The sequence below is a fragment of the Duganella sp. AC237 genome (genome assembly GCF_979254035.1).
On sequence record NZ_CEEDEW010000003.1, the window covers coordinates 6468405 to 6581786 of the forward strand.

The window sequence follows — 113382 nt, forward strand, 5'->3', positions numbered from 1 at the left end:
GCCAGCATCGCGCACTCCTCAGGTGGGTGTGAATGTGAATCATCGATTCCTTCGGAAGTATAGCAGTGGATCGGGTGACAAAAATCGCCTCCCACTGGCTTATCCAGCCGCCGCCGGGGCCACGCTGACCACGCGGTTGCGGCCGGCGTCCTTGGCAGCGTAAAGCAGGCTGTCGGCCCGGGCCACCCAGTCGCGCGCCACGGCCACCGGGTCGCCCTCGGTGTCGCCGGGGTTGAGGCAGGCCACGCCGATCGACACCGTCACCGACAGTTGCAGCGACGGCGACAGCGCGATCATCGTGCCGGCCACGCTCGAGCGGATGCGCTCGGCGACGAAGGCGGCGCTTTCCAGATTGGCGTCGATCAGCAGCACGACGAACTCCTCGCCGCCGAAGCGGGCCAGCGCGTCCGAGGCGCGCAGCTCGTTCTTGATGCGGGTGGCCACCTCGCGCAGCACCTCGTCGCCGCCGCCGTGGCCGACGGTGTCGTTGACGCGCTTGAAATGGTCGATGTCGATGTACATGAACGAGATCGGATACGACTGGCGCCGCGCGCGGGCGATCTCCTCGAGCAGCCGGCGGTCGATGTAGCGGCGGTTGTAGACGCCGGTCAGCGAGTCGGTCAGGCCGATGTACTTGAGCATCTCGTTACTGATGACGTTTTCCAGGCAGATGGCGATGATCGACGCCATATGCTCGATGAAGTCGGTGCCCAGGCTGGGCGTGAAGCGGGTCGGATCGCGGCTGCCAAGGTTGAGGCTGCCGATGACCCGTTTGTTGCGCAGCAGCGGCACCAGCGCCACGCTTTGCAGCCCGGCCGGCGCGTTGGGGAACGGCAGCGCGTGGCGCTGCGCGTCGTACATGCCCAACAGCGGCTTGGGTGGCGCCGCGCCCGGGCCGCGCTGGCCCAGGTCGAAACCGAGGCCGTCGAGCTCCTCGACGAAGATCAGGTCGGGAAAATCGGCGAACACCACATCGAGCTTGAGCATGACCTCGCGGATGTCGGCACCCTCGTCGACCAGGGTCAGGGTCACGCTGTCAAGCTCGGAGATCACTGGCAACACGCGGAAGATGGTGCCGACCAGCTCGGGGAAATTGGGGGCGCCCACGATGTTCAGGTCGAACGCCTGGTGGCGCGTCATGATCGAGTGGTTGCGTTCGGCCTGTTCCAGCAGATACGCCATGCGTGCCCGCAGAGCCTGGTTTTCGGCCGCCAGATCGTTCGCGCGCGTTGCGTGGTCGGTCGGCGTCGTTACTTTGCCAGTGGCGGTTTGCGTCATAATTGCCCTTACTGTTCACCCGGTTTCATGTCATTGCAACATTACGCCAAGTTGCGCCGCTTGGGAATGCCCTGGACGGCCCAAGTGCATTAAAACGCCAGTGTAACGACGATTTCCTGACCAACGCGCACGCGTTGGCCTTCGCCGGTGATCAGGATGCTGTTCATGCCGAAGCAGACGGCGCCGTCGAGTTCGGGCTTGGCGCGGTAGCCTTGCATCAGGTCGAGCGGGTTGGGGCCGAACACGCCGGTGGCCTGGTCGATCGACGGCATCGGGCAGCGCGGGCACGGTTTGACCGGTTTGAGCAGCGCGTCGCCCATCTGGAACGACTCGGCGTAGTCCTCCTCGAAGGCCTCGATGCCGCCGATGACGAGGTTGGGCCGGAAACGGTTCATCGGGATCGCCGCGCGGCCGGCGGCACGCAGCTTGTCGTTGAGGTCGTCCAAAGACGACTCGCCCACCACCAGGATCGGATAGCCGTCCGAAAACAAGGTGGTGGCCGGCACCCCCTTGGTCCAAGTCTCGCTGACGGCGCGGGTGGCGTTGGCGTGGAAGCGCGCCAGGCGGCACGGCACGCCGATGGCCTTGGTGAACCATTCGGCGGTCAGGTCGTCGCAGTCGTAGGCCAGGATGGTGTGGTCCCAGATTTGCGTAGACAGGGTCGGCGCCGAATCGGGGTCGGGCAGGCCGAGCGGAATCTCCAGGCGCAGCATGCCGGGCGCGCGCAACTCGAGCGTGTTGGCTTTCAGCGTGGGAGTGATGAGCGCCATGCGCGGGTGCTCGCGCTGCGTCATGACCACGGAGTCCTCGTCGACGACCATCCATTCGCGGTCGTAGATCTTCTCGGTCATCAGCCCCGCCGTGGTCAGCGTGGCGTCCTGCAACGCCACGCCGGCGCAGGATTTGATCGGATACAGCGTGAGGGCGGAAAGGATGGGCATGATGAGGCGACTACCTTAATGGGCGGCGTCCGCCGCACCGGTTAATAAGATCATAACATTGTCATTATACGATCCATAGCCGCCCCTTGCCGGGCCTTGCCGATTACTCGCCGATTACTCCCCGGACTCGGCGGCGGCCTTCGGGGCGCGTGGCTTGCGCGGCGCCCTTGGCTTGGCGGGCTTGGCCGGCGCGGCTTGCGTCGCTTCGGCCTCGACCACCACCGGCGCGACCGGCTCCACGGAGATCGCGGCCGGCTCGGCGGCGCCCGCCGTTGCGGCATTGCGACCCTTGCCGCCTTTGGCGCCCTTGGCCGGCTTGCCCTCTTCCGCTTGCGGTTTGGCCGCGGCCTTGACCTTGCGGGCGGGCGGCTTGGCGCCGCTTTTCTTTTTCGCCGGCGCGATCGCTTCGGCTGGCGCGTCCTGGACCGCATCAGCGTCGGCTTCGGCAACCGGCGGCTGGACCGGCTGATCGACCGCCATCTCCGTCATTTCGGTCACGACCGGCGCCTCGGCGGCGGCGACAGCGCCTTGGCCGCCATGGCGCTCGTTCTGCTTGCGGCCGCCGCGGTTGCCGCGTCCACGGCCGCGATTGCGGTCAGATTCCGGCTGGGCCGAAGGCTGCGCTTCCGGCGCGTTGTCGGACTGGTCGGACTGGTCGGAGGCTGCTTCCGGCGCGCTCTGCCACGCGGCATAGGCCTCCACCACCGGGGCACTGTCGTCCGCGTCGGCGTCGTCGGTGTTGCGATCGTCGGCGTCCGGGTGCGCGTGCGCCTGTTGCGCCAGGCGCTCGGCCTGGCGTTCGGCGAAGCGTTCGGCGGCGGTGCGGCCACGGCCACGGCTGCGGCGCGACTCCTGCTTGCCGCCTTCCTGCGCCTCGGCGCCGACATTGTCGGACGCCTGCGTCTCGCCGGCGCCCTGCAGCGCGCCGTTGGACGAGCCGCTGCTGCGGTACACATAGGCGCCGGATTTTTCATCGCGGCCGAATTCGAGCAGGCCGCGCGCCTTGCATTCCTCGATCAGGTTGCCGAAGGTGCGGAAACCATAATAGGATTCGCTGAAGTCCGGCTTGCGGCGCTTGATCGCCTCCTTCAGCACGGATGCCCAGATCTTGCCGCTGTCGCCGCGTTCGAGCACCAGCGCCTCGAAGGTGTTGACGGCGATTTCCACGGCCTGGTTGCGGCGCTTGTCCATCTCTTCGCGGCGGCCGCGCTCCTCTTCCGGCGAACGCTTGACGGCCGGCTTGCTGGCCTCGCCTGCATCGCGCTTGGCGCGGCGGCTCTCGCGCACCAGGTCATCGTAGAAAATGAATTCGTCGCAGTTGGCCACCAGCAAGTCGGAGGTCGACTGCTTGACGCCGACGCCGATCACCTTCTTGGCGTTCTCGCGCAGCTTCGACACCAGCGGCGAAAAATCGGAATCGCCCGAGATGATGACAAAGGTGTCGACATGCGACTTGGTGTAGCACAAGTCGAGCGCGTCGACGACCATGCGGATGTCGGCCGAGTTCTTGCCGGACTGGCGCACGTGCGGGATCTCGATCAGCTCGAAGTTGGCCTCGTGCATCGGCGCCTTGAACGCCTTGTAGCGGTCCCAGTCGCAATACGCCTTCTTGACCACGATGCTGCCCTTGAGCAGCAGACGCTCCAGCACCGGCTTGATGTCGAACTTGTCGTAATTGGCGTCGCGCACACCGAGCGCCACGTTTTCAAAATCGCAGAACAGCGCCATGCTGACGTTATCGTTGGAAGAAGCCATGAAGAGTAATTTTTTTCTAGTGAAGGAATGAGGCGGGCGTGAAAAGCGGACGCAGGCAATCCGACGATTATACCCAACAACTGCTTGCGCACGGCGAATAGCCGTGTGGGCCGCAGTGGCGATCAAAAGAAGTCGTCTTCGCGCTGGTGCCGCACCGCGAGCACTGTGACCGTCTGCGCGTTGTCTATTTCGAACAATGCGACGTATCCGGCGGAGCCGAATGGGATGACAAGCTCGCGCAGGAAGGGGTTATCAACCGTGGCTTTGCGGTAACTAAAAGGCGAACGCTCAAGGCTTTGAATGGCATTTCTAATAGCTTGCAAGGCCCGCTCACCCAGTGACCAGTCGGTCTGATCACGCTCGAGAATATACTCATACAAGCGAACCAAATCGCTCTCCGCCTGCGGCGTAAAGCGAACTGTGAAAGTCACTTCCCAGCCTTTGCTTTGTCAAGCATCGATTCTAACCGGTCAAGGACCGCATTCGAATCAATATATACGCCAGTCAGGGACGACTCATCGCGAGACGCCAGCCCGCGCGCGAGAAACTCTTTCTGCCGCTGACGTCGGCTAACGCTGTCTCGTACCGACTGCTCGACAAAACTCGATAGCGTTTCTCCTTTTTCCAAGCTTTCTTCTGCGGCTTGCCGCAATTCAGCATCCAAGCGCAACGATGCAAAAGTGGCCGTTTTCATGTGTATCTCCTGATTGAGTCCACATCATTCTGGCGAGCTTCCCATCGTCCCGCAAGCTGTTTCAGGAGAATCAGGTCAGCAGCAAGCGCACTCGAAAAAAAACCGCGAATTTCGCGGTTTTCGGAGGGCATCGCTGCCGTTTAAACGTTGAACAGGAAGTTCAGCACGTCGCCATCCTTGACCACGTATTCCTTGCCCTCGGCGCGCATCTTGCCCGCCTCCTTGGCGCCGCCCTCGCCCTTGTACTGGATGTAGTCGTCGTAGGCGATGGTTTGCGCGCGGATGAAGCCGCGTTCGAAGTCGGTGTGGATGACGCCGGCCGCCTGCGGCGCGGTGTCGCCGATGTGGATGGTCCAGGCGCGCACTTCCTTGACGCCGGCCGTGAAGTAGGTCTGCAGGCCCAGCAGGTTGTAGGCGGCGCGGATCAGGCGGTCCAGGCCCGGCTCTTCCATGCCCATGTCGTTGAGGAACTCGGTCTTGTCGGCATCGTCCAGGTCGGCGATCTCGGCTTCGATCGAGGCGCAGATGGCGACGATCGGCGCGTTCTGGGTGGCGGCGTAGGCGGTCAGCTGGTCGAGCAGCGGATTGTTGGTGAAGCCGGTGTCGGAGACGTTGGCGACGTACATGGCCGGCTTGGCGGTGATCAGGCACAGCGGCTTGATCAGGGCCATCTCGTCGGCGTCCAGGCCCATGGCGCGCACCGGCTTGGCTTCGTTCAGGTGCGGCACGATGCGCTCCATGATGGCCAGCAGCTTGGCCGCGTCCTTGTCGCCGGAGCGGGCTTTCTTGTTTTCGCGGTGGATAGCTTTTTCCACGGTGCCCAGGTCGGCCAGCGCCAGCTCGGTCTGGATGACTTCGATGTCGTCCAGCGGGCTGACCTTGCCGGACACGTGGATCACGTTGTCGTCCTCGAAGCAGCGCACGACGTTGACGATGGCGTCGGTTTCGCGGATGTGCGACAGGAACTGGTTGCCCAGGCCTTCGCCCTGCGACGCGCCGGCCACCAAGCCGGCGATGTCGACGAATTCGACGATGGCGTTGACCATGCGTTCCGGTTTGACGATTTCGGCCAGCGCGGCCATGCGCGGATCCGGCACTTCGACCACGCCGACGTTCGGCTCGATGGTGCAGAACGGATAGTTTTCAGCCGGGATGCCGGCTTTGGTCAGGGCGTTGAAGAGGGTGGACTTGCCGACGTTGGGCAGGCCGACGATGCCGCATTGGAGACTCATGGAAAACCTTTAATAATCAAATGTTGCCGGCGAGCGGCTGGTGAAAAACGGCCGACGCGGGCGTTTTCTGAATATTCCTGCTATTTAAAGCGTTCAAGGATCAATTGTACCTCCCCCGCCCCCAGTCATCAAAAAAACAGGCCCAAAGCCGGCCGCTTCATGCATTCCAGGAACAATTGCTTACATTTGATACGAAATCTGCGTCAGTCGGATTCGGGGCCAGCGCGTTAGTTGCTTGTAGTCAAACAAGCCACTCAACACATAAAAGGTAGAAAAATGAATAACACATCCAATTCCAAGCTGCACCCGATGATCATGGCCGCTGCGGCCGCCGTTGTGCTGGTGAGTGGCGTCGGCGTCGCCGCCATCATGGGCTGGCTGCCTTCCTCGAACTCCCAGAACCAGGATCCGTCGCTGGCGCCCAACGGCCAGCCGCTGGTGACGCAAACCGCGCCGGCCGCGCCAGGTCGCGAGCAGGTGCGCGAACCGGTGCGTGAACAAGTCCGCGAGCCGGTCCGGGAACGCGAGCCAGTGCGCGAAGTCGTGCGCGACAAGCCGGTCGTCAAACACACCCCGGTCAAGAGCGCGCCGGCGGTATGCAACAACTGCGGCGTGATCGAAGCCGTCAACGAAATCGAAACCCGTGCCGAGGGCAGCGGCGTGGGCGCGGTGGGCGGCGCGCTGGTGGGCGGCCTGCTGGGTAATCAGGTTGGCGGCGGCAACGGGCGCAAACTGGCCACCGTGGCCGGCGCCATCGGCGGTGCAGTCGCCGGCAACCAGATTGAAGGGCGCGTCAAAGCCAACAAGAGCTACGACATCGTGGTGCGCATGAACGACGGTTCGGTACGCAAGTTCCACCAGACTGAGCAACCATCGTGGCACCAGGGCGACGACGTGCGCGTGGTCGACGGCGGCCTGCGTGCAAACTAAACGTCCGGGCATGCGGGCGATGTCCCGGCGAATTGTTTAGTGCTAGACTTCCTGGCGAACGATTGTCCACGTCAAGATAAGCCGCCCGATGGCGGCTTATCTGCTTACCAGGAAATGTCTATGCCCCACACCCGTTGCCGCGCCTCGCTGCGGACTTCCGCGCTGATCGCCACCCTCCTTTGCGCCGGCGTCGGCATGTTGCCGGCCCAGGCCGCGCAAACATCCACTGAGCAAGCCAGCCAGGCGCAGAAACAGCTGGCCAAGCTGGCGGCGGCGTTCCACACCGCGCGCTGCAAATTCGATCCGCTGCTGTTTGCCACCGCCAACGGCGACAGCCGCTACAACGATCAAATCGGCCTGGCCATTTCTCCCGCCGTGCGCGCCGCCCAGTTCACGCAGTACCGCCAGATGCAAAAGCAGTTGATGGCCGTGCGGCGCGACCAGCTCGGCGAACCGGACCAGCTGACCTACGACCTGCTGTCCTACGAACTCAATAACGCGATGCAGCTGGAGTCCTTCCCGGAACATCTGCTGCCGCTCAACCAGTTCGACAACGTCCCCAGCACCTTGGCCAATTATGCCGACGGCACCGGCTCGCAGCCGCTGGGCACGGTCGCGCAGTACCAGGCCTACCTGAGCCGGCTGAAACAGTTGCCGGTCTGGATAGACCAGGCCATCGCCAACATGAAGCAAGGCATTCGCGCCGGCGTCGTGCAGCCGAAGGCGATTACGGTGGCGATGCTGCCGCAGTTCCAGAACCTGCGCGCGGCCACGCCGGAGACGAGCGTCTACTATTCGCCCATCACGCGCATGCCGGCGCAGTTCTCGGCCGCCGACAAGCAAAGGCTGACGACGGCCTACCTGAACACGGTCGATACCAGGATCGCCCCGGCGCTGACCCGCCTGGTGGATTTCCTGCAGAATGAATACCTGCCGGCCAGCCGCGCCAGCACCGGCTGGAACGCCCTGCCGAACGGCGCCGCGTGGTACGCCGCCCGCATCAAGGACAGCACCAACCTGCCGCTGACGCCGGACGCGGTGCACGCGCTGGGACTGAAGGAAGTGGCGCGCATCCAGCAGCAGTTGACGGCGCTGGGCCCCAAGCTGGGCTACGACGGCCCCGAAAAGCAGTTGCCGCAATGGATGGCGGCGCAACAGAAGTTCAAGATCTTCACCACCGACGAGCAGGTGCTGGACGCCTACCGCACGCTCTACGCGACGGTGCAGGCCAAGCTGCCGACCTACTTCAGCCTGATCCCGAAAGGGAAGATGGAATTGCATCTGGAACCGGAGTTGACGCGCGCGACCGCCTCCGACCACTACACCCCGCCAGCGGCGGACGGCTCGCATCCGGGCGTGTTCTGGCCGGTGGTCAACGATCCGAAGCAGTACAGCCGGGTCGACATGGTCAGCCTGTTCCTGCATGAGGGCGTGCCTGACCACCACCTGCACGGCGCGCTGTTGAAAGAGTTGGACCTGCCGGACTTCCGCAAGTTCAGCACCGAAAACCCCAACAGCGCGGCCTACACCGAAGGCTGGGCCTTGTATTCGGAGACCCTGGGCCGCGAGCTGGGCCTGTATGACGATCCGGTCGCCTACTACGGCCACTTGAACGCCGAGATGCTGCGCGCCGCGCGCCTGGTGGTCGACACCGGCATGCACGCCAAGGGCTGGACCCGCGAACAGGCGATCGCCTATCTGGCCGAGACGCTGGGCTGGAGCGAGGCGCGCGCCAAGAACCAGATCGAGCGCTACATGGTGTGGCCGGCGCAGGCGCTGAGCTACAAGATCGGCTCGCTGAAAATCCTGGAACTGCGCGCGCGGGCGCAGGCGGCGCTGGGCGACAAGTTCAGCTACCAGAAATTCCACCAGGTGGTGATCGGCGACGGCACCTTGCCGCTGCCGATCCTGGAGGCGCGTGTCGACAAATGGATCGCCGCCAGCAAATAAACAGGCGGCCCGGACTTATTTGGACATCACGTTCAGCACCGCCAGCGTCATCGCCTGCGCCGCCGTCTTGATCGACGGCTCCGGCACCGGCGCGTAGTACGGCGAGTGGTTGAAGGCGATCGGCTTGCCGCCCGGCTTGTCGGCCTCGGCCACCGCCTTCGGATCGTAGACGCCGGTGAAGAAGAACATCGACGGGATGCCTTCGTTGGCGTAGACCGAGAAGTCCTCGCTGGCCGTCATGGCCGGCATGCGCGCGACGTTGGCATCGCCGAAGGCTTGCTTGAGCACGCCCTCGGTGCGCGTGACCAGCGCGTCGTTGTTGACGATGGCCGCGCCGCCGGTGATCAACTCGACGTCGGGCGCCGGGGCGTCCGCCATCGCCGCCGAGGCGTTGGCGACGCGGCGCACGCCGGCCAGGATCTTGGCACGCACGGCCGGGTTGTAGGTGCGGATGGTGCCGCGCACCTTGACCGAGTCGGGGATGATGTTGCCGACGCTGCCGCCGTTGATGGCGCCGATCGTGACCACGCCGAACTCCTTCGGATCTTTTTCGCGGCTGATGACGGTTTGCACGTCGACCACGAAGCGGGCGGCGATGGTGATCGGATCGAGCGCCTTGTCCGGCGCCGAGCCGTGGCCGCCGCGTCCCTTGAAGGTGATCTCGATCGCGTCCGAGTTCGACGACACCGGTCCGCTGTTGTAGCCGATGGTGCCATAGGCAAGCGGCCACGAGTGCAACGCGAAGGCGTAGTCCGGTTTCGGGAAGCGCTTGAACAGGCCGTCGTCGAGCATGGCCTTGGCGCCGGCGACGATTTCCTCGGCCGGCTGGCCGATGAACATCAACGTGCCCTTCCACTGCGACTTCATCGCCACCAGCGTGCGCGCGGCGCCCAGCCAGGCCGTCATGTGGACGTCGTGGCCGCAGCTGTGGGCCACCATCGTATCCTTGCCGTCGAGCGTGGCGTGGGCCTTGCTGGAATAAGGGAAGCCGGACTTTTCCTCCATCGGCAAGCCGTCCATCTCGGTGCGCACCAGCACCGTCGGGCCGGCGCCATTTTTATAGATCGCGACGATGCCGGTCTTGCCGACCTTCTCGGTGACGTCGAAACCGATGGCGCGCATCTCGGCGGCCAGCTTGGCGGCCGTGCGCACTTCCTGGAAGGCCACTTCGGGATGCGCGTGCAAATCCTTGTAGATGACGTCCAGCTTGGGATACATGCCGTCGATCTGTTTGGCGACGGCGCCGGTGTCCTGGGCTTGCGCCTGCGTTTGAGCAGCGGCCAACAATAAAGATGTTACGAGTGCGGCGATCGGCAAGCGCTTCATTGATGGTGTCCTTGATCTTGAGGGCTGAGGGAAATAGTTCCCTCAGCATACCATCGACGCGCCCGCTTTAGACGGTATGCAGTTTCATCGTCGCGGCCTCGAACTTGCCTTCGACGATGGACGGCATGACCTGCAGCGATTTTTCGATTGCCCGCTCGATCAGGTCCTGGTCTTCGCGGCGCGGCCGGTGCAGCACGAAGTCGGCCACCTGCTGCTGCAGGCTGAGCGTGCGCGGATGGCCGATGCCCAGGCGCAGGCGCCAGTAATCCTGCGTGCCGAGCGCGGCGGTGATGTCCTTGAGACCGTTGTGGCCGCCCGACGAACCGCCCTTCTTCAGGCGCGCGATGCCGGGCATCAGGTCGAGCTCGTCGTGCACCACCAGCACTTCGTCCGGATTGATCTTGAAGAAGCGGCACAGGCCGCCGACCGATTGCCCGGAGCGGTTCATATACGTCTGCGGTTCCAGCAGATACACCTCATGGCCGGCCACGGAGGCCTTGGCCATCAGCGCGTTGTACTTGGTCTCGCGCTGCAGGCGCGCGCCGACGTCGTTGGCGAGGTTGTCGACCAGCCAGAAGCCGGCGTTGTGGCGGGTTTGTTCGTATTCGGCGCCGGGATTGCCGAGGCCGACGATGAGACGTATGGGCATGGGATGCTCAATTAAATAAACGATATTATCGGTCAAACGAAAAAAAACCCCCGACGGCCTTGGGCTAGCGGGGGTTCTTCATTGCCGCCGCATCGCTGCGGCGTTCAATATTACTTCTTGGCTTTAGCGGCTGGCTTGGCATCGGCTGCTGGAGCGGCTTCAGCGGCATCAGCTTCGGCCGACACGTGACCTGGCGGCACCGAAGCGGTGGCGATGGTCAGGTTGGTGCCGGCGGCAACAGCGGTAACACCTGCTGGCAGGGTCAGTTCGTCGATGTGCAGCGAGGTGCCGACGTCGATGTTGGTCAGGTCGACGGTGATGAACTCTGGCAGGTCTTTTGGCAGGCACGACACTTCGATTTCGTTGGCGACGTGGCTGATGGTCGCGCCGTGCAGCTTGACCGCTGGCGAGATCTCGGCGTTGGCGAAGTGCAGCGCGACTTTCATGTGCACTTTCTTGCCTGCGTCGACGCGCTGGAAGTCAGCGTGCAGAACCAGTTGCTTGAACGCGTGGACTTGGAAGTCGCGCAGCAGCACTTGCTGGGTCTTGCCGTCGATTTCCAGATCCAGGATCGACGAGTGGAAGGCTTCTTTTTTCAGCGCGTGGTACAGCGCGTTGTGATCCAGCGAGATGGTCACTGGCGCTTCGGTACCGCCGTAGATGATGCCTGGGGTTTGGCCCGAATTGCGCAGGCGGCGGCTCGCTCCGGAACCTTGCAATTCGCGTTTGAATGCAACAACTTTCATGTGTAACTCCAAAAATAACAAGGCTCGCGCCTCGTGTTATGAAGCCCCCGCGACCAGGGTGCTTCGAAAATGAGCTGACTGCGCTCATGAAACCGGGAAGTACAACGGCGCACCTGGCTGAAAACCAGGCGCGCCGCCGGAAAATCTGACTATTTTGTTTATCTAATTAATCGATAAACAGGGAGATCACGGAATCGCCCTTGATGATGCGTTTGAACGTCTCGGCCAGCAACGGTGCGCAGGTCAGCTGACGGATCTTGCCGCAGGCACGGGCCGCGTCGGACAGCGGAATCGTGTCGGTCACGACCAGCTCGTCCAGCGACGAATTGGCGATGCGCTCGATCGCAGGACCCGACAACACAGCGTGGGTGCAATACGCGACCACTTTGGTGGCGCCGCGCTCTTTCAGCACTTCGGCCGCCTTGACCAGCGTACCGGCTGTATCGACCATGTCATCCATGATGACGCAGTTACGGCCTTCGACTTCACCGATGATGTTCATCACTTCGGAAACGTTGGCTTTCGGACGGCGCTTGTCGATGATGGCCAGGTCGCAGCCCAGGCGTTTTGCCAGGGCGCGCGCACGCACCACACCGCCGACGTCCGGCGACACCACCAGCAGGTCCTGGTAGTTCTTTTTCTGCAGATCGCTCAGCAGGATTGGCGAAGCATAAATATTGTCGACCGGGATATCGAAGAAGCCCTGGATCTGGTCCGCGTGCAGGTCCATGATCAGGACGCGCTCGACGCCGGCGCTTTCCAGCATGTTGGCCACGACTTTGGCCGAGATCGCGACGCGCGCCGAACGCGGGCGGCGGTCTTGACGGGCGTAACCGAAGTAAGGGATGGCGGCGGTGATGCGGCCTGCCGAAGCACGTTTCAACGCGTCGACCATCAGGATCAACTCCATCAGGCTGTCGTTGGTTGGTGCGCAAGTCGATTGCAGAACGAAAACGTCTTTACCGCGAACGTTCTCGTTAATCTCGACCATCACTTCGCCGTCCGAGAATTTCGAAACGTTTGCCTTGCCGAGTGGAATGCCGAGATTTTTTGCGACTCCTTCTGCCAACGCAGGATTAGCGTTGCCGGTAAAAACCATCAGGTTTTCGTAAGCCATGGGAGTCCCAGAGATAGTCGATGAAATTTTTGATGTCGCCAGCGGAAGCCGCGTGGCGCTGTACTCAGAATGATCCGCGCCGGGCGCGGACATTGATGCTTGCCTTGGCCGGAGACTAGTGCCTCGACGGTGTCGCAAGGAAAACGAATGGCAGGGGAACAAGGATTCGAACCTTGGTATGCTGGAATCAAAATCCAGTGCCTTAACCAGCTTGGCGATTCCCCTACGCAACTTACTGCTTGTCGCTACAACGGCGAGTATTTTATCGCCAATTTCACGCTAAGCCAAATCTTTTTTTACCCGTCTACAACATTTTAGTGAGTGGATGCTGTGTGAGCGCTTGGGCTTTCCATGCTTTCCACTTGGCGGGCACTTGTTGAAGTACCGCGTCGGCTTCTGCCTGGGTTGCCACTGCACAAAATACACAAGCACCGGAACCAGTCATCCTGGCATCACCGTGAGCGCTGAGCCATTCTATCGCCTCTGCTACCGGCGGAAACAAACTCGTTGCCACTTGCTGTAAATCGTTCTTTCCGTACCCCTTCAAATCACTTTGATTTTCGTGGTAGCTGGAAAAGTCCGTTATTATGACGGGCGGTGTGTTCCTTGTCAAATGTTCCGAGCAAAAAATTGCTGCGGTCGGCACCGCGACGCCTGGTTCGATGACGACATACCAACAATCGGGCGCTTTCACCGGCTGCAGCGCCTCGCCCACGCCTTCGGCGAACGCGGTTTCGCCAAAGATAAAGAACGGGATGTCCGCACCCAGCGGCAGGCCCAGCACCATCAACTCCTCCTTGCTTAGACCGGCCTGCCACAAATGGTTCAATACCATCAAGGTGGTGGCCGCGTCCGACGAGCCGCCGCCCAGGCCGCCGCCCATGGGCAGGATCTTGTCGATGGCGATATCGGCGCCGCGCGGCAGAGCGCCGGTACGGCGCAGCACTTCGGCCTGCAGCAGCCTGGCGGCGCGGATGATCAGGTCACCCTCCTCCGGCACGCCTTCGATCTGCGTCACGCGGCGCAGCGCGTCGTCGTCGCGCAGCGTGAAATGCAGGGTATCGCCGTGGTCGACCAGCTGGAACACGGTTTGCAGCAGGTGATAGCCGTCGGCGCGGCGGCCGTTGACGTGCAGGAAAAGGTTCAGTTTGGCCGGAGCCGGGCAATTCTTCAGACTGGTCATCGGAGTATCAATTATTGTGCGGCAGGATCGATGACGATGCGGATCGACATGTCGTCGACCTGCTGGCCCAGCGCGATGCGCGTGACGTCGATGCGTTTCGGTTGCGGCACCGTCGCCGACTCATCCTGCCACGACACGTAGTCGAGCTTCCAGCCGTCGCGGGTAACCACGGTGTCGCTGGCCGGCGAGGCGCTGAAGCGGCTGCCGTCGGCGGCGACCGCATAGCCCTGCAGCCAGTCGCGCAGGCCGGAGACCGGCAAGGTCCAGCCGAGCGTCTGGCGGGTCAGGCTGTCGAGATCGGAGGCGGTGCGGGTCGGCTCGCCGCTGCGTTTCAACGTGGCCGAGGTCGGCGTGACGTTGATGACGGCGACCGTCTGTCCGGTTGGCGAGATCAAGTTGACGTCGGTGTTGGCTGCCGTCTGCCGCCACGTGAATTTGCCGCTCAGCGATTCCTGCTTGCCGTCCCTGCTGTAATTGATGGCGATGCGTCCGGCCAGGTCGAGGGTGTCGCGGTACGGCGCGACGGCGGTGGTCGAGCGTGGCGCGGAGGTGGTGGCGCAGCCGGCCAGCACACTTAGCACGCCTAGCGCGCCGGCCAATGCCAGCTTGCCTGCCGCGCGGCGGTAAATGGAAATCGTCATCGGTGGTGATTATTCAGGTGGTTACAGGTTTTGGTTCAGGCGCGCCAGCGTGTTCTTGAGCGCGTCGTTCTTGGGGTCTTTGCTCTTGGCTTCCTGCCACAGCTTTTGGGCGCCGGTGACGTCGCCTTTGACAAACAGCACCTCGCCCAGATGCACGGCGATTTCCGGATCGGCGCGCAGCGCGTAGGCGCGGCGCAGCAGCGATTCCGCCTCGTCCAGGTTACCCATGCGGAATTGTACCCAACCCATGCTGTCCATGATGAACGGATCGCCCGGCGCCATCTTCATCGCCTGGTCGACCAGCGCGTAGGCTTCCGGCAGGCGCTCGTTGCGCTCGGCCAGCGAGTAGCCCAGCGCGTTGTAGGCGTGCTGGTTGTCGGGCGCGGCGATCATCACCTGCCGCAGCGCTTTTTCCATCAGCTCCACGTTGCCCAGTTTTTCGGCCACCAGCGCGAAGTCGTACAGCAGGTCCGGATTGTCCGGATAGCGTTTGATGGCGTTCTCCAGCACGGTGTAGGCGGCGCGGGTATCGCCGGCGTCGCGCAGCAACTGGGCGTCGGTCTGGAAGATCTGCGCCTGGTCGGCGGGGTCGGCTGCCGTCAGGGTGGCCAACTGCTTGCGCGCGCCGTCGACATCGCCCTTGCGCGCCGTCAGGGTCGCCATTTTCATGCGCGCGGCCAGGTACAGCTTGGGATCGTCGCCTTCGATTTTCTCCAGCCATTTGATGGCGCCGTCGACGTCGCCGCGCTGTTCGGCGATCTGCGACAGGATCATCAGCACCTTGCCCGGGTCGCGCTCGTCGTCGGGATGGTCGTCCAGGACGCTGATGAACCGCGTGAAATACTTCTCCGCTTCGGGCAAATCGTTGGTCTGCATCGCCATCACGCCCAGGGCGTACAGGGTGGCGATATTGTCGGGCTGGTCCTTCAGCAAGGCCAGGAATTGCTCGCGGGCCGGCTCGAGTTGCTTGGCGTCGACCAGGATGCGTGCGTAGGCGGCACGCACCTCGCGCGCCTTCGGATATTTCTCCAGGAAATCGGTGAGCACCTTGCCGGCGGCGTCGATGTCGCCGGAGACTTGCGCCATTGTCAGCACCGCCAGCTCGGAGTCCGGCTTGATGGACTGAGCTTTTTGCGCCTCGGCGCGGGCGCGCCCGGTGTCGTTGACGGCAAACGCGCCCTGCGCCAGGATCAGGTGGCTTTCGAGCATGTCGCCGTAGGGCGCCAGCACGCGCTCCTGCAGCGCGAACGCGGCGGCCTTGTCCTTGGCACGCAGCATGAATTGCTGCATTTGCAACATCGCCATGCCGCGCTGGGCCGCCGGGGCCGCCTTCAGGCGCTGGGCGAAAATGGCCTCCGCCTCGCTCAGATCGTCGTTGACGACGGCAAACCCGAGGAAATACTGGGTCGCCTCGTCCGACTCGGGCGCCAGTTCGCGCCACAGGCGGATCGCGGCGAGCGCCTCCTGGCCTTGCTTGGCGGCCAGCGCCATCTCGGCGGCGCGGCGGGCCAGGCGCGGATCGCGGGTTTGCTGGGCCAGCGACAGCATCGTGATGTACGCGCCCTGCCATTGTCCCTGCTTGAATTCGAGCTCGGCCTTGGTGATGCGGAACAGCATGTCGCCGGTCAGGGCATTATTGGGCAGCATTTCCGGCACGGGCGCTGGCGCCTCCACCGCGGCGGCGGCGCTGTCGGGGGCGGCAGGCTCCGGTGCGGCGGTGGACTCGGCCTGTTTTTGCGGCGCCATGGCGCACGCCGACAGCAAGGCAGAGAGGGTTACAATGGCGAAAGCGTTTTTCAAGGGAAGATCCTGGTCGGCAATGGTCAGCTGATTTTACGCGCAACGCATGGCTTGCGTGTTTTGACTAGTGTAACCAAATATTTTGCCCCGGCCAGGTTGCGGCCGCTTCCAGCGCCCCGATATTCAACGATTAGCCCTCATTTGCCATCCACATGCCAGAATTACCAGAAGTTGAAGTGACCCGGCGCGGCGTCGCGCCCCATATCGAAGGCCGCACCGTGCACGACGTGGTGCTGCGCCGCGAGGGCCTGCGCTGGCCGTTTCCCGCCCAGCTGCAACAATTGCTGGCCGGGCGGCTGGTAGTGCGCACCGGGCGGCGCGGAAAATACCTGCTGGTCCACTTCGAGCACGGCACCCTGATCATCCACCTCGGCATGTCGGGCCACCTGCGCGTGATGGACACGGGCATCGAGCCGGAAAAGCACGACCATTTCGATCTGGTGGTCGAGGGGCCGCAAGGCAAACAGGTGCTGCGCATGAAGGACCCGCGCCGCTTCGGCGCCGTGCTGTGGCACGACGACGCCGACGGCCTGCTGGAACACCACGTGCTGCTGCGCGCACTGGGCGTGGAGCCGCTGGAAACCGGCTTCACCGGCAAATTGTTGTACGATCAGACCCGCCAGCGCAGCGCGCCCGTCAAGCAGGTGCTGCTGGCCGGCGATATCGTCGTAGGCGTCGGCAATATTTACGCCTCGGAAAGTTTATTCCGCGCGGGCATCAATCCCAAGACGCCGGCCAAGCGCATCAGCTTGGCGCGCTACGAGAAACTGGCGCAGGCGATCCGCGAGATCCTGGCCGAAGCCATCATCCAGGGCGGCAGCACCTTACGCGATTTTATTAGCGTCAACGGCCAGTCCGGTTATTTCCAGCAGACGTATTTCGTCTATGATCGTGCTGGCGTGCCTTGCAAGGTCTGCGCGGCGCCGGTGCGGCAGATCAAGCAAGGGCAGCGCTCCACTTTTTACTGTGTCAATTGCCAGAAGTGAACTATAAAACAAGGGCGGAAAGCATGATGGCCAGGGATTTCGAGCAGTACAGCGCCTGGCGGCAAGGCGTGGTGACGGCGCTGAAAAACTACCAGTCCTGGGTCGCGTCCGCGTCGCTGACCGACGCCGCCACCGACCAGCGCATCGCCCGCACCCTGGCGCGGCTGGCCGACGATAAATTGTCGGTGGCCTTCGTTGCCGAATTCTCGCGCGGCAAGTCCGAGCTGATCAACGCCATCTTCTTCGCCGACTACGGCCAGCGCATCCTGCCATCGGCCGCCGGCCGCACCACCATGTGCCCGACCGAGTTGATGTACGACCCCAGCTTCGCGCCGTCGATCCGCCTGCTGCCGATCGAAACGCGGGCCGACAACCTGTCGACCGGCGATTACCGCGATCAACCTTCGGCCTGGACCGTGCTGCCGCTGAACCTGGAGGTCGGCGCCGATATGCACGAAGTCTTCAAGCAGGTCAGCATGACCCGTTATGTCCCGGTCGAGGAAGCCAAGCGCTACGGCCTGTACGACGAGGACGATCCCGACATGCAGGTCACCCTGAGCGAGGATGGCAAGGTCGAGATCTCGCTGTGGCGCCACGCCATCATCAACTTTCCGCACCCGCTGCTCAAGCAGGGGCTGGTGATCCTCGATACGCCCGGGCTGAACGCCATCGGCACCGAGCCGGAACTGACCTTGAACCTGATCCCGAACGCGCACGCGGTGCTGTTCATCCTGGCCGCCGACACCGGCGTGACCAAAAGCGACATCGAGGTCTGGCGCAACCACATCGGCGCCGGCGCCGGCCGCCTCGTCGTCCTCAACAAGATCGACAGCATGTGGGACGAGCTGCGCAGCCAGGCCGAGGTCGACGTCGAGATCGAACGCCAGCAAGCCAACGTGGCGCACGTTCTGGCGCTCGAACCGCGCCAGGTGTTCCCGGTGTCGGCGCAAAAGGCATTGGTGGGCAAGATCACGCAGGACAAGTCCCTGCTCGCCCGCAGCCGCCTGCAGGCGCTCGAGGCGGCGCTGTTCGACGAGCTAATCCCGGCCAAGAAGGACATCGTGCGCAAGCAACTGCGCGAGGAATTGCAGGCGCTGAGCGTGGCGCAAATGGCCCTGGTCAACGCCCGCTCGCGCGGCATCGTCGAGCAGCTGCACGAACTGAAAAGCTTGCGCGGCAAGAACCAGACGGTGATCGCGCACATGATGCGCCGCATCGACGTCGAGAAAAAGGAATTCGACACCAGCCTGTTCAAGCTGCAGGCCACGCGCGCCGTGTTCACGCGGCTGTCGACCGAGCTCTACACCAGCATCGGCATGGACATCGTCCGCGACGATATCGACCTGGTGCGCGAGCAGATGCAGCGCAGCCGCTTTTTCACCGGCGTGCGCGAGGCGGTGCGCAACTACTTCGAGCGCATCCGCGCCAACCTCGACGCGTCAGAGCGCAAGACCGTCGAGATCAGCGAGATGATGGGCGTAATGTACCGCCGCTTCGCCAGCGAGCACGGCTTGACGCTGGCGCTGCCGATGCCGTTTTCGCTGCAAGCGTACCGCGACGAGATCGCGTCGATCGAGGCGATCTACTACAAGCAGTTCGGCACCGCGACCTTGATCACGACCAGCCGCGTGGTGCTGATGGAGAAGTTTTTCGACACCATCGCCTCGCGCGTGCGCGGCTGCTTCAAGTCGGCCAACAACGACGCCGAGGCGTGGCTGAAGGTGATCATGGCGCCCTTGGAGGCGCAGATCCGCCAGCACAAGGACCAGCTCAAGCACCGGTTGGCGTCGATCCAGCGCATCCACGACGCCACCGACAGCCTGGAGCAAAAGATCGAAGCGTTCGAAAGCAGCCAGCAGCAGCTGGAGGCGCAAAAGCTGCGGCTGACGGAACTGGCGGCCGCCATCGGCACCGCCATCAACGCGGAATTCGAGGCGCTCGACGCCGCCGCGTGATTATTCAAGAATTAATTTAGGATTCAAATGAAGGTTGAAGTTGTTGAGAATTTCGCCGATCCGAGTTTTTCCTCGGACCTGATCGGCTGGCAGAAACAGCACGGGCGCCACGCGCTGCCGTGGCAAAACACCACCGACGCGTATCTGATCTGGCTGTCCGAAATCATGCTGCAGCAGACGCAGGTGTCGGCGGTGCTGGGTTACTACGCGCGCTTCCTGGAGCGTTTTCCAACCTTGCGCGACTTGGCGGCGGCGCCGGTCGAGGATGTCATGGCGCAGTGGAGCGGCCTGGGCTATTACACCCGCGCGCGCAACCTGCACAAATGCGCGCAGCGCGTGGTGGCCGAGTACGACGGTGTGTTCCCCTCGGACCCGGCGCTGCTGGCCGAGCTGCCGGGCATCGGCCGCTCGACGGCGGCGGCGATTTCGGCGTTTTCCAGCGGCACGCGCGCGGCCATCATGGACGGCAACGTCAAGCGGGTATTCGCGCGCGTGTTCGGCATCGACGCCTATCCGGGCGAGCGCCGCACCGAGGAGATGATGTGGCGCCGCGCCGAGGCGCTGCTGCCGGAGCAAGGCATCGAGTCGTACACGCAGGGCTTGATGGACATGGGCGCGACCCTGTGCACGCGCAGCAGTCCGTCGTGCGAGCGCTGCCCGATGCAGCCGCGCTGCGTGGCCTTCGCCACCAACCGCACCAAGGATCTGCCGGTGCGCAAGCCGAAGAAAACCTCGCCCGAAAAGCACTCGGTGATGCTGGCGATTATCGACAACGGCCAGGTGCTGCTGGAGCAGCGGCCGCCGACCGGCATCTGGGGCGGGTTGCTGTCGCTGCCGGAGCTCGACGGCCATGTGCTGGCCGAGGACGACGACATCCCGGCGGCCGACGACGACGCGCTGATACTGGCGGTCGGCAAATTCGGCGAGATGGAATCGCACGAGCGGCTGTCGACGGTCACACATGTGTTCACGCACTACAAGCTGCACATCGCGCCGTACCGCGTGACGTTGGCGCGGCGCGTGCCGATGGCGGCCGAGGCCGGCCACGTCTGGTACGACGCCGCCAGGCTGGCCGACGCGGCGCTGCCGGCGCCGATCAAGAAGCTGCTGCTGGAGTTGATGGGCGACGCGCGCGATGCGCAGGCGCGGATGTTTTAGGAAAGAAGATTGAGAAATGCCCATGCGACCGCAGGTGCGGCGAAACATGTTACGACTAACCACCACCGCAAGCGATCACGCTCCTTTAGCAACAGCTTCAATTCCAGCTCCGAGAGCTCCAATTTCAGCTCTCTTTTTGCCTCAGCCGATGCAATGGCAATGCGTGTCTCCATTTGTATCAGTTCCACTTTCGTAGCGAATGTAGCCTGCCTGCGGGCTGCGATGTAGGCCTCTACAGAACTAAAACTTCTTTCCGGATCATAGATTTGATCGCTCATATCCACCTCACGGGAATGTTCGAACGATGGCAAGCACAACGCCTGCGACGGCGACGATGGCCCCAACAGTCCAGCGCAGATGCCGATTCCCCATGGCGAGAACTTTACTTTCCAAATCGGCTATTTTGATAGTCAGTCTCAGCTCCGCCGCACCTAATTCCGTGCGCAGTTCGGCCACATTCTCTTTGGTCGCGTAGTTGGACTGAATAACGGCGACGCGCCCCTCGAGGCGCACAGCATCCTCCTTAGTCGCGTAGTGATCGCGCGCAAAAGAAACCTCCGCACTCAGTGTCGCAGCGGCTTTCTCCACCGAAGTAAGGCGCTTATCGATTGGGGTGATTTGCTCGTCCATCACCCATGATCATCCTAACTACGTTGATGATCAAGAGTGTTCGATTGATTGGACTCAAAGCTCGTCGAGCGAGAACAAACGGCGGTGTTCGCGGATGGCGTAGCGGTCGGTCATGCCGGCGATGTAGTCGGCGATCTTGCGCGCCTGCTTGCCGACGTCGCCCGATTTGTCCTGGTAATCCGGCGGCAGCAAGACGGGCTCGGCCATGAACGATTCGTACAGTTCGCGCACGATGCGGCTGGCCTTCACGCGCATGCGGTTGACCTTGTAGTGGCGATACAGGTTCTCGCGCAGGAAGCGCTTGAGCTCGGTCGCGTCCTTGCGCATCGGATCGGAGAAGCGGATCAGCGGCGGCGCCGCGCGCACGTCGTCGATGCTCTTCGGCGCGGCGTCCGCCAACAAGGCGCCGGAGGTGACGATCAGGTCGTCGGCCAGCGCCGTGATCAGGCGCCGCAAGGTTTCATAGATCGCGCGCCGACCCGACAGCCCCGGGAAGGTCTGCTGCACGTCGCGCCACAGGCGCGCGAAAAAATCGACCTGCTCCAGCTGCTCGATGGTGATCAAGCCGGAGCGCAGGCCGTCGTCGATATCGTGGCTGTTGTAGGCGATCTCGTCGGCCAGATTGGTCAGTTGCGCCTCCAGCGACGGCTGGGTGCGGTCGATGAAGCGCACCGCCACCGGTCCCAGCAGGCGGGCGTTGGTCAGCGAGCAGTGCTTGAGGATGCCCTCGCGCGTCTCGAACATCAGGTTCAGGCCGTCGTAGGCGCCGTAATGCTCCTCGAGCTCGTCGACCACGCGCAGGCTTTGCAGGTTGTGCTCGAAGCCGCCGTGTTCCTTCATGCATTCGTTGAGCACGTCCTGGCCGACGTGGCCGAACGGCGTGTGGCCGAGGTCGTGCGCCAGCGAGATCGCCTCCACCAGATCCTCGTTCAGTCGCAGGTTGCGCGCCAGCGAGCGGCCCACCTGCGCCACCTCCAGGCTGTGCGTCAGCCGGGTGCGGAACAGGTCGCCCTCGTGGTTGAGGAACACCTGGGTTTTGTATTCGAGCCGGCGGAACGCCGACGAATGGATGATGCGGTCGCGGTCGCGCTGGAACTGGCTGCGCGACGAATGCGCCGTCTCCGGATGGCGGCGACCGGCGCCGCCGGCCGAATGGGCGGCGTAGGGTGCCAGGTACTCTTCGGGCAGCATTCGGCGCCTCCGCTTAAACGCTGGCGGCCAGGGTGGCCATCAGGAGCTCGCGCGGCGCATTGGTGATGCTTGGCGCGCCCAGCGGCTTGAGCAGGATGAACTTGATGGCGCCGCCCTCGTTCTTCTTGTCGACTTCCATCAACTCCAGCCAGCGCTCGGCGCCCAGGTCCGGCGCCTTGACCGGAAGGCCGGCCGCCACCACCAACGCGCGCACGCGCGCCACGGTGGCCTCGTCGACCAGCCCCATGCGCTGCGACAGATCGGCCGCCATCACCATGCCGCAGCCGACCGCCTCGCCGTGCAGCCATTGGCCGTAGCCCAGGCCGTTCTCGATCGCGTGGCCGAAGGTGTGGCCGAAGTTGAGGATGGCGCGCAGGCCGCCCTCGCGCTCGTCCTGGCGCACGACGTCGGCCTTGATCTCGCACGAGCGGGCGATGGCATACGCCAGCGCGCCCTTGTCGCGCGCCATCAGCTTGCCGATGTTGGCCTCGATCCAGTCGAAGAAGGCGGCGTCGATGATGGCGCCGTGCTTGATCACCTCGGCCAGGCCGGCCGACAGCTCGCGCGCAGGCAGGGTTTCCAGGGTCGAAGTGTCGGCGATCACCGCGCGCGGCTGGTAGAACGCGCCGATCATGTTCTTGCCCAGCGGGTGGTTGATGCCGGTCTTGCCGCCCACCGACGAATCGACCTGCGACAGCAAGGTGGTCGGCACCTGGATGAAGTCGATCCCGCGCATGTAGCTGGCCGCCGCATAGCCGGTCAGGTCGCCGATGACGCCGCCGCCGAGGGCGATCAGGGTGGTCTTGCGGTCGGCCTTGTTGGCCAGCAGCGCGTCGAAGATCTGCATCAGGCTGGCCCAGGTCTTGTATTCTTCACCGTCCGGCAGCACGACGGTCATGACTTGCTTGCCAGCACTACGCAGGCCGGCCTCGACGCGCTCCAGGTACAGCGGCGCGACGGTGGTGTTGGTGACGATGGCGACCTTGCCGCCGTGGACATGGCGCGCCAGCAGCGCGCCGTCGGCGAGCAGCGCCGGGCCGATGGAGATCGGGTAGCTGCGCTCGCCCAGATCGACATTCAACAGGATGGTGGATTCTTCGTTCATCGATGGTTCCGCTTGGGTGACGCAGTTGGGCGCGGCCTCGCAGGCCAGCCTCTCCAGCTGGGTCAAAATGGATTGGACCATCGATTGTACGTTAGGTCGGCCGGTATCGATGACCACGTCGGCGATCTCCATGTACAGCGGATCGCGCACGGCCATCAATTCCTCGAGCTTTTTGCGCGGGTCGGCCGTCTGCAGCAGCGGCCGGTTCTTGTCATGGGCGGTGCGCTGCAGGATGCTGTGCACGGTCGTGCGCAGGTAGATGACGGTGCCGCGCGCCTTGAGGTGGGCGCGGCTGTCCGGATCGAGCACGGCGCCGCCGCCGGTGGCCAGCACCAGGTCCTGTTGGCCGGTCAACTCGCGGATGACGTCCGCCTCGCGCCGGCGAAAGCTCGGTTCACCTTCGATTTCGAAGATCCACGGGATGGAGGCGCCGGTGCGCGCCTCGATCTCGTGGTCCGAATCCATGAACCGCAGGCCCAGTTTGCGGGCCAAAATGCGGCCGATGGTGGTCTTTCCCGCCCCCATCAAGCCGACTAAAAACACATTTTGCATGCACGATCCAACTAAATGCGGGCGGCGGCACCAGCGGCCCCGCCGGCGGATCGCAGCCGATGACGGCCGATCACTGCGGGTTGCTGCACGATGTCGCCACCCCGTAAGGGCTGACCACGCCTGGTGGCGTGATGGTTTGATCACTGTAATCAGAGCTCAAGCCCATCAAGTGTACCAGAGAGGTGTACGAGGACTCGCTGCCGGATGACGCCGCGCCGCGAATCGTCAGGTTGACGTCAAGCCACTGGACGAAGTTGCGCGGGTAGACCAGCGATACGATGGCGCGGCCGCTGGCGTCGGTGACGACGTTGGTGGTGACTGTCACCGGGATGCCCGGCTGCAAGGTGCCGTTGCCGTTCAAGTCTTCGCCCGGGTCGAGGATGCCGTTGGCGTTGACGTCCTCGTTGGCGCAGACGGCGGTCTGCACCCGTTCCCACGGCCCCTGGGGCGCCTTGAAGGTCAGCACGCCCTTGTAATACCGCAACGGCAGCACCGAGGCGGTCAGCTTGACGCCCGGCACGGCGTTGCCGGCCGCGTCGGTGACGATGACGGCGTAGTCGGCCTGGTAGGTGGCGCTGTTCGGTATGCCGATGGTGTTGCCGGTGCCGGCGCTGATGAACAGCGATTTTTGCGCCACGGTCAGGTTGACCGCCGCCGTGGCGCCGGAGCCGCCGATCACCCTGGCCTGGATGCGCACGCCGTTGGTGGCGGTGGCGGTGGTGCCGGCCACATAGCTGACGGTGGCCGAACCGTCGGCGGCGGTGAGCACTTCCGAAGGCTGGGTCAGGGTGCCGCCGCTCGGATCGGTGAGGATGGAGAACGCCACCGTGGCGTTCTTGACCGGGTTGTTTTGCGCCGGACCGTCCCGCACCACGGCGCGCAAGGTGGCCTGCTGGGTGGTGCTGCCGGCCGTGTTGGCGCCGATTACGGCCGGGTCGGCCTGCAGCGAGATGGTGGCCGCCCCGGTCAGCGGCGCGACGAATTCCAGTTCGGTCTGGGTGGTCAGGCCGGCCGCACTGGCCGTCAACGTGGCGACCCCGGGGCCGGTGGCGTTGAGGTAGGCGACCGCCGCGCCGCCGCTCAGCGGCAAGGTGCCGGCCAGCGGCGCGGCGCAAGCGGCGTCGCGGTAGACCGTGCCGCGCGAGCTGCTGATGGTGACCTCGCCGCTCGGCCCGCCGGTGACGGAGACCAGCTGGCAGCCGCCAATGGCGGCGCTGGCCTGGACGGCGCCGCCGGCGTTGAGCGAGCGGATCGCGAATGCCGACGAGTTGATGGTGATGCCGGCCGAGGCCGCCTCCCCCATCGCCCGCACGGTGACCACGTCGGCGCTGCCGCCGCTGGCCGTGTAGCTGAGGATGAGCTGGCCAGCGGCGTTGGTGACGGCCGCGCCGCCGCCCTTGACCACCAGGGTGTTGGCGTTCGAGCCGAACAGCACCGGCTTGCCGACCAGCGCATTGCCGGCCGAATCGACCAGTTTGACCGTGATGTCGGCGCTGGCGCCGACGTTGATGGTGCGCGCGGCGTTGATGGTCAAGCCGTTGCCGGCCACGTTGACGATGGTGGTGACCGGCACGGCGCCGGCCACCGAGGCGGTCACCTTGATCGCGCGCGAGGTGGCGTCGCCGCCGGTGCCGAGCTTCTCGGTGACGATGCCCTGGGCGTTGGTGGTGCGGGTGGTGCGGGTCAGGCTGCCCGAATCGGCGCGCAGGTCGACCGCCACGCCCGGCATGACGGTGTTGTTGGAATCGCGCACCAGCGCCACCACCGTCACCTCGTTGCCGGCGGTGCCAACCGAGGCCAGGGTGGCGGCGTCGGTGGTCAGCGACAAGGTCGGCACGGCGTTGACGACATCGATCGTGACCGGACTCGAGCTCCTGCCGCCGGCGCTGGCCGTCACGGTGATCTTGCGCAGCGAGCTGTCGCCCTTGACGCTGAGCTTTTCAACCACCTCGCCGGCGGCGTTGGTGATCCGGTTGGTGCTGGTGACGGTGCCCGAGCTGGTGGAAAAACTGACCGTTTCGCCGGCCAGCGCGTTGCCGCCGCCGTCCTTGACGATGGCCGTCAACGTCACCTCGGTGCCGTCCAGGCCGGACGAGGCGATGGTCGCCGCGCTGGCCGTCAGCACCACGCTGGCCGCCTTCGACGGCGCCACGCCGTTGCTGTTGGTCCCCGGCGAACCACCGCCGCCGCCGCAGGCCGACAGCACCCCGGCACACACCACCATCGCCAGCCATCCCGTGAATTTTTTCATGACCGTGTTTCCTATCATTTACCTGAAATAAAGTGGATCGGTAACTACGTACCTCAAACGCGCCGTCAGCGCGTCGACAGGCGCTCTGCGACGATCTTCGGCGTGATAAACACCAGCAACTCGGTTTTGTCGTTGGTGCGCGAATTGGTGCGGAACAAATAGCCGAGCACCGGCACGTCGCCCAGCAGCGGCACCTTGCTGGTGGTGTTGCGCTCGGTTTGCTGGTAGATGCCGCCCAGCACCACCGTACCGCCGTTCTCGACCATCACCTGCGTCTTGACGTGCTTGGTGTCGATGGCGAAGCCGGCGCGCGTCTCCTGGCCCACGCTGTCCTTGTTGACGTCGACGTCGATGACGACGTTGCCGTCCGGCGTGATCTGCGGCGTCACCTCCAGCCGCAGGTTGGCCTTGCGGAACTGGATCGACGTCGCACCGCTGCTGGTGGCGACTTGGTACGGCAGCTCGATGCCCTGCTCGATCAGCGCGATGGCCTTGTCGGCGGTGATCACGCGCGGGCTGGAGATGATCTTGCCGGTGCCGTCGGCCTCCAGCGCCGACAGTTCCAGGTTGAGGAAGCGGTTCGCCGCCGACGAGAACAGGCTGACCGCCAGGCTGCCGGCCGGGACGCCGTTGATATTGGCCGCCGGCAGGTTGACGAACTGGGTGTTGTTGTAGGTGCTGTCGGTGAGCCGGACCTGGCCGGTGGTTTCGCCCACGCCGGTCAGGTTGCCGCCAATGCCGATGCGGGTGTTGCCGTTGCCGATCTGGTAGCCGGCGTCGCCGCCGCGGATGGTGCGCAGGTCGGCAAAGCCAAGCTTGGCGCCGAGGTTGCGCGTGAAGGTGTCGCTGGCCTCGACGATGCGCGCCTCGATCAGCACCTGCTTGGTGGCGATGTCGGTCTTGGCGATGAGTCGGCGCACGTCCTCGAGCTTGGCGGCGATGTCGGTGACGAACAGCTGGTTGGTGCGCGGCTCGATGATGGCGCTGCCGCGCTTGGACAGGATGCGGTTCTTGGCGTCGCCGCCCTCGAGCCCGAAGACGGTCTTGAAGGCCTCGGCCTTCTGGTAGTTGAGCTGGAAGATCTCCGACTTGAGCGGCTCGAGGTCGGCGATCTGGGCGCGCTGCTCCAGTTCCAGCTTTTCCTTGGTCAGCAACTCCTCCTTGGGCGCGATCCACAGCACGTTGCCGTTCTTGCGCATGTCCAGGCCCTTGGCCTGCAGCACCACGTCAAGCGCCTGGTCCCACGGCACCTCCTTCAGGCGCAACGTCAGGTTGCCGCTGACGCTGTCGCTGGTGATGATGTTCAGGCCGGAGATGTCGGCGATCGCCTGCAGCGCGGCGCGCACCTCGACGTTCTGGAAGTTGAACGAGAGCTTTTCTCCACGGTAGCCCTGCGAGCCCTGGGTCAGCTTGTTCGGATCTTCCTTGATCGGCTTGATGTCGATCACCAGCTGGGTGTCGCTCTGGTACACGGTCTGCTCCCACAGCCCGCGCGCCTCGACCGTCAGGCGCGTGTTGTCGCCTTGCGGCACGCTGGTGACCAGCGACACCGGCGTGCCGAAGTCGCCGACGTCGAGCCGGCGGCGCAAGGTCTCCGGCAACCCCGTCTTGAGGAAGTCCACCACCACGCCGGTCGGCGTCTGGCGCACATCGACCGCCACCTGGTTGTTGGGCAGGTCGACCACCACGCGGCCCTCGCCGTTGGCGCCGCGGCGGAAATCGAGGTCGCGCAGCATCTGGCGGGCCGGTGGCGCCGCCGGGCCGGCGGGGGCGGCCGCCGCGACCGGCAGGCCGCGCGCGTCGACCGCCGTGGCCACGCCGCCGGAACCGTCGATGGTCAGGATGATGGCCTTGCCGTCGATCGCGGTGGCGTAGTTCAGGCTGCGTTTGAGGTTGAACACCAGGCGCGAGCGCCCGCCCGCCTGCACCACGTTGACGCTGCGCAGGTCGCCCACGTTGAATTCCTGCGTGGTCATGCCGGTGTCGTTGACGGTGGCGCCAAGATCGAGCGCGAGGCGGGGGGGATTGGTGATGGCGAAGCCGATGGGGAGTTTGTCGGGCGGGGTTTTGAGCGCGATCTTGACAATTACATTGGCGCCCTGCTGGTTGGCGCTGATCGACTCGATGGCGTTGGCGGAGGCGGAGGCGCTGGTGGTGGTTGCGGGGGCTGCGGGCTGGGCGGCGGCGCCTTGCGGCTGCGGCGCCATGGCCAGGGTGAGCAGCAGGGCCCATAGCGGTGCCCGGCAGGCGGCCGGCGCGTGGCGGGCCGTGGTTCGAGCGGTCATTTGATATTCTCCTTGCTTTCCTGCAGTTCCAGCTTCGACATGCGTTCGACCCAATCGCCGGTCGCATCCTGGACGATTTCCCTGATGCTGACCGCGTCCTCGGTGATGCCGGTGATCCGGCCGTAGTTCTGTCCGATATGCTGGCCCTTGACGACCTGGTGCACCGAACGGTCGATCTGCAGCACGGCATGGATCACGCCGCCCTTCTCGATGGTGCCGACCATCTTGACGGTGTCGAGCGGATAGCTCTCCAACAACTCCTTGCGCCGCTCGACGTCCGGGCGCAGGCCGCCGCCGCCGGCGCGCGCGTCCAGCTTGGCCAGCTCGGCCAACAGCTTGTTCGGATTGAACGGATCGACCGCGTCCTTCTGGTTGTAAGCAAACGGGATGAAGGTCTTCGGCTCGACCAGCGGCGGCACTTTCACCTTGGCCTGGGCGTCGACTTCGCGCATCCAGTCGCGCACCTGCTGGGCGTCGTCGTCGCCACAGGCCGACAACAGCGGCAGCGCCGCCGCCAACAGCCACAACGGGAGCGATTTCAGTGGACTCATGACTTTTTCGCCGCCTTCTTCTTGTCGGCCGCCGCCTTGCGCTGCGCCTGCACCTCTTCCGGATCGAGGTAGCGGAAGGTCTTGGCGACCGCCTCCAGGGTCAGCACGCCGTCCTTGCCCGTGCCCAGCGCCATGTTGTTGAGCGTGACGATGCGCGACAGGTTGGCCATGTCGCCGGCGAAGGCGCCGATGTCATGGTAGCTGCCGGTGACCTTGATATCGATCGGCAACTCCGCGTAGTAATCCTTGACCACCACCTGGGCCGGCTTGAACAGCTCGAACTGCAGGCCGCGTCCGGCGCCGGCCTGGTTGATGTCGGTCAGCAAGGCGGCCATCTCGGCCTTGCTGGGCAGCTGCTTTTGCAGCCGCTCGACATACTGGTCGACCTGCACCTTTTGCGCCCGCAGCGCCTCGAGGTTGATCGCTAGGCCGGTCTTGAGGCGGTATTCGTCGCGCAACTTGAGCTCGGTTTGGGCGCCCGCCTCCTGCTCGTCGAACTGCGAACTCCAGTAACCGAAGTAGCCGGCCACCATCACCGCCGCCGCCACGCCGACCGCGCACAGCAGGCGCGGCGCCAGCGGCCACTGGCCCGGATGGCGGTCGTTGAGGTTGCGGAACTGGCCGGCCAGGCGGGCGCCCAGCCGGTTCAGGTCGAGGTTCGCTGTCGCCATCGCCATCGCTCCTCAGGGCTGGGCCGGCGGCAAGCCGGGCGGTGGACTGGACGCGGACATGGCGGCCGTAGCGGCGGCAGCGCCATCCTTGTCGCGCGGCCGCTTGATATGAACCATCAGGTTGAATTCCACCACCTTCTTGCTGGTCTTGCCCTGGCCGAGGGCGGTTGACTTGACTTCGATCAAATCGGGACGCTCCAGCCACGGCGACACCCCGGCCAGGTTGCGCAGCAGTTCGGACACGCGCTCCTGCGACTGCGCGTAGCCGAGCACCGACACCTTCTGCCCCTCCTGCTTGAAACTCTTCAGATAGACGCCGGCCGGGGTCTGCCTGACCAGCTCGTCGAGCAGGTAGACCGGCTGGTTGCGGTCGCCCTGCAAATCCTCGACCGCCTGCTGGCGCGCCTTGAGCGCCTCGATCTCCTGCTTCAGCGTGGCGATCTCGGCGATCTTCTTGTCGAGTCCGCTAATGGCGGTCTTCAGCACCTGGTTGCGCTCGCCCTGGATCGACAGCGCGCGGGCGTTGTAGGCGCCCACCAGCAGCACCACGCCGACGCCGATGACGCCGCCCAGCGCCAGCAGCGCGAAGAAGGCGGACTTCTTCTGCTTGCGCTTTTCCTCGCGGTGGGGCAGCAGGTTGATGCGTATCATCAGCCGAACCTCCGCAGCGCCAGGCCGCAGGCGACCAGGTAGGCCGGGGCGTCGGCGCGCAGCTGCGCCTCGCGCACCGACGCCCCCAGCTGCATGCCCTTGAACGGCGAGACCACGGCGCTGGCGATGCGGGTGCGGCCGGCGACCAGTTCGAGCAGGCCCGGGATGACGGCGCAGCCGCCGGCCAGGAACAACTGGTCGACCCGGGTGTAGGGGGTGGACGTGTAGAAGAACTGGATCGCCCGCGTGACTTCCATCGCCGCGCTCTCGAGGAAGGGCGTGAGCAGCTCGGGCACGTAGTTGTCGGGCAGGTCGCCGCTCTTCTTGCGCGCCTCGGCCTCGTCGAAGGCCATGCCGTAGGCGCGCACGATGTCCTGGGTCAGCGAATTGCCGCCGAAGGGCTGCTCGCGCTCGTAGACGGTGGCGCCGTCGAGCATGACGGAGATATGGGTGACCTGGGCGCCGATCTGGAACAGCGCCACCACCTGGCCGGCGCCGGCCTCGGGCAGCTGCGCGGTGATGCGGTCGAGCGCGGCGCGGGCGGCGTACGATTCGATGTCCATCACGGTCGCCTTCAGGCCGGACGCCTCGGCGATGGCGACCCGGTCCTCGACCTTTTCGCGGCGCGAGGCGGCCAGCATGACCTCGATGTCCTCGGGCGAGTTGGCGGCCGCGCCGATGACGTCGAAATCGAGGCTGACCTCGTCGAGCGCGAACGGGATGTACTGGCTGGCCTCGGATTCCACCTGCACCTCGAGCTGGTCCTCCGACAGGCCGGCCGGCAGGATGATTTTCTTGGTGATGACCGACGCCGGCGGCATGCCCAGCGCGGCCAGCTTGGCGCGGCTGCCGCTTTTCTTCCAGACGCGCCGCACCACCTCGACCACCTGGTCCATGTTCTCGATGTTGCCGTCGACGACGGCGCCGCGCGGCAGCGGCTCGGCGGCGTAGCGTTCGAGCCGGACCTCGCCCTTGGCACCCTGGGCCAGCTCCACCACGCGCACGCTCGAGGTGCTGATGTCCAGGCCCATCAGCGGCGGACTGCCCTGCCCGAACAGCATCTTGAAGTCGATCATGCGAGTGTCTCCGGCGCCTGGATGGGAGGCGGTGCTAAAAAGCCCCTGCCGAGGCGGAATCCGCCCAAGTCCAGCTCAGGCCTGCCCCCACATTAAATCGAGCCTATATAAGTGTAAAGATATTTCTGCTGTGCACGATTGTGGCAGTGTGAGGGTTTCGCCACACTTATTCTTGACCCCGTGGCAGCAAAAACAACTCCGTTGTTTTGTTGGTTACTGGAAAGTATTTCTGATTCGAGGCACAACAGCACAGCGCGCCGCAGGGGTTGGCGCTCGCTTATAATGCTTCGCACTCAACACAGAAAGAACGCACTGCATGGCTTCCTCCAATTCGGCACCGCCACCCTCCTCCGACAAGTCCGCGAAGGGCGCGGGTAAAAACACGGGCAAAAAACCGGGCAAATCGCCGTCGCGCTGGCTGTTGATGGCCGGCCTGTCGGTGCTCGGCCTGGGCGTGGGCGCCGTGCTGCTGGTCGTGTTCGGCCTGGCGATGGCCTACCCCAACCTGCCGGAATTGGACACGCTGACCGACTACCGCCCCAAAATGCCGCTGCGCATCTTCTCGGCCGACAATGTCCTGATCGGCGAGTTCGGCGAGGAGCGCCGCAACCTGGTGCGCATCAAGGACATCCCGGACGTGATGAAAAAGGCCGTGCTGGCGATCGAGGACGACCGCTTCTACCAGCACGGCGGCATCGACTACACCGGCATCCTGCGCGCGGCCGTGCACAACGCCACCGGCGGCGCCAAACAGGGCGCATCGACCATCACCCAGCAGGTGGCCCGCAACTTCTTCCTGTCGAGCGAACAGACGCTCAAGCGCAAGGCCTACGAGGTGCTGCTGGCGTGGAAGATCGAAAAGAACCTCACCAAGGACCAGATCCTCGAGGTCTACATGAACCAGATCTACCTGGGCCAGCGCGCCTACGGCTTCTCGTCGGCCGCACAAATCTACTTCGGCAAGAACCTGCGCGACATCACCGTTGCCGAGGCCGCCATGCTGGCCGGCCTGCCGAAGGCGCCTTCTGCCTACAACCCCGTGGTCAACCCCAAGCGCGCAAAAACCCGCCAACAGTACATCCTGCAGCGCATGCACGTGTTGGGCTATATCACGGATACGCAGTTCGAGACCGCCAAGGCCGAGCCGCTCAAGGTCAAGACCGACAGCAGCGAGTTCGGCGTGCACGCGGAGTACGTTGCCGAAATGGCACGCCAGCTGGTCTATGAACAGTTCAAGGAAGACACCTACACGCGCGGCCTGAACGTGTTCACCACCATCACCAAGGCCGACCAGGACGCCGCCTACCTGGCGCTGCGCAAGGGCGTCATGGACTACGAGCGCCGCCACGCCTACCGCGGCCCGGAGGCGTATGTCGACATCCCGGCCAGCAAGGAAGAGGCCGACGACGTCATCGAGACCGAGCTGGCCGACCACCCGGACAGCGACGACATCGTCGCCGCCATGGTGCTCAAGGCAACGCCGCAGCAGATCGTCGCCGTCACCGCCTCGGGCGAGGAGATCAAGATCGCCGGCGCCGGCCTGGAGATGGGCCGCTCGTGGCTGTCCGAAAAGGCGCCGCCGAACAAGCGCATCCGCCGTGGCGCGGTGATCCGCGTCATGCAGGAGGGTAAGGATTGGGAAGTGACGCAGATGCCGCAGATCGAGTCGGCCTTTGTTGCGGCCAGCACCGAGGATGGCGCCATCAAGGCCATGGTGGGCGGCTTCGACTACAACCGCAACAAGTTCAACCACGTCACCCAGGCCTGGCGCCAGCCGGGCTCGTCGTTCAAGCCGTTCATCTATTCGGCCTCGCTCGAGCGCGGCCTGTCGCCGTCGACCATCATCAACGACGCGCCGATCTCGTTCGACGCCGGCCAGACCGGCGGCCAGGCGTGGGAGCCGAAGAACTACGACGGCAAGTACGAGGGCCCGATGACGATGCGGCGCGGCCTGACCAAGTCCAAGAACATGATCTCGATCCGCATCCTGCACAAGATCGGCGCCAAGTATGGCCAGGAATACACCACCCGCTTCGGCTTCGACGCCGACAAGAACCCGCCATACCTGACCCTGGCGCTGGGCGCGGGCAACGTCACGCCGCTGCAGATGGCCGGCGCCTACTCGGTGTTCGCCAACGGCGGCTACAAGGTCAGCCCCTACCTGATCTCCAAGGTGACCGACGCCGACGGCAAGATCCTGTCGCAGGCCAATCCCGACAAGGCCGGCGACGAGAAGAACCGCGTCATCGACGAGCGCAACGCCTTCCTGATGGACAGCATGCTCAAGGACGTGGTGCGCTTCGGCACGGCAACCAAGGCGCTGTCGCTCAAGCGGCCCGACATCTCCGGCAAGACCGGCACCACCAACGATTCGATCGACGCCTGGTTCGCCGGCTACCAGCCCAAGCTGGTGGGCATCGCCTGGATCGGCTACGACCAGCCGAAGAACCTGGGCAACCGCGAGACCGGCGGCGGCCTGGCGCTGCCGATCTGGATCAATTTCATGCAAAAGGCGTTGAAGAACATCCCGATCGAGGAACGGGCGGTGCCTGAAGGGGTGATGCTGGTGGGCGACGAGTACTACTACGCGGAGAATCCGCCGGGGACCGGCGTGCACAACATCGACGGCGCCGCCCAGGGCACGCCGGCGGAAGAGAAAGCCAAGGACGCCGTCAAGAACGAGTTGTTCTAAACATGCATGCGTCGCTGGCGGCTCATGGCGGATTACGGCGTTCCGCCTAATCCGCCCTACGGGTTCCTGGCTGTCAGGCTTTTGGCGCCACCACCACCGGGGCGCCGCCCTGGGCGCTGACGATTTCCGACAACGCCGCGAACAGCTCCGAGCCGTCGCGGGTATTGAGCCACAGGCCGTCCTTCTGGCGGTAGTGGAAGCCGCCCGAGCGGGCCGCCACCCACAATTCCTGCATCGCCGCCTGGCTGTTGACGATGACCTTGGAACCGTTGTCGATGAACTCGATTTCCAGCACATTGCCACTGCGGCTGCATTCGACGTCGACCATGTCGTCGTCGTTCAATTGGTCCAAGGCCGCCTCGATCGCGTCGAGGGTGGCTTCGGCCTGCGCCAGGAATTCCGATTCGCCCATGCTACACTCCAATATCTATAGTCAATCCATGATTTTATCGTGAAGTCCACTTTCCGTTTGTTTATCGGCGCCACCACCCTGGGTCTGACCGTATTATTGGGCGGCTGCGGCCAAACCGGCCCGCTGTACCTGCCCAAACCGACCGCCAAGCCCGCCAAGAGCGGCGAAGCCAAAGTAACGCCCGCCGGCACCCCGGCCACCGCACCCACCGACACTGTGCCCGGCGCGCCGGCCACGCCGGTTCCCGTGACGCCGTCGCCGGTTCCGTCCACTCTCCCAGTACCCCAACAATAATTACTATGTCGCAATTTACGTATCAAGACGGCGTGCTGCACGCCGAAGGCGTGGCGCTGAGCGCCATCGCCGAACAATTCGGCACGCCGACCTATGTGTACTCGAAGGCGGCGCTGCTGGCCAACTTCGCCTCGTACGCCGACGCCTGCGCCGGCCGCGACGCGCTGGTCTGCTACGCCATGAAAGCCAATTCCAACCTGGCCATCCTGGACTTGCTGGCGCGCCAGGGCGCCGGCTTCGACATCGTCTCCGGCGGCGAACTGCTGCGCGTGCTGGCCGCCGGCGGCGACCCGCGCAAGGTGATCTTCTCCGGCGTGGGCAAGAGCGCCGACGAGATGCGCCTGGCGCTGTCGCACGACATCCTGTGCTTCAACGTTGAATCGATCCCCGAGCTGCACCGCCTCAACGAAGTGGCCGGCGCCATGGGCAAGACCGCGCGCATCTCGCTGCGCGTGAACCCGAACGTCGACGCCAAGACCCATCCGTACATCGCCACCGGCCTGAAGGCGAGCAAGTTCGGCGTCGCCTTCGACGACGCGCTGGCCACCTACCGCACCGCCGCCACCTTGCCGCACCTGGAAGTGGCCGGCATCGACTGCCACATCGGCTCGCAGCTGCTGGACGACGCGCCGCTGCTGGAGGCGCTCGACCGCTTGATCGAGCTGATCGATCAACTGGGCGACGAGGGCATCGTGCTGCACCACGTCGACATCGGCGGCGGCATCGGCATCGACTACCGCGAAGCGGGCGAGGCCGCGCCGGTGCCGGTGGGCGACTACCTGGGCCGCCTGTTCGCCAAGATCGACGCCTGGCGCGCCGCGCGCCACGCCGGCCAGGCCATCAAGGTGATCTTCGAGCCGGGCCGCTCCATCGTCGGCGACACCGGCGTGCTGCTGACCCGCGTGGAATTCCTCAAGCACGGCGAAGAGAAGAACTTCTGCGTGGTCGACGCGGCCATGAACGACATGGCCCGTCCTGCGCTGTACCAGGCCTGGATGGACATGCAGCCGGTGGCGATCGGCAACGCCGAGGCACTGACATACGACGTGGTCGGCCCGATCTGCGAGTCCGGCGACTGGCTGGCGCGCGACCGCCAACTGGCGGTGGCCGCCGGCGACCTGCTGGTGATGCACACGGCCGGCGCCTACGGCATGACGATGGCGTCGAACTACAACACCCGCGGCCGCGCCGCCGAGATCATCGTCGACGGCACCGTCTGCCACGAGGTGCGCCGGCGCGAACAGGCTGCCGACCTGTTCGCGCTCGAGTCGCTGATCAAGTAAGCCGAGTGCTCCAACGGAAGCCGCCCGCCGCGAGGCCGGCGGCTTCCTGATCTCTCAATCCGCTGATTAATCCGCGCCCGGCCATCGATGCAGGAATTCTATAAAAAGACGCTGTACGGTTTCCTTGCGCTGCTGGCGGCGAGCGCGCTGGCCGGCTACGTCTGCATCAGCCTGAGCTATCTGAGCGCCCCGTTGCTGCCGTTGCGCGACAGTGCCCTGCCCTGGCGCGTCAAGCCCGACTCCGACCTGCCGCAAACGCTGGCCCGTATCGACGGCGACAGCCAGCGCTTGGGTTTCAACTTCAAGCTCTCGCCGGCCAGCCCCTATCCCTTCGCCGCCGTCGGCCTGTTCTTCACCGACCGCGACGGCACGCCGGCCCATGTGGATTTGTCGCGCTACACGTCGGTGACCCTGGTGGCGAAGTGTACGCCGGCAAATACTTTAAGCCTCACCGCCTCCACGCTGGAGAAAAAAGTCTCCCGGCGCGGCGACTGGCTGACGTACCGGGCGCCGTCGGCGTTTTTCTCCTGCGGCCAAACCGGCTCCTCGGTCGAGCTGGACCTGACGCGCCTTGAAACACCGCAATGGTGGTTCGACATGTTCAAGCTGGACCTGTCGCATCAGGCCTATAAGCTCGACCAGGTGCCGAAGATCTCCATTGGCAGCACTTTCCAAAGCCCGAAAAATATCGAGTCCCGGGTCGAGATCGACAGCCTGGTGCTCACCGGCCGCGACTACCGCTACCTGATGGCGCTGGCGGCCCTGCTGGGCGTCTCGTGGGTGGGCTTCGGCCTGTGGACGTTCCGCCGCCACACCCGCGCGCTGATCGCCGACGTCAAGGAAAAGCTGCGCAAGGATTTGCCCCTGGTGGCGTATCAGCAATTGTCGATCGAACCGCACCGGGATAAGGAAAAGGCGACGATATTGCGGTTTATCGCCAACGGCTATGCGAATGCCGACCTCGATCTGGAAAAGATCGTCACCGAAACCGGTGTCAACCGCAATAAAATCAACGACATTTTAAAATCCGAATTCGGCCACACCTTCAGCGGTTATTTAAATAAACTGCGGCTCACCGAAGCGGCCCGCCTGCTGGCGGAAAAAGAAACGGCGACAGTGGCCGAAATCGCCTATTCGGTCGGTTATAGCAACGTCTCGTATTTCAACAAGCTGTTCAAAGAGGAATACGGCTGCACGCCGAAAGCCTTCCGCACGGTGTGCGAGCGCCCGCCCGGGAGCTAGCCAGCTGGCGCGGATAGCGCTAACACCAACTCTGAAATTCGTAGCAAAATCTGCATTGTCATAGCAAATCCCCCTAACAGCGCTAGCGCTACGCGCTCACCAGCGCTACGCTCGGTGGTCCTGCCGCGTTGCCGACTGCGCGGCATTCGTCCACCTTTCGAAAGCCGAAACGAATGAATCCACTCGCAGCGATGCTGCTCAGCGCAGCCCTGGCATTGCCACTTCACGGAAACGCCCAAGATCGCGTCGTCGATCTGAATGTTAAACAGCTCCAGGGAAAACTAAATAAGACATTTAATTTCGCGATCGGCGCCGGCCGCGCCAACGAGGGGCTGCGGGCGGACTGGCAGCAACAACTGGCCGAAATAAAACGTGACGCCGGCTTTAAATATATCCGGATGCATGGTTTGCTGAGCGACGACATGGGGGTCTATAAAACCGACGCCAAGGGCAACGACGAATATAACTTCCAATATATCGACGCGCTGTTCGATTATCTGATCAGCATCGATGTCAAACCGTTTGTCGAGCTCGGCTTCATGCCGTCGCCCATGGCCAGCGGCGACAAAACCATCTTCTGGTGGAAGGGCAACGTCACCCCGCCGCGCAGCTACGAGCGCTGGGAAAAACTGATACAAGCGCTGACCAAACACTGGACCGAGCGCTACGGCCGCGCCGAAGTGGCGAGCTGGTACTTCGAAGTCTGGAACGAGCCCAACCTGGACGGCTTCTGGGCCGGCACGCAAGCCGAGTATTTCAAGCTGTACGCGCACGCCGCGCGCGGGGTCAAGAGCGTCGATCCAAGCTACAAGGTCGGCGGTCCAGCCACGGCCGGCGCGGCCTGGATACCGGAAATGATCGCATACTGCAAGGAAAACAACGTCCCGCTGGACTTCGTCAGCACGCACACCTACGGCGTCGGCGAGGGCTTCCTGGACGAATACGGCACCAAGGGCACCGTGCTGATCAAGGACGAAGCGGCAATCAGCGGCGACGTGCTGCGCAACCGCAAGGAAATCGGCGCCTCCGCGATGCCGAAGCTGGAACTGCACTACACCGAATGGAGCTCGTCGTACACGCCGGCCGACCCCACGCACGACAGCTACCACCAGGCCGCCTACATCCTGCAAAAGCTCAAGCAGGTCGGCAACGCCGCGCAATCGATGTCGTACTGGGTCTTCACCGACATCTTCGAAGAACCGGGTCCGCGCTTCGAAGCCTTCCACGGCGGTTTCGGCCTGATGAACACGCAAGGCATCAAAAAGCCGGCCTATTTCGCCTACCAGTTCCTCAACCAACTGTCCGACACCGAGCTGAAGAACAACGACGCCCAATCGCTGGCGACGGTCAACGCCAAGGGCGAGGTGCAGGTGCTGCTGTGGGACTACACGCACACGCTGCCGGAAGGCACCAACAACCAACAATACTTCGTCAAGGACCTGCCGCCTAAAGCCAAGGGCAAGGTCGACGTCAAACTGCAAGGCTTGAAGCAAGGCGTCTACAACGTCAGCATCGCCCAGGTCGGCTATAAGCACAACGACGCCTATACCGCCTTCATCGGCATGGGTTCGCCGAAGCAGCTGACCCGGCCGCAAGTCGACACGCTGAAGTCGCAGGCGACCGGCAAGCCATCCGAGCGCCGCACGGTGCGGGTGGGCGCCGACGGCCGCGCCAGCCTCTCGCTGCCGCTGCGCGAAAACGACGTCTACCTGCTCAAGCTGACCGCCGGCAAATAACCCCAACTCCGGGGTCAGGTCCACTTTTTCTACACGGGCGCGGCCGTAAGGCCCTCGCCCGCCTGTTTATTTTCACTGGAGACACCACGTGACCAATCAATCGCGCAGAGACGCGTTCAAAACCTTGTTGGCCGGCGCCGGCCTCGGCATCGCGCCGGGTATCGCATCGGCGGCCGAGTGCGCCGCCGGCCCCGCCAACGCCCCGCCCCACCAGTGGCGCCGGGGCATCGAAGGCCAACGCCAGGCCGACCAGGGTGATGGTACTTATCTCAATCCGATCATCTCGGGCGACCATCCCGACCCGACCATCCTCAAGGACGGCAAGGATTACTATCTCACCTACTCGTCGTTCTATTCGTATCCGGGACTGGTGATCTGGCATTCGACCGACCTGGTGAACTGGCGGCCGGTCGGTCCCTCCCTGTCCAAACCGCTGGGGACGATCTGGGCCGTCGACCTGTGCAAGCACAACGGCAAATATTTCATCTACATCCCGGCCGCGCCCGATGGCAGCGCCTGGTCGATCTATGCCATCTGGGCCGACCGCATCGAAGGTCCGTGGAGCGAGCCGGTCGATCTCAAGATCAGCGGCTGCATCGACCCCGGCCACATCGTCGGCGAGGACGGCAAGCGCTACCTGTTCGTCAACGGCATCCGCAAAATCCGCCTGACCGACGACGGCCTGGCGACCGACGGCAAGCTGGAACAGGCGTACCAGCCGTGGCGTTACCCGGACGATTGGGTGGTGGAGAATTTTGCGCCGGAAGGCCCCAAGCTGCTTAAACGCGGCAAATGGTTCTACCTGGTGACCGCCGTCGGCGGCACGTCCGGACCGGTGACCGGCCACATGGTGATCGCCGCGCGCTCGCGCTCGATACACGGGCCGTGGGAGCATTGCCCCCACAACCCGCTGGTGCGCAGCCTCGGCACGGCCGAGCCATGGTGGTCGCGCGGCCACGCGACCCTGGTCGAGGGCCCGGCCGGCGACTGGTGGATGGTGTACCACGGCTACGAAAACGGCTACCGCACCTTGGGCCGCCAGACCCTGCTCGAGCCGATGGAGTGGACCGACGACGGCTGGTTCCGCGCGCTGGGCGGCGACCTGTCCAAGCCGCTGGCCAAACCGAAGGGCGGCAAGGCGGGACCGGCGGGCCAGGCCTTGTCCGACGATTTCAAACGCAACCGCTTCGGCGTGCAGTGGACCTTCCACGATCCGGCGCCGGACGAGGCGCAGCGGGCGACGTACACGGCGCAGGGATTGCGGATCGCCGGCCGTGGCGCGTCGCCGGTGGACAGCCGGCCGCTCACCTGCGGCGTTGGCGACCGCAGCTACGAGGTGGAGCTGACCCTGGAGCTCAATGGCCAAGCCGAGGGCGGACTGCTGCTGTTCTACAACCACAAGGCGTTCGTCGGGCTGGGCTTCACGCCGGAGCTGATCAAGACGTTCCAGCATGCGGAAGAGCAATCTTGGATGCGCGCCAACCGAGCGACATCGTCGGTGCGGGTACGCATGACCAACGACGATCATGTCGTCACGTTCCGCTACTCGCACGACAACGGCAAGACGTGGGTGCTGCACGGCATGCGCATGGAAGTGTCCGGCATCCACCACAATGTGTTCGGCGGATTCCTGAGCTTGAAGGTGGGGATATACAGCGCGGGCAGCGGCAGTGTGCTGCTGCGTGATTTCAAGTATCGGGCGTTGGCGTAAAACCGGCGGCGGCTCTGCGGCTTGGCGGATTACGCTTCGCTAATCCGCCCTACGTGATCCTAGAGGTAAGCCCCCGCTGGTTGGCATTGGTTTACGCCAGCTTGGCCTTGGCCTTGGCGCGCGCCCAGTACACGCGCATCAACAGCAGTACGCCGAGGATCGTGCCGTAGATAATCGGCTCGGTGAAGTTGTGCTTGCCCGCCTTCATCCACCAGAAGTGCAGGATCGCCAGCGGCGCGATCACGTAGATCAAGCGATGCAGCCATTGCCAGCGCTTTCCGCCCAGCCGCTTGACCATGGCGTTGGTGCTGGTCACCGCCAACGGGATCAGCAGCATGAAGGCGATGAAGCCGACCGTGATGAATGGCCGCTTGAGCACGTCCTTCCACATCTCCGCGAAGTCGAAGAAGTGATCGAACCACAGGAAGGTCAAGAAGTGCAACAAGCCATAGAAGAACATGTACAGCCCCAGCATGCGCCGCAGCTTGATCAGCCAGTTCCACTTGGTCAGCCGACGCAGCGGCGTCACCGCCAGGGTGAAGCACAGGAAGTACAAGGTCCAGTCACCGGTGCCGCGCGTGATGAACTCGAGCGGCTCGACCAGCTGCCCGGTCACCGTCAGGTACACCATGCGCAACAAAGGCACCAGCGCCAGCACGAAGACGGCGGCCTTGATCAGGCTTGCCTGCCGCGCGGTAGGATTAAAAGCCATGTTTAGAAAAACTTCTTCAGATCCATGCCGGCATACAGTGGCGCGACATCGTTATAGCCGTTGAACATCAAGGTCTTGCGCTTGCGGGCCAGGAAGCCGTCCTCGCCGATGCGGCGCTCGGACGCCTGCGACCAGCGCGGGTGGTCGACTTCCGGATTGACGTTGGAGTAGAAACCATATTCGCGCGGCGCCGAGATATTCCACGACGTGCGCGGCTGGTCCTTGACGAAGCGGATCTTGACGATCGACTTGCCGGATTTGAAGCCGTACTTCCACGGCAGCACCATGCGCACCGGAGCGCCGTTCTGGTTGGTCAGGTTCTCGCCGTACATGCCCAGGGTCAGCAGCGCCAGCGGGTGGTTGGCCTCGTCGATGCGCAGGCCTTCCGTGTACGGCCAGTCGAGCACGCGGCTGCCGACGCCGGGCATCTGCTTTTTGTCGGCCAGGGTGATGAACTCGACGTACTTGGCGTTGCCGGTCGGCTCGACCTTTTTGATGATTTCGGAAAACGAGTAGCCGATCCAAGGGATCACCATAGACCAGCCTTCCACGCAGCGCAGGCGGTACACGCGCTCTTCCAAAGGCGCCAGCTTCATCAGCGCATCGATATCGAGCGTCATCGGCTTCTTGACTTCGCCTTCGATGGTGACGGTCCACGGGCGGGTCTTCAAGGTGCCGGCGTTTTGCGCCGGGTCGCTCTTGTCGGTGCCGAACTCGTAGAAGTTGTTGTAGGTGGTGGCATCCTTGTACGGCGTCTGCTTGTCGAGCGCCGAGTAGGCCGGATTGAGCTTGGCGGCCAGCTTGGGATTGGCGCCCTGCGCGAACGCTTCGCGGTTGGCCATTTCCAGCAGCGCGGCGCTGCCGACCGCGCCGAGGGCGATCTGCTTCATGAAGCTGCGGCGCGACTCGTACAGTTCGCGCGGCGTGATTTCCGACGAAAACGGCAGGTCGATGCCGTTGGGGCTACGCTTGATCAGCATGTTGACTCCAGAAAGGTGCAATGGGTTACCAATAACCTGAACATTACACCAATCGAAGCAACACGCTGATTACATTGCGATTACATTTTATTGCCAGGCATGCAATCCTGACCGAATGCTACAGCTTTCCGTACGAGTGCAGCCCGGAGAGGAACATATTGACGCCCAGGAAGGCGAACGTGGTCACCAGCAGGCCCACCAGCGCCCACCACGCCGCCGGCCGGCCGCGCAGGCCCGTCATCAGGCGCATGTGCAGCCAGGCCGCGTAGTTGAGCCAGACGATCAGGGCCCAGGTCTCCTTCGGATCCCACGACCAGTAGCCGCCCCATGCCTCGGCCGCCCACAGCGCGCCGAGGATGGTGGCGATCGTGAAGAAGGCGAAGCCGGCCGAGATGGCCTTGTACATGACGTCGTCGAGCACCTCCTCCGACGGCAGGCGGTCCTTCAGGTAGCCGGAGGTCTTCAGCAGGTATGCCGACGCGACCATCGCCGCCAGCGCGAAGTTGCCGTAGCCGATGAAGTTGGCCGGGACGTGGATTTTCATCCACCAGCTTTGCAGCGCGGGCAGCAGCGGCTGGATCTCGGCGGCGTCGCGCGAGGTGGTGTACCAGAACAGGAAGCCGATGGCGGCGCTGATGATCAGCAGCACGAACGGTCCCATCTGGCGGGTGGCGTAGCGCTGCTCGAAATACAGGTAGAACATCGCCGTGATCAGCGAGAACAGGATGAACACTTCATACAGGTTCGACACCGGGATGTGGCCGACGTCGGCGCCGATCAGGTAGGACTCGTACCAGCGCACCATCATGCCGGTCCAGCCGAGCACGACGGCGGCCCAACTCAGCTTCGAGCCCAGGCTGGAGATGGAATCGGAGCGGCCGGCAAAGCCGATCCAGTAGAACAAGGTGGACAGGCAGAACATCACGCTCATCCACAGGATCGCCGACTGGCTCGACAGCATGTAGCGCAGCCAGAACTTGGTGCTTCCCATGTCGAGCTGGCCGCCGTACATCGAGATCGCCCACAGCGACAGCAGCGCCACCAGCGGCATCAGCCAGCGCACCGGCTTCCAGTGCCAGCCGAGCGCGGCGAAAGTGGGCGCGGCCAGCAGCAGGATCGCCTTCTCGTAGATGTCCATGAAGTGGCCGTAGCGGTTCAGCCCGAACAGCGAGCCGGCCAGCAGCGCCGCCGCGAAAATCCAGTCGATGGTCGTCAATCGCTTGAAATAGCCTGGCGCCTGAATATAGGTTTGCTGAGTTTTGGTAAGTTCCATCGTGTTCTCCTGTGCCGCAATTTTGCCGCTACGCCGATTGTGGCAGCTTTTCTTTCAAAGTTTCATATTCGCGTTCGAAATCGAGCGTCTTGCGCTGCGTGCTCATGGCCATCAGGGCCTCCGCGCCGTCTTCCCCGTCCTTGATCCACACCCACAGCCGGCGCTCGCGGATGTAGAACATCGAAAACACGCCCAGCACCAGCAGCGCGCAGCCAAGGTAGACCACGTTCTTGCCCGGCGAGCGCGTCACCTGGAACACCGACGCCTTGACCTCGACGAACTCGTCGAGCTGCAAATACACCGGCGCGCCGTAGAAGAAGGCGTCCGACAGCGCATTGGTGGCCAGCAGCAGCCAGCGGCCGTGGTTCTCGTCGGCGCTCACCTCCGGCAGGCCGGACTTGGCGCGCGCGGCCTGCCACAACTCCCACAGGCTGCCGTTGAGGATCTTCATGAACACCTCGGCGGTCTTCTCGCGGCCGGCTTCCGGCACCTTTTCCAGGAACTGCGAAATGGACAGGAAACCGGCGGCCTTGCTGTCGCCGGCGAACAAGGCCAGGCTCTTCTGTGCCGACGCCTCGATCTGCTCGCGCAGCGTTTCCGCGTTCGGCCCCTTTGGCGCGGCGCGCTCGGCGTAGCGTTTGGCGGCGGCGTCGCGCAGTGCCGGATCGGTCAGCGCCGCGCGCAGGCGCATCCACTCGTTGACGGTATGGGCGTCGTCCGACGGAATGCGCAGGAAGCTGAAAGGGTCCGACGGATTCGAGCGCACGCCGGCCAGGAACACCGTGGCGCCGTCGACCGTGACAGGCTGCATGTAGTTCTGGAATTCGCGCGCCTGGCCGGTCTTGTCGCGCAGCTTGTATTGCACGCTCGGGCCGACGTTCTTCAAATCCTTGTTGTTGGCGTTGCGCCCGGCCGAGCCGGTGTGCTTGTCGAGGCCCTGCGCGAACTGCTCCTGCAAGCTCTTGCCCTGCTTGACGGCGCGCGCGTCCTGGCTGGCCAGGTTCTCAACGTTGAATGGACGGAAGCCCGACCACTCGACCGAGTACTCCTTGCCCAGCGGCGTGTTGCCGCCGACCTCGCCGGCGATGGCGAACGGCGTGGTGTCGCCGCCGGTCATCGGGAAGCCCGTCAGTTTGAGCTTGCTGCCGCCATCCTCAAAGCTGGACTGGTAGATCGCCAGGCCTTTGTACAGCAAGGGCTTGTTGACTTCGATGACGGCCTTGACCACCTCGCCGCTGGCGTGGTCCTTGACCTCGACCTCGCTGGCGAACAGCTTGGGCATGCCGGTGCTGTAGAAATCGATGGTGAATTTTTTCAGCTTGATCGTCACCGGCAGTTCCTGGATCAGCACGCCGTCGGCGCGCTGCAGCAGCGCGCTGTCGCTCGAGGCGCCCTCGGGGATCAGGGTGTTGCCGCGGAAGGTGGGATTGGCCGTGCTCAAACGGTGCTGCTGGGGCACCGCCGAGATCAAACCGCTGCCGGCGAACGGCGTCTTGCCGAGGAACCATTCCTGGAAGCGGATCGGCATGTCCGAATCGAACAGCGCGCCGACGCAGATGATGACGATGGCCGAGTGCGCGAAGATGTAGCCGAACTTGTTGGCCGCGCCCTGCTTGGCCGCCAGCAAGGTGCCGTTGTCCTTCTCGACCAGCTTGACCTTGTAGCCGGCGTCGGCCAGGCGGGCGGCGGTCTGCTGCGCCAGCGCCGCGCGGGCCAGCGGCGCGCGCCACTGCATCTTATGGTGGAAGTTCAGCAGCGACTGCTCGCGCACGTTCTCGCGCCAGCTGCGCATGTCCTTGATCATCTTCGGCGAATTGCGCGCGATGCACAGCGAGGTCGACGTCACCAGCATCCCCATCAGCAGCAGGAACCACCACGCCGAGTACACGGAATACAGGCCGGCCTTGTCGAACACCTCATACCAGAACTGTCCGAACTGGTTGATGTAGTTCGAGGTCGCCTCGTTCTGCTTCATCACGGTGCCGATGACGGCGGCGATGGCGATCATCGCCAGCAACGCGATGGCGAAGCGCATGGAGGAAATCAGTTCAACGATCTCGCCGACGATGGGGCGGCGTGTCTTCAGTTCGATACCGGTGGTGCTGGGGCTACTCATGCGTGGGACGTTTCAATAAAAGATGCAGCTAACAAGTGTATCACCCGATACCAACAAAAAAGGCAGCCCGCTTGCGCTGCTGCCCTTGGTCTGTTCGCGGCGCCTTCCCCTCGCGGGGCCGGCGGTCACGCGCTTACTTCAAGCCGGCGACGTAATCGGCGACGGCTTTCATTTCCTCGTCGGACATGCGCTGCGCGATCGTGCTCATCTGCGCGCTGTTCTTGCGGCCGCCGGTCTTGAACAAGCCAAGCTGGGCGACGGTGTAATCCTGGTGCTGGCCGGCGATGCGCGGATATTGCACCGGGATGCCGCCGCCGCTGGCGCCGTGACAGCTGGCACAGGCCGGCACGTTCTTGTCGGCGATGCCGCCACGGTAGATCTTCTTGCCCAGTTCGATCGTGTCCTTGTTCTTGGCCGCACCCGGCTTGGCGGCCTGGGTGCTCAGCCAGGCCGCGACGTTGTGCTTTTCCTCGTCCGTCAGCATCTTGGCGTAGGTCGTCATCACCGGTTGATTCCGCTCCGGCGTCGTAAAGTTCACCAGCTGCTTATAAATATAGCCCTCGTGCTGGGCCGACAGTTTCGGATTGATGGCGATGGTCGAGTTGCCGTTGGCGCCGTGGCAGGAAACGCACGCCGGCAGGCCGCGCGCGTTGTCGCCGTCGGTGTACAGGGCGCCGCCTTTGGCCGCGTCGACTTTCGGTACGGGGGCGGCGGGCGCGGGCTTTTTCTCTTCGGCGGAGGCGGAGGCAGAGACTGCCAGCAGAGCGATGAGCAAGGATTTTACAAATGGTGAAAACACACGATTCATTCAAGCACCCTGAGACGAGTCTAAAAAGATTTTTTTGAAACTGTCGCCCACGCTAGCACGAAATATGCATGGCAACACTTCGTAACCACTCATTGTACAATAGCTTTCCAGCATATTTGCTCCCTTTTGTTGCATTTTTCCCCATCCCATGTCCAAACTCTGGCAAGCCCGCTTCTTTACGACCGTCAACCAATTGCGTGATCTGCCCGATACCACGGTGCCTGAGATCGCCTTTGCAGGTCGCTCCAACGCCGGCAAATCGACCGCCATCAACATCCTGTGCAACCAGAAAGGTCTTGCGTTCGCCTCCAAGACCCCTGGCCGCACCCAGCACATTAACTACTTTTCGATCGGCGGCGCGCACGTCGCGCAGCACCGCAAGGACCCGACCATCGTCGCGGAGATCGAATGCCTGCTGGTCGACTTGCCCGGCTACGGCTACGCGGAAGTGTCCGGCTCGGCCAAGCTGCACTGGCAGCGCCTGCTGGGCGACTACGTGCAGCGCCGCGAACAGCTGGCCGCGCTAATCCTGATCATGGACTCGCGCCGCCCGTTCACCGACCTGGACATCCAGATGCTCGAATGGTTTGCCCCGACCGGCAAGCCGATCCATTGCATTCTGACCAAGGTTGACAAGTTGAACCGCAACGAATCGGTCAACGTGCTGCGCCAGGCCAAAGCCAAGCTCGACAGCTATGTCGACGAGGACGGCGAAGGCTTCCCTTTCACGGTGCAACTGTTCTCCGCGCTCAAGCGTATCGGCATCGACGAAGCCAACGACAAGATTCTGGAACTGGCCGGCGTCACCGACGAGGAAGCGGCGGCCCAGGTCGAGCTGATCGAGATGGAAGACGACGTCGAACCGGACGACAAAAAATAATCCTGCTTTAGAAAGTTTTCACGATGCACACGCCCCACGCCCCCGCCCAATTCCCCGGCATCCGCATGCGCCGCATGCGCCGCGACCCGTTCTCCCGCGCACTGATGCGCGAGAACGCGGTCACGGCGTCGGACCTGATCTATCCGGTGTTCATCCTCGAAGGCACGCACCAGCGCGAGCCGGTGCTGTCGATGCCGGGCGTGGAGCGGGTCTCGGTCGACCTGCTGCTGAAGGTGGCCGAGGAATGCGTGAGCCTGGGCGTGCCTGTGATGGCGTTGTTCCCGGTGATCGACGTCTCGAAAAAGACGCCGGACGGTGTCGAAGCGGCCAATCCGGAAGGCCTGGTGCCGCGCGCCGTGCGGGCGCTCAAGCAGGCGTTCCCGGACCTGGGCATCCTGACCGACATCGCGCTCGACCCGTACACCAGCCACGGCCAGGACGGCCTGATCGACGACAACGGCTACGTCATCAACGACATCACCACCGACATGCTGATCCGCCAGGCGCTGTGCCACGCGGACGCCGGCGTCGACGTGGTGGCGCCGTCGGACATGATGGACGGGCGCATCGGCGCGATCCGTGCCGCGCTGGAGGAAAAGGGCCACATCCACACGCGCATCATGGCGTACTCGGCCAAGTACGCGTCGGCCTTCTACGGCCCGTTCCGCGACGCGGTCGGCTCGGCCGCCAATCTGGGCAAGGGCGACAAGAACACCTATCAGATGGACCCGGCCAATTCCGACGAGGCCCTGCGCGAAGTGGGACTGGACCTGGCCGAGGGCGCCGACATGGTGATGGTCAAGCCGGGCATGCCGTACCTGGACATCGTGCGCCGCGTGAAAGATGAATTCAAGGTGCCGACCTTCGCCTATCAGGTCAGCGGCGAATACGCGATGATCAAGGCGGCCGCGCAAAACGGCTGGCTCGACCACGACAAGGTGATGATGGAATCGATGCTGGCGTTCAAGCGCGCCGGCGCCGACGCCGTGCTGACCTATTTCGCCCTGGACGTGGCGCGCCTGCTCAAGGCAGGCAAGTGAACTGATCTACGTTGGCGAAAAAAATGGCCGGGTGCGAACCCGGCCATTTTTGTTTTCACGCGCAGAGTTCCCCGCCGCTTACTCCTGCGGCGTCAAGGCCAGCGCCGCGCTGAAGTCGCCCATCGGCTTGGCGCCGTTGTCGGCCAGCGCCTTGTCGCGCACCGTCAAGCCGTTGAGCACCGGCAGGTTGAAGCGGTGGGTGATGGCGCGCAGGATCGACGCCGAGTCGTACTGCGTATGGTCGACCGACCCCTTCTTCACGAACGGCGACACGATGATCGCCGGCACGCGCGTGCCCGGACCCCAGCGGTCGCCCTTCGGCGGCGCGGCGTGGTCGTAGAAGCCGCCATTCTCGTCGTACGTGACGATGACCAGCATGTTCTTCCACTGCGGACTTTGCTTGAGCTTGGCAATGACATCGGCGATGTGGGCGTCGCCGTCAGCCACCGACGCGTAGCCGGCGTGCTGATTCAGGTTGCCCTGCGGCTTGTAGAAGGCCACCGGCGGCAAGGTGCCGGCGGCGACGTCGGCCACGAACTGGGTATCGTAATCCTTCAGGTGCGCCGCGCGGTAGGCCGGGTTGGTCACCGGGTCCATCTCGGCGTAGTAGTTGAACGGCTGGTGGTGGAACTGGAAGTTGGGCGGATTGGCGAACGAGCCGCGCGTGGCCGAGGTGGCGTTGGCGGTGGTGCTGTTCCAGGCGCCGGCGTACCAGGCCCAGTCGATGTTTTTACTGGTCAGCATGTCGCCAATGTTTTTCTGCGTCTGCGGCGGCAAGGTGTTGGCCTTGGCCGGATCGGCGTGCAGGTGGCTGCCGTCGGCGCCGGCCGGGGCGTTGCTGCTCGGCTGGAACGGCGGCTGCATGGTGTTGACCGCGTAGAACATGCCGCTGGCGTCGGCCGGGGTCAAGGTGCTGTCGTTGGCGTAGGTCTGCGCGCCGTTCAGCACGCTGCTGGGCGAGGTGGCCGACGGCGTCAGGCGCACGAAGTTGCCCTTGGCATCGACATCGATCTTCGAGATCGACGCGGCCGCCACCGACTTGTCGGCGTTCGGGTATTGCGGCGCGCAAGCGCAGATCAGGTACTGGTGCGTCAGGAACGAGCCGCCGAAGGCGCCGATGAACAGGTTGTCGGCCAGCGCATACTGCTTGGCGATGTCCCACATCTTCATCTTGCTGCCGTCGTAGTAGCCCATGGTCAGGCCGCCGGCGTCCGAATACAGGGCGAACTTGTCGTTGGCGCCGCCGTTGATCTGCATCTGGTTGTTGTAGTAGCGGTGCACCAGGTCGCGCGTGATGACCGACTGCGGTATCGCAATCGGGCTGTTGACGTCGTCGATCTGGAACGGCTTGTTCGGCAAGTTGGCCGACTGCGCCTGCGTGATCACAAGGCTCTGGCCGGCGGCGGTCATGCCGCCCCAGGTCGGCGGCAGCACCGGCAAGGTGCTGTTGTCGACATCCTTCTGCGCCACGTAGCCGCCGGTCGAAGTCGGGTTGACACCGGGTACGCCGTTCGCGCCCGGGAACAGGCCGTACAGATTGTCGAAGCCGCGGTTCTCCGCGTAGATGACGACGATATTCTTGATATTGCCCAGCGCGGCGCCGGCGCTGATGGCGCTGGCCACGTCGGCGCTGGCGCTCTGGGTGCCGGCGGCGGCGATGACGGCGGTGAAGTTGTCGTTTTCGGCCTTCAGCTTGGCTTGGTCGTCGCCGGAGACCTTGTTGACGTCGGCCAGCAGATTGTTTTCGGCCACGCCGATGCGCGCAGCCAGCTGGGCACTGGCCTTGGCGAAGTCGCCGCCGTTGGCGTCCATGATGGCGCTCAGCTCGGTGCTGATGGCATCGATGATGCCGGTGTGGCCGTTCGGCGCGCGAAACACCAGCTTCTGCGTGACCTTGGTGCCGGCGTCGCCCGGCGCGTCGTGGCGGATGGCGTCGGTGCCGACGGTGACGAGCAACGGGCCGCTGCTGGTGCCGGTCACCTTGAAGCTGCCATCGGCGCCGGTGCGCACGCTGCCGGAATTGCTGTCGCAGGTCAGTTTGGCGCTGGTGCTTTCCAGGCAGACCGAGGCGTTTTCGTAATAGCTGCCAACCACCTGGCCGGACAGGGTCGGCACGTCGCCGTCGGAGGAACTGCCGCAGGCGATCAGGCCGGCGCCGGCACCGGCCGCCAACAGCAGCAACGGCAGCGGGCGCAGGACCGTTTTCAATTTGGATGTCATGTTCTTGCCTTGTGGGTGGGATGAAAGCGGCTCATGCTAGGCGGCGAATATGTCAGGACGATGAAATGGAAGGGCCGGAAACGTATCGTTTTGTATCGTTTTCTAACAGTCATGTAGTCGTCATGTCATATTGGTAGGCTGTGCGCATGAAAATTATTTATGCAATTTTGCTGGCCGCACTGCTGGGCGCCTGCCAACGCGGGACACCAACCGCACCCGCCACTCCCGCCGCCGCTCCTGCCATGGCTGCCGTGGCAGCCGCCGATACCGCGCGCGCCGCCTATGCGCCGCCGGCCGGAAGGCGGCCGACGGTGCCGGAGTTGACCGAACTCGGACGCGCCATGTTCAACGACGCCAGCCTGTCGGCGTCGGGCAAGCTGGCCTGCGCCAGCTGCCACAGTCCCGACAACGCCTACAGCCCCAACAACACACTGGCGGCGCAGCTGGGCGGCGCCGACGGCAAGACCGAGGGCGCGCGCGCGACGCCTTCGCTGCGTTACATCCAGAACGCGCCCGCCTTCAGCGAGCATTACCACGACGACGACGGCGACGACAGCACCGACGCCGGCCCCACCGGCGGCCACGACTGGGACGGCCGCGCGCGGTCGGCGCACGAGCAGGCGCTGGGGCCGCTCCTATCGGCGCGCGAGATGGGCAACAAGGACGAGGCGGCAGTGCTGGCGCGCTTGCAGGCTAGTCCGCTGGCGGCGAAGTTCAAGGCGGTGTACGGCGCCGACATCTTCTCGCGGCCCAACGCGGCCTTGCGGGGCGCGCTGATGGCGCTGGAAGTGTTCCAGGAAAGTCCGGCCGATTTCTACCCTTACACCAGCAAGTACGACGCGTTCCTGCGCAAGCAAGCCACGCTGTCGGCGCCGGAGCGGCGCGGGCTACAAGTGTTCAACGATGAAACGAAGGGCAACTGCGCGTCCTGCCACATCAGCCGCATCTCGCCGGGCGGCGTGTTCCCGCAATTCACCGACTACGGCCTGATCAACATCGGCGTGCCGCGCAACCGCAAGCTGCTGGTCAACGCCGATCCGCGCTACTATGACCTCGGCCTGTGCGGCCCGGACCGCACCGATCTCAAGGACCACAAGGAATATTGCGGACGCTTCAAGACGCCGTCGCTGCGCAACGTCGCGCTGCGCAAGGCCTACTTCCACAACGGCAGCTTCAGCCGGCTGGAGGACGTGGTGCGCTTCTACGCCACGCGCGACACGACACCGATGAAGTGGTACCGGGACCGCAAGTTCGACGACCAGCCGGCCGGGCTGGAAGCCAACGTCAACATGGATGCGCCGTTTGGGGGACGCCCCGGCGGCCCATCGGCGCTGAGCGAGCGCGACATCGCCGACCTGGTGGCCTTCCTCAACACCTTAACCGACGGCTACCGCCAAGGCGCATCGGCATCGGTCCGCTCCGCCGTCAAATAGTTCTTGACCAGCCTACCTACTGGAAGGTAGTATCCGTCACATGAGTAAATTATCCAACACGGCTGAACAGATCGTCGCCTGCGCACGGGGCTTGATCGTCGCGGGCGGCTATAACGGCTTCAGCTACGCCGATATCGCCGAAGTGGTCGGTATCCGCAAGGCCAGCATCCACCATCATTTTCCCAACAAAGTGGATCTGGTCAAGGCGCTGGTGGTGCAACACCGCAGCGCCACCGAGGAAGGATTGGGCCATTTGCAGCAAGCCATTGCCGATCCGGTGGAGCAGCTGCGCGCATACATCCAGCACTGGTCGAAATGCATCGAGGATCTGAGCGCACCGTTTTGCGTCTGCGCCCTGCTGGCCGGGGAGTTGCCAATCTTGCCGGAAGAGGTGGCGATCGAAGTGCGTGCCTACTTCCGGTTCCTGTCGGATTGGCTGGCCTCGGTGCTCGACCAGGGAATGCGGCAAGGGACGCTTCACTCGGCCTACACACCGCAGGTCGAGGCGGAGATCTTCATGGCCACGGTGCACGGCGCGATGCTGTCGGCGCGCGCGTATGGCAACGGCGTGATGTTCGGCACCATCGCCAGCGCCCAGTTGGACAGGTATTTATCACGACCGTAGCGCCATTCGATCCCCAGCCGGCTTGCGCTTCGGGATCAGTTTTTTTTAACCACCAAACCTACCAACTAGTAGGTAGCATTTAACTGGAAAATATATGTCCCAACAAATCACCACCGCAGTCGAGCAGGAAAACTGGCTTCAACGCTATTACTATGTCCGCGCGGTTTTTTCGGCGCTATGGCTGATCGCGGCGATAACGATCGGCAAAAGTTCGGCCGCCGCCAGCGCGCTGCTGCTGATCGGCTACCCGGCCTGGGACGCCTTGGCCAACTTCATCGACAGCAAGCGCAGCGGCGGGCTGGCACGCAACCGCACCCAGATGATCAACGTCCTCGTCAGCCTTGCCGTCGCTTTGGCGATCGCGGTCAGCCTGCCCGACATGCACCGGGTATTGGTTGTGTTCGGCGCTTGGGCCATCGGGTCAGGATTGCTCCAGCTCGGCACCGCGCTGCGGCGTTGGAAAACCCACGGCGCGCAATGGGCGATGATACTGAGCGGCGCGCAATCGGCGCTTGCCGGCGCGTTCTTTATCTCGCAGGCGCAACTGCCGGCGGAGCCATCGATCGCCACCGTCGCCGGCTACGCGGGTTTCGGCGCGTTCTATTTCCTGGTCTCGGCGCTGTCGCTCAGCGTTGCCGCGCGGCGCCGCCAGCGCGGATGACGTTGTAACACGCAGGCTGCACAACAGCCGGGGGTCATAACAGCCGGGGGTCAGGTCCGACATTCGGACAAACATAACAGCCGGGGGTCAGGTCCGACATTCGGACAAAAGACGAAAATTTGGAACTTTCGGACGGAAGTAAAGTTCAAAAATGTCCGAATGTCGGACCTGACCCCGGTGCTTTAAAAATGTCCGAATGTCGGACCTGACCCCGGTGCTTTATCCATCGCTGCGCAGCGCGGCGATCGGGTCCAGCGCTGCCGCCTGGCGCGCGGGGAACACGCCGAACGCCAGTCCCACCGCCACGCACAGCAGCACGGCCGCGATCAGGCTGAACGGCGACCATGCCACCGACCAGCCAGCCAGGGCGGCGATGCTGTAGGCCGCCACCGCGCCCAGCACCACGCCCAGCAATGCGCCGCTGACGGCGATCACCAGGGCCTCGGCCAGGAACTGCTCGACCACGTCGCGCCGGCGCGCACCCAGCGCCCGCTTCAGGCCCACCTCGCGGCGGCGCTCCAGCACGTTGGCCAGCATGATGTTCATGATGCCGATGCCGCCGACCAGCAACGATACCGCCGCGATCGAACTCATGACGATGGCGAAGATCCGCTGCGTTTGCTGATTCTGGCGATACAAGCCCATCGGCACGATCAGGTTGGTGTCGTCGGCGCCGCCGTGTCGGCGAACGATCAGCGCCTGCAACACACGCGCGGCCTGGTCCGGCGCGACCTTGCCGTCGAGCCGCACGCTGATGCCGTCGACCTCGTCCTCGATGCGCTTGAAGTTGAAGCGCGCCCTGCCCGTCTCCCAGGCCACGAACAGGCGCTCGTCGTCGAGCCCCAGCTTGACGCCTTCGAAGTCGGACTTGCTTTGCGCGCGGTCCTCCAGCACGCCCACCACCTCCAGCCACACGTGGTTGAGCTTGAGGTGGCGGCCCAGCGCCGATTCATTGCCGAACAAGGTGCGCGCCAGACGGGCGCCGAGCACGCACACCGGCGCCAACGTGGCGCCGTCGGCCGGCGTCAGCCAACGGCCGGTGGCCAGGCGCAGGCCGCCATGCTCGGCGTAGGCCGGCGAGACGGCGTAGGCGCGCGCCGGCACCACGCGCTGGCCCAGCACCAGCTGGTCGACCTTGATTTCCTTTTTCATCGACACCGACACCGCACCCGGCACGACCGACAAGGCCGCCGCGCCGTCGGCGGCCGACAGTCCCAGCGAGCGGGTGCGGGTATCCTTGAGCTGCTCCGGATCGATGGCTTTACTTTCGATGAGCACGTTGTCCAGCCCCAGCTCGGCCACCAGGCGCAGCGCCTCGCGCTTGCTGCCCTCGCCCACGGCCAGCATGGCGACGATGGCGGCCACGCCGAACACCATGCCCAGCAAAGTCAGCCCGGTACGCAGCTTGCGGCGCTGCAGCTCGGTGACCGCTTCACGTATCAATGCCAGGTTCATGATTTCTCCGTCGGCGCCGGCGGCAGCAGCACGATGCGCGCGCCGGCTGCGACACCGCTTTTCAGTTCGCTGCGCACCGGGCCGCGTTGTCCCAGTTCGACCTTGCGCCGGACCTGCTTGCCGTCCTCTTCGGTATAGACGACGTAGCCGGCGCCTTCCTGCACCAGTGCGATGTTGGGCACCGTCAGCGCCGCCGGCTGGGCGACCAATTCCACCGTGCCGCGCAAGGCCTGGCCCGGCTTGAGGCCGAGCTTGCGCGCGGTGGCGGTGTCGATCGCCGCGTCGAAGTCGCTGTACTTGACCGGCGACTCCTGCGAGGTGGTGCTGGCGTTGCTGCCGACGCGCGTCACCTTGAGCGTGAGCTCGGTGCCGGTACCGGCCAGGCGCACCCGCACCGGCAGCCCGGTCTTCAGGCCGAAGACCTGCCCCTCGGCCACGCTGAAATGGGCCACCAGCTGGTTCAGGTCGGGCAGCGAGCCGAACTCCTGGTTCGCCACCTGGGTCGAGCCGATCTCCGCCTTCGTGCCGTCCCACTTGGCCGTCAGCAGGAACACGCCGTCGTGCGGCGCCACCAGTTCCAGCGCGGCCAGGCTGTCGCGCTGTTGCGCGGCGGTCCGCACCACGCTGTCGCGCTGCGAGTGCAGCACCGCGTCCTGCGCGGCCGTGCGCGCCTGCGCCTGCCCGCCCTTCCATTCGAGATAGGTGCGCTTGGTGGTCAGGAAGCCGACATCGGCCAGCGCGTCCAGAATGTCGTTGCGGGGAAAGATGCTCAGGTCGACACTGGCGTAGCGCCGGCTCAGGCCCAGATCGTCCTCGACCTTGGCGCGGTCGCCGGCCAGCTTGTCGCGCTCCACGCTGGCGGCGCTCGCGCTGGTTTGTTCGGCCAGGGTCTTGCGCAGCAGTTCCAGCTCGGCCTGCGACAATTCCATGCGCGATTGCGGCGAGTCGAAGCGCGCCACAACCTGGCCTTTTTCCACGCTGCTGCCGTCGGCCACCATGTCGATGAGCACGCGCCGGCTCCAGTTGTTGCCGGGTACGTTGAGCGGCGTGCTGGCGGCGGCCTTGATCTCGCCATCGACGGCCAATGTCTCCAGCCATGGACGTGGTGCCAGCGTCTCGGCGGCGGCGCCGGATGACGTCGTGTCGCCACCGCAGGCGGCCAGGAAGACGCTCATCGAGAAGGCCACCGCCAGGGTGATTGCCTGCGGCGTGCGTGCGTCGCGCCTCATCGTTTGTTCTCCGCTGGACGGGCCGCGTCGGCGACCAGCACCGCCTGCACCGCCGCGCCCGGTTTAAGTCCGCTGGTGCCGCCGTCGAACTGCAACTCGACATCGCGCACGATGCTCGGCTGGGCGGTCGACTTGCCGTGGAAGGCGCGGCCCAGCCCGACCACATGCGCGTTCAAGGTCTGGTTGCTGCCCGGTACCGTCACGCGCGCCGCCTGTCCCACGCGGACCCGCGACGACAGCGCCTCGGGCACGTTGGCGGCGATGTACAACTGTTCGGGGTCGGCCAGCGTGGCCACCGTCAGCCCCACCCACACCTGGCTGCCGGCGCTGAATTTCTGGCCGTCGAAGCCGACACGGTAGACCACCAGCCCCCTGCGCGGCGCCACCACCTTCAGGCCCGCCTGGCCTTTGACCATCGCTGCGATCTGGGTCTGCTGCTGCGCGATCTCGGCCTGCAGGCCGGCGCGCTCGGCGTGGCGGGCGCGCATTTGCGCCTGATGCTGGACCAGCGCCAGCTTGGCCAGCTGGTTTTTCTCGACCCGCTCGATCACCAGCTTGTCGTAGTCGACGCGCCGTATCAGTTCCTTCGGCATGGTGGCCTTGCGGTCTGCCTTGTCGGCATTGCTTTGGGCCTCGGCCACGGCCAGCTCGCCCGCGCGGTCGGCCTCGGTCTGGTCGAGCTTGAGCTTATCGAGCGCGCGCAGCTTTTCATTGAGCGCGCCCTGTTGCGTGCTCAGCCGGGTGGTGACGTCGTTCGATTCGAACTGCGCGATCTGCTGCCCGGCCTCGACCATGGAACCTTCGGGCGCGATCTGCGCCAGCTTATACTCCCACACGTTGGGAATGTTCGGCGGCGTTACCGGCAGCGCGCCACGCGAGGCGATTTCGCCCTCGACCGTGAGCGCCTCGTCCCCCGGCGCCGGCGCCGGCGGTGGCGCTTTGGCCGCGAGCGGTTCGATCAAGGCGCTCATGCCCGCCACCAGTGGCAGCCCGTGTCCGGCCGGCAGCGCGATCTTGATGCGGAAGTAGCGCCCCAAGCCCCAGCTCGCGCGCGCTTCCGGCGCGCTGGTGATGGACTTGATCTTGCCGGTGACGGCGGCGGTCGCAGTGGCCGGCAAGGCATCGAAGCGCAGGCTCACCGATTGTCCCTCGGACAGGTAGGGCCGGTCGGCCTCCAGCGCCCAGGCGGTGACGGCCATCTCGCCGTTGCCCAGCACCACGCCGGCGGCGTTGCCCGGCCAGGCCGACGACCCCTCTTCGAAGCGCTGTCCCATCCACGGGCTATAGCCGTGCACGACCACGCCGTCGCGCGCGGCGCGCACTTCCGATTGCGCCAGCTGGGCGATCTGGAACGCCAGGTTGATCTGCAGCTTCTTGACTTCCAGCTGGCCGTCTTCGCGGCGCCGGCCGACCGCCTCGCGCGCGCTGGCGTCGGCGTCGCGCTTGATCGCCAGGTCGCGTGTGGCGTTTCCGAACGCGGCCTGGTGGCGGTCGTAGTCCAGCACCGAAATCTGCGTCTTCGGCAGCGCCGCCTCGACCTTGGCCTTGGCCAGCGCGGCCTGCGCGGTGACCAGCGCCTTCTCGGCCTCGACGGCGGCCACTTCCAGGGTGGCGGTTTCCTTTTCGGCGCGCGCGCGTGCCTGCTCCAGCTCGGTTTCGAGCCGGTCGATGTTGGCGGCGCCGCCGGTCTCGATGCGCAGCACCACGTCGCCGGCTTTGACGTGGGTGCCCTCGGCAACGAAATTGCGCAGGGTCAGTGGCGCCGAGTGCGACGGCGGCACGGTGATGGTTTGCGAGTCCAGCGCCTCCACTTCGCCGGTGAGCAGAACGGGGCGGCGCCGCAGAGCGTTGGTGGCGGCGGCGTCGGCCTTGATGACGGTGTCGGCCTTGCCCGTGGCGGGCGCTGAAGCGACCGCAGGCCCGGCCCCGGCCGGGCCGGCATCGAGACCGAGCGCGGCCGCTACGACCAGCGCCAGCAACGCGACGGCCGACAGCGCCAGGGTGGCGCGCCTCACGCCCCGCCTTCGGCGATGCGGCCGTCGCGCAAATGGATGGTACGCTGCGCGCCGGCGGCGATGGCCGGATCGTGGGTGACCAGCACCAGCGTCTGGCCGCCGGCGTGCAGTTCGCGCAGCAGCTCGAGCACGTCGGCCGCGCTGCGCGAATCGAGGTTGCCGGTCGGCTCGTCGGCCAGCAGCAGGGCCGGCTGGTTCAACAGGGCGCGGGCGATGGCGGCGCGCTGCAACTGGCCGCCGGACAGCTGGCCGGGCAAGTGGCCGATGCGCTGGCCCAGGCCGATGCGTTCGAGCAGCGCCACGGCGCGCTCGGCGGCGCCGGTGTCGGCGTGGCGGGCATAGCGCTGCGGCAGCAGCACGTTTTCAAGCACGGTCAAGCGCGGCAGCAAATGGAAGGACTGGAACACGAAGCCGATGCGGCGGTTGCGCACGTCGGAGGCGGCGTCGTCGTCGAGGGCGCTGATCTCGTCCTGCGCCAGGCGATAGCGGCCGGCGTCCGGGCGGTCGAGCGCGCCGAGCACGTTGAGCAAGGTCGACTTGCCGGAACCGGACGGCCCCATGATGGCGACGAACTCGCCGGGCGCCACCCGCAAGTCGATGCCGTCCAGCGCGTGGATCTCGTTACCGCCCTGGCGGTAGGTCTTGCGAATATTGCTAAGCTCGATCATGCCGGGAAGTATCCCGGGACCGCGATATTTTGTCAATTCCTTAACTTGTCATATTTTGTAAGCTCCGGGGTCAGGTCCACCATTTCTACACGGGCCCGGCCGTCTAGCCGGAAATTTGCCCTGCACCACCGCTTCAATCGGCGTCGCGCGTCGCCAGCACCTTGTCGATCAGGCCGTATTCCGCACCCTGCGCGGCCGACATGAAGTGGTCGCGGTCCGAATCCTTCTCGATCCGCTCCAGCGTCTGTCCGGTGCGTTCGGCATAGATGGCGTTGAGGCGGTGGCGCAGGTACAGCACCTCGCGCGCCTGGATCTCGATGTCGGATGCCACGCCCTGCGATCCGCCATGCGGCTGGTGGATCATGATGCGGGCGTTGGGCAATGCGTAGCGCTTGCCGGGCGCGCCCGCCGCCAGCAGGAAGGAGCCCATGCTGGCGGCAAAGCCGGTGCACAAGGTGGACACGTCCGGCTTGATGAACTGCATGGTGTCGTAGACGGCCAGGCCGGCGTACACCGAGCCGCCGGGCGAATTGATGTACAGCGAAATATCCTTGTTGGGATCCTCCGACTCCAGGAACAGCAACTGCGCAACGATCAGGTTGGCCGATTGCTCGGTCACCTCGCCGACCAGGAAGATCAAGCGCTCCTTTAGCAGGCGCGAGTAGATGTCGAAGGCGCGCTCGCCGCGTCCCGTTTGTTCGACGACGGTGGGCACCAGGCCCAGTCCAAGGGGGAAATTCGCAGTCATGATCGTCCTTTCGCGTTTGAAGTAATCACCAGGTTGATTACTGCCCGCTTGACGCCCGCGCCCCCGCGCCGTGTGACGGCAAAAAAATATATAGTTGGCGTGTCACATCCGAAGCGCGCCGGACGTCATGTGGCACCGGCCCCATCACAGGAGATTTCCCATGCCACCGACCACCGATACCGACGGCGCGATATTCGAAACGCTGCGCCCGCGCCTGCAAGCGATCAGCCGCCGCATCGTCGGTAGCGAAGCGGAAGCCGAGGACGTCGTGCAGGATTGTTTTCTCAAGTGGCAAAGCGTCGAACAGGCGGCGCTGGCGACGCCGGCCGCATGGCTGACCACCGTCGTGCAACATCAGTCGATCGACCGCCTGCGCAAACGCGCGCGGGACATGGCGGCGGCGCGCCACGCGATGGAGCTGGCGCCCGGGGTGCCGTCGGCGACGCCTGAGGATGGCTTGCTGCGGCGCGCCGAGCTGGGCGAGGCGCTGGCCCGGTTGCTGTCGCGCCTGTCGCCATCCGAACGCCTGGCGCTGGTGCTGCATGAAGTATTGGAATGCGAACACGCGGACATCGCGGCGGCACTCGGCACGACGACGGTGAACGCGCGCCAATACCTGGCGCGCGCAAGGCGGCGCTTACGGGAGGAGCGCACGGAAGCGCCCGCCAGCGACAAGCTGTGCCGCGAGTTGATACGCCGCTTCCAGGCGGCGATCAACGGCCGCGACGTGCCGGCGATGGTGACACTGCTCGGTGACGAGCAGCCGGTGTCGGTGATCGCCTCGCCATTGCCGCGGCTGCGCGCCGGCGCCAGCGCCAACGACGCCCTCTACCACCCGTGCCACCCGTGCCGCCCCGCCCTGGCCGCTTAAAGCCGGCAATCCGGGGTCAGGTCCGCCATTGATGCATGAGCACGTGTAGAAATGGTGGACCTGACCCTGGAGTTACTCAATAACAACCTCTTTGCGGTTGTCGCGCGAGACGCGGTCGATCATCTTGTTGTACGGGTCGACGCCGACGTCGAACGGTTGCTCCTTGACCGTGACCGTGACCACCGGCTCGCTGCCGACCAATAGGCGCTTGTCGGTGAACAATACGCGTTCCTCGCTTTCCTTGGCGCCGGGCGCGCGCGCGAACACGGCAATCTCGACCGGCTCGTCGTAGGCGCGCGGCGTTTCCTTGCCTTTGCCGTCCGCTTCCATCTTGGCCACGTGCAGCGTCATCGTCACGTCCCACTTGCCGTCGGCGCGCTTCCTGGCCTTGGCGTCCGTCACGCGGTTGTCGTAGAAGACGATCTTCTCGAACAGGTCGGTGATCAGCGCCTGCTTGTCCTGCGGCGCTTCGGCGCGTATGTAGGCCAGCAACTCGCGGCTGGTGGTGTACGGCGCCTGCTGGTATCCCTTGTCCTGCAGGAAGCGCTTGAGCGCGCGGTTGAGCGCCGCCTCGCCGATCTCGTCGCGCAGGCGGTAGAACACCAGGCTGCCCTTGCGGTAGTGGATGTATTGCTGGTTCTCGACGCGGAACAAGGGCTGCTCTTCGATCAGCTCGCCCCCACGGTCGCGCAGGTAGCTGTCGAGCTCGAAGCGCAGGAAACGGCGCAGCTTGTCGCGGCCGTATTCCTTTTCCATCACCATCAGCGCCGAATATTGCGCCAGCGATTCGATCAGCATGGTCGAACCCTGGACGTTGGCGCCGATCACCTGGTGCCCCCACCACTGGTGCGCCACCTCGTGCGCGGTGACGTAGTAGACGTAGTCGATGTCGTCCTTGTCGCGCAGGTCGGCGATGAAACCGAGCGCTTCCGAATACGGGATCGTGTTGGCGAACGATTGCGCGAAGCCCTGGTAGTTCGGGAACTCCAGGATGCGCACCTGCTTGTGCTGGTACGGCGTGAAGTTGGCGTCGAAATAGTCGAGCGACTTCTGCGTCGACGTGATCATGCGGTCGATGTTGTAGGCGTGCTTGCTGTCGTAGTAGACCTCGATCGGCAGACCGCGCCACTCGCCCTTCTTGACGCTCCAGCGCGCCGACAGGTAGGCGAAGAAGTTGGCCATCGGCCGGTCCATCTTGTAGTGGAAGTAGCGCCGTCCGCCCTGCTCCCAGGTCTTTTGCAAATAGCCCGGCGCGATGGCGATCTGGTCGCCGCTGGTCGAGACCGTGGTCTCGAAATTGATCCAGTCGGCCTCGCCGCCGAACGCAGTGTTGGCGCGCGCCTTTTCGTCCTCCAGCTTGGCCATGCGCTGCGGTTCGCCCAGGCCGCGCTTGCGGCGCTCGTTGCGGTCCTTCAGCTCGACGTCGTCGCGGTAGCCGAAGTGCGGGAAGTACTCGGAGTTGTTGAAGAAGGTGCCGTTCAGGTTGACGCTGTCGGCCGCGCCGCGGTTGGTGAAGCCCTGGTGGCGCACGTCGACCGTGAAGCCGAGGTCGAGGCGCGCGCCAGGCGCGATCGGCTGCGCCAGCTTGATGACCTTGAAGCCGGCGATCTTGTCGTCCAGCACCACCTGGTGCGGCGGCAGGTTGGCGTAGCGGGTCTCGACATCCGGATTGACCTGCAAGCGCAGCTCGGTCAGCGGCAGGCCGGTTTTGTTTTCCAGCAGATAGCGGCCACGGATCGCCACCCGGCGCTCGGCCGGATAGATGTCGACATCGGCGCGCACGTCGGTGATGCGCAGCTGCGGCAAGTCCTTGTATTTGCGGTAGTTCTTCTCGTAATCCGCCTGGCGGTCCATGGCGAGGTCCGACGGCACATACTTGTTGAGCACATTCGTGTTGTAGAAGATCCAGGCGCCGGTGCCGATGAAGCCGGCCACGCCGAGCGCCAGCGCCAGGCCGGCGCCGCCCTTCAACCGCGCGCCGGCCTGGCGCGCGCGGGCGCGCCACGGCCGCGCCAGGCCGCGCACCCAGAACGCCTGCGCCAGGATCAGCGCCGACACCGTGAACAGGCTCCAGTACAAGGCGTACCAGGCCCAGCCTTTGAGGAAGTGGCCGTAGCCGTTCATGTCCGAATAGCGCAAGCCCGGCAGCGAGGCGAAGTTGTACAGGTTGTGGTCGAAGTGCATCACGCCCAGCACGATCTGCGACACCATCAGCAGGATCACCAGCAGGTAGCCGATGAACTTGTTATTGGTGAGCACTTGCAGCGCCAGCGCGAACAGCCCCATCAGCACGAAGAAGGCCGATTCCAGCAGAATGCCCTTGACGTACAGGCCGGCCTCGATCGGCGCGCCGCCCTTGAACAGCTGGAAGCCGGCCGCCGCCACCGCGCCGGTGAGCAGGAAACCGAAGATGACGCCGACCAGCGCGACGCATTTGGCCAGCAGCGGCGCCCAGTCCGGCACCGGCATGGCGTCGCCGACGTCGGCGATCCTGGCCTGGCGTTCCTTGAAGATCAGTTCGCCGGCGTAGAAGGTCAACACGATGATCAGCATGAAGTTGAAGGTGCCGCTCAGGGTCTGCAACATCAGGTGCGTGACCGGGTAGACGTTCGTGCCCAACATGCTGTCGGCCTGGGTGGCGGCGCCGATGAAGTTAAGCACGCCGAACAGCAGCATCACCAGGAAGGGCACGCTCTTGAACACCGCTTTCGCGTCGAAGGCGAGGATGTGCCAGCACTGGATCCAGCCGGTGGAGGCGCGGAAGCGCGGCGCAATGCGCGGCAACGCCACCGCCGGCGGCGCCGGCGGGGCCAGGGCGGCCGGCTTGGCCTTGCCGAACAGGCGGCGCCCGGTGCCGACCCGTTGCGGCTTGAACAGGATCAAGGTGGCGACAAAGAAGACCACCGCGACGCCCAGCCACAGCAGGCGGTTGGCCAGCAGGTAGCCGGTGAACGGCGGCAGGCCGGCATTGGCCTCGGCCGCCGAGAAATAACGGGTGGCGCGGCCGAAGGCGCGCACGCCGAACGGGTCGACCAGCACGGCGATCCATTCGTTGTTGATGTCGCGCGTAAAGGCGCCGGCGACGGCCCACAGCACGAAGAAGCCCAGCACGCCGACATAGACCAGCATCATCGAGCGGGTGGTGGCCGCCAGCAGCATCAGCAACGCGCCGACGAACAGCAGGTTGGGAATGACGAAGAAGGCGAAGCTCCACAGGTAGGCCGCGCCCGGCAGCGGGCCGACGCGGGCCTCGTCCACCCACGGCATCAACGGGCCGAGCAGCATGCCGATGGCGATCAGCACGAAGATCGCCAGGCAGGCCACCAGGCCGGCGCTGAAGCGGCCGAGCAGGTACTGGTACTTGCGCATCGGCGTGGCGAACAGCATGTCGGAAATGCCGACCTCGCTGTCGCGCAGCACGGTGCCGGCGATGAAAATCGTCACGATGAACATCGAGATCACCGTGAACGTGCCCATGATCTGCGCCACGACCGTCGGCGCGTTGCGGTGGACGTTGCCGATGGCGCCGCCGACCTGGATGGCGTCGCTGGTGGTGGCGCCGAACGCCATCAGGGCGAGAATCAGGCCGCTGACCCACAGCAGCGGCTGGCGCAGCTGGTAACGCAGGTCGAATTTGAAGAATTCAAGCAACATGGCGGCTCCTTACGCTGCGGCCGCAGGGGCGGCCACAGCGGCGGCCGGCGCGGCGGCGCGCGCGGCGTTGCGCACGTGCAGGAAGTAGACGTCCTCCAGGTCCGGCTCGACGGCGATGAAGCCGTCGTCCGGCTGGCTGTCGGCGTAGACGTTGATCTGCGGCTTGCCGCCGACCAAGCGCGTGTGCAGCACGTTGAAGCGCTGCTGGTATTCCGGCAGCGCCTCGGCGCTGACGCTGCGGCGCCAGACCTTGCTCTTGATGGTGTCGATGGCGGCCAGCGGCTCGCCCTGGCTGAGGACCTCGCCCTTGACGATGATGGCCATGCGCGGGCACAGGTCGGTGACGTCGGCAACGATGTGGGTCGACAGGATCACCACCACCTGCTCGCCGATCTTGGCCAGCAGGTTGAGGAAGCGGTTGCGCTCGTCCGGGTCGAGGCCGGCGGTCGGCTCGTCGACGATCACCAGACGGGGCGAGCCGAGCAGCGCCTGGGCGATGCCGAAGCGCTGCCGCATGCCGCCCGAGTAGGTGCCGAGGTTGCGCTTGCGCGCTTCCCACAGGTTGGTTTGCTGCAGCAGCGCTTCGACCGCCTCCTTGCGCTCGCCGCGCGCGGTCAGCCCCTTGAGGACGGCGAAGTGGTTGAGCAAGGTTTCGGCGCTGACCTTCGGGTAGACGCCGAAGTCCTGCGGCAGGTAGCCGAGCTGGCGGCGCAGCGCCTCGGGCTGGGCCAGCACGTCGAGGCCGTTGAAATCGATGCTGCCGCTATCGGGATCTTGCAAGGTGGCGATGGTGCGCATCAGCGAGGACTTGCCGGCGCCATTGGGCCCGAGCAGGCCGAACATGCCGTTGGGGATGTCGAGGCTGACGTTGTTGATCGCTTTGACGCCGTTGGCGTAGGTCTTGCTCAGCTGTTTGATCGATAGCATTGAACGCATTCTCCGGATAAGGGACGGACGAGGTCCGTGGCAACCTTACTATAAGGTAAAGTTGCATACTTAGCAGGATTTTGCGATGGACTGCGGGTTTCGGGGGATGGACGGTGGTTTCCGCCCCCACCCTACGGCCGGTATTCGGGGAACATCTCTTTCAACAGGAACGCGGTCAATTCCTTCTCGTCTTCCTTGCGCGCGCTCATGTGGACGGTTTTGCCCAGGCGGCGCGATTCCCATTCGAAATCGCCCGGCTTTTCCTTGCGGATGATCTTGATCATTTCCTTGACCACGGCCGTTTCGATGTCGCGCTCGCCACCCTGCTCGACGTGGATCTGCTGCAGCCAGTTGCGCTTGAAGTTGGTGTTCCAGCCACGGAACTTCACGTCGGCGCTGTTGGAGCGCTTGTCGACCGAGAACACGCCGCCCGTGTCGTCCTTGTCCACGCCGCTGGAGCGGCCCTGGGCGCCGGCGATATTGGCCTTGGCGATGCGCAGCGCGCGGTCGTTGGCGCTCTCCTCCGGCGCCGGCGGCGCCGGCTGCGGATTGTTGGCTTCGCGCGCGGCGCGGCGCTTGGCGATCATTTCCGACATGTCCGCCTCGGGCGGCGGCGTCATCGTCGCCTGCACCGGCGGCACATAGGTTTCCAGCTTGGGCTTGACGGCGGCCGGCGTCTCGCGGGTAACAGTCTGCTTGCGCGGCGGCGGCGGTTTGCTGGCCTTGGCCACTTCGGGCGTGGGCTTGGGCGTCGGTTTGGGCGTCGGCTTGGTCGGCGTGATCGGCAGCGGCTGGATATAGACCATCTGGCCCCCCTTGGGCGGCGCCGAGGTCTTGGTCTTTTCCGGCGCCGGCGCGATGAAGTAATACAACACGGCCAGCAAGTGCAAGGCGATCGAGATACCGATACCGATGCGGTTGGTCTTGGGCTTGCGGTCCCATGTGGCGAGCGGCTCCCCGGCCTGCGGCAGGGGTTGCCCGCAGGTTTCGCAATATCCGGTTGCGGAAAGTATATGGGAGTCGTGGTGCAAGATACCAAACCTTGTGCGTGAAAATGCGGCCATAGTGCCAGAGTCCCGATGGTTTGGAAACATCTGTTCAGGACCATCATACCGCGCCGTGCAAATCGGTGCGCGTATCCCAAGGTTCCACTTTACAATTTTCACGTCTTGACGGGTGTTACCGTATGTATCCAGGCCTTTATAAAATGACATGGGTGCCGTCGTTCACCGTAGCGGACACGGCCGCCAGAGGGCGGCGCGCGGGCTGGCGGCGGGGATAATCGGCCATCTGCGCGAACATGGCTGTCACGCAACGGTCGGCGTCCAGCACCTGGCGCGAGCGCAGCATCGGGCGCGGCAAGGCGTGCGTGTAGTAATGACAACCCTCGACCGGATAGCCGAGCGCCCAGATATTGCGCGCCGGTTCGCCCTGGAGGTTGAGCGGCTGGCTGGCCTCGTCGATTTCGATGCCGCCCGGGTGGAACACGCCGTTGTAGTACGGCCGCACCAGGCCGCGTTTTAACACATTACGGATCAGTAATGACTCGTCCGTCTCGGGAAAAAAGGCGTCCAGCCGGGCCACGACCAGCACATCGACCGGCCGCCGCTCGGTGCCCTCGGCGAACTTGGTGCTCAGCACGTAGGTGGAATCGTCCTCGTCGGTCTCGACCACGCTGTTGGGGCCGGAGACGATGTCGATGACGCCGGCGTCGAGCAGCGCCAGCAGCTCCTCGTTGCGGCGCAGCGGCGGGCCGAAGGCGGCGCGGTTGATGGCCGGGTTGTAGACGTTGAGGAACTTGCGGTGCGAGGCCGGCGTCAGCCCGCCGTGCTCGATGGCGGCCTGCAAGGTGGCGCGGACATCGCGCAACACGTCGGTGGCGGCCTTGGTCGGACTGTCGATATTGCCCAGCCGCGCCTCGCGCAGATCGGTTTGCAGCCAGTCGGTGAAAAAGCCGCGGAACTCGTCGAGGTTGGCGAACTGGCGCTCGCGCAGCGGAAACAGCAGCGCATCGATCATCGCCTCGTCGTCGGCGTCCGGCACGAAGGTCAGCGGGTCCGGCAACAGGGCGGCCGTTGGCGAGCCGGGCAAGGCAGGCTGTGGGGCCCCGTGCCCGGACGCGCCGCCGCGGGCGTTGTTGGCCGGCAGCGCGGCGGTGCGCGCCAGGGTGTTGCGGTAGACCCAGGCCATTTCGCGCTTGAGCAGCGGCAGCAGTTCCCGGTCGAAATCGAGCTGGCGGCTGCCGCGCGTGGCCAGCGCCATGCGCCGCAAGGCCTCGACCGCGTCCGGTGTGAAGAAATGCGGGTGGTGGCGGCCGTCGAGCCCCTTCTGGTTGATGCCGCGCGCGGCGTAGGGCAGGCAGTTGCGCGAGCACAAGGTCAGTTTCGGCTCGCGCCCGGAGCGCTGATAACGCAGCAAACCCGGCCGCCCCTGGCCGTTCCCCTCGCCGTTCGGCTGTCGGACGAAGGCGCCGCCGCGTCCCACCGTGAGCTCGGCGATCACATCGTGCGCGCTCAGGCCCAGCCCCTGGATCGCCACGCGCGCCTCGGGGCCGAGGCGATCGAGCTTGTCGAGCGGATAGATGTGGCGCACGAACGACAGGCGGCTGTTGTAGCGCGCGTGGTCCTGCGCGAACTTGGCCAGCGCGGCATCCAGATCGCTGGGCCGATTGCGGCCGTGGCCGGTGGTGAGGAAGACGAAATCGCTGTGGACGATGAAACCGCTTTCCAGCTCGATGGCGGTGCGCCCGTCCTGCTGCTGCCACAGGTCGTTGGCGCGCAAGCGGTGGTGGGTGAGCGTGAGGCAGGCCGGCAAGGCGGCCGCGATCTGCTGGTAGGTCCAGGCCAGGTATTCGCCCAGCATGCTGCGCGGCAGGTAGTCGGACTCGGCGATGTCGGCGCCGGCGCCGGCGATCCTGTGATAGCTGTCGCCGAAGCGGCGGTAACCGCTCTGCCGCGCCCACGCCGTCAGCGTCGGCGTGGCGCACAGCGGCGCGTGATGCACCGCGCCCAGCGCCGGGAACATGGTGACCTGGCTGGCCACCGTGTTGATCAACAGATGCTGCGGCTGGCGCGTGGTGTGCACGCCGGGGCCGCATTCGCCGGGCTCGATCAAAATGATGTCGAGCAGCAGCTGGCGGCTGCCGGCGATCGCCGCGATGCGTTCAAGTACGCTGAGCCCGCGAGGACCCATTCCTACTATCGTGACACTGTAGCGTTTCATTCCGGTCGCCTCTTTTTGTCATAGCCAACTTGCCTATGATAAATAAGCGACCCTTAAATTAACTTGTCACCCGTCAATGCTTGACTATGTTCACGGCCTTCAGTGGTACGGCGTGCACACTTTCCGGAGTGTAATCAACCACGTCCCCGGCCAGCTCGGCGTCGCTCATCGGACCGGTTCCGCTGTATTTATCGAGGAACAGATAGATGACGGGCGTGATGTACAGGGTGATCACTTGCGAGAAGATCAAGCCGCCCACCACGGCCAGGCCCAGCGGCTGGCGCAGTTCGGCGCCGGCGCCCAGGCCCAGCGCGATCGGCAGCGCACCCATCAGCGCCGCCAGGGTGGTCATCATGATCGGCCGGAAGCGCAGGATGCAGGCTTCGCGGATCGCCTCGGCCGGCGTGCGACCCTCGTTGCGCTGCACGTGCAGCGCGAAGTCGATCATCATGATGGCGTTCTTCTTGACGATACCGATCAGCATCAGGATGCCGATGATGGCAATCATCGTCAGATCGAGGTTGAACAGGCGCAAAGTCAGCAAGGCGCCCACGGCCGCCGATGGCAGGCCGGCCAGGATGGTCAGCGGGTGGATATAACTTTCATACAGCACGCCCAGCAGCACGTAAATCACGCCCACGGCAGCCAGGATCAGGATCAGCTGGCTGCCCTGCGAGCTCTGGAACACCGCCGCGTCGCCGCCATAGTTGGTGATGATCGACGGCGGCAGGTTCATGTCCACGCCCATGCGGTCGATCTTGGCGGTGGCCGTGCCCAGCGGCACATCCGGCGCCAGGTTGAACGAGATCGTGATCGCCTGCAGCTGGCCCTGGTGGTTGACGGCGGTCGGGCCGATGGTGCGCTCGACGCTGGCGATGCTCGACAGCTTGACCAGCTGGCCGGTCTTGTTGCGCACCGAGATCCGGGTCAGCGCGTTGTCGAACTGGCGGTCGGCGTCGGCCGCCTCCAGGATCACGTAGTAGCTGGCGGCCGGCGAATAGATGGTCGACACCTGCCGCTCGCCGAAGGCCAGATACAGCGCGGTGCGGATGTCGCCGATGGCCACGCCGAGGTTGTTGGCCTTGTCGCGGTCGATCTTGAGCGAGGCCTGCAAGCCCTTGTTCTGCGAATCGCTGGTGACGTCGCGGAAGTCTGGGTCGTTGCGCATCTGGTCCAGGTATTTCTGCGCCCAGTCGTTGAGCGCGCCAGGGCTGACCGATTGCAGGGTGTACTGGTAGCGGCTCTTGGACGGGCGTCCGCCCAGCTGCAGGTTCTGCACCGGGCTCAGATACACGGCGATGCCGGGCACGGCCTTGGTGGCCTTGCGCAGGCTGTCCAGCACCTGCGGCATCTTCTGCCGTTCGCCGCGCGGCTTGAGCACCAGGAACATGCGCCCGCTGTTGCCGCCGCTGACAAACGAGACCACGTCCTGCACGTTGGGGTCGGCGCGGATCACCGCCACCACGCGGTCCTGCAAGGCCATCAGCGCAGCCGACGAGATGTCCTCGGAAGCCTCGGTGTTGACGCGGATCTGGCCCAGGTCCTCCTCGGGGAAGAAACCCTTGGGTATCGTCATGTACAGCACCGCCGTCAGCACGAAGGTGCCCAGCGCGGCCAGCAGCACGACCGGCCGGTGGCGCAGCGCCACGTCCAGGGTGCTGGCGTAGCCGTTGCGCAGTTTGGTGAAACCGGCCTCGAACCAGCGGCCCAGGAAGTTGCCCTTGTCGTGCTCCGGATCGATGGTGTCGGCCGGCAGCAGGCGGCTGGCCAGCATCGGCACCAGCATCAGCGACACCGCCGCCGACACCAGCACCGACAGCGCGACGACGACGGCGAATTCGTGGAACATCAAACCGATCACACCAGGCATGAAGAAGATCGGGATGAACACGGCCACCAGGGAGACCGAGATCGAGATGATGGTGAAGCCCATCTCCTTGGCGCCGATCAGCGACGCCTGCAACGGTTTCTTGCCCATCTCGATGTGGCGCACGATGTTTTCCAGCACCACGATGGCGTCGTCGACCACCAGGCCGACGGCCAGGGTGATGCCCAATAGTGAAACGTTGTCGAGGCTATAACCGAAGGCATACAACAAGGCCAGCGCGCCCAGCAGCGAAATCGGCATCGTGATCGCTGGAATAAACGTCGCGGCGGCGCGGCGCAGGAACAGGAAGATCACCATCACCACCAGGAAGATGGTCAGCAGCAGGGTCAGGTTGACGTCGTGGATGGCCTCGCGGATCGACACCGAACGGTCGTTGACGAGGTTGATGCTGATCGACTCCGGCACCTGGTTCTTGAAGCGCGGCAGCAGCGCGCGCACGCCGTCGACCACCTGCACGGTGTTGGCGTCGGGCTGGCGCTGCACCAGCAGCACGATCGAGCGCTCGCCGTTGTAGCTGCCGGCGGTCTTGACCGACTGGAAGCTGTCCTCGACGGTGGCGACGTCCTTCAGGCGCACCGGCTCGCCGTTGCGGGTGGCGACGATCAGCTCGGCGAATTCGGCCGCCTTCATCAGCTGGGCGTTGCCCTGGATGGTCAGGGTCTGGCTGGGGCCGTCCAGGATACCCAGCGGCGTGTTGGCGTTGGCCGAGCGGATCGCCTGCTGCAACTCATCCAGGGTGAGGTCGCGCGCGTTCATCAGGTCCGACTTGGCGCGCACCCGCACCGCGAAGCGCTTCTGGCCGTTGACGGTGACCTGCGCCACGCCCGGCAGGGTCGACAGGCTCGGCGCGATCAGGTTCTCGGCGTAGTCGTTCAGCTCGGCCAGGGTCATCGACGGCGACGTCATCGTCATGAACAGCACCGGGGCGTCGGCCGGGTTGACCTTGCGGTAGGACGGCAGGTCGGTCATCTCGACCGGCAACTGGCGCTGGGCGCGCAGCAGCGCGGCCTGGACGTCCACCGCCGCCTCGTTGACGTTGACGCTCGGGTCGAACTCCAGCGTCAGCGAGGAATTGCCCAGGATGTTGGTGGAGGTGATCAGCGACAGGCCGGCGATGGTCGAGAACTGCTTTTCCAGCGGCAGCGCGACCGACGAGGCCATGGTGTCGGGCGAGGCGCCCGGCAGGTCGGCCGAGACGTTGATGACCGGCGTGTTATAGCTGGGCAGCGCCGCGACCGGAATGTAGAAGTACGACAGCACGCCCGCCAGCACCAAGGTCAGCGACAGTAGCACCACCATCACGGGGCGCCGTATGCACAGCTCTGAAAGGTTCATCGCTTAGCCCTTCTGTTTCGCGTTGTCGGTCCCCGGCTCGGCCGGCTTGTCGGCGCCGGCGATCCGCACCTTGCCGCCCGGCCGCAGGTTTTGCTTGCCGTCGACGATGATTTTCTCGGTGCCGCTCAATCCGGACACGGCGGCCTGGTCGCCAAAGGAGTGCAGCCGCTTGATGTTGACCACCTTGGCCGATTGGTCGCTATCGACCGCGTAGACGAAGGTGCCGCGGGTATTGCTGATGATAGCGTTTTGCGGGATCACCGTCGCGTCTTTTATCACGTGGGAGACCAGCTGGGCGTTGACGTACTGGCCCGGCCACAGGCTGCTGCCCTTGTTGTCGAACTGCGCCTTGACGCGAATGACGCCGGCGACCGGATCGACGGTGTTGTCGATGAAGCTCAGGGCGCCGTTGATTGCCTTGTCCGAGCCGCCCAGGGTGACCTTGACCGGCACCGTGCCGCGCTGCTTGGCCTCCAGCAGCGCACCGAGCGCCGACTCCGGCAGGGTGAAGGCGACGTTGATCGGATCGAGCTGGGTGACGGTGGTGAGCGACGTCTCAAGCTGCACCAGGCTGCCCGGATAGACGTTGATGGCGCCGACCCGGCCCGTCATCGGCGCGCGGATCGAGGTGTAGCTGGCGTCGACGCCGACCGCGCGGGCGGCTGCGATGTCGGCCTCGAGCAGCGCGCGGGCCGATTCGACCTGGCTCTTGAGCGTGTCGACGGCGCCTTGGGCGACGAATTTCTGTTCCAGCAGATCCATCGCGCGCTGGTACTGGCGCTCGGCGTCGGCCAGGGTGGCGCGGTCGCGCGCGACCTGGGCCTGCGCCTTTTGCACATTGGCGCGCTGGCTGCGGTCGTCGAGCGAGAACATCAGCTCGCCGGAGGTGACGAACTGCCCTTCCTTGATATGCACCTTGGAGATTGTGCTGGTCGTTTGCGGATGCAGGTCGACGGTGCTGACCGGCGTCACCGTGCCGTTCGCTTGCAGCACGACGGCGACGTCCTGGCGCGCCGGCGCGACGACGCTGACCGTGGTCGGCCCCTGCGGGCCGTTGCCGTTCTTCGACTGGGCGCCGGCCTGGGCCGGGCCGGCGCCGCCGTGCGTCGCGTACCAGACGCCGCCGCCAAGGATCGCGATGGCGCCCACCACATATGCTAACGAAGATTTTTTCATTTTTTAAGCCAGGGTTTTACCGATGAATGTAGTGCCAGGATTATTGCCGCCGTGCATCAGGGGGAGGCATTGTCGCATGATTTTTGACCAAAACTCGCGCTTCGTCGCTACTTTGTGGCGCGCTGTGGCGTTTTTGCGTGACGGTTTTGCGTAACGCACGAAGCCGGGTGAGCGCGCCGCGCCGATCAGCGCACGGCGTAGAACTCGGGCACGACCAGGGTGACCTCCAGCCCGCCGTCAGCATGGTTGGCCAGCACCACGTTGGCGCCGTGCTGCTCGGCGATGTTGCGGGCGATCGTCAGGCCCAGGCCGGTGCCGCCGGACTCGCGCGAGCGCGACGTCTCGATGCGGTAGAACGGCTCGAACACGCGCGCCATCTGGTCGTCCGGAATGCCGGGGCCGCCGTCGCGGATGCGGATGCGCGCCGCGCCCGCCAGGCGCTCGACGGTGACGTTGGCGTGGTGGCCGTACTTGACGGCGTTGTCGATCAAATTGACCAGGCAGCGGCGGATCGCCAGCGGCCGGCCCATCAGCGCCATGCCGGCCTTGCCGTTCAGCTCGACCGGCTGGCCGCTGTCGGTGGCGTCGCTGCAGACGCTGTCGAGCAGCGAGTCGAGGTCCAGCGCCTGCATGGTTTCCGTGGTGTCCATGCTGCGCGCCAGGTCCAGGCCTTCCTTGACCATCTGCTGCATGGCCGACAGGTCGTCGATCAGGCGCTGCTGCAGGTCGGCGTTGTCGACCTTTTCCAGCCGCAGGCGCAGGCGCGTGAGCGGGGTTTGCAGGTCGTGTGTGATGGCCGCCAGCATCTGCGTGCGCTGCATGATGTGCTGGCGGATGCGCGCCTGCATGGCGTTGAAGGCGGCGCTGGCCTGGCGGATCTCGGCAGCGCCGCTGAGCACGACCGGAGGATGGTTAATGTCGTTGCCCAGGTCCTTGGCCGCCTGCGCCAGCAGCTTGAGCGGACGCATCGTCATGCGTGTGACCAGGTAGGCCAGCACCGCGACGCTGAACAGGAACGGCAGCAGCGCCAGCATCTCGCTGTACTCGGTGGCCGGCTTCTCGGGCGGCGGCAGGATCGACAGCTTGAGCAGTTCGCCGTCGCGCAGGCGCACGCGCATGGCCTCGCAAGCACCGCCCCATTGCGACGGCGCGAAGATGTAGCTCTGGCGCGGCTGGTAGCAGGCGGCCGGGCGCTCGCGCAGCGGCATCAGCTGGATGCCCTGGCCGAGGCGCTGCTGCAAGCGGGTGGAAAATTCGGTCGGGCCGGTGGTGTCGGCCAGCGGTTGGTCGGGGCGCTGCAGCAGGATGGTGCCGCGCGTGGCCATGCGCAGATAGGTCGCGCGCGACGGTTCGGTGAGCGCCTCGGCGGTCGAGATCAGCTGTTCGGCGCGCTCCATTGCATGGAAGTCGCGGTAGCGTTCGAACGCGCGGGTGCGCTCGCCGACGGCCAGCCACTGGGTCAGCGCCGCCGAGGCGATGATGCCGAGCAGCAGGACGGTAAAGACCCGGCCGGTCATCGAGCCGAAGAACGCTTTCAAGGGTGCGGCTCCACGGTGACCTGGCCGGCCAGCACGTAGCCGCCGTTGCGCACGGTCTTGATGATCTGCGGCACGCGCGCGTCCTCGCCCAGCTTCTGCCGCAGGCGGCTGATCTGGATGTCGATCGAGCGGTCGAACGGATCGGCGTCGCGGCCCTGGGTCAGGTTCAGCAGCTGGTCGCGGTTGAGCACGCGGTTTGGATGTTCGAGGAACACCTTGAGCAGGCGGAACTCGGCGCCCGACAGCATGATGACGATGCCGTCCGGGTTGAGCAGGTGGCGCGCGGTCAGGTCCAGGGTCCAGTTGGAAAAGCGCATCTGCTGCGCCTTGTCGGTGCCGCTGCCGCTGGGCATGGCGTTACTGCGGCGCAGGACGCTGCGGATGCGGGCCAGCAGCTCGCGCGGCTCGAACGGTTTGGGCAGGTAGTCGTCGGCGCCCATTTCGAGGCCGAGGATACGGTCGAGCGGCTCGCCGCGCGCGGTCAGCATGATCACCGGCAGGGTCGACTGCGCGCGCAGCTTGCGGCACAGGGTCAGGCCATCGTCGCCGGGCAGGTTGAGGTCGAGCACGACCAGGTCGGGTTTGGCTTCGTCGAGCATCTTCCACATGGCCACGCCGTCGGCGGCGCACAGCGCCCGGTAGCTGTTCGATTCCAGGTAGTCGGCCAGCAGGGTACGGATGTCGCGGTCGTCGTCGACGATCAGAATAGTAGATGTGGGTTCCATGCCTTAATTATCCTTAGTTCGGACGCGCCTGACCAATCACCAATTGTATCGTCTTGTATATGACCGCAAGGTTGTGACAACGGGGTGACAACGCGAAACATCTGGATACAAACACTATGACACGGGAAACGTCATGGCAATCTTCGGCTGCGAATATGGGTTCAAGCGCGGCAACAAACTACCGCGATACCGTGAATCACTGAACTACTCATCGATAAAGGAAATGACCATGAACGTACTTCGCAAAAGCATACTGATCGGTTTTACGGTGCTGGGCATGGCCGCCGCGCACGCGCAAGACGCAGCGCCGGCCGCCGGCCGGGACCAGACCGCCAACATGGAGCAGCGCCGCGCCAAGATGTCGGAGATGTACGCCAAGCGCCAAGCCAGGCTGCACGACCAGCTGAAGCTGACGGCGCAGCAGGAATCGGCCTGGACCAGCTATCAGGCGGCGATCAAGCCATCGATGCCGGACGGCGCGCGTCCGCAGCGCGGCGAGTTCGCCAAGCTGACGGCGCCTGAGCGTTTGAGCAAGATGATCGAAATGACCAAGCAGCGCGAAGCGAAGATGGAAACGCACCTGACGGCGCTGACGGCGTTCTACGGCCAGTTGACGCCGGAGCAGAAGAAGGTGTTCGACGAGCGCGCCATGGGCGGCAAGCACGGCGGCCACGGCCAGCGCGGCGGCTGGCGTCATCACGGTTGATGTCAAAACCTGCGGGGGTCAAGTCTGACATTCGGACACAATCTCAGCCGTAAAGGCCGTGTAGTGTTCAGGCCGTGTCCGAATGACAGACTTGACCCCGGGTTTAGGGGAACGCGCGCGACAAGGAATTGTGGAACTGACCGGCGTTCTGATAGCCGATCACGCGCGCGCCAGGTATCTCCTGCCCTTTGCCGTCAAATAAGATGATCCCCGGCGGTCCGAATAAGCCGAACCGCTTCAGCATGGCCTTGTCGTCGGCGTCGTTGGCCGTCACGTCCACCTGCAGCAGCACGGTGTTGGCCAGCTTGTCGCGCACCTTGGCGTCGACGAAGGTGAGCTTCTCCATCTCCTTGCACGACACGCACCAATCCGCATAGAAATCGAGCATGGCGGTCTTGCCGCCAGTCTGCGCCAGCACCGCATCGAGCTGCGCCACGGTCTTGATGCGCTGGAACGCCAGCGGCGTGTGCTGGTTGCCGGTCAAGTGCGCCAGCGGCGCCAGCGGATCGCGTCCGCCGCTGACCACGCCAACCAGTTGCGTCAGCCCCAGCACGGCGACCACCACGCCCACCGTCTTGCCGACCCAGGCGCCGGAATTGAGCAGCAGGTACATGCCGTAGCCGACCAGCAGCGCGGCCCAGCCCATCATCTGCACGGCCGCCGGCAGCACCGGCGACACCAGCCACCACGCCATCGCCAGCATCAGCACGCCAAAGAAGCGCTTGACCGAATCCATCCACTTGCCGGCCTTGGGCAGCAAGGCGCCGGCCGAGACGCCGACCAGGATCAGCGGCACGCTCATGCCGACCGCCATGGCGAACAGCGCGCTGCCGCCGATGACGACGTCGCGCGTCTGGCTGATGTAGACCAGCGCGGCGGCCAGCGGCGCGGCCACGCACGGGCCAACGATAAGCGCCGAGATCGCGCCCATGACGAAAACGCCGGCCAGCTTGCCGGACGATTGGCGGTTGGAGACGCCGCTCAATTTGGACTGCAGCGCGGCCGGCACTTGCAGGTCGTAGTAGCCGAACATCGACAGCGACAGGATCGCCATCAGCACGGCGAAGGTGCCCAGCACCCACGGATTTTGCAGCGCGGCGGACAAGCCCTCGCCCGCCAGGCCGGCTGCCACGCCGAGCGCGGTGTAGACAATGGCCATGCCCAGCGCGTAGGTGACCGACAGCAGCAGACCCCGACTTCGGTTGCTGCGGTCGCCCTCGCCGACGATGATCGACGACAGGATTGGCACCATCGGCAGCACGCACGGCGTGAACGACAGGCCCAGGCCGAGCAAGGCGAACAGCGGCAGGATCACCAGCAGGCTGCCGGTCTTGAGCGCGGCTTCCAGCCGGCCCGATTCGCCGACCGGCGCGACCGCGACGGCGGCGGCTGGCGGCGCCGGCGGCACGATGTCCTCGGCGGTCGGCTTGGGGATGGTGTAGATATTGACGCCGGGGCTGACGGGGGCCGGTTTGCCTTCGCCGATGGCCGTGGCCGAAGTGACGGCCGTTGTCGTTGCTGCCGCTGCGGCGACCGGCTTCGCGGCGGCGGCCGTGGCCGCGCCCTTCGCGCCCGGCGCGCCCGGCGCGGCCGGCAACGGCACCGAGCCGCTGCCGGTCAGCTGCGCCTTGTAGTCTTGCGGCGAGTAGCACAGGCCCTTTTCGGAGCAACCCTGCCCGCTGACCAGCAAGGTGAACGGGCCGTCGACGTCGACCGGTATCGTGATGATGACGTTCTGGCGGTAGGTTTCGACGTCCTTTTCAAACGTAGCGTCGTAGTGGACTTTGCCGGCCGGGATCAAGGGCGTGCCGAGCTTGGCGCCGACGGCGCTGAACTTGAACGGTTCGCGGTACATGTAGTAACCGTCGGCGATCTGGAAGTTGACCGCGATTGTGTGGCCGTCGACCATGCGCGCGGAGAACTTGAACGCCAGCGCGGGATCGAGGAAGTCCTGGGCGCGGGCGGGACCGGTCAACAGCACGGCGATCAGGGACAACAGCGTGGCAAAAAGACGGGCGAAACGGGACATGAAAACCTTCTATCAGCGGGGATGGTCGTTGGAGCAAGTGCGATAGTACACCGAGCCGTGGTTTCCCGCCCGCGCCCGGGCCCGGTGACCAGCGGTTATCGCGGCGAATTTACCGGCGTCGCCGTTTTGTGCGAAACTTAATTTTTGCCCACCTGGAGCCCACTCCGATGTCTACGTTACGCCCGTTGCTGTTTTCCGCTTTGGCGCTGGCCGCCGTCCCGACCCTGGCGCAAGCGCCGGCCGAGGCGCTGGCCGCCGTGTCCGCCGACGATTTGCTGACCCATATCAAGACTTTGGCTTCCGACGAATTCGAGGGCCGCGCCCCGGGCTCGGCCGGCGAAGCGAAGACGGTGGCGTATCTGGAGCAGGAATTCAAAAAGCTGGGCCTGAAACCCGGCAATCCGAACGGCAGCTGGGTGCAGCCGGTGCCGATGCGCGGCATGACGCCGGCGCCGTCGTTCACCTACACGATCGGCGGCAAGACCGTGGCGCTCAATTTCCCGGAAGACTATGTCGCGCACTCGACCAGCCAGCCGGCCAAAGTGGCCGTCGACAAGTCCGAGATCGTGTTCGTCGGCTACGGCGTGCAGGCGCCGGAGTACGGCTGGGATGATTACAAGGGTGTCGACGTGCGCGGCAAGACCATCCTGATGCTGATCAACGATCCGGCCGTGCCCGATCCGAAGAATCCGGCCGAGCTCGACCCGGCCATGTTCAAGGGCAAGGCGATGACCTATTACGGCCGCTGGACCTACAAGTACGAGATCGCCGCCAAACTGGGCGCCGCGGCGGCGATCATCATCCACGAGACCAAGCCGGCGGCGTACCCGTGGGACGTGGTGCGCAGCGGCGGCAACAGCGAGAATTTCAGCCTGCTGCGCGACGGTCCCGATCCGGACGCGCCGGCGGTGCCGGGCTGGATCCAGCTGGACAAGGCCAAGGCGATGATGACGGCGGCAGGCTACGATTTCGACACGCTCAAGAAGCAGGCGCTGACCAAGGGTTTCCGTCCGGTCAGCCTGAAAGGCACGGCCAGCTTCAAGATCGACAACACGGCGCGCACCGTCAACTCGAACAACTTGGTGGCGATGATCCCGGGCAGCGATCCCAAGCTGAAGGATGAATTGGTCATTTACAGCGCCCACTGGGACCACCTGGGCATCGACGAGCGCCTGCCGGGCGAGCGGACCAAACAGATCTATCACGGCGCGCTCGACAACGCCTCCGGCGTGGCCGCGCTGATGGAGATCGCCAAGGCTTATAAGACGCTGCCGCCGGCGCAGGCGCCGAAGCGCTCGATCCTGTTCCTGGCGACCACCGCCGAGGAGCGCGGCCTGCTGGGCGCGAGATACTACGCGGCCCATCCGCTGTATCCGCTGAAAAAGACGGTCGCCAACATCAACATTGACGGCATCAACGCCTGGGGCAAGACGGCACAGATCGAGAACGTGACGTCCGGGCATTCGAGCATCGACGGCTTGCTGGCCAGGTACGCCAAGACGCAGGGCCGGGTGATGGACGGCGATTCGCGTCCGGAGCTGGGCAGCTTCTACCGGGCCGACCAGCTGGAGTTCGCCCGCGCCGGCGTGCCGGTGCTGTACACCAAGGCTCGCAGCCGCTATCTGAACAAGCCGGAGAACTATGCGCGCGAGAAGGTCGATTACTACTTCACCAAGGATTACCACCAGGTGACCGACGATGTGCGCAGCGATTGGGATTTCAGCGGCGGCGTGCAGGACATCCAGCTGCTGTTCCAGGTGGGCCTGGATATCGCACAGGGCGTGACGCCGACGTGGAACGCGGGGTCGGAGTTCAAGGCGGCGGGCGACAAGCGCCTCAAATAAGCATCGATAAATCGATCGGCCAACAAAAAAGCCAGGCTGAGCCTGGCTTTTTCTAGACAACTACCACAACAGCGAAGATTACTCTTCAGCGGTTGGAGCGGCGTCGATGTCGGTGACTTCTGGACGGTCCATCAGCTCAACGTAAGCCATTGGAGCGTTGTCGCCAACACGGAAACCCATTTTCAGGATGCGCAGGTAGCCGCCGTTGCGGTTTGCGTAGCGTGGGCCCAGTTCTGCGAACAGCTTCAGAACCATTTCACGATCGCGCAGACGGGAGAATGCCAGACGCTTGTTTGCCAGGGTGTCGGTCTTGCCCAGGGTCAGGATCGGCTCGATCACGCGACGCAGTTCTTTCGCTTTTGGCAGCGTGGTTTTGATGGCTTCATGACGCAGCAGGGAAACGGTCATGTTGCGCAGCATTGCCAGACGGTGGGACGAGGTACGATTCAGTTTACGGAGGCCGTGACGGTGACGCATGGTACTTCCTTTCAGGTGTTTAAATCCGAGTTCTTCGATCGCTCACGTGTGACGGTGGGCGCGGACCGGTTCTAGGGATAACGCCCGCTACGACATGTAGCGGGCGGGTACTGCAACTGCTTATCAGTTGGCGACAGGGCAGAACATTGCTGCGCAATGTCCAGCACTGTCACCAATTTGTTGCCTTGTTATTTTTCCAGCCCAGCAGGCGGCCAGTTTTCCAGCTTCATGCCCAGGGTCAGGCCACGGGAAGCCAGAACTTCCTTGATTTCGTTCAGGGACTTGCGGCCCAGGTTTGGCGTCTTGAGCAGTTCGTTTTCCGAACGCTGGATCAGGTCGCCGATGTAGTAGATGTTTTCCGCTTTCAGGCAGTTGGCCGAACGCACGGTCAGTTCCAGGTCGTCCACTGGACGCAGCAGGATCGGATCGACCAGCGGTGCGCGCGATGGCGCTTCGGCGGCGGCTTCGGTGCCTTCCAGGGCGGCGAACACGTTCAACTGGTCCACCAGGACGCGCGCCGATTGACGGATCGCTTCTTCCGGCGAGATGACGCCGTTGGTTTCGATGTTGATGATCAGCTTGTCCAGGTCGGTACGCTGTTCCACGCGAGCGGACTCGACGAAGTAGGAAACGCGGCGCACAGGCGAGAACGATGCATCCAGAATGATGCGGCCGATGGTTTTGTTGGTGTCTTCGGACAGGCGGCGAACGTTGCCCGGCACATAGCCACGGCCTTTTTCGACTTTGATCTGCATGTCCAGTTTGCCGCCGGCGGTCAGGTGGGCGATCACGTGGTCCGGATTGATCAGTTCCACGTCGTGTGGCAGATCGATGTCCGAAGCCAGGATGGCGCCTTCGCCTTCCTTTTTCAGGGTCAGGGTGACGGAGTCACGGTTGTGGACTTTGAAGACCACGCCCTTGAGGTTCAGCAGCAGGTCGACAACGTCTTCCTGCACGCCGTCGAGCGACGAGTACTCGTGCACGACGCCGGCGATCGTCACTTCGGTTGGCGCGTAGCCGACCATCGACGACAGCAGTACGCGACGCAGCGCATTACCCAATGTATGGCCATAGCCGCGTTCGAACGGCTCCATCACTACTTTAGCGTGGCCGGCGCCCAGCGCCTCTACATCGATAATACGTGGCTTCAACAAACTGTTTTGCATGAAATGTCCTTTTCAATACCCTCGGCGCGTTAGGCCGATAAGGCTGATGGCATTAGTGAAAACGCCCACTCGCAATCGAGTGGGCGGGATTTTTGCTACGAACTACGATTAACGCGAGTACAGTTCGACGATCAGCGATTCGTTGACGTCGTTGGCGATCTCGTTACGCTCTGGCAGGGACTTGAAGGTGCCTTCCATTTTCTTGGCATCGACCGACACCCAGCTTGGCATGCCGACTTGTTCAGCCAGCGACAGCGCTTCAACGATACGCACTTGCTTCTTCGACTTTTCGCGCACGGCAACGACGTCGCCGATCTTGACCGAGTACGAAGCGATGTTGACCACTTGGCCGTTCACGGTGAACGCCTTGTGCGATACCAGCTGACGCGCTTCAGCGCGGGTCGAGCCGAAGCCCATGCGGTATGCAACGTTGTCCAGGCGGGTTTCCAGCAGCTTCAGCAGGGTTTCGCCGGTGTTACCCTTGCGACGGTCCGCTTCAGCGAAGTAGCGACGGAACTGACGTTCCAGAACGCCGTACATACGCTTGACTTTTTGCTTTTCGCGCAGTTGGTTACCGTAGTCCGAGGTGCGGGCACCCGACTTGACGCCGTGCTGGCCTGGTTTGACGTCCAGTTTGCACTTGCTGTCGAGCGAGCGACGGGCGCTCTTCAGGAACAGGTCAGTACCTTCACGGCGGGAGAGTTTTGCTTTAGGTCCGATATAACGTGCCACGATGCTTCCTTTTTATAAATAATAACGCCCCAGCCACGTCGAAACATGGTTAGGCGCTAGTCTGATCCTCAGGGTGGGCCAGACGGTGGCTTAAATACGAATAACCCGCCGAATGTGTTCGACAGGCGACAACAGCCGGGCAGTATAACCGTTTCCGGCTTTCTGCTCCAGCGATTTCTAATAGCCGGAAGGAGGCGAAGCGAACTTCGCCGCCGACCGCGCGATTAGATACGACGACGTTTTGGAGGACGGCAGCCGTTGTGTGGCACTGGGGTAACGTCCTGGATCTCGGTGATCTTGATGCCCAGGTTGTTCAGTGCGCGCACTGCGGATTCGCGACCAGGACCTGGGCCCTTGATACGCACTTCCAGGTTCTTCACGCCGCATTCAACAGCGACTTTACCAGCCGCTTCAGCCGCAACCTGCGCTGCGAACGGGGTCGATTTACGCGAACCCTTGAAGCCAGCACCACCGGAGGTCGCCCACGACAGAGCGTTGCCCTGACGGTCGGTGATGGTGATGATGGTGTTGTTGAAGGAAGCGTGAACGTGCGCGATACCTTCGGCGACGTTCTTCTTGACCTTCTTGCGTACGCGCGCTGCTGCTGCGCTGCTTTGTTGCTTAGCCATGTGATTTCCCTAGATTATTTCTTGAGCGATTGAGCGGCTTTGCGCGGGCCCTTGCGGGTACGTGCATTGGTGCGGGTGCGCTGACCGCGGACCGGCAGGCCCTTACGGTGACGCATGCCGCGGTAGCAACCCAGATCCATCAAACGCTTGATGTTCATGGACAGTTCGCGGCGCAGGTCGCCTTCGACGATGAATTTAGCTACTTCATCGCGCAGCTTTTCCAGCTCGCTGTCGTCCAGATCCTTGACCTTTTTATCGGTCGCAATACCCGTCGCGGCGCAGATGAACTTTGCGCGTGGGCGGCCTACACCGTAGATGGCCGTCAGGCCGATAACGGTGTGCTGATGATTTGGGATATTAACCCCTGCAATACGTGCCATTCGTTATTCCTCGATAAATAACGGTTATTAACCTTGACGCTGCTTGTGACGCGGTTCGACGCAGATTACGCGAACGACGCCCTTGCGCTTGATGATCTTGCAGTTGCGGCAGATCCGCTTGACTGAGGCGTTAACTTTCATTTTGCTCTCTCTTTGGTTAGTTACTTGGTCCGGAACACAATGCGTGCTCGGCTCAGATCGTAAGGTGTCAGTTCGACCGTCACCTTGTCGCCAGGAAGAATGCGGATATAGTTCATCCGCATTTTACCCGAAATATGCCCGAGCACCACGTGTCCGTTTTCCAGCTTTACTCGAAATGTTGCATTGGGGAGATTCTCAAGAATCTCGCCCTGCATCTGTATGACGTCGTCTTTTGCCATTCGGTATGTTTACCGCGCTTATCGCGTCGGAATTCCGCCTTTGAAATTTGCTTTGCGCAGCAGCGATTCATATTGCTGCGACATCACGTAGTTTTGTACCTGGGCCATGAAATCCATGGTCACAACCACAATAATCAACAGAGAAGTACCACCAAAATAAAACGGTACCTTCCACTCGGCTTGCATGAATTCCGGCAACAAACACACCAAAGTGATGTAGATGGCGCCAGCCAGTGTCAAACGTGTCAGGATCTTGTCGATGTAACGGGCAGTCTGCTCACCGGGACGGATCCCTGGCACAAAGGCCCCGCTCTTCTTCAAGTTATCCGCTGTTTCCTTGCTGTTGAAGACCAGCGCCGTATAGAAGAAACAGAAAAACACGATCGCAATGGCATACAACAGTGCGTGGATGGGCTCGCCTGGCCCCATCGATGCTGCCAAATCTTTCAGGAACCGGACGACAGGGTTGGCCGTATCGGCGCCCTGCGTGAACCAGCCCACGATCGTTGCCGGGAACAAGATAATCGACGAAGCGAAAATCGGTGGGATCACGCCGGCCATGTTCAACTTCAATGGCAGGTGCGACGTTTGTCCACCGTAAATCTTGTTACCCACCTGGCGCTTGGCGTAGTTCACCAGAATCTTGCGCTGGCCACGTTCGACAAACACCACGAAGAACGTCACCGCCACCACCAGGATCATGATGATGATCGCCGAGAACGCGCCGATCGAACCGTTGCTCACCGAGGCACCCAAACCGCCCAGCGCGCTCGGCAGACCTGCCGCGATACCCGCGAAGATGATGATCGAGATGCCGTTGCCCAGACCGCGTTCGGTGATCTGCTCGCCGAGCCACATGACGAACATGGTGCCGGTCAGCAAAGTGACCACGGTCACGAAGCGGAACGCGTAGCCGGGATCGAGCACCAGGCCGGGCTGCGACTCCAGCGCCACGGCGATCGACAACGCCTGGAACAGCGCCAGCACGACCGTGAAATACCGGGTGTACTGGGTGATCTTGCGACGGCCCGATTCGCCTTCCTTCTTCAGCGCTTCCATCTGCGGCGACACGATCGACACCAGCTGCATGATGATCGAGGCCGAAATGTAAGGCGTGATACCCAGCGCAAAGACTGTGAAGCGCGCCAGAGCGCCACCACTGAACATGTTCAACATGCCCAGGATGCCGCCCTCTTGCGACTTGAACAGCGCGGCCAATTGTACCGGATCGATCCCGGGAACCGGGATGTGAGCGCCGATACGATAAACCACCAATGCACCAAGCAAGAACCAGAGCCGGTTCCAAGGGAACCCGGCAGCAGCACTTTTAGCCAATTGTGGATTAGTCGCCAATTTTCGCTCCGATCAAGCTGTTAGCGGTCAACTCAGGCTACCGAGCCGCCGGCTGCTTCGATGGCCGCTTTCGCGCCAGCGGTCACTTTCAGGCCTTTGAGGTTCACCGCTTTGGTGATCTCGCCGGACAGAATGACGCGCACGTCGCGGGCCAGCACAGCCAGCACGCCGGCTTGCTTGAGCACCAGGATGTCGACGTCGCCGACCGGCAGGTTGTTCAGGTCGGACAGGCGCACTTCAGCTTTGAAGGTGGCGTTGAGCGACTTGAAACCGCGCTTAGGCAGACGGCGTTGCAGAGGCATCTGACCGCCTTCGAAACCGACTTTGTGGAAGCCGCCCGAACGCGATTTTTGACCCTTGTGACCACGGCCCGAGGTTTTACCCAGACCGGAGCCGATACCGCGGCCGACGCGACGCTTGTAGTGCTTGGCGCCATCGGCTGGTTGAATGGTATTCAGTTCCATGATTTCTCCGTGTGTAAGCCCGAGGGCTTACGCAACTACTTTAACGAGGTACGATACTTTGTTGATCATGCCGCGCACGGATGGGGTGTCTTGCAGCTCGGAGACCGAGTTGACACGACGCAGGCCCAGACCGCGGACGGTGGCACGGTGGTCTTCACGCGTGCCGATCAAGCCCTTGACCAATTGTACTTTGACGGTTTTGGTTGTCATAACGTTCACCTTAGCCCAGGATTTCTTCTACCGACTTGCCGCGTTTCGCAGCAATTTCAGCAGGAGTACTCATTTTTGCCAGACCATCCAGCGTTGCACGGACCAGGTTGTAAGGGTTGCTCGAGCCGGTGGATTTCGCCACGACGTCGGTCACGCCCATTACTTCGAAGATCGCGCGCATTGCGCCGCCGGCGATGACGCCGGTACCTGGTTTCGCAGGCGACATCATCACTTTCGATGCGCCGTGACGGCCGGTAACGGTGTGCTGCAGGGTGCCGTTTTTCAGGTTGACCTTGATCAGGTTGCGACGGGCTTCTTCCATTGCCTTCTGCACACCGACCGGTACCTCTTTCGACTTGCCCTTGCCCATGCCGATGCGGCCATCGCCGTCACCAACCACGGTCAGCGCGGCGAAACCCATGATACGACCACCCTTGACCACTTTGGTCACGCGGTTGATCGCGATCATTTTTTCGCGCATGCCGTCATCCGGCTTGTCGCTTGCCATTTTTGCTTGCATTTTTGCCATGATCGTTCCTTAGAACTTCAGACCGGCTTCGCGCGCGGCTTCTGCCAGCGCCTTCACACGGCCGTGGTAACGGAAACCGGAGCGGTCGAACGCGACTTCGGTAATCCCTGCTTTCAGTGCTTTCTCTGCGACGCGCTTGCCGACGATCGCGGCAGCGGCAGCGTTGCCGCCCTTGCCCGATTTGCCAGCCAGTTCGTTGCGCACTTCGACTTCTGCCGTGGAGGCCGATACCAGTACTTTGGCATCCGGCGAGATCAGGTTCGCGTAGATATGCAGGTTAGTGCGGTGTACCGACAGGCGGTTCACTTTCTGTTGCGCGATCTTGATCCGGGTTTGGCGTCCGCGGCGCAGACGTGATTCTTTCTTGTCCATCGTCAGCCCCTAGTTACTTCTTCTTGGTTTCTTTGATCTTAACCACTTCGTCCGCATAGCGAACACCCTTGCCCTTGTAAGGCTCTGGGGAGCGGTAAGCGCGAACTTCAGCAGCCACTTGGCCCACTTGCTGACGGTCGATCCCTTTGATGATGATCTCCGTCGGCGTTGCGGTAGCGCAGGTGACGCCGGCTGGCATCGAGTGCACGACAGGGTGCGAGAAGCCCAGCGACAGATTCAGCTTGTCGCCCTGCGCTTGCGCCTTGTAACCCACACCGACCAGGTTCAGCTTTTTCTCGAAACCCTTGGTGACGCCGGTGACCATGTTGTTGACCAGGGCGCGCAGCGTGCCGGACATGGCATTGGCTTCGCGGCTGTCATCGGCCGGGACGAAATTGAGGGTTCCTTCTTTGTTTTCCACTTTGACCTGGCCGTTGAGGACCTGGGTCAAGACGCCCAGCGGGCCCTTGACAGTGATCGCCTGTGCGGAGATGGCGACATCAGCGCCAGCTGGCACAGCGATTGGCATTTTAGCTACACGAGACATGTCTAACTCCTTATGCGACGTAGCAAATAACTTCGCCGCCGACACCGGTAGCGCGTGCTTTGCGGTCCGTCATGACGCCTTGCGGAGTCGACACGATCGCCACACCCAAGCCATTCATCACAGTAGGGATCTCGTCCTTGCCCTTGTAGACGCGCAGGCCCGGACGGGACACGCGCTCAAGGCGCTCGATGACGGGACGGCCAACATAATACTTCAAACCGATTTTCAGTTCCGCTTTGCCACCAGCTTCGGCTACGGCGAAATCTTCAATGTAACCCTCGTCCTTGAGGACGTTGGCAATCGCAATTTTGACTTTCGACGATGGCATGGCCACGGTCGTTTTTTGCACGCCCTGGGCGTTACGAATGCGGGTCAGCATATCGGCGATAGGATCGCTCATACTCATTGCATATTCTCCTATTACCAGCTTGCTTTAGTCATACCCGGAATCTCACCACGCATGGCGAATTCACGGAGCTTGATACGGCCCAGACCGAATTTACGGAAAGTGCCGCGAGGACGACCGGTGACGGCGCAGCGGTTACGCTGGCGGGTCGGAGCCGAGTTACGTGGCAGCGCTTGCAGCTTCAGGCGCGCTTCGTAACGTTCTTCTTCCGACTTCGACTGGTCATCAATGATGGCCTTCAGCGAAGCGCGCTTGGCGGCGAATTTGTTCGCCAGGTCCACACGCTTTTGCTCACGGTTAATCAGTGCGAGTTTTGCCATGATCTTCTTAGTTCCTGAACGGGAATTTAAAGGCGGCGAGCAAAGCTTTGGCTTCGTCGTCGGTCTTGGCGGTGGTGGTAATCGAAATGTTCATACCACGCAGCGCATCGATCTTGTCGTACTCGATCTCAGGGAAGATGATCTGCTCTTTGACACCGATGTTATAGTTGCCGCGGCCATCGAACGAACGACCATTGACACCACGGAAATCGCGCACGCGCGGCAGGGCCACGGTGATGAAGCGATCGAGGAACTCGTACATGCGAGCGCCACGCAGGGTGACCATGGTACCGATCGGGTAGCCTTCACGGATTTTGAAACCCGCGATAGCTTTGCGCGACTTGGTCGTCACTGGCTTTTGGCCAGCGATCTTGGTCAGGTCGCCGACGGCGTGTTCGAGGACTTTCTTGTCCGCGATTGCCTCACCAACACCCATGTTCAGGGTGATCTTGGTCAGGCGTGGAACTTCCATCACCGACTTGTAACCGAATTTCGCGGTCAGGTCGGCGACGACTTTATCTTTGTAGAATTCTTGGAGACGTGCCATGATTTCTTAAGCCTTCACTACTTCGCCGGACGATTTGAAGATGCGGACTTTTTTGCCATCCACTTCTTTGAAACCGACACGGTCTGCCTTGCCACTAGCTGCATTGAACAATGCAACGTTGGACACGTGAATCGGCATAGTCTTGTCGACGATACCACCTTGTACGCCAGTCATTGGGTTAGGCTTGGTCGCTTTTTTAGCGACGTTGACGCCTTCAACCACGACATGCTCCGCATCTACACGACGCGAAACGACGCCACGTTTGCCCTTGTCTTTCCCGGTCAGAACGATGACTTCGTCGTTTTTACGAATCTTATCCATTACGACTCCTTACAGGACTTCCGGTGCCAGGGACACGATCTTCATGAACTTTTCAGTGCGCAGCTCGCGCGTCACTGGTCCAAAAATACGGGTACCGATCGGTTCCAGCTTGGCGTTCAACAGAACGGCGGCATTGCCGTCGAACTTCACCAGGGAACCGTCTTGGCGGCGAACACCTTTAGCGGTGCGCACAACCACGGCGTTATAAATTTCACCTTTTTTGACACGGCCACGTGGCGCGGCGACTTTGACAGTCACTTTGATCACATCGCCAATGCCAGCATAACGGCGCTTGGAACCGCCCAATACCTTGATGCACATAACTTCTTTTGCACCGGTATTGTCGGCCACTTCGAGCCGGCTTTCAGTTTGAATCATAGTATTCTCTTTCCCAACTTAAGCCGAAGAATCCACACAATGCGGACCTGCGGTCAGTCTTGGTCCCGCCAGCGCGCCCATGCAGGGCGTGATGTTTGGGTGCTTGACCTTCGTACTGCGACCGACCGCACGGTTCTGCGTCTGTGGCCAGACACTTTGCGGCGTTACATGAACGAAGCCCGCAAGTATATAACACAACTCGCGGGCTTGCAAGAACTAATTAAAAACACCCCGCCCGCCGTTGCCGGCAAAGCGGGGCGCACTTAATTAAACGATTTGCGCGGCTTGCACCACGCGCGTCACGGTCCATGCCTTCGTTTTGGAGATCGGACGACCTTCCACGATTTCCACCGTGTCACCGGTTTTCACCTGGTTGGTCTCGTCATGCGCGTGATACTTGTTCGAGCGCATGATGATCTTGCCGTACAAAGGATGCTTGACGTGACGTTCGATCAGAACGGTAACGGTTTTGTCCATTTTGTCGGACACCACTTTACCGACCAGCGTGCGCTTGAGCGGCTTGTTCACTGTTTCGGTCATTTGGCTTCCTTGGTGTTCATTACCGTTTTTACACGTGCGATGTCGCGACGTACCTTCTTGAGCTGCGAAGTATTGCTCAGCTGCTGCGTCGCGATTTGCATGCGCAGGCCGAACTGGGCCTTCAACAGGTCAGTCAGCTCTTTTTGCAGAGCTACCTGGTCTTTGCCGCGGAGTTCAGATGCTTTCATATTTCACTCCTGTTATTGGCCGACTTGGCGGACCACGAAGGTCGTCGCCAGTGGCAGTTTGGCAGCGGCCAGGCGGAATGCTTCGCGCGCCAAGGTTTCGTCGACGCCGTCCATTTCGTACAGGACTTTGCCCGGACGGATTTCAGCGACGTAGTACTCTGGATTGCCCTTACCGTTACCCATACGAACTTCGGCTGGCTTGTTCGAAATCGGTTTGTCCGGGAAGATGCGGATCCAGATACGGCCGCCACGTTTGATGTGACGGGTCATGGCGCGACGAGCGGCTTCGATCTGGCGTGCCGTGATACGACCACGGGCAACGGCTTTCAGACCGAATTCACCGAACGACACCGAAGTGCCGGTGCCATGCGAAATGCCGGTGTTACGGCCTTTCTGCTCTTTACGATACTTCCTGCGTGCTGGTTGCAGCATGATTATTCTCCTGCTTTCTCGGCCGGCTTGGCGGCAGCGGCGCTACGAACGCGGGCTGCGCCTGGAGCGGCTGGTTTAGCACCGGCGCCGGCGCCGGCTGGGCGCGGACGGCCAGCTGGTTTGCCGTCGTCACGACGTGGGCCACGTGGCTTCTTCTCGTCCGGCGGGGTATCGATGACTGGTGCGTCGCCGTTCGGCGCGCGGTCACCCTTGTATACCCAGACCTTGACACCGATGATGCCGTAGGTGGTCGAAGCTTCGCTGGTGCCGTAGTCGATGTCGGCGCGCAGGGTGTGCAGTGGCACACGACCTTCGCGGTACCACTCTTTACGAGCGATTTCGATACCGTTCAGACGACCCGACGACATGATCTTGATGCCCAGGGCACCCAGACGCATGGCGTTTTGCATGGCGCGCTTCATCGCGCGGCGGAACATGATGCGCTTTTCCAGCTGCTGGGCGATCGAATCGGCGATCAGCTGCGAGTCGATTTCCGGCTTGCGGATTTCTTCGATGTTCACGTGGACAGGAACGCCCATGATCTTGGTCAGCGCCGACTTCAGTACTTCGATGTCTTCGCCTTTTTTACCAATGACCACGCCCGGACGCGAGCTGTAGATCGTGAAACGCGCGTTCTTGGCTGGACGCTCGATGACGATGCGGCCGACCGAAGCGTTCTTCAGCTTGGTCTTCAGGTAGGCGCGCGCCTTCAAGTCTTCGTTCAGCATCGAAGCGAAGTTGCTGTTGCCAGCATACCAACGCGAGGCCCAGTTACGGGTAACCGACAGGCGGAAGCCGGTTGGGTGGATTTTTTGACCCATGCTATAGCTCCTTAGTTGCCGACGGTCACGTAAATGTGACACGATTGCTTCGAGATGCGATCACCCCGGCCCTTAGCGCGTGCGGTGAAGCGCTTGAGGATCGGACCCTTTTCGACGTAGATGACTTTGACGAACAATTCGTCGATGTCGGCGCCATCGTTGTGCTCGGCGTTGGCGATCGCCGACTCCAGCACTTTCTTGATGATGGTCGCGCCCTTTTTCGGGCTGAATTGCAGAATGTTGAGTGCTGCGTCAACTTTCTTGCCGCGGATCTGGTCGGCCACGAGGCGACCTTTCTGATCCGACAAGCGCACACCCTTGAGGATTGCTTTGGTTTCCATTATTTCTTCGCCTTCTTGTCAGCGGCATGGCCCTTGAACGTGCGGGTCAGCGCGAATTCACCGAGCTTGTGACCAACCATGTTCTCGGAGACGTACACCGGCACGTGCAGCTTGCCATTGTGGACGGCGATCGTCAGGCCGATGAAGTCAGGCATGATGGTCGAACGACGGGACCAGGTTTTGATTGGCTTTTTGTCTTTGGCCGCTTGCGCCGCTTCGACTTTTTTCACCAGGTGGGCGTCACAGAACGGCCCTTTTTTCAATGAACGAGTCATGTGCTACCCCTTATTTCTTGCCGCGGCGCGAGACGATCATGGAAGAAGTGCGCTTGTTGCTGCGGGTCTTCTTACCCTTCGTCTGTTGGCCCCAAGGCGACACTGGATGACGACCAGCTGCGGTTTTACCTTCACCACCACCGTGCGGGTGATCGACCGGGTTCATGACCACACCGCGAACGGTAGGACGAACACCGCGCCAGCGCATCGCACCAGCTTTACCAATCTTGCGCAGGCTGTGTTCGGCATTGCCGACTTCACCCACGGTGGCACGGCACTCGATGTGCACGCGACGGACTTCACCCGAGCGCAGGCGGACCTGGGCGTAGGTGCCTTCGCGGGCCATCAACACGACGCCGGCGCCGGCGGTACGGGCCATCTGGGCACCCTTACCTGGCAGCATTTCGACGCAGTGCATGACGGTACCGACCGGGATGTTGCGGATCGGCAGGCAGTTGCCCGACTTGATCGGCGCTTCCGAGCCGTTCATGACGGTGTCGCCCACGCTCATGCCCTTGGTGGCGATGATGTAGTGACGCTCGCCGTCGGCGTAGCACAGCAGGGCGATATTCGCGGTGCGGTTTGGATCGTATTCGATCCGTTCCACTTTCGCAGGAATGCCATCCTTCTGACGCTTGAAGTCGATCAGGCGATAGTGTTGCTTGTGACCACCACCGATGTGACGGGTGGTGATGTGGCCGTTGTTGTTACGGCCGGCGGTCTTCGATTTTTTCTCAACCAGGGCTGCGAACGGACGACCTTTGTACAGGTCCGGGTTCACAACCTTCACCATGCCGCGACGGCCTGGCGAGGTTGGCTTCATCTTAACGAGTGCCATTATTTAGCCTCCTCGGAGAAATTGATTTCCTGGCCAGGCTTCAGGCACACGAAAGCACGCTTGGTATGGTTGCGGCGGCCGGTGTGGGCGCCGGAACGCTTCTGCTTACCTTCGCGGTTGACGGTCTGCACCGATTCCACTTCGACTTTGAACAGCAGTTCAACGGCGGCCTTGATTTCTGGCTTGGTCGCGTCGGTGGTAACACGGAACACGATCTGCTCGTTCTTTTCCGCGACCATGGTGGCCTTCTCGGAAATGACCGGAGCTACCAGCACCTTCATCAGGCGCTCTTCGCTAAATTTCAATGCGCTCATGCCAGCATCTCCTCAATCTTGGCCAATGCGGCCTTGGTCACTACAATCTTCTTGTAGAACACCAGCGACATTGGATCTGCGTGACGTGGCTCGACAACCAGAACGTTCGGCAGATTGCGCGAAGCCAGTTCCAGGTTTTCGTTGGCGACGTCGGTGATGATCAGTACCGAGTCAAAGCCCATGCCGGTCAGCTTTTGCGACAGCAGCTTGGTTTTTGGCGCTTCGATCGCGAAATCTTCGACCACAACCAGGCGCTCTTCGCGGGCCAGCTGGGACAGAATCGAGCAGATACCTGCGCGGTACATCTTCTTGTTCACTTTGTGGGTGAAGTTCTCGTCGGGCGAGTTCGGGAAGATGCGACCACCGCCGCGCCACAGTGGCGACGACGACATACCAGCACGAGCGCGGCCGGTGCCTTTTTGGCGCCATGGCTTCTTGGTCGTGTGGTGGACTTCTTCACGGTCTTTTTGTTTACGGTTGCCGCTGCGCGCATTGGCTTGGTAAGCAACGACGATCTGGTGGATCAGGGCTTCGTTGTAGTCGCGGCCGAAGATGGTGTCGGCGGCAGCTACGTTAGAGGCGGCTTGACCTTGAGCGTTCAAGAGCTTGAGTTCCATCGTTTAAGCTCCCTTCTTTGCTTTAACTTTAACAGCAGGCGATACGACGACCTGGCCATTTTTCGCGCCAGGAATCGCGCCTTTGACCAGCAGCAGCTGACGGTCGGCGTCGATACGGGCGATTTCGAGGTTCTGCACGGTGCGGGTGACGTCACCGAGGTGACCGGTCATGCGCTTACCTGGGAACACGCGGCCTGGATCCTGCGCCATACCGATGGAGCCTGGAACGTTGTGCGAACGCGAGTTACCGTGGGTGGCACGGCCCGAAGCAAAGTGGTGACGCTTGATGGTACCGGCATAGCCCTTACCGATCGTGACACCTTGAACGTCGATCTTTTGACCGACTTCGAACAGCGAAGCGGCAACGACATCGCCGGCTTTCAATTCTGCTGCCTTGGTGGCGTCGACGCGGAACTCTTTCAACAGAGTACCGGCTTCAACACCAGCTTTAGCGTGGTGACCAGCAACAGCCTTCGTTACGCGGGAAGCGCGACGTTGACCGAATGCGACCTGAACTGCGGAGTAACCATCAGTTTCAGGAGTTTTGATTTGCGCAACACGGTTGTTCGATACGTCCAGCACGGTGACAGGGATCGAGTCCCCTTCATCCGTGAAGATGCGCATCATACCAACCTTGCGACCGAGGAGGCCAAGGCTCATTTTTTCTCCAATTCCCACCTACGATTGGGCGGGGATATGTTGAACTACAAAATTAGTACGGACCAATAAAAGGTCGAATCCATACCGAAGCCGGCTAGTGTAGCGTGAAAAGGGGCTTGACGCAACAACTAAGTACGGGGTATGTCGGGTTTACGCGGAATTATCGGGCCGGTGTGGCGGGACGGGGGAAAGCGAGGCGGGATGCGGGTTGCGGCCATGTCATCGACGGCTTGCTTTCGCCAATCAATCCGGCGGGGCGGGGACATTATCCCGCCTTTATCGCAGCTCTGATCTGCCGAATGGCCTCTTCGTGCGGTATCGATGGCGACGAATCGTCGAGCGCCTCCTGGATTTGCGCCAGCAGCCAGGCGTCGTAGGAAGGATCGTCCGAGTAGCCTTCAAGGCGGCCGTCGACCTGGAACTGGCAGATGCCCAATGATTGCAGCCGCCGCTCGACGTCGTCGAGCGCCGCAAAGATCGCTACCCGGTTGCTCTCGGCATCCACCAACGAATAATCTTTGCGCTCATCGTGGACATACACGGTCCAGCCGCCGGCTTGCGCCCGTACCGAGACGCTGAAATTGCCGCCTGCCTGGGCCAGTTCGGCCAGCGCGGCAGGTTGTATGGTCTGCGCTTTCATATGCCCTCCTCTCAGACAATCGGCATTCGACTAATCTAGCACAGACAGGGATGCAGGACCGAGAGCCGGCGCAGGCCCACGCTAAAGCGCGACGGCGCGTCGTCGAACCGACTGCTGAGCGGGATCAATCGACTCGCTTCAGGCGTCGGTAGCATGAACTCCCACCAGCCATCGCTGGCTCCCGCCCCACTCTTTCCAATCGATAAAAAGGCGCCCGACGGCACCAAGGAGACGTCATGAATAAACTGTTGCGCACGATATTGCCCGTATTGGCCGCCTGCGCCAGCCTGGCCGCCGGCCCCGCGCTGGCCAGCGCGAGTGGTACCACCAGCATCGGCAACGTCACGCTCGGCGTCATCGACCTCACGCCGCAGGACGACGCTAACGCCGGCTATATCATCGATTCATTCGAAAGCCGGCTCATGGTCTACACCGATACCAGCAATACCGGCGGCGGCTTCTATCCAACCACTGTGACTCCGCCGCCTTACACCGCCGGCAACGCGCAGATGGCGCACAGCTCGGCCACGGCCGGCGCCACCACCACCGGCGCCATGGGCAATGTCGCCGCCCACGTCACCACCGGCACCGCCCTCGGGCTGGACAACATGGTCAGTGCCGACAGCCAGCAGTGGATATGGCTGACCCTGGCCCCGCATACATTGCTGACCGTGTCCGGCGATGTGCTCACTGATGCCACGCGCTCGCTGGACGCCGGCGAAGGGAATGGCGTCTTCAGCTGGGCATCGGTCGACATCACCGACAGCGAAATGCACACCTTCAGCTATCTGTCGCGCGAGAGCGCGCTGATCTGGGGCGAGGACACCAGCGCCGCCAGCAGCAGCGAATTCTTCACCCTGGCCTTCGCCAACCCCGGCGCCACCGCCATGACAGTGAGCGTCAACTTCCTCGCCTACACGGACATCACGGTGACGGCTGCCGTGGTGCCGGAGCCGACCACCTACGCCATGCTGCTGGCCGGCTTGCTGCTAACGGGCAGCGCCGTCCGGCGGGCGGGCCGCACATCCTGACCCTTGGCTCTAGGCCCTTGACGCAACAACTCAGTACGAGGCATGTCGGGTTTACGCGGAATTATCGGCCGGTGTGGCTGGACGGGGGAAAGCGAGGCGACATGCGGGTTGCGGCGGGGAGCGTCTACTAGGTGCCTGGCTTCGGCCATTGCCTGGAAGTGTGTAATATCCGCAAAACATACACGCGGTCGCCTACTACCTTGTATACCATCGAATAATGGCGATGAACGATAAGTTCACGGGTTCCAGCCTCCCTCCCCGTCCGTCCCATATGCGGGTGAGAGGCAAGGAGCGCTGCTTGCGCAGCGATAGTGCGCAGCAGTTTTTCGGCACCGCGAATGCTACCGGCGGAGATTTTACGGGCGATCGCCTCAAGATCGCCAAGCGCCCTCGCCCTCCACACGACGGCCGGCACTGTGGCCTCAGCTTAATTTCAATGCCGCGCGTATCTGACGCATTGCTTCTTCATGCGGAATCGGTGGACTCGGGTCGTCCAGCGCTTCTTGTACCTGGGCCCTGAACCAAGCGTTGTATTCCGGGTCCACTTCCGTGAAGGGCGCATCCATCGGGCTGTCGGAGCCGTTACACGCCACTTCAAAATGCACGACACCAAGTTCCCGTAATTCCAATTCAACGTCAGTAAGGGTCGCAAATGCCGCTGCTAAGCCTTCGGATGTGCGGCTAAGCGCGCGCACATTCGCATGGGTATGAATAAAAATACGCCAATTGTCATTGGCCCCGACGACCGACACGTCGCAATCCTCATCCGAGTGCACCAACGCGCGCATTTCCTCGAAATCCAAAGTATTCGCGTTCATAGCGGCTCTTTCGCTAATTCTTTACCATTGGCTCAGCCTACTGGGCAAGCCCGCGCGACCCGTTAGAGCGGGCCTCCTAAAGAAGCCATTATATGCCCGCATCGCTCGCGCACGATCACCCCTCGGGAACATGGATGCGGGCCTTGATGTGCTTCAAATGGGCGACGATGGTGAAGGTCATCACCACCAACAGCGACCACGAGCTCCACTTGCTGACATGGACCGCCGACCACGCGCCCAATTGGTTGGGATAGCGCCACACGCCCCAGAAGGTGCTGATGTTCTCGGCCAGCCAGATGAAGAAGCCGATCAGCACAAAACTCAGCAACAAAGGCATCTGGCGATCGCGGTCGAGCGGGCGGAACACCACCGTGGTGCGCGCATACAGGCCCAGCGCGCACGCGGCCAAATACCAGCGGTAGTCGCCGATGTAGTGGTGGGTGAAGAAGTTGACATATATAAGGAGCGCGACAAACACCGCCATCCAGTACGGCGGGTGATGACGAATCCGCAAGTCGAACAAGCGCCACGCCTGGATGATATAGCTGCCGACGGCGGCGTACATAAAACCGGAGAACAGCGGCACGCCGAGCACCTTGGTGTAGGCGAAGTCCGGATAACTCCACGACTGGATGCTGCCCGACACCTTGAACACCTCCAGCGCGAAGCCGACCAAGTGGAACAGGCAGACGGCCTTGAGCTCGTCCCAGGTTTCGAGCCCGACCCATACCATCCACACCTGGATCGCCAAGGCCGCCACCAACAGCACGTCGTAGCGCGGCAAGCCGAGGATGCCGGCGCGCGGCACCAGGAACACGGCCGCGAAAAACAGTGCGACAAACAGGCACGCCCTCGCCTCCTTGATGCCGAAATAAAGGAACTCAATGAGAAACCGCGGAGCGCCGCGCAGTGTGTGACGAGGCGAATTGTTGAGCAAATGCAGGTCTAGCGCGGCGAGCATGGGGTATCCGGTTGGGCGATAATATGCTTGCTCTGCCGGGCGACGTGAAAGCCGGCCTTCTGCAGCGCCTTGACCACATCCAAGTGATTGACGCCGGGAACGCGGACCATGGCTACCGCACCACGTCCACTTCGCGCGTGATGGTACCGTGGAGATTCTCCTCCACGACTTCAAGATACTCGGCGATCGCCGATTTGATATTTTCAAGCGCCTCTTCCTCGGTTGCCCCTTGCGAACAACAACCTGGCAGCCCCGGAACAGAGACGCTATAGCCCTCTTCGGATTTATGAAGCGCAACTCGGTATTTCATGTCGCCTCCCGCTCAAAAGTCCATTATAGACCTCGGCCACCGCCTCTACCGATTCAACCGCCTGAGGATCTGCGCCCGCAACATGCGCGCGGCGTCGTCGTCGAGCGGCGCCAGCGAGTGGCGCGCGGCCGGCGGAATGTGCGCCGCCTCGCCGCCGTCGCTGTCGAACACGTAGTGGCGGAAGATCTCCTTCCACGCCGCGCGCTGGGCCGGCGGCAGGTCGCGCAAGGTCATCAAGGCCAGCGACAAGGTGCTGGCCGGCGTGTCCATCCAGTCCGGCGACTGGCGCCACCAGTAGTTGATCAGGATGTTGAACGATTCGAGTCCCTCGACGTGGTGCCACCACATGCTGGGGATGAACAGCGCGTCGCCCGCCTCCAGCTCGGCCGATTGCGCGTGCCGCAGCGCCTCGGCGAACAGCGGAAAGCGCTCGAAGTCCGGCCGCGCGAAATCGACCAGGCTGACCGATTGCCCGGCCGGCGTGAAGTCGAGCGGCCCGACATACAGGTTCTTCAGCTGCTCGGGCGGGAACAAGGTGAAGCGGCGGCGTCCGGCCGCCACGCACGCCAGGTTGTCCGGCACGTCGTAGTGGGCCGGAATGCGGGTGCGGTTGCCGATCCAGAGGCTGGCCAGCGGATCGCGTGCGCCGAGGTCGACATCGTTTTCGGCACGCAGGCCCGGCAGGCAGGTGTCGACCGTGGTCGAGCCGACGTACAAGGTCGGCGGATCGGCCGCGTCCAGGTGCGCGATGAGTGCGTCGAGCACCTGGTCGAAGCGCACCATCTGCGACGTGAAATTAAAGCCGCTCAGGTCGTCGTTATAAAAGATGCGGCCACCCGTGCCCGGCGGGCTGTGGCTGGCCAGCACGGTGGCGTCGCGGTAAAAGCGGCGCAGGTAGGCGTCGGCCTGCCCCGTCCCGGCGCGCGCGGCGCGCACCAGCGGCCAGTCGGCGACCAGCCCGCGCAGCACCAGCGGCACCGGCGAGGCCAATACTTCGTCGGACAGCGGCCCCGCGCCGCCCACTTCCACTATCTGTTGCATCGACTTCCCCAATGAAAAAGGCCGTCGCATCGCGACGGCCCGTGGCCCGGCTACACGCTACCGTTCAAGATCAGAACTTGTAGCGCGCGCCCAGCATGTAACGCGGACCGGCTTGCGTCACGTTCAGCGTCGAACGCTCGGTGCGGCCGTACTGGCGCTGGGTGGCGTTGGTCAGGTTGATGACCTCGGCCTGCAGGCTCAGCTTGTCGGTGACATTGTACCCAACACTGATGTCGGTCTGACCGTACTTGTCGGTATAGACCGGCGCCGGGCGGCCGCCGCCCGCATCGACGGTCGCGGCCAGGAAGCTGTCGCGCCAGTTGTAGGCCACGCGCACCGACCATTTCTGGTCTTCATAGATACCCACCAGATTGGCCGAGTTGCTCAGCCCCAGGATCGCGAACTGATCCTGGACATTGGCGTCGTCGTACTTGGTCGGCGACGTCACGTACGTGTAGTTGGCCTGGACGCCGAAGCCGGTGCGGCCGAACATGTGCTGCACGTTGATCTCGGCGCCCTTGACGGTGGCCGACTTCTGGTTGGCATACGAAGTCAGCAGGAAAGGCATCAGCGGATCGCCCGGCTGGCCGGTGATCTTGCCGTCGAGGTTGCCGTCCGACTTGACGCCGAGGTATTCCACGCCAGGCTGGCCGCGGAAGTTGGTCAGGATGTAGTTGCGCAGGCAGTTGGTGTCGGCCGCAGAGCAACCGGCGTTGCGCGCCGCGGTGTAATACGCGCCGCCGACCGGCGTGTGCAGGTTGTAGAGCGGCGTCGAGGTTGCCGTCTGGCCGGCGTAGTTGTCCATCTTCTTGTGGAAGCCGGCGACCGACAGCACGCTCTGCTGGTCGTAATACCATTCCCACGACAAGTCCAGGTTCTTCGACTTGACCGGTTTGAGGGCCGGGTTGCCGACCGAGGCGGTGCCGCCGGTAAACACGTTGCCGATGGTGCCGAGCGTCAAGCCGCCCTGCATCTGGTCGTAGCGCGGCCGGCCGATGGTGGTGCCGACGCTTGCGCGCAGTTTCATGTCGGGACGCAGATCGGCGTCGAAGTTCAGGGCCGGCAACACGTTGTTGTAGCTGGCGTCCTGGGTGCTGTACGACGCGCCGGCGAACTTGAGCGGCAATTCATTCTGCGATTCCCATACCACGCCGGTGCCCACCAGTACTTGCGCCACCGAGGTGACCTTGGTGCGCTCCATGCGCACGCCGACCGACGTATGGAACGGGATGGCGGCATCCCAGTCCGTGCCGAACGATACATAACCGGAGGTGGTTTTTTCCGTCAGCTTGCGGTCGGTGTCGGCGCTGTCGAAATTCGGCAGGTAGGTCGACAGGCCGGTGGCCGCGGCCGTGGCGGCGCGCACCTTGCCGAAGTCGAAGGTGTAGAGCGAACCGAACAGCTCTGGCGCGTTGTGGCCGCCGAATTCCTTGAAGAACGAGCCGAGCGAATTGGCCTGGAACAGGCTGCCCGGATAATCGGACGCCTTGGAGGCGCCGCCCCAGCTGTTGTTCTGCACGTTCGAATAGGTCGACCGGTTGGTCGAGTCGGTGTAGCCGACGCCGAAGTTCAGCTCGGACGCCTCGAACAGCTTCAGGTTACCCTTGGTCTGGGCCTGGTTGATGGTGGCCTTCTGCCAGCTGTTGTGGAACCACGAACCGGTGGCCTGGATCGGCGCGGCGGCCAGGTTGGCCGCCGGCATGCTCACCACCGGCAACTCTTTGGTGAAGTCGACCATCGTATTGCCGCGGCTGTAGCTGGCGTTCGACAGGTTGTTCTCGCTGCCCCATGGGCTGTCGGCGCCGGATTCGGCGTTCGAATGGTGGACGTCGAACTCCAGGCGCAGGTCGTTGGTGGCCTTCCATACGGTGTTGAAGCCGATCGACTTGTTCTTGGTCTTGGTCGCGTAGTCGCCGCCCACCACCGAGATATCCTGCGGCGTCGTATACGTTTCCATATAGGTCAGCGGGGTCTGCACCTTGCCGCCCGGCCAGGTGCTGGTCGAGGTCGGGGTCTGGCCGAACCACACGCTCAGCTCGTTGCGCTTGGTCTGGATCTTCTGTTCCGAGTACGTCAGGTCCAGGGTCGTGGTCAGTTCCTTGACCGGACGGAATTGCAGCACCAGCTGGCCGTTGGTGCGCTGACGCGAGATGGCGTTGACGCCGTAGCCGAAGTTCTGCGGGATCAGATACAAATCGTTCTGGCCGGGACGGTTGGTGATCTTCTCCGAGCCGGGCTGGCCCGGCTGCGGCAGGGTTGCGCCTTCCGGCAGGGTGGCAGAACCGAGGTACGGACCTTGGTAGCCATTGGCCAGGCCGGCGCGGTTGTAGCCGGAGTCGCGGCGCTGGTGGCTGGCGCTCACGGCGATGCCGAAACGGCCGTCTTCGCTGGTGTTGCTGTAGATGCCAGACACTTCAGGGGTGACGCTGTCGCCCTTGAGCATGCCGGGCAGTTCTTTATTGGAGTCGTCCTTGACGGCCTTGGCGCCGATGCTGGCACGCATGCCGGGATTGTCCAGCGGACGCGCGGTCATCACGTTGATGGTGGCGCCGATGCCGCCGGACGGGCTGTCGGCGCGGCCGGTTTTATACACCTGCAGCTGCGAGATCGCTTCCGAGGCCAGGTTGGAGAAGTCGAACGAACGGCCCGACAGGTCGCTCAGGTCGGTGGTCGGCATCTGGCGGCCGTTGAGCAGCACCAGGTTGAAGTCGGGACCGAGGCCGCGCACGGTGACCTTCTGGCCCTCGCCGTTGCTGCGGTCGATCGACACGCCGGAGATGCGCTGCAGCGATTCGGCCAGGTTGGTGTCGGGGAATTTACCGATGTCGTCGGCGACGATGCCGTCGACGATGCCGTCGGCGTTGCGCTTCATGTTCATGGTCGACTGCATGCTGGCGCGAATGCCGGTGACGACCACTTTCGGGCCGTCGGCGCCGTCACCGGGCACGCCGGCGGTCTGGGCGAACGCGGGCACGAACGTGGCGCACGCGCCGGCCACTGCCAGGCAGATCAACCGGCGCTGGCTCAGCGGCGACTCTGAAAACGTTTTCAAATTTTTATGCACTTACATCTCCTTAATTATATTTATCGCTCCGACGTATCGAGCAGGGTCGAGGCAACGTCGGAAGTGGCAACACTACAAACAACCGCAATTACTGTCGATCTGCTTTCAGTCGAATAACAAATCAATAAGGCCTTGCCAGAATAAGTGCAAAAAAACCATTAGTCAATTGATCGAACGAATTACCGCGCCAAATTCGTGCAGTGTTGTAAAGAAGCCCCAACCCGGCGCTTGTTTCCTCCCCAAAACGGGGCGAAAGCCGCGCACGCCCCCGCCGGCCGGCGTATGATCCCCCGCAGCCCCCACTTTGAAACGTGCCCATGATCGTCGCCGGCGACCAGCAGTTGCTCAAACAAATCAACCGCATGGCCCTGGTGCGCCGCCTGTGCGGCGCGCCCGGCCTGTCGCGCGCCGCGCTGGCCGAGGCGGTCGGCCTGACCAAGTCCACCGTCAGCCTGCTGGTGCGCGAGTTGCTCGACGAGGGCTGGCTCAGCGAAAGCGCGCTGGTCGCCACCGGCGCGCTGGGCCGGCGCGCCACGCCGCTGCGGCTCGACACCGGCCGCCTGGCGCTGCTGGGCGTCGACCTGGGCATCGGCGGCGCCCGCGTGGTCGCCACCGACCTGCTCGGCACGGTGCTGGCCGAGCGCGCCCTGCCCTACCCCGACCCGGCCGACCCGTCCGCCTGCGTCGGCCTGATCGCCGACGCGCTGATGGCGATGACGGCGCCCGGCGGCGCCCTCGGCGGACGGGCCCCGCTCGGCCTGGGCATCGGCGTGCCCGGCGTGGTCGACGACGCCACCGGCGTGTTGCGCTACGCGCCCCACCTGGGCTGGCGCGACGTCGACGTGCTCGGGGGATTGCGCGCACGCGTGGCCGCCGGCGCGCTGGCCGGGCTGCCGCTGTTCATCCAGAACGAGGCCAACGTTGCCGCGCTGGCCGAGCTCGAATTTGCCGGCCAGGTCGGCGCCGATCCGCTGATCTACCTGAGCATCGGCTACGGCGTCGGCGCCGGCATCGTCGTCAACGGCCGCCTGCTGACGGGCCTGTACGGTTTCGCGGGCGAGGTCGGCCACACCATCCTGCAGCAGGGCGGCCCGCGCTGCTCGTGCGGGCGGCGCGGCTGCGCCGACGCCCTGATCGGCATGCGCGCGCTGATGGACCAGGTCGACGGCGCGCCGGGCGCGGCCGGAGAAACCGGCAACGCCGGCGAGGCCGGCACGGGCGCGGCGTCCGGGCCGGAGCGGCTCGAGCGCCTGTTCGCCCAGGCCGGCGCCGGCGAGCCGGCCGCGTGCCGGGCGGTCGAGGCGGCCGGGCGCCACCTGGGCGTGCTGCTCAACAACCTGTGGGTGGCGTTCGACCCGATGTGCATCGTCGTCGGCGGCGCCGCGCTGCGCCTGGGCGAACGCTTTTTAGCGCCGGGGCGCGCCGTGCTGCGCGACTACGCCGAGGCCACCCAACTGCCGGCGCCGACCATCCGCACGCCCCACTTCGGCGCCAACGCCATCGCCATCGGCGGCGCGGCCATGGCGCGGCACCATCTGATGCGCCCGTTCGGCGGCCAGGGCGCCAGCCGCCAATTGCCGCCGGCCTGACGCAAAAAAGCCGGGCGTGCTCGCGTTGGCGAACAGGCCCGGCTCTTCAACACCGTGGACGGGAACGACCCCGCCCACCGGCTCAGCAATGATTATTGCAGTTTGATTTCGACATCGACGCCAGCTGGCAGGTCCAGCTTCATCAGCGCGTCAACGGTCTTGTCGGTTGGGTCGACGATGTCCATCAGGCGCTGGTGGGTGCGGATTTCGAACTGGTCGCGCGAAGTCTTGTTGACGTGTGGCGAACGCAGAACGTCGAAACGCTGGATGCGGGTTGGCAGTGGGACTGGGCCCTTGACCACGGCGCCGGTGCGCTTGGCGGTGTCAACGATTTCCAGTGCGGACTGGTCGATCAGCTTGTAGTCGAAAGCCTTCAGGCGGATACGGATTTTCTGGTTTGGTGCGGACATGATTTTTCCTTGAAAAGAGCGAACTGGCAACTATGTAGCGCCAGCAATATTTAAAAGAACGAGTTGTAACGCGTAAGGGTCGACATGGTATCACACCATGCCGACCCTGTTTCAATCACGCAAAATTAATTAGGCGATGATCTTAGCAACCACACCCGCGCCGACGGTACGACCGCCTTCACGGATAGCGAAACGCAGGCCTTCTTCCATCGCGATCGGGTTGATCAGCTTGACGGTGATCGACACGTTGTCGCCTGGCATAACCATTTCTTTGTCCGCTGGCAGTTCGATCGAACCGGTCACGTCAGTCGTACGGAAGTAGAACTGTGGACGATAGTTGTTGAAGAACGGGGTGTGACGGCCGCCTTCATCTTTCGACAGGACATAGATCTCGCCGGTGAAGTGGTTGTGCGGCTTGATCGAACCCGGCTTGGCCAGAACCTGACCACGCTGTACGTCTTCACGCTTGGTGCCGCGCAGCAGCAGACCGACGTTGTCGCCGGCTTGACCCTGGTCCAGCAGCTTGCGGAACATTTCCACGCCGGTGCAAGTGGTCTTGACGGTGTCGGTGATACCAACGATTTCGATCTCTTCGCCGACCTTGATGATGCCGCGCTCGATACGACCGGTCACAACGGTACCGCGACCCGAGATCGAGAACACGTCTTCCACTGGCATCAGGAAGGCGCCATCGACTGCGCGCTCTGGCGTAGGGATGTAGCTGTCCAGTGCGTCGGCCAGACGCATGATCGCGTCAACGCCCATTTCGCCTTCTTTGCCTTCCAGCGCCATACGGGCCGAACCTTTGATGATCGGCACGTCGTCGCCTGGGAATTCGTACTTCGACAACAACTCGCGAACTTCCATTTCGACCAGTTCCAGCAGCTCAGCGTCGTCGACCAGGTCGCACTTGTTCAGGAACACGATGATGTATGGAACGCCAACCTGGCGGGCCAGCAGGATGTGCTCGCGGGTCTGTGGCATCGGGCCGTCAGCTGCGGAGCACACCAGGATCGCGCCGTCCATCTGTGCCGCGCCGGTGATCATGTTTTTGATGTAGTCGGCGTGGCCTGGGCAGTCAACGTGTGCGTAGTGACGGGCAGCGGTTTCGTACTCGACGTGCGCGGTGTTGATGGTGATGCCGCGTGCTTTTTCTTCCGGAGCCGCATCGATCTGGTCGTATGCTTTCGCTTCGCCGCCGAATTTCTTCGACAGAACGGTAGCGATTGCAGCGGTCAGGGTGGTCTTGCCGTGGTCGACGTGGCCGATGGTGCCGACGTTGACGTGCGGCTTGGTCCGTTCGAATTTACCTTTTGCCATTTTATTCTTCCTTAGAACAATGTTTTAAATATGCGCCGCCGAGGATCTCCCGGCGGCGCAAAAATACAAAAATTACTTAGCTTTAGCAGTGACGATCGCGTCGATAACGTGCTTAGGCGCTTCCGAGTAGTGCTTGAATTCCATCGTGTAGGTAGCACGACCTTGCGTTGCGGAACGCAGCGTGGTCGAGTAACCGAACATTTCGGACAGCGGCACTTCAGCTTTGATGATCTTGCCACCGCCGCCTGGGATCTCGTCCATGCCCTGCACCATACCGCGGCGGGACGACAGGTCGCCCATCACGGTACCGGCGTAGTCTTCCGGCGTTTCCACTTCCACAGCCATCATCGGCTCCAGAATAACCGGCGACGCTTTGCGGCAGCCTTCCTTGAACGCCATCGAAGCGGCCATCTGGAACGCGTTTTCGTTCGAGTCCACATCGTGGTACGAACCGAAGAACAGCGTGACCTTGACGTCGACCACTGGGTAGCCGGCCAGAACACCGGTGTTCAGGGTACCGCGCACACCCTTTTCAACCGCAGGGATGTATTCGCGTGGAACCGTGCCGCCTTTGATGGCGTCAACGAATTCGAAACCTTTACCTGGTTCTTGCGGTTCGATCTTCAAAACCACGTGACCGTATTGACCACGACCACCCGACTGCTTGACGAACTTGCCTTCGGATTCTTCGCAGGTTTTGCGGATCGTTTCGCGGTACGCAACCTGTGGCTTGCCGACGGTCGCTTCCACGCCGAATTCGCGCTTCATGCGGTCGACGATAATTTCCAGGTGCAGCTCGCCCATACCACCGATGATGGTCTGGCCCGACTCTTCGTCGGTCTTGACGCGGAACGACGGATCTTCCTGTGCCAGGCGGTTCAGTGCCAGACCCATTTTTTCCTGGTCGGCCTTGGTCTTTGGTTCCACGGCCTGCTGAATCACCGGCTCAGGGAAGACCATGCGCTCCAGCACGATGATCGAGGTCGGATCGCACAGGGTTTCGCCCGTGGTCACGTCTTTCAGGCCAACGGCGGCGGCGATGTCGCCGGCGCGCACTTCTTTGATCTCTTCGCGCTGGTTCGCGTGCATCTGCAGAATACGGCCCAGACGCTCTTTACGACCCTTGACCGAGTTGTACACGGTGTCGCCCGAATTGACGGCGCCCGAGTACACGCGGAAGAAGGCCAGCTGGCCGACGAACGGGTCGGTCATGATCTTGAACGCCAGCGCCGAGAACTTCTCTTCGTCGGACGGCTTGCGGGTGGTCGGCTGTTCGTCCTCGTCGGTACCGCCGACGTCTTCGATGTCCAGTGGCGACGGCAGGTACTCGATGACCGCGTCCAGCATGGCTTGCACGCCCTTGTTCTTGAAAGCGGTACCGCACATCATCGGCACGATTTCCGAAGCGATGGTGCGATCGCGCAGCGCTTTCTTGATCTCGGCTTCGGACAGGTCACCCTCTTCCAGGTACTTGTTCATCAGTTCTTCGGTCGCTTCGGCGGCGACTTCAACCATCTTCTCGCGCCACTCGGCGGCCGATGCAGCCAGCTCTTCCGGGATCTCGACGTAGTCGAACTTCATGCCCTGGGACGCTTCGTCCCACAGGATGGCTTTCATCTTGACCAGGTCGATAACGCCTTTGAAGTTTTCTTCGGCGCCGATCGGGATCTGGATCAGGACCGGGTTTGCCTTCAGGCGAGCGCGCATCTGCTCGTAGACCTTGAAGAAGTTGGCGCCGGTACGGTCCATCTTGTTGACGAAGGCCAGACGTGGCACTTTGTACTTGTTGGCCTGACGCCATACGGTTTCCGACTGTGGCTGAACACCGCCCACTGCGCAGTAAACCATGCAAGCGCCGTCGAGCACGCGCATCGAGCGTTCGACTTCAATGGTGAAGTCGACGTGGCCCGGCGTGTCGATGATGTTGATGTGGTGCTCAGGGAAGTTGTTAGCCATCCCTTTCCAGAAGCAGGTGGTCGCAGCGGACGTAATGGTGATGCCGCGCTCTTGCTCCTGCTCCATCCAGTCCATGGTGGCGGCGCCATCGTGAACTTCACCGATCTTGTGGTTCACGCCCGTGTAGAACAGGACGCGTTCGGTGGTGGTGGTCTTACCTGCATCGATGTGAGCGGAGATACCGATATTGCGGTAGCGCTCGATGGGGGTCTTGCGGGCCATAGTTATTCCTAAATCTTTGAATGGACAAAACCGAGCACCATTTTTTGGATAAAAAATGAGCCCGGCCTCGAACAACAGATAACAGCCAGAAAAATCTGGCCGATTTTATTAGAAGCGGAAGTGCGAGAACGCCTTGTTCGCTTCAGCCATGCGGTGCACTTCATCGCGACGCTTCATCGCACCGCCACGGCCTTCGGCCGCTTCCATCAGCTCACCGCCGAGGCGTTGTGGCATGGATTTTTCGCTGCGCTTGTTCGCGGCTTCGCGCAACCAACGCATCGACAGGGCCATACGGCGCACTGGGCGTACTTCGACCGGCACCTGGTAGTTTGCACCACCGACGCGACGGGATTTGACTTCAACCAGTGGCTTGGCGTTGTTGATCGCGGTAGCGAACACTTCCAGCGGATCTTTGCCGGATTTCGAAGCGATGTGCTCGAAGGCACCGTAGATGATGTTTTCTGCGACCGATTTTTTACCGGACAGCATCAGAACGTTCACGAATTTGGCGACATCCGTGTTGCCGAATTTTGGATCCGGCAGAATTTCGCGCTTGGGTACTTCACGACGACGTGGCATATCAATTCCTTTCAATCTTCAGTTGAGGTGCGCAGATATGGGATTCGCACTCTCGCGGAGGGCCATCATAGCCATCCACTTACTCGACCAGTTGCGGTCGATTACATTCACTAAGCTAGCTGCCACCGAGCGAAAACTTTTGTATTTTTAATGCAGATTACTTCTTACCAGCCTTAGCGCGCTTGGTACCGTATTTCGAGCGGGCTTGCTTACGGTCTTTGACGCCCTGGGTATCCAGTGCACCGCGAACCATGTGGTAACGCACACCCGGCAAATCTTTTACGCGGCCGCCGCGCAGCAGGACAACGCTGTGCTCTTGCAAGTTGTGGCCTTCACCGCCGATATACGAAATGACTTCGAAACCGTTGGTCAGACGCACTTTGGCGACTTTACGCAAAGCCGAGTTAGGCTTCTTAGGAGTGGTGGTGTACACACGGGTGCAAACACCACGCTTTTGCGGGCTGTTTTCCAGCGCCGGCGATTTGCTTTTCACGGTCAGAGCGACACGTGGATTGCGAATCAGTTGATTGATGGTTGGCATCGTTCTAAACCCAACTAAATAACAACGTTGAACACCCGGACAACATGTCCGGGGACTAAAACCTAGTCCCGATCTAATGTGCAGCGGAGGCGCGAATAGCCACTCGCGGGGAGCGGCCTGAAACAGCGTATACGATGCGCAGACTAAATAGAGAACTCGCGAGTATAGACGTGATCGGATGACCAGTCAAACTTTTTCGCGGCAACATGCGACATGACAGGCCCCTAAAAACTGGCCTGGAAGCAAGAAAACGGCTGATAATGGCAAACATTAACACATCTTGCCCCTGGAATGCGCCGCCTCTTCTCCGTACCGTCCCCGACCCCGCTGCTTCGCCCCGCTCCGCTGTTCGTGCTCGCCAGCTACCTGTTGTTGTCGCTGGTGCCGTGCGTACCGTTGTTGCTGGGCCGACAAGTGCCGGACCTCGGCCGCATCCTTGCCGCCGAACTGCTGGCCTGGGTGGCGGTGTGGGCCGTGTTCCAGCGTCCCGCCTGGTTCCACTGGCTGCTGCTGCCGGCGCTGCTGGCGCTGCCGACGGAAATGTATCTGTTCATGTACTACGGCCAGGGCATCTCCACCCATCACCTGGGCATCATCGCCGAGAGCAGCCCCAAAGAAGCGATGGAATTCCTCGGCAACAAGATCTGGCTGATGGGGCTGGTCCTGCTCGGCGTGCTGGGCTGGTGGCTGGCGATCCAGCTGGCCGCCGGCCGCAGTCCGGCGCTGGCCTGGCGCGGCCGCAGCCGCTGGATCGCGCTCTTTATATTAGTGGTGCTGGGCGGGCTGGCGGCCAACGGACTCTCGCCGCTGAGCTTGAACGACTTCGCCTCGTCGTGGCCGCTGGGGCTGCCGGCGCGCGGGCTGGACTTTTATAAGGAGCGACTCTACCTGGCGCGCCTTGGCGAGCGCAGCAGCGCCTTCCGCTTCCAGGCGCACCAGCCGCAGGCCAACGAGCGGCCGGAAATCGTCATCATGGTGCTGGGCGAATCGTCGCGCTACGACCGCTGGGGCGTCAACGGCTACGCGCGCGACACCACGCCGCTGCTGCGCCAGGAACCGAATTTGGTGGCGCTGAGCGACGTCATCACGGCGGTGTCGGCGACGCGGCTATCGATCCCGGTCATTATCTCGCGCAAGCCGGCGATGCAAAGCCTCAAGGAAGGCTTCTCGGAGAAATCCTTCCTGACCGCCTACAAGGAAGCCGGCTTCAAAACCTGGTGGCTGTCGAACCAGATCTCGTTCGGCGAGTTCGACACGCCGGTATCGGTGTTCGCCAAGGAAGCGGACGTGATCCAGTTCATGAACCTGGGCGGCTACAAAAGCCGGTCCAACCTCGACCAGATCCTGCTCGAACCGCTGCGGCACGCGATCGCCGACCCGGCGCCGAAAAAGCTGATCGTGCTGCACACCCTGGGCAGCCACTGGAACTACAGCCAGCGCTACCCCAAGGATTTCGACAAATGGCAGCCGTCGCTGTTAGGCGTCGACAAGCCGGCGCACACCGACATCAAAATCAAGCCGGAGATGAACAACAGCTACGACAACTCGATCCTCTACACGGACTGGTTCCTGGCACAGGTGATCGGCCAGCTCAAGGACACGGCGCAGCTGACGTCGATGATGTACGTCGCCGACCACGGCCAGACTTTATATGACGGCAGCTGCAACCTCGCCTTCCACGGCCACAACACGCAGCACGAATTCCACGTCCCGGCGCTGGTGTGGTATTCGGACGAATACAGGGAACGCTATCCCGACAAGGTCAGGCAACTGCTGCGCCACCGCAAGGCCAGGCTGGCGACGGAAAACATCTTCCACACACTGCTCGACCTGGGCGACATCCAATATGAGGATGAGCGGTTGGAGTGGAGCTTCATCAACAAGCGCTTCAAGTCGCACAAACGCTACGTCGACAGCTATGGCTGGAGCGACTACGACCACGCCACCTTCAAAGGCGACTGCCGCGAAGTGATGGACAAGGGCAAGCCGCTCAAGCAGGAAAAATGAGAAAGTCGATCGGGGTCAAGTCTGACATTCGGACACGAGGTCAGCCTTTATCATCGATACGGTCAAGCCCGTGTCCGAATGACAGACTTGACCCCGACGTTATGACCCCGACGTTAGTTGAGGCTACGCAGCGCGCCGTCCAGGCTTGGGTGGCGGAACACGAAGCCCTCTTCCGTCAGCCGCTCGGGGAAGACGCGCTGGCCTTCGAGCAGCAGGTCGGCCTGCTCGCCCAGCGCCAGCCGCATCGGCCAGCCCGGCGTCGGCACTCCGTACGGACGCTTCAGCACGGACGCCGCCATGCGGCTGAATTGCGCCTGGCTCACCACTTCCGGCGCGGTGAAGTTGTAGGCGCCGCCTTCGCCGCGACGGCACAGGTGGGCGATGCCGCCGATCAGGTCGTCGACGTGGATCCAGGATAGCCACTGCGTGCCGCCGCCCAGCGGACCGCCCAGCCCCAGCTTGATCGGCAGCAGCATCATCGGCAGCGCGCCCTGCGTCCCCAGCACCAGCCCGAAACGCATGCGGGCCACGCGCACGCCGTGCGCCTCCGCTCCCTGCGCGGCCTGCTCCCACTCGCGGCACAGATCGGACATGAACATCGGCTGCGGCCCATCCTTCTCGGTCAGCACCGTGTCGTCGCCCCGCTTCTGGATGCCGTAGTAGCCGATCGCCGACGCCGACAACAACATGGCCGGCTTGTGCCCGGCGGTGGCGATCCAGTCGACCAGCTTGCGCGTGAGGCCGACGCGGCTGGCGCGCAAGGCCGCTTGCCGCGCCGCCGTCCAGCGCCAGCCGAGGATGCGCGCCCCGGCCAGGTTGATGACCACGTCAACCACGCGCGACGGCGGCAGCTCGTCCATGGCTGCGACGCTGTCCACGCGTCCGTCGAACAGCGCGGCGGCCCGCCGGGGGGCGCGGCTGAGGACGGTGACGCGGTGGCCGTCGGCCAGCAATGCCTTCACCAGCCGCTGCCCGATGAAGCCGGTCGCGCCGGTCACTAGGAAATTGCGCGGAACGTCGCCGAAGCGCGCGGCCCGGTCGATGCTGTCTTCTGTGGGGCGGGTGGTCATGGGATGGCCTTGTGGTTTTGGTGGTGGGAGTGTCAGCGCTCGTCGCCGCCCAACAGGCGCGCGACCTTGCCGCCCATTTTCAGGAAACGCTGCATGGTGGCCGGTGGCAGGTGTTTGTAGTCGCCGTAGGTGGCGGTGAGCATTTCGAGGAACTCCAGCACCTGATCCATCTTGACCTTGGTGGCCGGTTCCAGCGCCGGGTCGTGCTCGGCCTCGAGCGCGCATTCGCGCAGCACCGTCAGGGTCGGATCGATCTCGCGCTTTTTACGCTCCTCAACGATGACGCGGAAAATTTCCCACACGTCTTGCAGCGCGACGAAGTGGTCGCGCCGGTCACCGGCGATGTGGGTGATGCGCACCAGCCCCCAGCTTTGCAGCTCCTTGAGGCTGTTGCTGACGTTCGAGCGCGCCACGGTCAGCGTCTCGGCGATCTCCTCGGCCGGCAGCGGCTGGTTGGACAGGAACAGCAGCGCGTGGATTTGCGCCACCGTGCGGTTGACGCCCCAGCGCGTGCCCATCTCGCCCCAGTGCAGGACGTATTTCTGGATGGTCGGCGCGAGGATCATGGAATTCTTTCATTTCTGTCGTTACAGAAATAATAGAATTCCTCGCAGCCGATGTCAAGTTAACATCGTCAGGCGCCGCGACAAACCCGGGTCAGGCCAGCGCCAGCCGCCGCCCGGCCGCGCCCACGGCGCCATGCGATGCGCCACCGGCGTCGATCTTGAAGATGCTGACCGTCCGCGCCAGCTCGCCGGCCTGGTCCTGCAGCGACTGCGTGGCCGCCGCCGCCTCCTCCACCAGCGCGGCGTTTTGCTGCGTGACCTGGTCCATCTGCGCGATCGCCTGGTTGACCTGGTCGATGCCTTCGCTCTGCTCGCGGCTGGCGATGGCGATTTCGCCGACGATCTGCGTCACCTGGTGGACGTTGCCGACCAAGGTGTTCATCGTCGTGCCGGCGCGCTCGACCAGCTCGGTGCCCAGCTCGATGTTCGACACCGACTTGTCGATCAGCAGCTTGATTTCCTTGGCGGCGGCGGCCGAACGCTGCGCCAGGTTGCGCACCTCGCTGGCCACCACGGCGAAGCCGCGTCCCTGTTCGCCTGCGCGGGCCGCCTCGACGGCCGCGTTCAGCGCCAGGATGTTGGTCTGGAAGGCGATGCCGTCGATCACGCCGGTGATATCGACGATCTTGCGCGACGATTCGTTGATGTCGTTCATGGTCGTCACCACCTGGTGCATCACCTCGCCGCCCTGCGCGGCCGTGCTGGAGGCGTCCTCCACCAGGGCGCGCGCGTGCTGGGCGTTTTCCGAGTTCTGCTTGACGGTGCTGGTCAGTTCCTCGATCGACGCGGCGGTCTCCTCCAGCGAGCTGGCCTGGGTCTCGGTGCGCGACGACAATTCCATATTGCCGGCGGCCAGCTCCTGCGAGCCGGTGTCGATCAGCTCGGCGCCGCGCCGCACCCGCGACACGGTCGACAGCAGATCCTGCTGCATGCGGCGGATCGCCGCCAGCAGGCGCTGGATCTCGTTGTCGCCGGATTCGTTGATGTGGGCGGTCAGATCGCCGTGCGCGACCTGGTCGAGCAGCGCCACGGCGCGCTCGAGCGGCCGCAGCACGATGGACTTGAGCAACAGGTGCACGCCGACCACCAGCGCCAGCGCGGCAGCCAGGCCGAGCGCGACCAGCCACATGACCAGTTTATATTCGTGCGCGCCGGCGTCCATCAGCTCGTTGATTTGCTCGTCGCTGAGCTTCTGGTACTTTTCCAGCTGGGCCGAGAAGGCGGCGCCGGTCGGCGTCAATTCCTTGGTGTTGATGGTGGTGTAGGCGCCGGTGTCATCCTGCGCCAGCGCGGCGGCGGCGCGCTCGAGCACGCGCGACTGGGCGCGGCCGGCCTCGATCAGGCCGGCCTTCAATTGCCCGTCCTGGCCCGGATAGGCGGGCGCCTTTTCATACTTGTCGATGAAGTCCAGCGTGCGCTGGTAGGATTTCTTGGCGCTGGCCAGCGCCGAGTCGCGGTCTTCCTTGCTGCCGCCGTCCTTGACGGTGGTGTAGCCGCGCGTCAGCGCCGAGCGGGTGCGGGTAGTGTCCTTGTAGGCGTCGTTGATGACGATGACCTGCGCGGCGATC

110 protein-coding genes and 1 tRNA gene (2 of these 111 running past the window's edge) are annotated in these 113382 nt (G+C 63.4%); 22 read left to right on the forward strand and 89 right to left on the reverse strand.

Features of this window, described 5'->3' with window-relative positions; all coding sequences use genetic code 11:
* From relB to ychF, 7 genes are all read right to left on the reverse strand, one after another.
* Positions 1–8 carry the start of a type II toxin-antitoxin system RelB family antitoxin gene (gene relB, locus AC0IYS_RS28535; RefSeq protein WP_471708354.1) on the reverse strand. It extends 217 nt beyond the left edge of the window, so the window shows 8 of its 225 coding nt (coding positions 1–8); the start codon lies at positions 6–8; the stop codon falls past the left edge of the window.
* Positions 9–99: 91 nt separating this feature from the next.
* Positions 100–1278 (reverse strand): GGDEF domain-containing protein, encoded by a 1179-nt coding sequence (locus AC0IYS_RS28540; protein WP_471708355.1) that lies wholly within the window; start codon positions 1276–1278, stop codon positions 100–102.
* 89 nt (positions 1279–1367) lie between these two features.
* Complete coding sequence (locus tag AC0IYS_RS28545; protein WP_471708356.1) at positions 1368–2219, reverse strand: MOSC domain-containing protein; 852 nt, start codon at positions 2217–2219, stop codon at positions 1368–1370.
* A 114-nt stretch (positions 2220–2333) separates the two neighbouring features.
* Complete coding sequence (locus AC0IYS_RS28550) at positions 2334–3974, reverse strand: NYN domain-containing protein (RefSeq protein ID WP_471708357.1); 1641 nt, start codon at positions 3972–3974, stop codon at positions 2334–2336.
* A gap of 122 nt (positions 3975–4096) precedes the next feature.
* The gene (locus tag AC0IYS_RS28555; RefSeq protein ID WP_471708358.1) at positions 4097–4405 is read right to left on the reverse strand and encodes a type II toxin-antitoxin system RelE/ParE family toxin; all 309 of its coding nucleotides are present in this window, start codon (positions 4403–4405) and stop codon (positions 4097–4099) included.
* The gene (locus AC0IYS_RS28560) at positions 4402–4668 is read right to left on the reverse strand and encodes a YlcI/YnfO family protein (RefSeq protein WP_471708359.1); all 267 of its coding nucleotides are present in this window, start codon (positions 4666–4668) and stop codon (positions 4402–4404) included. Before AC0IYS_RS28560 ends, AC0IYS_RS28555 begins: the two co-directional genes overlap by 4 nt.
* Positions 4669–4808: 140 nt before the next feature.
* Positions 4809–5900, reverse strand: coding sequence for a redox-regulated ATPase YchF (ychF, locus tag AC0IYS_RS28565; RefSeq protein WP_471708360.1), 1092 nt, complete (start codon positions 5898–5900; stop codon positions 4809–4811).
* Positions 5901–6176: 276 nt separating this feature from the next.
* Between ychF and AC0IYS_RS28570 the strand changes: the two genes are divergently transcribed.
* Both AC0IYS_RS28570 and AC0IYS_RS28575 read left to right on the forward strand, forming a co-directional pair.
* Positions 6177–6830 carry a glycine zipper 2TM domain-containing protein gene (locus AC0IYS_RS28570; protein ID WP_471708361.1) on the forward strand — a complete coding sequence of 218 codons (654 nt, stop codon included), beginning with the start codon at positions 6177–6179 and terminating at the stop codon, positions 6828–6830.
* 120 nt (positions 6831–6950) lie between these two features.
* On the forward strand, positions 6951–8780 hold the full coding sequence (locus AC0IYS_RS28575; protein WP_471708362.1) for a DUF885 domain-containing protein: 1830 nt from the start codon (positions 6951–6953) through the stop codon (positions 8778–8780).
* Positions 8781–8795: 15 nt separating this feature from the next.
* On the opposite strand, the gene AC0IYS_RS28580 is transcribed toward AC0IYS_RS28575, so the two are convergent.
* From AC0IYS_RS28580 to AC0IYS_RS28615, 8 genes are all read right to left on the reverse strand, one after another.
* The gene (locus tag AC0IYS_RS28580; RefSeq protein WP_471708363.1) at positions 8796–10106 is read right to left on the reverse strand and encodes an amidohydrolase; all 1311 of its coding nucleotides are present in this window, start codon (positions 10104–10106) and stop codon (positions 8796–8798) included.
* A 67-nt stretch (positions 10107–10173) separates the two neighbouring features.
* Positions 10174–10755: an aminoacyl-tRNA hydrolase gene (gene pth / locus AC0IYS_RS28585; RefSeq protein WP_471708364.1), complete on the reverse strand. Its 582-nt coding sequence runs from the start codon at positions 10753–10755 to the stop codon at positions 10174–10176.
* Between the two features lie 110 nt (positions 10756–10865).
* Positions 10866–11501 (reverse strand): 50S ribosomal protein L25/general stress protein Ctc, encoded by a 636-nt coding sequence (locus tag AC0IYS_RS28590; RefSeq protein ID WP_471708365.1) that lies wholly within the window; start codon positions 11499–11501, stop codon positions 10866–10868.
* Positions 11502–11667: 166 nt separating this feature from the next.
* A complete protein-coding gene (locus tag AC0IYS_RS28595) occupies positions 11668–12618 on the reverse strand; it encodes a ribose-phosphate pyrophosphokinase (protein ID WP_090326037.1) in 951 nt (316 codons plus the stop codon).
* Between the two features lie 148 nt (positions 12619–12766).
* Positions 12767–12843 (reverse strand) — tRNA-Gln (locus AC0IYS_RS28600).
* 79 nt (positions 12844–12922) lie between these two features.
* A complete protein-coding gene (gene ispE / locus AC0IYS_RS28605; RefSeq protein WP_471708366.1) occupies positions 12923–13801 on the reverse strand; it encodes a 4-(cytidine 5'-diphospho)-2-C-methyl-D-erythritol kinase in 879 nt (292 codons plus the stop codon).
* Between the two features lie 11 nt (positions 13802–13812).
* Positions 13813–14442 carry an outer membrane lipoprotein LolB gene (locus AC0IYS_RS28610; protein WP_471708368.1) on the reverse strand — a complete coding sequence of 210 codons (630 nt, stop codon included), beginning with the start codon at positions 14440–14442 and terminating at the stop codon, positions 13813–13815.
* Between the two features lie 21 nt (positions 14443–14463).
* Entirely contained in the window at positions 14464–16242 is a 1779-nt protein-coding gene (locus tag AC0IYS_RS28615; RefSeq protein WP_471708369.1) for a tetratricopeptide repeat protein, read from the reverse strand.
* A gap of 152 nt (positions 16243–16394) precedes the next feature.
* Between AC0IYS_RS28615 and mutM the strand changes: the two genes are divergently transcribed.
* The 3 genes from mutM to mutY are packed head-to-tail and all read left to right on the forward strand — an operon-like array spanning position 16395 to position 20341.
* On the forward strand, positions 16395–17228 hold the full coding sequence (gene mutM / locus AC0IYS_RS28620; RefSeq protein WP_471708370.1) for a bifunctional DNA-formamidopyrimidine glycosylase/DNA-(apurinic or apyrimidinic site) lyase: 834 nt from the start codon (positions 16395–16397) through the stop codon (positions 17226–17228).
* Positions 17229–17254: 26 nt separating this feature from the next.
* Positions 17255–19183, forward strand: coding sequence for a dynamin family protein (locus tag AC0IYS_RS28625; RefSeq protein ID WP_471708952.1), 1929 nt, complete (start codon positions 17255–17257; stop codon positions 19181–19183).
* 27 nt (positions 19184–19210) lie between these two features.
* Positions 19211–20341: an A/G-specific adenine glycosylase gene (gene mutY / locus AC0IYS_RS28630; protein WP_471708371.1), complete on the forward strand. Its 1131-nt coding sequence runs from the start codon at positions 19211–19213 to the stop codon at positions 20339–20341.
* On the opposite strand, the gene AC0IYS_RS28635 is transcribed toward mutY, so the two are convergent.
* From AC0IYS_RS28635 to AC0IYS_RS28680, 10 genes are all read right to left on the reverse strand, one after another.
* Positions 20338–20619, reverse strand: a complete 282-nt coding sequence (locus AC0IYS_RS28635; protein WP_471708372.1) for a hypothetical protein — start codon at positions 20617–20619, stop codon at positions 20338–20340. The two genes, mutY and AC0IYS_RS28635, sit on opposite strands and share 4 nt — an antisense overlap.
* Before the next feature lie 7 nt (positions 20620–20626).
* Entirely contained in the window at positions 20627–20971 is a 345-nt protein-coding gene (locus AC0IYS_RS28640; protein WP_471708373.1) for a hypothetical protein, read from the reverse strand.
* 54 nt (positions 20972–21025) lie between these two features.
* On the reverse strand, positions 21026–22162 hold the full coding sequence (locus AC0IYS_RS28645; RefSeq protein ID WP_471708374.1) for a deoxyguanosinetriphosphate triphosphohydrolase: 1137 nt from the start codon (positions 22160–22162) through the stop codon (positions 21026–21028).
* Between the two features lie 13 nt (positions 22163–22175).
* Positions 22176–23819 carry a bifunctional shikimate kinase/3-dehydroquinate synthase AroKB gene (aroKB, locus tag AC0IYS_RS28650; protein WP_471708376.1) on the reverse strand — a complete coding sequence of 548 codons (1644 nt, stop codon included), beginning with the start codon at positions 23817–23819 and terminating at the stop codon, positions 22176–22178.
* Between the two features lie 70 nt (positions 23820–23889).
* Positions 23890–26070 (reverse strand): beta strand repeat-containing protein, encoded by a 2181-nt coding sequence (locus AC0IYS_RS28655; RefSeq protein ID WP_471708377.1) that lies wholly within the window; start codon positions 26068–26070, stop codon positions 23890–23892.
* Positions 26071–26135: 65 nt separating this feature from the next.
* Positions 26136–28355 (reverse strand): type IV pilus secretin PilQ, encoded by a 2220-nt coding sequence (pilQ, locus tag AC0IYS_RS28660; protein WP_471708378.1) that lies wholly within the window; start codon positions 28353–28355, stop codon positions 26136–26138.
* Positions 28352–28906 (reverse strand): pilus assembly protein PilP, encoded by a 555-nt coding sequence (locus tag AC0IYS_RS28665; protein ID WP_471708379.1) that lies wholly within the window; start codon positions 28904–28906, stop codon positions 28352–28354. The genes pilQ and AC0IYS_RS28665 overlap by 4 nt, the downstream gene beginning before the upstream one ends.
* Complete coding sequence (locus tag AC0IYS_RS28670) at positions 28903–29577, reverse strand: type IV pilus inner membrane component PilO (RefSeq protein ID WP_471708380.1); 675 nt, start codon at positions 29575–29577, stop codon at positions 28903–28905. The genes AC0IYS_RS28665 and AC0IYS_RS28670 overlap by 4 nt, the downstream gene beginning before the upstream one ends.
* Positions 29578–29589: 12 nt before the next feature.
* Positions 29590–30228: a PilN domain-containing protein gene (locus tag AC0IYS_RS28675; RefSeq protein ID WP_471708381.1), complete on the reverse strand. Its 639-nt coding sequence runs from the start codon at positions 30226–30228 to the stop codon at positions 29590–29592.
* Entirely contained in the window at positions 30228–31304 is a 1077-nt protein-coding gene (locus tag AC0IYS_RS28680) for a pilus assembly protein PilM (RefSeq protein ID WP_471708382.1), read from the reverse strand. Before AC0IYS_RS28680 ends, AC0IYS_RS28675 begins: the two co-directional genes overlap by 1 nt.
* Positions 31305–31728: 424 nt before the next feature.
* Here AC0IYS_RS28680 and AC0IYS_RS28685 point away from each other — a divergent pair, with 424 nt between their 5' ends.
* On the forward strand, positions 31729–33996 hold the full coding sequence (locus AC0IYS_RS28685) for a penicillin-binding protein 1A (RefSeq protein ID WP_471708953.1): 2268 nt from the start codon (positions 31729–31731) through the stop codon (positions 33994–33996).
* A 73-nt stretch (positions 33997–34069) separates the two neighbouring features.
* Here the strand turns inward: AC0IYS_RS28685 and cyaY are convergent, their stop codons facing one another.
* On the reverse strand, positions 34070–34408 hold the full coding sequence (gene cyaY, locus AC0IYS_RS28690) for an iron donor protein CyaY (RefSeq protein WP_471708383.1): 339 nt from the start codon (positions 34406–34408) through the stop codon (positions 34070–34072).
* 39 nt (positions 34409–34447) lie between these two features.
* Here cyaY and lptM point away from each other — a divergent pair, with 39 nt between their 5' ends.
* The 5 genes from lptM (at position 34448) to AC0IYS_RS28715 (ending at position 40674) form a co-directional block, all read left to right on the forward strand.
* A complete protein-coding gene (gene lptM / locus AC0IYS_RS28695) occupies positions 34448–34702 on the forward strand; it encodes an LPS translocon maturation chaperone LptM (protein ID WP_471708384.1) in 255 nt (84 codons plus the stop codon).
* Between the two features lie 5 nt (positions 34703–34707).
* Entirely contained in the window at positions 34708–35985 is a 1278-nt protein-coding gene (lysA, locus tag AC0IYS_RS28700) for a diaminopimelate decarboxylase (RefSeq protein WP_471708385.1), read from the forward strand.
* A gap of 87 nt (positions 35986–36072) precedes the next feature.
* Positions 36073–37227: a helix-turn-helix domain-containing protein gene (locus tag AC0IYS_RS28705; protein WP_471708386.1), complete on the forward strand. Its 1155-nt coding sequence runs from the start codon at positions 36073–36075 to the stop codon at positions 37225–37227.
* Positions 37228–37400: 173 nt separating this feature from the next.
* Positions 37401–38963 (forward strand): GH39 family glycosyl hydrolase, encoded by a 1563-nt coding sequence (locus AC0IYS_RS28710; RefSeq protein WP_471708387.1) that lies wholly within the window; start codon positions 37401–37403, stop codon positions 38961–38963.
* 88 nt (positions 38964–39051) lie between these two features.
* Entirely contained in the window at positions 39052–40674 is a 1623-nt protein-coding gene (locus tag AC0IYS_RS28715; protein WP_471708388.1) for a family 43 glycosylhydrolase, read from the forward strand.
* A 91-nt stretch (positions 40675–40765) separates the two neighbouring features.
* Here the strand turns inward: AC0IYS_RS28715 and AC0IYS_RS28720 are convergent, their stop codons facing one another.
* From AC0IYS_RS28720 to AC0IYS_RS28740, 5 genes are all read right to left on the reverse strand, one after another.
* Positions 40766–41386, reverse strand: a complete 621-nt coding sequence (locus tag AC0IYS_RS28720) for a protein-methionine-sulfoxide reductase heme-binding subunit MsrQ (protein ID WP_471708389.1) — start codon at positions 41384–41386, stop codon at positions 40766–40768.
* A 2-nt stretch (positions 41387–41388) separates the two neighbouring features.
* Complete coding sequence (gene msrP / locus AC0IYS_RS28725) at positions 41389–42366, reverse strand: protein-methionine-sulfoxide reductase catalytic subunit MsrP (RefSeq protein WP_471708390.1); 978 nt, start codon at positions 42364–42366, stop codon at positions 41389–41391.
* 118 nt (positions 42367–42484) lie between these two features.
* Positions 42485–43639 (reverse strand): c-type cytochrome biogenesis protein CcsB, encoded by a 1155-nt coding sequence (gene ccsB, locus AC0IYS_RS28730; protein WP_471708391.1) that lies wholly within the window; start codon positions 43637–43639, stop codon positions 42485–42487.
* Positions 43640–43667: 28 nt separating this feature from the next.
* Positions 43668–45755: a cytochrome c biogenesis protein ResB gene (locus tag AC0IYS_RS28735; protein ID WP_471708392.1), complete on the reverse strand. Its 2088-nt coding sequence runs from the start codon at positions 45753–45755 to the stop codon at positions 43668–43670.
* A 133-nt stretch (positions 45756–45888) separates the two neighbouring features.
* Entirely contained in the window at positions 45889–46563 is a 675-nt protein-coding gene (locus AC0IYS_RS28740) for a c-type cytochrome (RefSeq protein WP_471708393.1), read from the reverse strand.
* 148 nt (positions 46564–46711) lie between these two features.
* On the opposite strand from AC0IYS_RS28740, the gene yihA reads away from it, so the two are divergent.
* Positions 46712–47443 carry a ribosome biogenesis GTP-binding protein YihA/YsxC gene (gene yihA, locus AC0IYS_RS28745; RefSeq protein WP_471708394.1) on the forward strand — a complete coding sequence of 244 codons (732 nt, stop codon included), beginning with the start codon at positions 46712–46714 and terminating at the stop codon, positions 47441–47443.
* A 23-nt stretch (positions 47444–47466) separates the two neighbouring features.
* Positions 47467–48483 (forward strand): porphobilinogen synthase, encoded by a 1017-nt coding sequence (gene hemB, locus AC0IYS_RS28750; RefSeq protein WP_471708395.1) that lies wholly within the window; start codon positions 47467–47469, stop codon positions 48481–48483.
* Between the two features lie 78 nt (positions 48484–48561).
* On the opposite strand, the gene acpA is transcribed toward hemB, so the two are convergent.
* The gene (gene acpA / locus AC0IYS_RS28755) at positions 48562–50703 is read right to left on the reverse strand and encodes an acid phosphatase (protein WP_471708396.1); all 2142 of its coding nucleotides are present in this window, start codon (positions 50701–50703) and stop codon (positions 48562–48564) included.
* 146 nt (positions 50704–50849) lie between these two features.
* Here acpA and AC0IYS_RS28760 point away from each other — a divergent pair, with 146 nt between their 5' ends.
* The 3 genes from AC0IYS_RS28760 to AC0IYS_RS28770 all read left to right on the forward strand — a co-directional run bounded on the left by AC0IYS_RS28760 (position 50850) and on the right by AC0IYS_RS28770 (position 53422).
* Positions 50850–52136: a cytochrome-c peroxidase gene (locus tag AC0IYS_RS28760; protein ID WP_471708397.1), complete on the forward strand. Its 1287-nt coding sequence runs from the start codon at positions 50850–50852 to the stop codon at positions 52134–52136.
* Between the two features lie 40 nt (positions 52137–52176).
* Positions 52177–52761 carry a TetR/AcrR family transcriptional regulator gene (locus tag AC0IYS_RS28765; protein WP_471708398.1) on the forward strand — a complete coding sequence of 195 codons (585 nt, stop codon included), beginning with the start codon at positions 52177–52179 and terminating at the stop codon, positions 52759–52761.
* A gap of 94 nt (positions 52762–52855) precedes the next feature.
* Complete coding sequence (locus AC0IYS_RS28770; RefSeq protein WP_471708399.1) at positions 52856–53422, forward strand: DUF308 domain-containing protein; 567 nt, start codon at positions 52856–52858, stop codon at positions 53420–53422.
* Positions 53423–53641: 219 nt separating this feature from the next.
* On the opposite strand, the gene AC0IYS_RS28775 is transcribed toward AC0IYS_RS28770, so the two are convergent.
* From AC0IYS_RS28775 to clpP, 5 genes are all read right to left on the reverse strand, one after another.
* Positions 53642–54877: an ABC transporter permease gene (locus tag AC0IYS_RS28775; RefSeq protein WP_471708400.1), complete on the reverse strand. Its 1236-nt coding sequence runs from the start codon at positions 54875–54877 to the stop codon at positions 53642–53644.
* On the reverse strand, positions 54874–56106 hold the full coding sequence (locus AC0IYS_RS28780; protein ID WP_471708401.1) for an efflux RND transporter periplasmic adaptor subunit: 1233 nt from the start codon (positions 56104–56106) through the stop codon (positions 54874–54876). Before AC0IYS_RS28780 ends, AC0IYS_RS28775 begins: the two co-directional genes overlap by 4 nt.
* Positions 56103–58121, reverse strand: coding sequence for an HlyD family secretion protein (locus AC0IYS_RS28785; RefSeq protein WP_471708402.1), 2019 nt, complete (start codon positions 58119–58121; stop codon positions 56103–56105). Before AC0IYS_RS28785 ends, AC0IYS_RS28780 begins: the two co-directional genes overlap by 4 nt.
* Positions 58118–58789, reverse strand: a complete 672-nt coding sequence (locus tag AC0IYS_RS28790) for an ABC transporter ATP-binding protein (protein ID WP_471708403.1) — start codon at positions 58787–58789, stop codon at positions 58118–58120. Before AC0IYS_RS28790 ends, AC0IYS_RS28785 begins: the two co-directional genes overlap by 4 nt.
* Before the next feature lie 133 nt (positions 58790–58922).
* Entirely contained in the window at positions 58923–59537 is a 615-nt protein-coding gene (gene clpP, locus AC0IYS_RS28795) for an ATP-dependent Clp endopeptidase proteolytic subunit ClpP (protein ID WP_471708404.1), read from the reverse strand.
* Positions 59538–59697: 160 nt separating this feature from the next.
* Here clpP and AC0IYS_RS28800 point away from each other — a divergent pair, with 160 nt between their 5' ends.
* The gene (locus AC0IYS_RS28800; RefSeq protein WP_471708405.1) at positions 59698–60408 is read left to right on the forward strand and encodes a sigma-70 family RNA polymerase sigma factor; all 711 of its coding nucleotides are present in this window, start codon (positions 59698–59700) and stop codon (positions 60406–60408) included.
* A 72-nt stretch (positions 60409–60480) separates the two neighbouring features.
* Here the strand turns inward: AC0IYS_RS28800 and AC0IYS_RS28805 are convergent, their stop codons facing one another.
* The 8 genes from AC0IYS_RS28805 to AC0IYS_RS28840 all read right to left on the reverse strand — a co-directional run bounded on the left by AC0IYS_RS28805 (position 60481) and on the right by AC0IYS_RS28840 (position 74873).
* Positions 60481–64062 (reverse strand): M1 family aminopeptidase, encoded by a 3582-nt coding sequence (locus AC0IYS_RS28805; RefSeq protein WP_471708406.1) that lies wholly within the window; start codon positions 64060–64062, stop codon positions 60481–60483.
* A 9-nt stretch (positions 64063–64071) separates the two neighbouring features.
* Entirely contained in the window at positions 64072–64989 is a 918-nt protein-coding gene (locus tag AC0IYS_RS28810; protein WP_471708407.1) for an ABC transporter ATP-binding protein, read from the reverse strand.
* A 131-nt stretch (positions 64990–65120) separates the two neighbouring features.
* Positions 65121–66020 carry a hypothetical protein gene (locus AC0IYS_RS28815; protein WP_471708408.1) on the reverse strand — a complete coding sequence of 300 codons (900 nt, stop codon included), beginning with the start codon at positions 66018–66020 and terminating at the stop codon, positions 65121–65123.
* Between the two features lie 169 nt (positions 66021–66189).
* Positions 66190–68211: an FAD/NAD(P)-binding protein gene (locus AC0IYS_RS28820; RefSeq protein ID WP_471708409.1), complete on the reverse strand. Its 2022-nt coding sequence runs from the start codon at positions 68209–68211 to the stop codon at positions 66190–66192.
* A gap of 73 nt (positions 68212–68284) precedes the next feature.
* Positions 68285–71434 carry an efflux RND transporter permease subunit gene (locus AC0IYS_RS28825; protein WP_471708410.1) on the reverse strand — a complete coding sequence of 1050 codons (3150 nt, stop codon included), beginning with the start codon at positions 71432–71434 and terminating at the stop codon, positions 68285–68287.
* Positions 71435–71437: 3 nt separating this feature from the next.
* Positions 71438–72610 (reverse strand): efflux RND transporter periplasmic adaptor subunit, encoded by a 1173-nt coding sequence (locus tag AC0IYS_RS28830; RefSeq protein ID WP_471708411.1) that lies wholly within the window; start codon positions 72608–72610, stop codon positions 71438–71440.
* A 185-nt stretch (positions 72611–72795) separates the two neighbouring features.
* Positions 72796–74148 carry an ATP-binding protein gene (locus tag AC0IYS_RS28835; RefSeq protein ID WP_471708412.1) on the reverse strand — a complete coding sequence of 451 codons (1353 nt, stop codon included), beginning with the start codon at positions 74146–74148 and terminating at the stop codon, positions 72796–72798.
* The gene (locus AC0IYS_RS28840) at positions 74145–74873 is read right to left on the reverse strand and encodes a response regulator (protein ID WP_471708413.1); all 729 of its coding nucleotides are present in this window, start codon (positions 74871–74873) and stop codon (positions 74145–74147) included. The genes AC0IYS_RS28835 and AC0IYS_RS28840 overlap by 4 nt, the downstream gene beginning before the upstream one ends.
* Before the next feature lie 229 nt (positions 74874–75102).
* Here AC0IYS_RS28840 and AC0IYS_RS28845 point away from each other — a divergent pair, with 229 nt between their 5' ends.
* On the forward strand, positions 75103–75579 hold the full coding sequence (locus AC0IYS_RS28845; RefSeq protein ID WP_471708414.1) for a Spy/CpxP family protein refolding chaperone: 477 nt from the start codon (positions 75103–75105) through the stop codon (positions 75577–75579).
* Positions 75580–75682: 103 nt separating this feature from the next.
* Here AC0IYS_RS28845 and dsbD read toward each other — a convergent pair whose 3' ends face one another.
* Complete coding sequence (gene dsbD, locus AC0IYS_RS28850) at positions 75683–77608, reverse strand: protein-disulfide reductase DsbD (RefSeq protein ID WP_471708415.1); 1926 nt, start codon at positions 77606–77608, stop codon at positions 75683–75685.
* Between the two features lie 167 nt (positions 77609–77775).
* On the opposite strand from dsbD, the gene AC0IYS_RS28855 reads away from it, so the two are divergent.
* A complete protein-coding gene (locus AC0IYS_RS28855) occupies positions 77776–79452 on the forward strand; it encodes a M28 family peptidase (protein ID WP_471708416.1) in 1677 nt (558 codons plus the stop codon).
* A 78-nt stretch (positions 79453–79530) separates the two neighbouring features.
* Here AC0IYS_RS28855 and rplQ read toward each other — a convergent pair whose 3' ends face one another.
* The 29 genes from rplQ to AC0IYS_RS29000 all read right to left on the reverse strand — a co-directional run bounded on the left by rplQ (position 79531) and on the right by AC0IYS_RS29000 (position 94329).
* A complete protein-coding gene (gene rplQ / locus AC0IYS_RS28860; RefSeq protein WP_090325907.1) occupies positions 79531–79929 on the reverse strand; it encodes a 50S ribosomal protein L17 in 399 nt (132 codons plus the stop codon).
* Positions 79930–80117: 188 nt separating this feature from the next.
* Positions 80118–81095, reverse strand: coding sequence for a DNA-directed RNA polymerase subunit alpha (locus AC0IYS_RS28865; RefSeq protein WP_008444343.1), 978 nt, complete (start codon positions 81093–81095; stop codon positions 80118–80120).
* 108 nt (positions 81096–81203) lie between these two features.
* Positions 81204–81827 carry a 30S ribosomal protein S4 gene (rpsD, locus tag AC0IYS_RS28870; protein WP_471708417.1) on the reverse strand — a complete coding sequence of 208 codons (624 nt, stop codon included), beginning with the start codon at positions 81825–81827 and terminating at the stop codon, positions 81204–81206.
* 224 nt (positions 81828–82051) lie between these two features.
* Positions 82052–82456 (reverse strand): 30S ribosomal protein S11, encoded by a 405-nt coding sequence (gene rpsK / locus AC0IYS_RS28875; RefSeq protein ID WP_008444339.1) that lies wholly within the window; start codon positions 82454–82456, stop codon positions 82052–82054.
* A 14-nt stretch (positions 82457–82470) separates the two neighbouring features.
* Positions 82471–82836, reverse strand: a complete 366-nt coding sequence (gene rpsM / locus AC0IYS_RS28880; protein ID WP_019923475.1) for a 30S ribosomal protein S13 — start codon at positions 82834–82836, stop codon at positions 82471–82473.
* A gap of 27 nt (positions 82837–82863) precedes the next feature.
* Entirely contained in the window at positions 82864–82977 is a 114-nt protein-coding gene (gene rpmJ / locus AC0IYS_RS28885) for a 50S ribosomal protein L36 (protein WP_005663407.1), read from the reverse strand.
* Between the two features lie 20 nt (positions 82978–82997).
* Positions 82998–83216: a translation initiation factor IF-1 gene (gene infA, locus AC0IYS_RS28890; protein ID WP_005663428.1), complete on the reverse strand. Its 219-nt coding sequence runs from the start codon at positions 83214–83216 to the stop codon at positions 82998–83000.
* An 18-nt stretch (positions 83217–83234) separates the two neighbouring features.
* Positions 83235–84569, reverse strand: a complete 1335-nt coding sequence (secY, locus tag AC0IYS_RS28895; protein ID WP_315401711.1) for a preprotein translocase subunit SecY — start codon at positions 84567–84569, stop codon at positions 83235–83237.
* Positions 84570–84601: 32 nt separating this feature from the next.
* Positions 84602–85033, reverse strand: a complete 432-nt coding sequence (rplO, locus tag AC0IYS_RS28900; RefSeq protein WP_090325894.1) for a 50S ribosomal protein L15 — start codon at positions 85031–85033, stop codon at positions 84602–84604.
* Between the two features lie 27 nt (positions 85034–85060).
* Positions 85061–85243, reverse strand: a complete 183-nt coding sequence (gene rpmD, locus AC0IYS_RS28905; RefSeq protein WP_090325890.1) for a 50S ribosomal protein L30 — start codon at positions 85241–85243, stop codon at positions 85061–85063.
* Positions 85244–85253: 10 nt separating this feature from the next.
* The gene (gene rpsE / locus AC0IYS_RS28910) at positions 85254–85772 is read right to left on the reverse strand and encodes a 30S ribosomal protein S5 (protein ID WP_026334874.1); all 519 of its coding nucleotides are present in this window, start codon (positions 85770–85772) and stop codon (positions 85254–85256) included.
* 9 nt (positions 85773–85781) lie between these two features.
* Positions 85782–86144 carry a 50S ribosomal protein L18 gene (rplR, locus tag AC0IYS_RS28915; protein ID WP_090325886.1) on the reverse strand — a complete coding sequence of 121 codons (363 nt, stop codon included), beginning with the start codon at positions 86142–86144 and terminating at the stop codon, positions 85782–85784.
* 13 nt (positions 86145–86157) lie between these two features.
* Positions 86158–86691, reverse strand: a complete 534-nt coding sequence (gene rplF, locus AC0IYS_RS28920) for a 50S ribosomal protein L6 (protein WP_090325882.1) — start codon at positions 86689–86691, stop codon at positions 86158–86160.
* Positions 86692–86701: 10 nt separating this feature from the next.
* Positions 86702–87097 (reverse strand): 30S ribosomal protein S8, encoded by a 396-nt coding sequence (gene rpsH / locus AC0IYS_RS28925; RefSeq protein WP_008444325.1) that lies wholly within the window; start codon positions 87095–87097, stop codon positions 86702–86704.
* 14 nt (positions 87098–87111) lie between these two features.
* The gene (gene rpsN, locus AC0IYS_RS28930) at positions 87112–87417 is read right to left on the reverse strand and encodes a 30S ribosomal protein S14 (protein WP_008444324.1); all 306 of its coding nucleotides are present in this window, start codon (positions 87415–87417) and stop codon (positions 87112–87114) included.
* Between the two features lie 7 nt (positions 87418–87424).
* Complete coding sequence (gene rplE, locus AC0IYS_RS28935) at positions 87425–87964, reverse strand: 50S ribosomal protein L5 (protein WP_090325878.1); 540 nt, start codon at positions 87962–87964, stop codon at positions 87425–87427.
* A 6-nt stretch (positions 87965–87970) separates the two neighbouring features.
* Entirely contained in the window at positions 87971–88285 is a 315-nt protein-coding gene (rplX, locus tag AC0IYS_RS28940; protein ID WP_090325875.1) for a 50S ribosomal protein L24, read from the reverse strand.
* Between the two features lie 9 nt (positions 88286–88294).
* Positions 88295–88663, reverse strand: a complete 369-nt coding sequence (rplN, locus tag AC0IYS_RS28945) for a 50S ribosomal protein L14 (RefSeq protein WP_008444317.1) — start codon at positions 88661–88663, stop codon at positions 88295–88297.
* 267 nt (positions 88664–88930) lie between these two features.
* Positions 88931–89203 (reverse strand): 30S ribosomal protein S17, encoded by a 273-nt coding sequence (rpsQ, locus tag AC0IYS_RS28950; protein WP_090325872.1) that lies wholly within the window; start codon positions 89201–89203, stop codon positions 88931–88933.
* Positions 89200–89391, reverse strand: a complete 192-nt coding sequence (rpmC, locus tag AC0IYS_RS28955; protein ID WP_090325867.1) for a 50S ribosomal protein L29 — start codon at positions 89389–89391, stop codon at positions 89200–89202. The genes rpsQ and rpmC overlap by 4 nt, the downstream gene beginning before the upstream one ends.
* Before the next feature lie 12 nt (positions 89392–89403).
* Positions 89404–89823, reverse strand: coding sequence for a 50S ribosomal protein L16 (gene rplP, locus AC0IYS_RS28960; protein WP_090325864.1), 420 nt, complete (start codon positions 89821–89823; stop codon positions 89404–89406).
* A 2-nt stretch (positions 89824–89825) separates the two neighbouring features.
* Entirely contained in the window at positions 89826–90644 is an 819-nt protein-coding gene (gene rpsC, locus AC0IYS_RS28965; RefSeq protein WP_090325859.1) for a 30S ribosomal protein S3, read from the reverse strand.
* Positions 90645–90655: 11 nt separating this feature from the next.
* Positions 90656–90988 (reverse strand): 50S ribosomal protein L22, encoded by a 333-nt coding sequence (gene rplV / locus AC0IYS_RS28970; RefSeq protein ID WP_173595008.1) that lies wholly within the window; start codon positions 90986–90988, stop codon positions 90656–90658.
* Positions 90985–91260 carry a 30S ribosomal protein S19 gene (rpsS, locus tag AC0IYS_RS28975; RefSeq protein ID WP_008444295.1) on the reverse strand — a complete coding sequence of 92 codons (276 nt, stop codon included), beginning with the start codon at positions 91258–91260 and terminating at the stop codon, positions 90985–90987. The genes rplV and rpsS overlap by 4 nt, the downstream gene beginning before the upstream one ends.
* Positions 91261–91270: 10 nt before the next feature.
* The gene (gene rplB / locus AC0IYS_RS28980) at positions 91271–92098 is read right to left on the reverse strand and encodes a 50S ribosomal protein L2 (RefSeq protein ID WP_090325854.1); all 828 of its coding nucleotides are present in this window, start codon (positions 92096–92098) and stop codon (positions 91271–91273) included.
* A complete protein-coding gene (gene rplW, locus AC0IYS_RS28985; RefSeq protein WP_090325850.1) occupies positions 92098–92412 on the reverse strand; it encodes a 50S ribosomal protein L23 in 315 nt (104 codons plus the stop codon). The genes rplB and rplW overlap by 1 nt, the downstream gene beginning before the upstream one ends.
* Entirely contained in the window at positions 92409–93029 is a 621-nt protein-coding gene (gene rplD / locus AC0IYS_RS28990) for a 50S ribosomal protein L4 (protein ID WP_090325845.1), read from the reverse strand. The genes rplW and rplD overlap by 4 nt, the downstream gene beginning before the upstream one ends.
* 3 nt (positions 93030–93032) lie before the next feature.
* Positions 93033–93689, reverse strand: coding sequence for a 50S ribosomal protein L3 (gene rplC, locus AC0IYS_RS28995; protein WP_090325842.1), 657 nt, complete (start codon positions 93687–93689; stop codon positions 93033–93035).
* 265 nt (positions 93690–93954) lie between these two features.
* Complete coding sequence (locus AC0IYS_RS29000) at positions 93955–94329, reverse strand: antitoxin PaaA2 family protein (protein WP_471708418.1); 375 nt, start codon at positions 94327–94329, stop codon at positions 93955–93957.
* A gap of 236 nt (positions 94330–94565) precedes the next feature.
* Between AC0IYS_RS29000 and AC0IYS_RS29005 the strand changes: the two genes are divergently transcribed.
* Complete coding sequence (locus AC0IYS_RS29005; protein WP_471708419.1) at positions 94566–95360, forward strand: PEP-CTERM sorting domain-containing protein; 795 nt, start codon at positions 94566–94568, stop codon at positions 95358–95360.
* A 127-nt stretch (positions 95361–95487) separates the two neighbouring features.
* On the opposite strand, the gene AC0IYS_RS29010 is transcribed toward AC0IYS_RS29005, so the two are convergent.
* The 6 genes from AC0IYS_RS29010 to AC0IYS_RS29035 all read right to left on the reverse strand — a co-directional run bounded on the left by AC0IYS_RS29010 (position 95488) and on the right by AC0IYS_RS29035 (position 101542).
* Complete coding sequence (locus AC0IYS_RS29010; protein WP_471708420.1) at positions 95488–95775, reverse strand: type II toxin-antitoxin system RelE/ParE family toxin; 288 nt, start codon at positions 95773–95775, stop codon at positions 95488–95490.
* 7 nt (positions 95776–95782) lie between these two features.
* A complete protein-coding gene (locus AC0IYS_RS29015; protein ID WP_471708421.1) occupies positions 95783–96178 on the reverse strand; it encodes an antitoxin PaaA2 family protein in 396 nt (131 codons plus the stop codon).
* 115 nt (positions 96179–96293) lie between these two features.
* The gene (locus tag AC0IYS_RS29020; RefSeq protein WP_471708422.1) at positions 96294–97139 is read right to left on the reverse strand and encodes a DUF817 domain-containing protein; all 846 of its coding nucleotides are present in this window, start codon (positions 97137–97139) and stop codon (positions 96294–96296) included.
* Between the two features lie 112 nt (positions 97140–97251).
* Entirely contained in the window at positions 97252–97449 is a 198-nt protein-coding gene (locus AC0IYS_RS29025) for a type II toxin-antitoxin system HicB family antitoxin (RefSeq protein ID WP_471708423.1), read from the reverse strand.
* Positions 97450–97494: 45 nt separating this feature from the next.
* Positions 97495–98490, reverse strand: a complete 996-nt coding sequence (locus tag AC0IYS_RS29030; protein WP_471708424.1) for a cupin-like domain-containing protein — start codon at positions 98488–98490, stop codon at positions 97495–97497.
* A 70-nt stretch (positions 98491–98560) separates the two neighbouring features.
* Complete coding sequence (locus tag AC0IYS_RS29035) at positions 98561–101542, reverse strand: TonB-dependent receptor (RefSeq protein ID WP_471708425.1); 2982 nt, start codon at positions 101540–101542, stop codon at positions 98561–98563.
* Positions 101543–101871: 329 nt separating this feature from the next.
* Here AC0IYS_RS29035 and AC0IYS_RS29040 point away from each other — a divergent pair, with 329 nt between their 5' ends.
* Positions 101872–103143 carry an ROK family transcriptional regulator gene (locus AC0IYS_RS29040; protein WP_471708426.1) on the forward strand — a complete coding sequence of 424 codons (1272 nt, stop codon included), beginning with the start codon at positions 101872–101874 and terminating at the stop codon, positions 103141–103143.
* 92 nt (positions 103144–103235) lie between these two features.
* Here the strand turns inward: AC0IYS_RS29040 and rpsJ are convergent, their stop codons facing one another.
* From rpsJ to rpsL, 5 genes are all read right to left on the reverse strand, one after another.
* A complete protein-coding gene (rpsJ, locus tag AC0IYS_RS29045; protein WP_005663509.1) occupies positions 103236–103553 on the reverse strand; it encodes a 30S ribosomal protein S10 in 318 nt (105 codons plus the stop codon).
* A 129-nt stretch (positions 103554–103682) separates the two neighbouring features.
* Complete coding sequence (gene tuf, locus AC0IYS_RS29050) at positions 103683–104873, reverse strand: elongation factor Tu (protein WP_090325678.1); 1191 nt, start codon at positions 104871–104873, stop codon at positions 103683–103685.
* A 72-nt stretch (positions 104874–104945) separates the two neighbouring features.
* Positions 104946–107051, reverse strand: coding sequence for an elongation factor G (gene fusA, locus AC0IYS_RS29055; RefSeq protein WP_090325822.1), 2106 nt, complete (start codon positions 107049–107051; stop codon positions 104946–104948).
* 108 nt (positions 107052–107159) lie between these two features.
* Positions 107160–107630, reverse strand: coding sequence for a 30S ribosomal protein S7 (gene rpsG / locus AC0IYS_RS29060; protein ID WP_090325819.1), 471 nt, complete (start codon positions 107628–107630; stop codon positions 107160–107162).
* A 157-nt stretch (positions 107631–107787) separates the two neighbouring features.
* Complete coding sequence (gene rpsL / locus AC0IYS_RS29065) at positions 107788–108171, reverse strand: 30S ribosomal protein S12 (RefSeq protein WP_025603541.1); 384 nt, start codon at positions 108169–108171, stop codon at positions 107788–107790.
* 291 nt (positions 108172–108462) lie between these two features.
* On the opposite strand from rpsL, the gene AC0IYS_RS29070 reads away from it, so the two are divergent.
* Positions 108463–110178 carry a phosphoethanolamine transferase gene (locus AC0IYS_RS29070; RefSeq protein WP_471708427.1) on the forward strand — a complete coding sequence of 572 codons (1716 nt, stop codon included), beginning with the start codon at positions 108463–108465 and terminating at the stop codon, positions 110176–110178.
* Between the two features lie 113 nt (positions 110179–110291).
* Here AC0IYS_RS29070 and AC0IYS_RS29075 read toward each other — a convergent pair whose 3' ends face one another.
* The 3 genes from AC0IYS_RS29075 to AC0IYS_RS29085 form a co-directional block, all read right to left on the reverse strand.
* The gene (locus tag AC0IYS_RS29075; protein ID WP_471708428.1) at positions 110292–111248 is read right to left on the reverse strand and encodes a TIGR01777 family oxidoreductase; all 957 of its coding nucleotides are present in this window, start codon (positions 111246–111248) and stop codon (positions 110292–110294) included.
* Positions 111249–111280: 32 nt separating this feature from the next.
* On the reverse strand, positions 111281–111814 hold the full coding sequence (locus tag AC0IYS_RS29080; protein WP_471708429.1) for a GbsR/MarR family transcriptional regulator: 534 nt from the start codon (positions 111812–111814) through the stop codon (positions 111281–111283).
* 91 nt (positions 111815–111905) lie between these two features.
* Positions 111906–113382, reverse strand: the 3' portion of a protein-coding gene (locus AC0IYS_RS29085) for a methyl-accepting chemotaxis protein (protein WP_471708430.1). The gene runs 131 nt beyond the window's last position; 1477 of the gene's 1608 nt are visible here — the last part of the coding sequence; the start codon falls outside the window, past its right edge; it ends in the stop codon at positions 111906–111908.

Bases quoted from the DNA above. Each gene is read 5' to 3' on its own strand.
- AC0IYS_RS29015 (WP_471708421.1), bottom strand. From the start codon at position 96,178: ATGAACGCGAATACTTTGGATTTCGAGGAAATGCGCGCGTTGGTGCAC.
- rplC (WP_090325842.1), bottom strand. From the start codon at position 93,689: ATGAGCCTTGGCCTCCTCGGTCGCAAGGTTGGTATGATGCGCATCTTC.
- AC0IYS_RS29020 (WP_471708422.1), bottom strand. From the start codon at position 97,139: ATGCTCGCCGCGCTAGACCTGCATTTGCTCAACAATTCGCCTCGTCAC.
- yihA (WP_471708394.1), top strand. From the start codon at position 46,712: ATGTCCAAACTCTGGCAAGCCCGCTTCTTTACGACCGTCAACCAATTG.
- rpmJ (WP_005663407.1), bottom strand. From the start codon at position 82,977: ATGAAAGTTAACGCCTCAGTCAAGCGGATCTGCCGCAACTGCAAGATC.
- AC0IYS_RS28670 (WP_471708380.1), bottom strand. From the start codon at position 29,577: ATGGCGACAGCGAACCTCGACCTGAACCGGCTGGGCGCCCGCCTGGCC.
- AC0IYS_RS28560 (WP_471708359.1), bottom strand. From the start codon at position 4,668: ATGAAAACGGCCACTTTTGCATCGTTGCGCTTGGATGCTGAATTGCGG.
- dsbD (WP_471708415.1), bottom strand. From the start codon at position 77,608: ATGTCCCGTTTCGCCCGTCTTTTTGCCACGCTGTTGTCCCTGATCGCC.
- AC0IYS_RS28780 (WP_471708401.1), bottom strand. From the start codon at position 56,106: ATGAGGCGCGACGCACGCACGCCGCAGGCAATCACCCTGGCGGTGGCC.
- AC0IYS_RS28685 (WP_471708953.1), top strand. From the start codon at position 31,729: ATGGCCGGCCTGTCGGTGCTCGGCCTGGGCGTGGGCGCCGTGCTGCTG.
- AC0IYS_RS28705 (WP_471708386.1), top strand. From the start codon at position 36,073: ATGCAGGAATTCTATAAAAAGACGCTGTACGGTTTCCTTGCGCTGCTG.
- rplP (WP_090325864.1), bottom strand. From the start codon at position 89,823: ATGCTGCAACCAGCACGCAGGAAGTATCGTAAAGAGCAGAAAGGCCGT.
- acpA (WP_471708396.1), bottom strand. From the start codon at position 50,703: ATGACATCCAAATTGAAAACGGTCCTGCGCCCGCTGCCGTTGCTGCTG.
- AC0IYS_RS28675 (WP_471708381.1), bottom strand. From the start codon at position 30,228: ATGATACGCATCAACCTGCTGCCCCACCGCGAGGAAAAGCGCAAGCAG.
- rpsK (WP_008444339.1), bottom strand. From the start codon at position 82,456: ATGGCTAAGCAACAAAGCAGCGCAGCAGCAGCGCGCGTACGCAAGAAG.
- rpmC (WP_090325867.1), bottom strand. From the start codon at position 89,391: ATGAAAGCATCTGAACTCCGCGGCAAAGACCAGGTAGCTCTGCAAAAA.
- AC0IYS_RS28845 (WP_471708414.1), top strand. From the start codon at position 75,103: ATGAACGTACTTCGCAAAAGCATACTGATCGGTTTTACGGTGCTGGGC.
- rplO (WP_090325894.1), bottom strand. From the start codon at position 85,033: ATGGAACTGAATACCATTCAACCAGCCGATGGCGCCAAGCACTACAAG.
- AC0IYS_RS28800 (WP_471708405.1), top strand. From the start codon at position 59,698: ATGCCACCGACCACCGATACCGACGGCGCGATATTCGAAACGCTGCGC.
- AC0IYS_RS28655 (WP_471708377.1), bottom strand. From the start codon at position 26,070: ATGAAAAAATTCACGGGATGGCTGGCGATGGTGGTGTGTGCCGGGGTG.
- AC0IYS_RS28625 (WP_471708952.1), top strand. From the start codon at position 17,255: ATGGCCAGGGATTTCGAGCAGTACAGCGCCTGGCGGCAAGGCGTGGTG.
- AC0IYS_RS28830 (WP_471708411.1), bottom strand. From the start codon at position 72,610: ATGAAAAAATCTTCGTTAGCATATGTGGTGGGCGCCATCGCGATCCTT.
- pth (WP_471708364.1), bottom strand. From the start codon at position 10,755: ATGCCCATACGTCTCATCGTCGGCCTCGGCAATCCCGGCGCCGAATAC.
- AC0IYS_RS29030 (WP_471708424.1), bottom strand. From the start codon at position 98,490: ATGCAACAGATAGTGGAAGTGGGCGGCGCGGGGCCGCTGTCCGACGAA.
- AC0IYS_RS28580 (WP_471708363.1), bottom strand. From the start codon at position 10,106: ATGAAGCGCTTGCCGATCGCCGCACTCGTAACATCTTTATTGTTGGCC.
- rplE (WP_090325878.1), bottom strand. From the start codon at position 87,964: ATGGCACGTCTCCAAGAATTCTACAAAGATAAAGTCGTCGCCGACCTG.
- rpsN (WP_008444324.1), bottom strand. From the start codon at position 87,417: ATGGCAAAACTCGCACTGATTAACCGTGAGCAAAAGCGTGTGGACCTG.
- tuf (WP_090325678.1), bottom strand. From the start codon at position 104,873: ATGGCAAAAGGTAAATTCGAACGGACCAAGCCGCACGTCAACGTCGGC.
- AC0IYS_RS28640 (WP_471708373.1), bottom strand. From the start codon at position 20,971: ATGGACGAGCAAATCACCCCAATCGATAAGCGCCTTACTTCGGTGGAG.
- rplR (WP_090325886.1), bottom strand. From the start codon at position 86,144: ATGGACAAGAAAGAATCACGTCTGCGCCGCGGACGCCAAACCCGGATC.
- rpsM (WP_019923475.1), bottom strand. From the start codon at position 82,836: ATGGCACGTATTGCAGGGGTTAATATCCCAAATCATCAGCACACCGTT.
- rpmD (WP_090325890.1), bottom strand. From the start codon at position 85,243: ATGACAACCAAAACCGTCAAAGTACAATTGGTCAAGGGCTTGATCGGC.
- mutY (WP_471708371.1), top strand. From the start codon at position 19,211: ATGAAGGTTGAAGTTGTTGAGAATTTCGCCGATCCGAGTTTTTCCTCG.
- ccsB (WP_471708391.1), bottom strand. From the start codon at position 43,639: ATGGAACTTACCAAAACTCAGCAAACCTATATTCAGGCGCCAGGCTAT.
- rplQ (WP_090325907.1), bottom strand. From the start codon at position 79,929: ATGCGTCACCGTCACGGCCTCCGTAAACTGAATCGTACCTCGTCCCAC.
- AC0IYS_RS28545 (WP_471708356.1), bottom strand. From the start codon at position 2,219: ATGCCCATCCTTTCCGCCCTCACGCTGTATCCGATCAAATCCTGCGCC.
- AC0IYS_RS28775 (WP_471708400.1), bottom strand. From the start codon at position 54,877: ATGAACCTGGCATTGATACGTGAAGCGGTCACCGAGCTGCAGCGCCGC.
- AC0IYS_RS28805 (WP_471708406.1), bottom strand. From the start codon at position 64,062: ATGTTGCTTGAATTCTTCAAATTCGACCTGCGTTACCAGCTGCGCCAG.
- AC0IYS_RS28820 (WP_471708409.1), bottom strand. From the start codon at position 68,211: ATGAAACGCTACAGTGTCACGATAGTAGGAATGGGTCCTCGCGGGCTC.
- fusA (WP_090325822.1), bottom strand. From the start codon at position 107,051: ATGGCCCGCAAGACCCCCATCGAGCGCTACCGCAATATCGGTATCTCC.
- rplX (WP_090325875.1), bottom strand. From the start codon at position 88,285: ATGGATAAGATTCGTAAAAACGACGAAGTCATCGTTCTGACCGGGAAA.
- AC0IYS_RS28680 (WP_471708382.1), bottom strand. From the start codon at position 31,304: ATGATCGACTTCAAGATGCTGTTCGGGCAGGGCAGTCCGCCGCTGATG.
- rplF (WP_090325882.1), bottom strand. From the start codon at position 86,691: ATGTCTCGTGTAGCTAAAATGCCAATCGCTGTGCCAGCTGGCGCTGAT.
- clpP (WP_471708404.1), bottom strand. From the start codon at position 59,537: ATGACTGCGAATTTCCCCCTTGGACTGGGCCTGGTGCCCACCGTCGTC.
- rpsL (WP_025603541.1), bottom strand. From the start codon at position 108,171: ATGCCAACCATCAATCAACTGATTCGCAATCCACGTGTCGCTCTGACC.
- AC0IYS_RS28610 (WP_471708368.1), bottom strand. From the start codon at position 14,442: ATGACGATTTCCATTTACCGCCGCGCGGCAGGCAAGCTGGCATTGGCC.
- AC0IYS_RS28770 (WP_471708399.1), top strand. From the start codon at position 52,856: ATGTCCCAACAAATCACCACCGCAGTCGAGCAGGAAAACTGGCTTCAA.
- rplW (WP_090325850.1), bottom strand. From the start codon at position 92,412: ATGAGCGCATTGAAATTTAGCGAAGAGCGCCTGATGAAGGTGCTGGTA.
- AC0IYS_RS28765 (WP_471708398.1), top strand. From the start codon at position 52,177: ATGAGTAAATTATCCAACACGGCTGAACAGATCGTCGCCTGCGCACGG.
- AC0IYS_RS29080 (WP_471708429.1), bottom strand. From the start codon at position 111,814: ATGATCCTCGCGCCGACCATCCAGAAATACGTCCTGCACTGGGGCGAG.
- rplB (WP_090325854.1), bottom strand. From the start codon at position 92,098: ATGGCACTCGTTAAGATGAAGCCAACCTCGCCAGGCCGTCGCGGCATG.
- AC0IYS_RS28710 (WP_471708387.1), top strand. From the start codon at position 37,401: ATGAATCCACTCGCAGCGATGCTGCTCAGCGCAGCCCTGGCATTGCCA.
- rpsE (WP_026334874.1), bottom strand. From the start codon at position 85,772: ATGGCAAAAATGCAAGCAAAAATGGCAAGCGACAAGCCGGATGACGGC.
- infA (WP_005663428.1), bottom strand. From the start codon at position 83,216: ATGGCAAAAGACGACGTCATACAGATGCAGGGCGAGATTCTTGAGAAT.
- rpsS (WP_008444295.1), bottom strand. From the start codon at position 91,260: ATGACTCGTTCATTGAAAAAAGGGCCGTTCTGTGACGCCCACCTGGTG.
- rpsC (WP_090325859.1), bottom strand. From the start codon at position 90,644: ATGGGTCAAAAAATCCACCCAACCGGCTTCCGCCTGTCGGTTACCCGT.
- AC0IYS_RS29025 (WP_471708423.1), bottom strand. From the start codon at position 97,449: ATGAAATACCGAGTTGCGCTTCATAAATCCGAAGAGGGCTATAGCGTC.
- rpsQ (WP_090325872.1), bottom strand. From the start codon at position 89,203: ATGACCGAAACAGTGAACAAGCCGCTCAAGCGCACGCTGGTCGGTAAA.
- AC0IYS_RS29005 (WP_471708419.1), top strand. From the start codon at position 94,566: ATGAATAAACTGTTGCGCACGATATTGCCCGTATTGGCCGCCTGCGCC.
- AC0IYS_RS28635 (WP_471708372.1), bottom strand. From the start codon at position 20,619: ATGAGCGATCAAATCTATGATCCGGAAAGAAGTTTTAGTTCTGTAGAG.
- rplD (WP_090325845.1), bottom strand. From the start codon at position 93,029: ATGGAACTCAAGCTCTTGAACGCTCAAGGTCAAGCCGCCTCTAACGTA.
- AC0IYS_RS28550 (WP_471708357.1), bottom strand. From the start codon at position 3,974: ATGGCTTCTTCCAACGATAACGTCAGCATGGCGCTGTTCTGCGATTTT.
- AC0IYS_RS29000 (WP_471708418.1), bottom strand. From the start codon at position 94,329: ATGAAAGCGCAGACCATACAACCTGCCGCGCTGGCCGAACTGGCCCAG.
- AC0IYS_RS29075 (WP_471708428.1), bottom strand. From the start codon at position 111,248: ATGACCACCCGCCCCACAGAAGACAGCATCGACCGGGCCGCGCGCTTC.
- AC0IYS_RS28790 (WP_471708403.1), bottom strand. From the start codon at position 58,789: ATGATCGAGCTTAGCAATATTCGCAAGACCTACCGCCAGGGCGGTAAC.
- AC0IYS_RS28855 (WP_471708416.1), top strand. From the start codon at position 77,776: ATGTCTACGTTACGCCCGTTGCTGTTTTCCGCTTTGGCGCTGGCCGCC.
- mutM (WP_471708370.1), top strand. From the start codon at position 16,395: ATGCCAGAATTACCAGAAGTTGAAGTGACCCGGCGCGGCGTCGCGCCC.
- rpsG (WP_090325819.1), bottom strand. From the start codon at position 107,630: ATGCCACGTCGTCGTGAAGTACCCAAGCGCGAAATTCTGCCGGATCCA.
- AC0IYS_RS29070 (WP_471708427.1), top strand. From the start codon at position 108,463: ATGCGCCGCCTCTTCTCCGTACCGTCCCCGACCCCGCTGCTTCGCCCC.
- ychF (WP_471708360.1), bottom strand. From the start codon at position 5,900: ATGAGTCTCCAATGCGGCATCGTCGGCCTGCCCAACGTCGGCAAGTCC.
- rpsJ (WP_005663509.1), bottom strand. From the start codon at position 103,553: ATGTCCGCACCAAACCAGAAAATCCGTATCCGCCTGAAGGCTTTCGAC.
- AC0IYS_RS28540 (WP_471708355.1), bottom strand. From the start codon at position 1,278: ATGACGCAAACCGCCACTGGCAAAGTAACGACGCCGACCGACCACGCA.
- AC0IYS_RS28825 (WP_471708410.1), bottom strand. From the start codon at position 71,434: ATGAACCTTTCAGAGCTGTGCATACGGCGCCCCGTGATGGTGGTGCTA.
- AC0IYS_RS28590 (WP_471708365.1), bottom strand. From the start codon at position 11,501: ATGAAAGTTGTTGCATTCAAACGCGAATTGCAAGGTTCCGGAGCGAGC.
- rplN (WP_008444317.1), bottom strand. From the start codon at position 88,663: ATGATTCAAACTGAAAGCCGGCTCGAAGTGGCCGACAATACCGGTGCA.
- AC0IYS_RS28665 (WP_471708379.1), bottom strand. From the start codon at position 28,906: ATGAGTCCACTGAAATCGCTCCCGTTGTGGCTGTTGGCGGCGGCGCTG.
- AC0IYS_RS28645 (WP_471708374.1), bottom strand. From the start codon at position 22,162: ATGCTGCCCGAAGAGTACCTGGCACCCTACGCCGCCCATTCGGCCGGC.
- AC0IYS_RS28810 (WP_471708407.1), bottom strand. From the start codon at position 64,989: ATGCTATCGATCAAACAGCTGAGCAAGACCTACGCCAACGGCGTCAAA.
- AC0IYS_RS28735 (WP_471708392.1), bottom strand. From the start codon at position 45,755: ATGAGTAGCCCCAGCACCACCGGTATCGAACTGAAGACACGCCGCCCC.
- msrP (WP_471708390.1), bottom strand. From the start codon at position 42,366: ATGCTGATCAAGCGTAGCCCCAACGGCATCGACCTGCCGTTTTCGTCG.
- ispE (WP_471708366.1), bottom strand. From the start codon at position 13,801: ATGACCAGTCTGAAGAATTGCCCGGCTCCGGCCAAACTGAACCTTTTC.
- hemB (WP_471708395.1), top strand. From the start codon at position 47,467: ATGCACACGCCCCACGCCCCCGCCCAATTCCCCGGCATCCGCATGCGC.
- lysA (WP_471708385.1), top strand. From the start codon at position 34,708: ATGTCGCAATTTACGTATCAAGACGGCGTGCTGCACGCCGAAGGCGTG.
- cyaY (WP_471708383.1), bottom strand. From the start codon at position 34,408: ATGGGCGAATCGGAATTCCTGGCGCAGGCCGAAGCCACCCTCGACGCG.
- AC0IYS_RS28575 (WP_471708362.1), top strand. From the start codon at position 6,951: ATGCCCCACACCCGTTGCCGCGCCTCGCTGCGGACTTCCGCGCTGATC.
- rpsH (WP_008444325.1), bottom strand. From the start codon at position 87,097: ATGAGTATGAGCGATCCTATCGCCGATATGCTGACCCGCATTCGTAAC.
- AC0IYS_RS28865 (WP_008444343.1), bottom strand. From the start codon at position 81,095: ATGCAAAACAGTTTGTTGAAGCCACGTATTATCGATGTAGAGGCGCTG.
- AC0IYS_RS28840 (WP_471708413.1), bottom strand. From the start codon at position 74,873: ATGGAACCCACATCTACTATTCTGATCGTCGACGACGACCGCGACATC.
- AC0IYS_RS28570 (WP_471708361.1), top strand. From the start codon at position 6,177: ATGAATAACACATCCAATTCCAAGCTGCACCCGATGATCATGGCCGCT.
- AC0IYS_RS28760 (WP_471708397.1), top strand. From the start codon at position 50,850: ATGAAAATTATTTATGCAATTTTGCTGGCCGCACTGCTGGGCGCCTGC.
- aroKB (WP_471708376.1), bottom strand. From the start codon at position 23,819: ATGCAAAATGTGTTTTTAGTCGGCTTGATGGGGGCGGGAAAGACCACC.
- AC0IYS_RS28595 (WP_090326037.1), bottom strand. From the start codon at position 12,618: ATGGCTTACGAAAACCTGATGGTTTTTACCGGCAACGCTAATCCTGCG.
- AC0IYS_RS29040 (WP_471708426.1), top strand. From the start codon at position 101,872: ATGATCGTCGCCGGCGACCAGCAGTTGCTCAAACAAATCAACCGCATG.
- pilQ (WP_471708378.1), bottom strand. From the start codon at position 28,355: ATGACCGCTCGAACCACGGCCCGCCACGCGCCGGCCGCCTGCCGGGCA.
- AC0IYS_RS28720 (WP_471708389.1), bottom strand. From the start codon at position 41,386: ATGGCTTTTAATCCTACCGCGCGGCAGGCAAGCCTGATCAAGGCCGCC.
- AC0IYS_RS28740 (WP_471708393.1), bottom strand. From the start codon at position 46,563: ATGAATCGTGTGTTTTCACCATTTGTAAAATCCTTGCTCATCGCTCTG.